Source organism: Paractinoplanes toevensis, from assembly GCF_018332695.1.
In the GTDB taxonomy this organism is placed as follows: domain Bacteria; phylum Actinomycetota; class Actinomycetes; order Mycobacteriales; family Micromonosporaceae; genus Actinoplanes; species Actinoplanes toevensis.
This window is the reverse complement of sequence record NZ_BOQN01000076.1, coordinates 1-113703: the sequence shown is the minus strand read 5'-3', so window position 1 is coordinate 113703 and position 113703 is coordinate 1. Positions and strand designations below refer to the sequence as shown.

The following is a 113703-nucleotide window of genomic DNA, read 5'->3' as shown; positions in this document are numbered from 1 at the left end:
CGAGAAGCTACGGGAGCTCTACCGGTAAGCACTGCCGGTACAACCCGGCCTACGGAGGACGATCCGGCGTCGATGTCGACAGCCGGGATCCCGCTGTCGCCGACGCGCCACACGCCGCCTCCGCTAATCATGCCCCCTATCCATGCCGGGCTTTCATGATCGAGTGCACGGATTTAGCCGAGAACAGTGCGCGATGTTCTGTCCCGGCGGTCCGAATGGCGTGCGGCCTGGAGGCCGGGGTAGCCCTTCTTGCCCGGTGCCACGCGTTATCAAGATCACGCTGCTCGCCCAGAGATTGTGTTGGCTTTGGTTAGCTTTGCGACAATTGGAGGGGCAGCGCACGTCCCATTGATGTCCTAGCGTCTCGATCACTGTCTGCGCGTTGAACGGAGACGCTATGTGGCGGAGGCTTCTGCCTGGCCTTTCGGTTGCGGGCCTGGTCGTCGAGTTGCTCGCGGTGCCGTTCGTCGCGGAGCCCGCCGCCGCTGCTGCTCGGCTGTCGGTCCCGGTCGCCCGCTGGGGCCTCGAGACATATCCGGGCATAAACGAATCAAGCGCGCTCGCCGACGAGGTGGCAGCGCCGGCCGCCTCCCCGCTCACCCCGGCCGGCGTGAGCTGGCCCAGCGACATACGACGGAGAGGCGCGCAGACCGCTACTTTCGACGGTGCATCGTCCGCCGCCACCACTGAATCCGCCGTGGTCGACACGACCGGCTCGTTCAGCGTCGGCGGGTGGGTACGCCTCGGCGCCAGGCCGGCGACGGACATCACGTTCGCCACCCAGGAGGCCGCCGACGCCCCCGGGTTCGAGATCGGCATCCGCCGATCCGGCAGGCCTGCCGTGCCGCACTGGTCGTTCGCCATGAAGGACACCTCCGCGCAGTCGAGCACCACCGTCGTCGCCGCGGCGCCGGCCGCGATCACCGCGGCGGACGCGGGCCTGTGGACGCACGTCGCCGGAAGCTTCGATGCGGAGCAGATGAAACTCCGCCTCTATGTCGACGGGGTCCTGGTGTCCGAGGTCGACCGCCCGGCCACGCCGTGGGAAACGGACGGCAAGTTCGCGGTGGGCCGCGGCTTCGCGAGCGGGGCGGCCGCCGACTGGTGGAACGGCTCCATCGCGGACGTACGGGTCTACGACCGGGTGCTCGTGCCGGAAGACTTCACCGGCCAGTCGGCCGACGCGCCGGGATCAGGCGGCTTCGACGAGCCGGGCATCCTCTCGCCGATCCGGGTCGGCGAATGGGACTTCGAGGCGGCCGTGCCCTGCTTCGTCGCTGACCTGCGAGACACCTGCGAAGCGCCGGACACGTCGATCTTCGAGCGCACGCTCGCCCTGACCCTCGGTGCGGACGTGGGCCCCGGCCATACGGCTAGCGGCCTCGCACTGCGGCTGGACTCGGAATACTTCCCGGACGGTGGTGCGTCGGCAGGCGGGGCAACTCAGGAGTACGGACGGAGCGCGATCAGGACCGGCACCACGGCACCGGACGCCGACGGCAACGAGTTCACCATCTGGCAGGACGCACCTGTTCTGCTCACCGACCAGTCGTTCACGGTCTCGGCATGGGTTAAGCCCGACGCGGTCGAGGCCGGCGGGAGTCCCGCCGTCCTGGCGCAGGCCGGCGTTCATGACAGCGCGACCTGGCTGCGGTACGACTCCGGCACCGGTGGGTGGGAGTTCGCGGTGTTCGCCGCGGACGCGCCCACCGCCACGACGCACTCGCCGAAACGACGGCATCGGCATGCCCGGCCGGCGGCGTATGCCAGAGCCACCGGCACCGCGGAGCTGGACGAATGGACGCACCTGACGGGCGTGTTCGACGCCAGCCACCACGAGGCGCGGCTGTACATCAACGGGACGCGCGTGGCGACACAGGCGGTGCCGTTCACGCCGATGGCGTCCGACGGACCGCTGCTGGTCGGCCGGACCCGCCAGCGCGACAAGTTACTGAACAAGTGGTCGGGCGGCATCGACGACCTAACGATTTACCAGGGCCCACTGACCGACGCCGCGGTGTCCGCCATGTTCACCGCGCAGGCAACCACCTCCTGATCAGTGCCATCCGACCCCTCGGACGCGACGCTTCGGCGGTACACGCATACGTCAGCCGGCTTCAGCCTGGACGGCGAAACCCTTCGGACCGCAGCACCCCTCGTCGCGTTCAACGTGCCCGCGGCTTTGACGGAACGTCCCGCCGATCCGGATGTCTGCCGCCGACGACTCAATTCTGGGCGGTCCACCACGGCCGCAACATCTCGTCGAACTCGGCGTCGGTGATGGGGCCGGCGCGACTCGTCGACGGCCTGCAGACCCGCTGGGAGCAGAACCGCTCCCCTTTTCGCCGTGACAACCTCGGGAACTAGAAAGTGCTCACCCGGGGAGCAGGACAATCAAAAAACGGAAGCTGTCACCCCCAGGGAGCGGCCGATGCTCCCAAAATGCTCCCACTGTAACGACCAGAACAGCAGAAACCCGTTACCGATTGATCGGCAACGGGCTACTTGACCTGCAAATATAACCTGTGGGCGATACTGGGATCGAACCAGTGACCTCTTCCGTGTCAAGGAAGCGCGCTCCCGCTGCGCCAATCGCCCTTGGCTTTCGCCGAGGTGGAGACGGGATTTGAACCCGTGTACACGGCTTTGCAGGCCGTTGCCTCGCCTCTCGGCCACTCCACCGAGTTGGCCCCGCACTAGACCTGTGCAAGCCCGCTCCGAGCGGACGACGGGATTCGAACCCGCGACCCTCACCTTGGCAAGGTGATGCGCTACCAGCTGCGCTACGTCCGCTTGTCTCTCCGGGGCGCTTGCGCTCCCTGGCGACGGATGAAACCTTATCCTGCTGGCCGTCCGCTTGCCAAACCGGGGTCCCCCGGCGCGTCGTGAGCTGCGATCCCCCGGGTTATCCACAGCTCGGAAACCGGGTTATCCACAGCTCGGAAAACTGACGCGCATCCGCCCGGCCGCCCGGTGTTGGATGAGTCCATGGACTTCCGGCAGATCAGTGCGGCTGAGCGCACCACGACGATGTTTCCGCTGCAGAGCTACGCGTTCATGCCGTCGCCGTGGTCGCCGGCGGATGAGGAGACCTATCGGAAACGGATGCGCTTCCACGAGACCACGGTAAATCTGATCGCCGAAGAGGACGGGCAGACGCTGGCCGGCGTGGCCGCCCTCCGCATGCGGCAGAACGTGCGTGGTCTCGTCCACGACATGGCTGGGGTCGCCTCCGTGTCCACGCACCCGGCAGCTCGCCGGCGAGGGCTGGTGAGGGAGCTGATGCAGCGGCTGCTCCGGCAGATGCGTGACGAGGGGTGCGCCGTGAGCGCGCTCTACCCGTTCCGGCCGAGCTTCTACGCCAAGTTCGGCTTCGTGGGCATTCCCCGCCACCGCACGGCGACCTTCGCCCCGGAGGGGCTCGCTCACCTGCTGCGGGCCGAGCTTCCGGGCGAGGTGGAGCGCCTGTCGATGCACGAGGGCTTCGGGGCGTACGACGAGCTGACCCGGCGCCTGGTCACGAGCCGGCACGGGTTCGCGGTCTACGACGAGGTGCGGTCGGCCGAGTTCCGGGACGACAAGTTGTGGGTGGCGGTGGCTCGCGGCGAGGCCGGCGAGGTCCTGGGCGTGGTGCGCTACCGGATCGATCAGCACGGCGGCGAGCTGGTCGGCTCCGACCTGCTCTGCACCGGGCCGCTCGGCCGGGCGCTTCTGCTGCAGTTCTTCGCGCGGCACGTCGACCAGGTGGCCCGGGTCAGCGCGCGGCTCAGCGTCGACGACGTGCCGGAGCTCTGGGGTCTCGACTTCGAGGTGACCACCACCGGCAAGGTCGACAATCCGGGCGACAACGCCCCGATGGTCCGGGTGCTCGACATGGCGGCGTTGTCCGGTTCTCAGGCCGGGCCGGGCGAGGTCACGCTCGAGATCGTCGACGACGAGCACATCGGCGGTGTCTGGCAGCTGTCGGCCACCGACGGCACTCTCGGCGTCGACAAGGGCACGGCGACGCCGGCGGCCACGCTGACCGCGGCCGGCTTCAGCGCGCTCGCCTACGGCGTTCTCGACCCGGTGGAGGTCTTCACCCGCGGCCTGGGCGAGGTCTCCCCCGATGCGATCCCGGCGCTGACCGCAATGTTCCCCCGCCAGATGCCCTACCTGTTCGCCGACTTCTGACGCCTGCAGGCGCGCAAACAACCGCGCCGCGCAGAGCAACCGCGCCGCGCAGAGCACCCGCGCCGCGCAGAGGATCGAGGCCAGCTAGCTACACCGCGGCGGGGAGGTTCGCGGAGCTGAAAGCGCGGCCGTCGTCGGTCACGACCGCCGAGTCGTAACCGTCGGTGGCCAGCTTGGCGAGCCAGGTCAGGCCGGGCTCGCCCATGGCCAGGGCCGCCGTGGCATAGGCGTCGGCCAGTGCCAGGCTGGGGCCGACGACCGTGACCGAGCGCAGGCCTCGCGCCGGGGTGCCGGTGCGGGGGTTGAGCACGTGGTTGCCGCGCTCATAGGTGCCGGAGGTGGCTACCGCGCCGTCGGTGAGGGCCAGCACCCAGCTGAGCTTGTCGGCCTCCCACGGGTGGCGGATGCCGACCCGCCATGGGCCGCCCTCGGGGTGCAGGCCGCGCATCCGGATGTCGCCGCCCGCATTGATGTAGTGGTTGGCCGAGCCGGCGGCCAGCAGACGGTCGGAGGCGACCTCTACCGACCAGCCTTTCACGTAGCCGGAGGGGTCGAGCGGGCCGGCGGCGTACGCGTCGAAGTAGCCGTCGGTGTCTCGCCACAGGTCTGCGCAGGCGGCCAGCACCTGCCGGAGGTCGTCGGAGCAGGACGCGGCGGTCAGCTCGCCGCGGCGCATGCGGCTGACCTCGCTGTCGTCCTTGTAGGTGGAGAACCGTGCGTCCACCTCGTGCAGCCATCCGCACACGTCGTCGATCAGTGCGCGGAGCTCCGGATCAGGGCGGTCGTCGGCCAGTTCGATGCTGACGGCCGTACCCATCACCTGCTCGACGTGGCGCACGAACCGTGACCCTACGCCTTGGCGGAGTCCAACGCTGCTTGCAGCGACTCCTGGTACGACTGGCTGGTGTAGGTGGCTCCGGACACGGCGGCCACGTCGGCGCTCTGCTTCTGCAGGGTTTCCTGCTTGAGCTTCGCGACGGCGCCGGGGTTGATCGTGGCGCTGTTGCCGGTGGTGGGGTAGGTGGCGTCGGCCGCCGTGATCTTGCCGTCGGCGATCTTGATGGAGACCTGGATGGTGCCGTAGGGGTTGGTGGAGCCCTTGCCCTTGAAGACACCATCTTTCAGGCCGTTCTTCGCCTTTTCCTCGGAAGCGGCGGCTTTGGAGGAGGACGAGGCGGCGGGCTTCTTCGAAGAGGAGCCGGCGGCCTTGGACGACGAATCCGTCGGGGTGTCGCCGACCAGGTCGACCGACGACGATGCGGCGGCCGGAGGCGCTGGCGGCTGCACGCTCAGGCGCACCCCGACGATCAGGGCGGCGCCGGTGAGGGTGCCGACAGCGGCGGCGGTACTGCGTCGCATCGCGAATCCCTTCCAAAGACGAGAGAGCTAAAACTCGAACGGGTCCAGGTGCAGCTGCGAATCCGGCACGTCGAGCTCGCGCAGCGTCGCAACCGCCGCCTCGACGAGCCCGGGCGGCCCGCACAGGTAGACATCGCGCCGGCTCACGTCCGGCACCAGGCCGAGCAGCCCGTCGGGGCTGAACAGCCGGCGCGGCCCGGGGTCGTTGCGCGACCCCACGATGTACCGCACCCACGCGTCCCGCCGTTCGGCGAGTTCCTCGAGCTCGCCCCGGAAGACCAGTTCGTCGGGCCGGGACGCCCGGTAGATCACGATCGTGTCCGGCGGCATGTCCTCGAGCAGGGCCCGAATGGGCGCGATGCCGCTGCCGCCGGCGATCAGAAGAGCACGGCGACGCGTACGCCGTTGGGCGGTGAACGTGCCGAACGGCCCCTCCGCCCACACCGGCGTGCCCGGTTGCATCATGCCCAGCCGGGAGGTGTGTCCGCCGACGGCGGTGACGGTGAGTCGCAGCCACTCCCGGTTCGGGGCGGCGGACAGCGAGAAGGGGTGCGACTGCCACCAGCCGTTGCGGGTCAGGAACCGCCACCGCATGAACTGGCCGGCCTGCGCGGGCAGCTTCTCCAGCTTCTTGCCGTCGATGTAGATGGAGAACGTGTTGGCGCCCTCCGCGACGACCTCGGCGACCTCGAAGCGGTGCCGCACGTTGAGCCAGAGCGGCTCGATCAGCCGTCCCCAGACCAGGGCCGAGATGACCAGGGCGGTGAGGCCGGGCCAGAACACGGAGGCGAACTTGCCGCTCAGGTCGGCACCGGTGGCGACCTGGTGGCCGTAGCCGAGCAGCAGGACCAGGTAGCCGGTGAGGTGGATCAGGTGCCACAGCTCGTAGGGCAGCCTGGCCCGGGCGCCGCGGATCGAGATCAGGCTGATCACGACGAGGATCACGGTCGCGGAAACAGCCTTCAGCATGTCCGGGAAGGTGGTGATGATCGACCAGCCCTGGTCGACCACGCCGGTGTCGGCGGTGAGCGCGTACCCATAGACGATGAAGACGATGTGCGCGAGCACGAACATCACCAGCGACGTGCCCAGCCAGCGGTGCCAGCGCAGCAGGTCGCGGGCCCCCACCCATTCCTCCAGCCAGGAGACCCGGCTCATCATGAGCAGCTGGATGAAGAGCAGGTAGCCGCCGATCAGGCCGGTGATCCGCCCGGCCGCGAGCATCGCGGTGGCGGTGTCGTTGATCGCGCCGGCCTGCGTGTCGAACAGCCACAGCGAGACGCTGGTGGCCAGCCCGGAGAAAAACAGCAGGATGGTGAGCAGCCGATTTCCACTGACGGCTTCGGCCGGGGGCCGGTCGTCGGGGATGGGCGGCTGGGCCGGCCCGGAGGCTTTCCAGCCGGTCGGGTCGGTGTGCGACTCGACCAGGATGTCGCTGCGCCGGTAGGGGTCGTCGACGTCGCTGTCCGCGATGTAGCTGTCCCAGGTCTGCGGCGGCCGCCGGTCTTCCCGGTCATCGTCGGCCCACGGGTCGACGGGCGTGCGTTCGGCCGGCATACGCGGGTCCGACAACCGCGTTCCGGTCGAGTAACGCGGGTCCGCCGAGTCGTCGTAGCGGGGCGAAGGCGAGTCGTCGTAACGGGACGAGGACGAGGTCGAGGCCGAATTACCCCACGTGTCATCGTCGTCGGGCGCGGCCCGCAGGTCCGCGAAGAACTGCGCGTCCTCCTCCCCCGAGGAGTAACCCTGATCTCGAGAGGTCTGGAACATCGGCGGTCTTTGCGCCATCGTCCTCACCCGTCCGGCAAGTCGTCCTTCGGCGCCGTCCACCCCCTGCGGGCGGCGTGACGACCCGGTCTCGGGGAGCCGTCTGGTTGAGATACGCAGTTGAGGTGACCATCGCTCAACCGGAGGCAGAAAATCTCAGCGCCGCGGCGCGCGATAACGTCACGCCATGCGTGCCGACAACCCCGACCTGGTCACGGTGGTCGGCATCGGCGCCGGCGGATGGTCAGACCTTGGCCGTACGGGTCGGAGCACGGTCGCCGAGGCGGAAGTGATCTTCGGCAGTTGCCGCCAGCTCGACCTGCTCCCGGCCGACGTCGTCGGCGAGCGGATCCCGTGGCCGTCGCCGCTGCTCCCGGCGCTGCCCGGCCTGCTCGACGAGCATCGCGGACGCCGGATCTGCGTTCTGGCCAGCGGCGACCCGATGTTCCACGGCATCGGTGCGACGCTGGTGCGTCTGCTCGGCCCGGAGGGCGTACGCATCGATCCGCACCCGTCGGCGGCGTCCCTGGCCGCCGCCCGGATGGGGTGGCCGCTGGCCGACACCGACGTGCTCAGCCTGGTCACCGCCGACCCGGCCGCGCTGCGGCGATTGATCAACCCGGGCCGCCGGATCCTGGTCCTGGCCCGTGACGCCGGCACCCCCGCCCAGGTCGCGGCTGTGCTGACGGCGGCCGGTTTCGGCGCGGCCGGGCTGTCCGTGCTGGAACAACTGGGCGGTCCCGGCGAGCGCCGGGTCGACGGCACCGCCGCCGGATGGTCGGCCCAGGTCGACCCGCTCAACGTGATCGCCGTCGACTGCGGCGACGGCCCGGCCGTCCCGGTGGTGCCGGGACTGCCCGACGACGCGTACGAGTCGGACGGTCAACTCACCAAGCGTGAGGTCCGCGCCGTGACCCTGGCGATGCTGGCGCCGGCTCCCGGCGCCCTGCTCTGGGACGTCGGCGGCGGCTCGGGCAGCATCGGCATCGAGTGGATGCGCAGCCACCCGGCCTGCCGCGCGATCACGATCGAGCCCGACCCGGCACGCTGCGCGACCATCCGCGCGAACGCCCGCACGCTGGGTGTTCCGGCGCTGCGAGTGGTCGAGGGTCGCGCCCCGGCCGCGCTGACCGGCCTGCCCACGCCGGACACGATCTTCATCGGCGGCGGCCTGACCCGCGACGGGGTGCTGGACGCCTGCCTGGCGGCGCTGCGCCCGGGCGGCCGCCTGGTGGCGAACGCGGTCACGGTCGAGTCGGAGGCCGCGGTGGCGGCGGCGTACGCGAAGCTGGGCGGTGAGCTGGTCCGCCTGTCGGTCAGCCGGGGTTCCCCGGTCGGCGGTTTCACGGGATGGAGAACGATGATGCCGGTGACGATCTGGTCGGTGACCCCGTGACGGTCCATTTCATCGGTGCCGGCCCCGGCGCCGCCGACCTGATCACCGTGCGCGGCCAGCGGCTGGTCGCCGCGTCGCCGGTCTGCCTGTACGCGGGCAGCCTGGTCCCGGAGGAGCTCCTGGAGATCTGCCCACCGGACGCCCGGAAGGTCGACACGTCGTCGCTGTCCCTGGACGAGATCATCGCCGAGCTGGTGGCGGCCGACGCGGCCGGCCACGACGTGGCCCGTCTGCACTCGGGCGACCCGTCGGTGTTCAGCGCGATCGCCGAGCAGATGCGCCGGCTGGACACCGCCGGCGTGCCCTACGACGTAACTCCCGGCGTGCCCGCGTTCGCCGCCGCCGCGGCCTCGCTGGGCCGCGAGCTGACCGTGCCCGGCGTGGCCCAGACGGTGATCCTGACCCGCACCGCCGAGCGGGCGACCGCGATGCCCGAGGGCGAGGACCTGCCCGCGCTGGCCGCCAGCCGCTCGACGATGGTCCTGCACCTGGCGGTCCAGCGGATCGACGCGGTGGTGGCCGACCTGCTCCCGGCCTACGGCCCGGACTGCCCGGTGGCGGTGGTGGCCCGGGCGAGCCGCCCCGACGAGCAGATCCTCCGGGCGCCCCTGGGTGAGATCGCCGCCCTGGTGAAGGAGGCCGGCATCCGCCGCACCGCGGTGATCGTCATCGGCCCGGCCCTGACCGCCGCCCAGTTCCCGGACAGCCACCTGTACTCCGCGGACCGCTGCCGCACCTGAGCCGAAAAGTCGGCATGTCCAAATAGACAGAAGTCATTGTGTCGCGGAAGTTAACATGATTAATTTTCGCTTAAGTCCGCCTCCGCTTTCCCGCTCGCTCAACGGGAGACGCCATGCGCACACGACTTCTCGTCCTCCTCGCCGCAATCCTCTCGGTAATCGGCCCGGCCGTCCCGGCCCACGCGGCGAGTGCGCCGCTGGTCACCGTGGCCGGCACCCGCTTCGTCGACGGTCACGGCCGGGAGGTCGTGCTGCGCGGGTTCAACGTCTCCGGTGAGGTGAAGCTGGCCGAGAAGGGCCGGCTCCCGTTCGCCGACGCGGCCGCCGCCCGCACCTCGGCGCTGGCCATGCGCAACCTCACGAACGCCAACGCCGTACGGTTCCTGCTCTCCTGGGAGGCGGCCCAGCCGGCCCCGGGCGTCATCGACACCGCCTACCTCGGCAAGATCACCGAGCAGGCCGGCGCCTTCGCGGACGCCGGCTTCGCGGTGCTCTTCGACTTCCACCAGGACCTGTTCTCGCGGTACCTGTTCAACTCCGGCAGTTGGTACACCGGCAACGGCGCGCCCAAGTGGTGGGTGCAGGCCGGCAACTACCCCCAGGAGAGCTGCGGCATCTGCGTCACCTGGGGGCAGAACATCACCCAGAACGCCGCGGTGCAGCAGGCCACCTACGATTTCTGGCGCAACCGTACGGATTTCCTGTGGCAGGCCGAGCAGGTTCTCCGCTACCTCAAGGCCAACCTCGGCGACAGCCGGTTCGCGCACGTGCTCGGCGTCGACCCGTGGAACGAGCCGTACGCCGGTAAATACGACAGCGGACAGAACAGCCGTACCTGGGAACGGGACGTGCTGTGGCCGTTCTACCAGTCGTTCCGGGCCATGATGGACAGCGCGGGCTGGGCCGACCGGCCGGCCTTCGTCGAGCCGAACCCGTTCTGGAACGGCAACGTCTCCTACCAGGCCGGCGGTTTCCTGGACGCCGGGGCGATCGGGCCGCGCTACGTGTTCAACAGCCACTTCTACGACCAGGCCGCCATCTCCGGCGTGCTGATGTGGGGCAAGGCCACCGACGGGCGGGAGAGCGCCGACTTCGCGAAGATCCGGGACCGCTCGACGGCGCTGTCCACGCCGGCGATCGTCTCCGAGTTCGGCCACCCGCTCACCGGCTACACCTCGGACAAGGCACCGAGCGTGGACAAGGCGATGTACCAGGGGTTGGACTCGCGGCTGACCGGCGCGCAGTGGTGGGACAGCGTGGCCGGCTCCGGGCCGGCGCTCTCCGGCATGCAGTGGCAGTGGGACACCAACAGCGGCCGGCACCACGAGCTGATGAACGACAACCCCGACAAGATCAAGACCGCCGGCGACGCCTGGAACGACGAGGACTTCTCCGCGGTGGCTCTGGACGGCAACGGTACGGCGTACCTGCGGCAGGACGCCCGGCTGCTGGACCGGATCTACCCGTCCGCGGTGGCCGGGCGGACCCTGGCCTTCGTCTACGAGGACCGATCCCGGGACGGCAGCAGCGCGATGGCCTGGATCCCGGTCCCGGCGAGCCTGCCGAACGCGCGCACGACGGTGAACAACAGCCGGTACGCCGTACTCGTCTGGCGCTCCGGCGGCGACGGCGCCGCGACCGAGGTGAAGCTCCCGGCCGGCTTCCGCAACACGGTCGCCTCGGACGTCGCCTACACGATCGCGGCGGACGGCCGGACGCTGTCGCTCTCCGGCGCGGGCGCGTCCGGCGTCGTGCACTACGCCCTGATCAGCGACGCGATGGCCCCGACGGCCGCTGTGCTGGCCGCGGCGAGGACCGAGCTGGCCGCGTGGGCGACGGCGGCCTTTCCGGCGTGACCCTCCGCGACCGGCCAACCTCGTCCGGTCATCGAGAAAATCTATGACGGAATAACTAGACTTTCTCGGCAGGGCCCGCTAGTGTTCCTCGTGTTGAAAGAAAAGATCTGGTGAAGACGCCGACGAACCAGAGACTGAGCGTCAAGCAGGGCCCGGACCATTTCGTGGCTCGCTCGGTCAGGCAATGAGCAAGACGCAGTGAGCAACAAGCAGTGAGCAAGACAAGACCTTGACGTAATTCCAGGTCAGGGCGGGTTCGTTGCACGTGTGTGAGGCCATGAAGTCGCGTGGGGCTTCGACACCGACGAACAGCACGACAGCATCAGGATGTTGAAAGCAGAGGAAAGGGAGGGCAGAACACCGTTGGATCGCCCGCCGCTGGGGCGCATTTCCACTTCGGGGCGGACACCGCAGTATCCATCGAACGAAAGGTGGTCTCCGGTCACGCTTATGCGATCCTCGCACCTCACACCGCCAACGGCGGTAGGTGCGGAAAAGACAAGCCGACGAACCTGTCGGTAGATGGTGTTTATACCCGTAAACCCTGGGCCCCGGTGCTTCCGCACCGGGGCCCTCGTTCATGGAGAGGGATATATGGCCCAATCTGACGATATGTTCGGCGACGACGACTACCCCGCATACACGATGGGCCGTGCCGCGGAGATCACCGGCACCTCGCAGGACTTCCTCCGCCGGCTCGGCGACGCGAAGCTGATCACCCCGCTCCGGTCGACCGGCGGACACCGCCGTTACTCCCGCTACCAGTTGCGGCTCGCCGCGCGCGCCCGGGAGATGGTCGACCAGGGCACCGCGCTGGAAGCCGCCTGCCGGATCATCATCCTCGAGGACCAACTCGAGGAAGCCCTCCGGCAGAACGAGGAGTACCAGCGCCAACAGGAGCTCGACGCCTGACGGCACCGGCGTCGATCGGCGGCCCGGACAACCGGACCGCCGACCGCCGGAGCCGGTCCGGTCAGATGAAGCCGCGGGCCTGGAAGGCGGCCTTCACCGAGGCGGCGGCGGTGCTGCCGTAGAGGCTCTGCGCCGCGCTGACGGTCGAGTTCGCGGCGGCCGCGAAGGTCGTGCCGGCGGTGAAGTTGAACTGAGCCTCGAGGATGACCGTGTTGGCGTTGGTCCGGCCCAGGGCGGTGCTGATGTCGTAGAGGGCCCGCGACCACATCTCGCCGTCGGCGTGCACCTCGTTCTCGAAGTCACCGGGATAGACCTTGGTGCCGTCGACCCGGCGCAGGCAGTGCGGCGTCGTGCTGGTGTAGGACACCGCGTCCCAGTCGCCGATGCAGGCCAGTGGGACGGTGCCGGTGTTCGTGCTGACCGCCGACGACATGGTGTACGCCCAGTAGTCGCCGAAGCCCTCGCCGATCGCGCCGGACTGGCTGGACGAGCCGAAGCCGGGCACCTGGGCGTCCTGGATGGCGTGGCCGTACTCGTGCCAGATGATCTCGGCGTCCTCGGCGTCGTCCACGCCACCGGTGCCGAACGTGATGCGGTCGGTCGACGGGTCGTAGTAGGAGTTGTCGTCGGTGTACCCGGTCGTCCTGTAGCTCTGCGCCGAGTTGTTGACGTCGGTGAACCCGAGACTCTGGATGTACTCCTGCGCGGTGGTGATGTGGAAGTAGCCCATGACCTGCTCGAAGCCGGCCTGCGACCGGTTGTAGGTGTAGGTGCGGCTGCTCGAGGTGACGGCACTGCTGCTCGCGTTGCTGGCGTAGGCACCCTTGAGCGTGGTCACGCCGCTGTTCAGCTGGGTGAGCGAGACAGTCCGGTAGGCCGAGGCCAAAACTGCCGAGTTGGCGTTGCCGCTGTCGGTCAGGCTCTCGTTCTGCAGGGTCACCACCGGGTTGGGGTTGAAGACCTGGCCGGACCCGGTGACCTCCTTGATCGTGTTCTTCTCGGTCAGCATGGTGCCGCTGGACGCGTCGACCACGGTCTGCACGGTGCCGCGCCGGGTGTCGGTGAGCACCAGCCAGCCGAGCTTGGCGGTGTCGCCGGGCACGATGACCGCCGCCGACCGCAGCAGCGAACCGGCGAGGCGGCCGGTGACCGCGGACTCGGCCCGGTTGCGGGCGAAGGCTGCGCTGCCGGCCGGCGTGCCCTTGATCGCGAAACGGCCGTCCTGGATCGAGGTCGCGCCGGTCCGGGTGTCGGTGTGGGTGGCGTAATAGCCGCCGAGGACCGGCACGCCCCGATAGGTCTGCTGGTACCAGGTGTGCGTACCGAGCAACGAGTGCCGGACGGCCACCACGGTGAGGCCGTCCGGCGCTGCGTACGCGGCGGTACCACTCGCCGCGACCACCATCCCGACGATGCCGCCGATCGCCGCCAGGCGCTGAATCGTTCTCCGCGTCATCAGTGACCTCCACCCGCCGCGCTGCTGTTGAGAGCAGCGTAGTGATGGGGATAAATGCCCGGGGATCACGAACGAGTCATATCGCGGTTCTCACGGCGTGGCTGCGGCGACCAGTTCCTGGTAAGCGGCGACGCCGTCCGGATCGGCGTAGCCACCGGCCGGGAAGGTGGTGGCGCCGAGGTACCAGTTGTCCAGCTGCCAGTAGGACACGATCCGGAAGTTGTGGCTGGTCAGCCACGTCCGGGAGGCGCGGATGGCCGGGCCTCGGGAAGCCCGCGTGCCCTGGTCGTCGTCGATGCCCCACTCCGGCAGGGTGAGCGGCTTGCCGAGCCCGGCGAAGGAGTTGTACCAGCGGATCATCCGGGGGTCGGAGCCGATGCTGTACGGGTCGTCCGGCTCGCTGCCCCGGGTGCTGGCCTGCCAGTAGAGGTCCAGCCCGTACGCGTCGGCGTAGGCGGCCGGGACGATCCAGTCCTGGATCTCGTAGTCGCCGCCGGTGCCGTTGTTGGTGACCCGGGTCGAGCCGGTGCGCCACTGGTAGGACATGTAGATCGGGATGACGTTGAGGGTGGCGTTGGCGGCCTTCGCGACCGTGTAGGCGCGCTGGAAGGCGGCGACGAACTGCACGCCGGTCATGTCGTCCTCGGGTTCGTGGAAATAGGTGAGGTAACTGTTGGCCGGCATGGCCGTGGCGATGTTCTGGATCTCGGTGTCACAGCTGCCGGCCGCCACCGCGGTCGGCGTGCAGGACGTCTTGAACGAGTACCAGAGCACGCCACCGTACGTGTTGTGACAGGTGAGGGCGTCGGCCGGCGGCAGCTGCCCGGCCGAGGCGAACACCCGGCGGATGCCGAGGTTGCCCAGGTGGGTGCGTTCGTCGAGGAAGCCGGCGCAGGTGTTGCCGCTACCGACCGTGTCGGTGGCGGAGGTGGTCGCGCCGACCGCGAGCGTGGGCAGGGTCGCCTCGGCCGCAGCGACATTCCCCAGCGTGAGGAGAACGACGACGACGGCCAGGACGAGCGTTCTGGGTGCAGAGCGTCTCATGGCCGCAGCGTAGGCAAATTCATAAATAGATCGCCATACGTGAATGCTTCACTCACGATGAGACCCAGATCAACAGCGCCGGGTACGCGACCCGCAGTACCGTAACGACGTGTCGTTAAAAACCGATTTGACCAGCGCAGACCTCAGCCAGCTCCGGCAGTCCGCGCTCGGCGCCGCCGACCCGCTCGGCATCGCGGCCGAGCTCGCCGAGGCCGTCGACTCCGGCGGCCTCGCCGACCCGGACGATGCCGGATATGCCCTTACGCTCGCGGCCGAGATCGCCGAGAGCCGGACGAAACTCGATGCCGCCCTCCGGTACGCGGACCGGGCCGTCGACGCGTACCAGAAACGCGACGACACCCAGGCCGCCTCCGCCCACGCGCTGCGCGCCCGGATCCTGTTCCGATCGGGCCGCGCCGACGACGCGATGGCGGAGCTGGAACCGCTGCGCCCGCTGCTGACCCGCTATCCGGACGCGGCGGCGTACGTCACCGCGGCCCTCGCCGTCGGCGGCCGCAACCGGGTCGCCGAGCAGTGGCTCACCGAGGCGGTGCAGGCCACCCTGGCCGAGCGCGACCAGCCGGAGCCGGCCGACGCCGAGGACGCCGGCCAGCTCTTCTTCCTCCTGCAACAGCGGCACCGCCTGCGCCACCTGATCGGCCTGCCGCACGACACGCACGACAACCTGGCCGAGCGGCTGGAGACCCGGCTGGCCAACTCGGCCGCTCCCGCCGCCGGCGGCTCCGCCGACGACCTGCTGTTCTGGCCGCAGGCCGAGTTCGACCGCCTGCTGGCGAAGTGGCCGGCCCTGACCGAGTCGTACGACCGGAACTTCGACGACCACCGCGCCCGGCTGGAGCGGGAACTGGTCCGGCTGGCCGGGACCGGCCGGGTGGGCCTGGCCGTGTTCCCCGGTTCGGTCGACGGGCTGACCGGCGACGCGACCGACGCCAAGGTCCGGGCGGACTACGCGCGCCGGCTGGAGACCGGCACCACGAAGATCAGCTGGCCGCCGGAGCGGAACGCGGCGTGCTGGTGCGGTTCCGGCATCAAGTACAAGAAGTGCTGCCTGCCGCGATCGCGCGGCTGACCGGCAAAACTCAGCCGGTGTTCACGGTGAGCGTGCCGACGCCCTCGACCGAGTCCACGTCGACCCGGTTGGTGGCGTCGGCCCAGCCGTCCGAGGTGAGCACCTTGCCGGGGGTGGGATCGTCGTCGACCTCCCCGTCGACGACGACCGTCCCGGCGCCGACGCGCAGGGTCAGCCGTACCGGAAAGCCGTTGGTCCTGATCTTCAATTGGCTCATGCCGTGGGTGATGCGCAGCCGCAGGGTCCCGCGCGCCGGTGGCAGGCTCAGGTCGAAGAGATGCGCGCCGCCGGCCAGTTCCAGCGAGGAAAGCTTGCTCTCGGTGAGGTCGGCCGCGGTCTCGGTGTTGCCGGCGGACAACTTCAGGCCCCATTCGACCCGGTTGTTCAGCAGGATCGTGACCGGTGGCGCCGTCGTCCCCGAGTCCTTGGCCAGGGTCAGTCGGTGGCTCGTGCCGGTGACGGCGACCTTCGGGGTGACCGCGTCGCCGCCACCGGCCAGCGTGACGCGGTAGAGGTCGGCGCCCAGGTTCTGGCTGCGGACGGTGACCGAACTGTCGGAGGCCGCCACCTCGAAACTCGCCGCGGCCGGGAGTTTCGGCGCCGTCGTCGCCACCTTCTCGGCCGGCTTGGTGGGCGGCGGCGCGCTCGGGGTCGCGGTGGTCGCGGGGGCGGCCACCACCGGCGCACTCGCCGCGGGCGGAACGGTCCACGGGCTCGCCACCGGGGCGGCGACGGGGGTGTCCGGTTCGGAGTTCGCCCGCACGATCGCCGTCGCCAGCACCGCGCCGACCAGCACGACCACCGCCAGGGCCAGCACCAGCAGACCGCCGCGGGCTAGGCGCACCCGGCCCGCCAGGTCCGGATCGGCCGGACGCCGCGGGGGCTCGGCCGGGCGCGGCGCAGGCGCGGCCGGACGCCGCGGCGGCTCGGCCGCGGCGTGCCGCCCATCGGCCTGCTCCGGCCAGAAGGCGGCCATCGGTCGCTTCGACGGTTCCGGCTGATCCACGATGCTTTCCTCCCAGCGGACCCGAGGGCAATGCAGTCATGGGTACGGACGTGAGGCCGTCTCGGATTGGGGATCCACGAAGACAACTGTCTGGCGGATAGGGTGTCCGCCTACGGGGGTGGGGATGTTGCGTGTCCGGGTTTGGTTCGCGGTCGTCGCGCTGGTGACCGGCTGCAGTTCCGGCAACGGTGTGCACGCTGATGTGCGCGATCTGGAGGAGACGCTGGTCGCCACCTACCTGGATCCGCTCGAGGCCGCCGGAATCGGGACGTCCGTGCTGCGTACGTGCCGGTTCGCGGATCCGGTGGACGCTCCCTGGCACCTGTTGATCGAGGTGCGGGTCGACGCGCCCGAGGACCGGGTGGCCGACGTCCTGACGCACGAGGGGGTCGTCGTCGTGCGCGGCCGCGAACCGATGATCGTGCAGCAGATCTTCAACCAGCCCAACCGGGGCTGGGACGGCATCCTGGCGAAGGACGGCGAGAAGTCGAAGCTCGGCCTGGAGCGCAGCTACGTCGACCACGCCGGCTGGACGGACGCGGTCGGGTGGGGCGAGGTGTGCGCGGACACCCCGCCCCAGGCCCCGACCGTGCCGTAGGAATCAGCCGGCCGGGTTCCAGTTGTCGCTGCCGGCCAGGTACTTCTGCGTGGTGTAGGTCGCCGCGTCGGTGTCGGCGAGCATCGGGCGGGTCGCGGCGTTGACCACGGCCGCGCCCGGTCCACTGTTCTGATATTCGAAGAACCGGCCGGCGGTCCACGTCGTGGTGGCGTCCCAGTTGTTCCACGGCTGGGCGGTGTTGATCGCCGAACCCAGCACCGAGTTGCGGACCACGACCTGCGCCTGCCCGGTGGTGCTGTAGGGCCGGCCCAGGTAGATCGAGTTCGCGGCGCCGTCGGTGACGATCGTGCTGTCGGTGATCAGGAAGCCGTACGGCGACGCGCTGCTGATCGACGAGTCGGTCAGGCTGGCGCCGGACCGGGCCAGGACGTGGAAGGTGCTGTGGTCGAAGACCGCCACCGCGCGGCCGAGCACCATGTCCGCGCCACCCTCGACGTACGCGTTGCGGAAGTACAGCCGGCTGTAGGTGGTCACGTTCGCCGTGCTGAGCAGCAGGGTCTGCTTGTCCCCGAGGAGCCGGACGTTGTCGAACACGTCCTTGTCCCCGCTCTTGACCTGCAGGGCCGTCGCCTGCGCACCGGCCGTGGCGGCGCCGTTGGTGTTGGCCACGGTCAGGTTGCGCAGGGTCCACTGGTTGCCGGAGAGGGTCGCCGTGGCCACCGCCGCGGTGCCGCCGGCCGTCACGACGGTGTCCGCCGGGTCGGTCGTCGCGCCGAGCAGGGTCACTCCGTACCGGTTGCCGCTGGCGATCACCCCGGTGTAGGTGCCCGGCTTGATCAGCACCACCCGGTAGCCCTGGGTGGTGTAGTCGGCGTTGTCGGCGAGCAGCGCGATGCCGGCCGCCACCGTGGTCGCGTCGCCGGAGCCGTCGGCGGCCACCACGACGTCAACCTTGACCGGCGTCACGGTCACCGCCGCCGACGCCGCGGAGGCGTTGCCGGCGGTGTCCGTGGCCACCACGGTGTAGGAGTACGCGACGCCGGCGGTCACGGTCGGGTCCGTATAGGACGTGCCGGTCACGGCGGCGGCGAGCCGGCTCGGCGCGGCGCCCCCGGTGGACCGGTAGACGTCGTAGCCGGCCAGATCGCTGTCGCCCACCGCGGACCAGGTGACGGTCACCGAGCCCTTGCCGAGGATCGTCTTCAGGCCGGCCGGCACGGCCGGGGCGGTGCTGTCGCCGGGCGCCGGGACGGCCTCGATCGGTGCGGAGGCGGCCGACTCGTTGCCCGCGGTGTCCACGGCGGTCACCACGTAGCGGTACGTGGTGCCGTTGTCCAGGCCGGTCACCGTGTAGGCGGTGCCGGTGACCAGTGCGGTGTTGAGTTTCGCGGTGCCGCCGGCCAGGTACACGTTGTAACCGGCCAGGTCGGCCTCACCGCTGCCGGCCCAGGTCAGGGTGACCTTCCCGTCGCCGACGCCGGCCTTGAGCCCGGTCGGCGCCGCGGGCGGCGCGCTGTCGGCCGGGGTGGCCTTGACCGTCGCCGGCACCGAGGTGTTGCCGACGGCGTCCACCGCGACCAGGGCGTACGTGTAGGTCGTGCCGTTGGTCAGGCCGGTGTTGAGGTAGGACGTGGTGGTCAGTCCGGAGGCGACCAGGTTGGCCGGGCTCACGGCACCGCGGTAGAGCCGGTAACCGGCCAGGTCCGCCTCGCCGCCGGCCGCCCAGGTGAGGCTGACCGAGCCGTCGCCACCGGTCGCGGCGAACGACGCCGGGGTGGCCGGCGCGGTGATGTCGGCCGGCGTCGCCGGGGCGGGGACGGCCGGGTACCAGGTGGCGGCGCCGAGCCAGTCGGTGACCGTCGCGGTCACCGAGTCGGCCGGGCTGAGCTGCGGGCGATTGCCGTTGACGGTGGCGCCGTCGCCGGCGTTGGCGTACTCGGCCAGCCGGCCGAGGGTCCACAGTTCACCGGCCGGGCCGGTGCCCCACGGCTGGGCGGTGTTGATGCCGCCGGCGAGGGCGGTCTCCCGGACCACGGCCTGGCCCACCGAGTTCGGCGTGTACTGGTCACCCCACGCCCGGTACGGCCGGCCGAGCTGCACGTTGGTCACGCCGGCCGGCGTGGTCACGGTGCTGTTGATCAGCAGCATGCCCTTGAAGGTGCTGGCCGTGCTGGGCGTCAGCACCGTACCGCCGCCGGCCTTGACGTTGATCGTGGTTTTGTTGATGACCAGGGTGGCGCGGCCGAGGACGACGTCGCTGGTCCCCTCGATGACCGAGTTGTCGATCATCTGGCGGGCACCGGCGGTGTAGGTGGACGTGTCGGCGAAGACCGTCCGGTTGGTGCCCTTGAGCGTGACGTGCTCAAGCAGCACCTTGTCCCCGGTCATCGAGACCGCGGGGGCGGCGCCGGACGCGGTGGTGTTCTGGACCGTCAGATCACGGACCGTGACCGAGGAACCGGTGACGGACAGTGCCGCGGGCGAGGTGCCGTTGGTGATCACGACATCGCCCGGTTCCCCGGTCGAGCCGACCAGGGTCACGTTGGCCTTGGCGATGGTCACCGGGCCGGCGTAGGTGCCGGGGGCGACCGAGACCACCCAGTTCGCCGTGCCGGTGGCCGCGTCGAGGGCGGCCTGCAGGGTCGGGTAACTGCCGGTCCCGTCCGCCTTCACGGTCGCGTCCACCTTCAGGGCCGGGGTGGCGGTCACCGTCGCCGAAGCGGCGGAGGTGTGCCCGGCGGCATCCACCGCGACGACGGTGTACGTGTACGCGGTCCCGTTCGTCACAGCGTTGTCGGTGTAGCCCGCCTTCGTAACGGTGGCCACCAACTGGTCGGCCCGGTAGACGCGGTAGCCGGCCACGTCGGACTCGGCGTTCTCGGCCCAACTCAGCGTGACCTGCCCGGCCCCGCCCTGAGCGGCCACGCCGCTCGGCACGGCCGGAGCCACGTCTGCGGCGGCGTCGGCGACCGGGTCCCAGCCGTCCGTGCCGGCCAGATAGACCGCGGGCGTACGGGTGGCGGCGTCGGCGTCGGACAGCTGCGGCCGGTTGGCGTTGACCGTCGCTCCGGCACCGGTGTTGTGGTACTCGGTGAACCGCCCGTCGCTCCAGGTCAGCGGCGCGAAGTCGATCCACGGCCTGGCTGGGTTGATGCCGTCGTTGATGGTGGTGTCGCGGATGGTGAGCTGGCCGCGGGAGTTGTCCGGCTGGGCGCCGTCGGCCCACCCCTGCCACGGGCGGCCCAGGGCGAACGTGCCGGGGTCGTTGGCGCTGACGATCCGGCTGTTGGTGACCAGGTAGCCGTTCGGGTTCTTCGACGCCGTGCTCGGCGCGAAGATCGTCCCGCCGTTGTGGCTGGTGGCGTGGATGGTGACCCGGTCGAAGACCGCGGTCGCCCGGCCGAAGACGAAGTCGACGTTGCCCTCGATGAAGCTGTCGTAGTAGTACTGCCGGGCGTAGCCGTTGCCGGTGGCCGAGATGTTGCCGGCCGAGTCGGCGAGCAGGGTGTCCTGCACGCCGAGCAGGCGGACGTTGCGGTAGACCTGCCGGTCGCCGGTCGCCTTCAGAGCCACCGCCTGGGTGTTGTTGGCGCCGATCTCCGGGTGCTTGGCCGAGTCGAACGTGTTGGAGATCGTCAGGTCGCGGACCGTCACGTTGCCGGCGGTGATGGCGACGCTGAAGCTGCCGGACGTGCCGCAGGTCGCGGTCGTGACCGTCGCGCAGGTGGTGCTCCCGGCCGCGGTGCCGTTCGCGTTGTCGTAGGTCAGCACCACGTCCCGGGCATCGCCGGAGGTGCCGGCGATCACCAGGTAGGGCTTGGCGATCGTCACCACCTGCCGGTAGGTGCCCGGCTTGATCAGGATCACGGTGGGCTTCCCGGCGGTGCCGGCCGGTGCGGCGGTCACCGCGGCCTGCAGGGTGGTGTAGTCGCCGCTGCCGTCGGCGGCGACGGTCAGGTCGGCGACCAGCGGGGCGGCACCGGGAGTCGCGGACGCCGAGGCCGACGCCGGGGCGGCGTTGCCGGCGGCGTCCACCGCGACGACGGTGTACGCGTACGCGGTCCCGTTCGTGACGGCCTTGTCGGTGTACGCCGCCTTGGCGACGGTGGCCACCAGTTGGCCGTCCCGGTAGACGCGGTACGCGGTGACGTCGCTCTCGACGCTGTCGTCCCAGGTCAGGTTGACCGCCTTGTCGACACCGCCGGCGACCAGGCCGGTGACCGCGGCCGGTGCCACGTCGGGGCCGGCGTCGGCCACCGGGTTCCAGCCGTCGGTGCCGGCCAGATAGGCCGTCGCGGTGTAGTCGGCCGCCTGCGCCGCGCTCAGCTGCGGCCGGTCAGCACTCGCGGTGGCGGTACTGCCCGGGCCGGTGTTGCCGTACTCGGCGAACCGGGCGGTGTGCCAGTCGGTGACGACGCCGCTGTTGGTCATGTTGGTCCAGGTCGCGGTGCCGCTGACCACCGAGCTCAGCCAGCTGTCGCGGACCACGACCTGGCCGAGGGCGTTGTCGTCCTTGACGCTGGTGCCGTCGGCCTGGGTCTTGCCCGGCTGCCACGGCCGGCCGAGGTTCTGCGAGCCGTCCGGGGCGCTGCCGATGATCCGGCTGTCGGTGATCAGGAAGCCGTACTTCTGGCCGATGTCGGTGCTGGCCGCGGTCACCGCGCCGTTCGGCGACGTCGAGTGGTCGAGGGCCTTGAGCGTGCTGTGGTCGAACACCGCGGTGGCCCGGCCGAAGAGGAAGTCGACGTCACCCTCGATGTACGCGTCGTGGAAGTAGACGCGGGACTGGGTGGTGGTGGCCGGCGAGTTGGCGTAGAGGGTGTCCTGGTTGCCGAGCAGCCGGACGTTGTCGAAGACCAGCTTGTCGCCGACCGTACGCAGGGCCACCGCCTGGCCGTTGGCGTACGTGCCCTCCTTGTAGGTGTTCTGGATGGTCAGGTCGCGCATCTGCACCGAGTTGCCGGTGACCACCACGGTGGCGCTGCCGGACGTGCCGTAGGTGGCGGGGGTGCCGTCGTCGTTCGGCGCGGCCCCCGGGATCGGGGTCCCGGCCGCCCGGTTGCCGTTGATCACGACGTCCGAGGCGGTGCCGGTGGCGCCGGCCACGATGACGTACGGCTTGGCGATCGTCGGGTACTCGTTGTACGTGCCCTTGGCCACCGAGATGACGGTCGGGTCGGTGGCGGTGCCGGCCGGGGCGGCGGCCAGCGCGGCGGTGAGAGTGGTGAACGTGGTGGTCCCGTCGGGCGTCGCGGCCGGATCGACGGTGATGTCGGTGACCAGCGGGGCGGCCTCGACCTTGACGGTGGCCCCGATCGTGGCCGGCGACTCGGCGCCGCTGCGGGAGACCGCGGTGACCGCGTACGAGTAGCTCGCGCCGTTGGTCACGGTGGTGTCGCTGAACGTCGGCGAGACCACGCCGGCCACCTTGGCCAGCGCGCCGGTGCCCGCGTCGGCCCGGTAGACGTTCCAGCCGATGACGTCGGCGGAGGTGTCGTCGTTCCAGGTCAGGTGCACGACCCGGAGGTCGGCGGCGGCGGTGAGGCCGGTAGGCGAGGCCGGTGCGGCGGTGCCGGCCGGGAGCATCGGGCTCCAGCCGTCACTGCCGGCCAGGTACTTGGCCGGCGTGGCGTTGGCAGCCTGCGAGGCGGTCAGCTGCGGCCGGTTGGCGTTCAGCGTGGCGCCCGGGCCGATGCTCTGGTACTCGTCGAAGCGGGCGTCCTGCCACTTGAAGTTGACCTTCGTGCCGGTGGAGTCGGCGGTGGCCATGTCCTCCCAGGGCTGGTCGGTCGCGATCGCGGCCGGCAGCCAGGTGTTGACCCACACCACCGAGCCGATCGCGTCCGGGTCGGCGCTCGGGTGCCACGGCCGGCCCAGGTGCACGGTGCCGGCCGCCGCGTTGCTGACGACCTTGCTGTTGACGAACAGGAAACCGTACTTGCTGCCCTTGTCGGTGCTGGCCGCGGTGATGGCGCCGTTGTCGGACTTGCCGCGGTCCAGCGAACGCAGCGTCACCCGGTCGAACACCGCGTCGGCCGCGCCGAAGATGTAGTCGACGTCGCCCTCGATGTAGCTGTTGACGTAGTACTGCCGGGAGCGGGTCGTCGGCTTGGGAGTGTCGGCGAGCAGCGTGTCCTGGTTGCCGAGCAGCCGCACGTGGTCGGCGGTGAACCGGTCGCCCTCCACCCGCAGCGCGACGGCCTGCTGGCTGGTGATCTCCGGGTGGGCCTTCTCGTCGAAGGTGTTGGCCACCGTCAGGTTGCGCAGCGTCACGTTCTTCGCGGACACGAAGATGGTCGCGCTGTCGGCGGTGCCGTAGGTGCCGCCGGCCGGATCCGGCGTGCCGGACGCCTTGTCGTCGGCGAGGACGACGTCGGCCGGGTCACCGGTGGCGCCGACCAGCACCACGTTCGGCGAAGTGATCTCGAACGTCTCGTGGTAGGTGCCGGCCGCGATGTTGATCATCGTCGGCTGCAGGTTCGTCGCCGGGATCGACGCCAGCGCCGCGGTGACCGTCTTGAACGCGCCGTTGGCGCCGTCCGGGGAGACGTAGACCTGCACGTAATCGATCGGCAGCGCGACCGGGTCGGTGGTCGAGGTGGCCGACGCGGCGCTGGACACCGAGGAGGCGTTGCCGACCAGGTCGAGCGCGGTCACCTTGTAGTACTGCGCGACGCCCTTGGGCGCACTGGTGTCGACGAAGGTGGGCGCCGTACCGGCCTTGGCCGCGGTGAGCGTGCCCAGCAGGACGTAGGTGCCGCCACTGGTCGACGAGCGGCTGATGTTGTAGCCGGCGAGGTCGGTCTCCCGGTTCGCCGTCCAGGTCAGCGTGATGCCGTGGGTGGTGTTCGGAGCGGCCTTCAGGCCGGTCGGCGTGGCCGGCTTGACCATCGGGTTCGCCGCGGTGACAGCGCTGTAGGAGGAGATGTTCCCGCTGGTGTCGACCGCGCGGATCCGGAAGTACGCGTGCGTCCCCTCGGTGATCGTGGGGTCGGTGAACGTCGTGGCGGTGAGCTTGGCACCGGCCGCCGGCAGGTAGTCGACGTAGACCTCGTCGCTGTTGCGCTTCTGCACGGTGTAGCCGGCCAGGTCGGTCTCCTTGTTCGCCGCCCAGGTCACCGTCATGCCCACGGCCGCGACCGTGGCCTTCGCGGACGACGGCGCGGCCGGCGCCTTGGTGTCCGCGGCGATCGTGACGGAGGCGGTGGCGGCCGGCGAGACCCCGGCACTGTTGACCGCGGTGAGCTGGTAGTACGACGTCGCACCGGTCGGCGCGGCCGCGTCGGTCAGCGTGGTGCCGGTGACCGGCGTGGTGGTGAGCGCGGTGAACGGGCCACTCGCGGCGGCGCCCCGGGAAACGGCGTAGCCGGTGGTGGTCCCGGTCGCGTTCGCGGTCCAGCTGAGCACGACGCCGCCGGTGCTGCCGGCGACCGCCTTGAAGCCCGCCGGGGTGGGCGGCAGCGCGGTGGCATCGGCCGGGCGGGCGGCCGAGCCGGTCGCGGCCGAGGAGGCGTTACCGGCGATGTCGACCGAGGTGACCCGGTAGTAGGAGGTCGCACCGGCCGGCGCGGTCGGGTCGAGGTAGGTGGTAGCGGTCAGCGGGGTCGCGGTCAGCTGGCTGTAGGTGCCGCTGGACGAGGACGCCCGGTACACCAGGTAGCCGCGCAGATCGGCTTCCTTGTTCGCCGACCAGGTCAGCGTGATCCCGGTGGTGGCGGCGGTGAGCTTCAGGCCGGACGGCTTCGCCGGGGGCGTGGTGTCCTTGGGAATCGCCACCGATGCCGAGGCGGGCGCCGAGGAACCGGCCGCGTTGACCGCGGTGAGCTGGTAATACGCCGTCGCCCCGGCCGGGGCGGTGACGTCGGTGTAGCTGGTGCCGGTGACCGGGGTCGCGGTCAGCACCGCGAACGGGCCGGCCGCCGCGGTGGCCCGGGCGACGACGTAACCCGAGGTCCCGGTCCCGGAGTTGGCGGTCCAGGTGAGCGTGGCGCCACCGTCGTCCGCCGCCTTCGCCTTGAAGCCGGCCGGGGTGGGCGGTGCGGTCGCGGTGCCCGCCGGCCGGGTCTCCGAGGCGGTCGCCGCCGACGAGGCGTTGCCGGTCAGGTCGAGCGCGGTGACCCGGTAGTACGACTTGCTGCCGGCCGGAGCGGTCGCGTCGAGGAACGAGGTCGCGGTGTACGGGCTCGCGGTGAGCTGGCTGAAGGTGCCGCTCGACGAGGACGAGCGGGCCACCACGTAGCCGGCGAAGTCCGGCACGGCGTCGATCGCGGTCCAGCTAACCGCGATGCCGGTGGCGGACGCCGACAGCTTCAGGTTGTCCGGCTTGTCCGGCTCGTCGGTGTCGACGGCCTTCACCGTGATCACGCTGGACGGCTTGGACAGGTTGCCGGTCGTGTCGATGGCGGCGACCGCGTAGTAATAGGTTTTGCCCGCGACGGCGGTGGTGTCGTTGAACGTCAGCGTGCCGGTGGTCGTGCTGCCCAGCAGGTCGGTGGCCGGCACGATGGTCTTGGCGGCCGACCGGTAGACGCGGTACCCCGCGGTGTCCGACGCCGACACCTTGCCCCAGCTGATCGAGACGCCGACCTGGCCGTAGTACGCCGACTTCAGGCTGCCCGGGACACTTGGGGCGGTCGTGTCGGTGGCGGCCGACGCGGCCGTCATACCCAGCCCGCCGATGCCGACGAGGACCAGGGCGAAGAGCGCCAGCGGTCGAAATAGCCGGTGGGCCGACCAGAACCCGACAAATCTGGACGGCTTCGCGTGGCGGTACGACATGTGGCTCACTTCTGTCATAGCTGGCAGGCAGGTTAGGACTACCCATGATCACGCTGTGCGTATTTCGGCGGCAAAGCCAGGGACGAAACGTGACCGCCGGTACGGGGAGTTGAGCCTGGACAGTCACCCGAGGTCACCGCAAGAGATCATGGCCGCCGGGCCTTCGACGGAAGCGTCCTCGACCAGTTGATGGGTTGACGCGAAAGGGTCTGCCGTAAGGTGCCGGAATGGCCGATGCCCTCGTCGGAACTGGATGATCAGCGTGATCATCCTCGTTCTCGGCGGAACCTCCGAAGCCCGGGCTCTGGCCGGCGCGCTGACCGACCACACCGTGATCAGTTCACTCGCCGGGCGGACCACCACCCCGCTGCTACCGGCCGGTGAGGTGCGGATCGGCGGGTTCGGAGGAGTCGACGGGCTCGCAATCTTCCTCCGGGAACGGCGGATCGACGCGGTGGTCGACGCGACCCATCCGTTCGCGGCGCGGATCAGCGCCAACGCGGCGGAGGCGGCCGGACTCGCCGGGGTGCCGCTGCTGCGGTTCCAGCGGCCGGGCTGGGTCGCGGAGCCGGGGGACGTCTGGCACCGCGTACAAAATCTTGGGGAAGCCGCCGCCCTTCTCCCCCGCCTCGGCCACCGGGTTTTTCTGACCACCGGGCGGCAGGGGATCGGCGCGTTCGCCGCGGTGCGCGAATGCTGGTTCCTGGCCCGGTCGGTGGAGCCGCCGGCGGCACCGAAGCCCGAGCACCTCGAGGTGATCCTGGATCGGGGGCCGTTCACCCTGGACGGGGAACGGCGGCTGCTCGACCAGCACCGCATCGACGTGCTGGTGAGCAAGGACAGTGGCGGTCCGGCCGCCAAACTCCTCGCCGCGCGCGAGCGCGGGATACCCGTCGTGCTGGTCGATCGGCCGCCGGCGCCGGGTGGTGAGGTCGCGACCACGGTGGACCGGGCGGTCGATTGGGTCACCCATAAGGTGGACGCACGGTAACCACGCTGTTGCGCAGCAGTGGCACGCTCGGACCATGCCGCGCCGTCAGCTCTATCGCGACCTCAACGATGTTCGAGGTCTGGTGGCGGACGGGCTGGCCCGGCTCGAGGAGATCTCGGTCGGCGGCGAGCAGTACTGGGTGATGTCGGCGCTGGCCCGGCTGCGCGGGATGGACGGCATGCTGGTGGCCGCGGCCGGTGGGCTGTCCAGCTGGAGTCGCACGCTGATCAGCGCGGCGCTGGCGTTTCCGCTGCTCTGGGCGGTGGCCTGGGCGTCCGGGGCGATCGGGGCCGGCCCGGTGTGGGTGATCGTGATTACCGTGCTGGCGCTCGGCCTGGCCATGCCGGGGCTGCTGTGGGTGACCGGGCGGCTCTCCCGGCTGGTCGACCGGCGGCGGATGGGCGCGCCGCCGCGGGCCGGCGACACCGGCAAGGGTGACCTCGACGAGGTCACCGAGGTGCTGGTGCGGGCTCGGGTCCGGCTCGTGTCGGCGGCTCTGCGGCACGTGGGGACGCGGCACTGGGACGCGGCGCATCTCGCCCGGCTGGCCCGCACCGACCGGGCGATCAGCCGGATCACCGACACCGACGTGCTGCTCTGCCAGGCCATCGACTTCCTGGAGATCCACGCGGCCGAGCAACAGGTCAGGCGGGCGGCATGAGCGAGCGTAGCGAGCGAATCGGCAAGCTCAGCGCGGGATTTGCTCTTGGCAGCCCGGAGCTGGCATGAGCGACGAGGACATCTTCGCCGGTGACGTGGAGGGCCGGCTGGAGCGGATCGACCGGCGGGTCCGGGCGGTCGTTCTCGATGCTCAGTGCCGGGACTGGATCGCCGAGCGGCCCGACCGGGTGAGCTTCGCCCGGATGAGCCAGGTGCACCACGAGCTGCGGGCGGCGATCCGCCGGTACAACCCGATGCGCAAGGCCGACGACTGGGTGTGGCCGCTGGTCAGCACCGCCACCTGGCTGGTCACCACCGTGGTGATCCTGCTGGTCGCGACTGATCCGGCGGCACCGCTGACGCTGGCCTTCGCGCTGGTGGCGGGCCTGCTGGTGGCCCAGGCGGCGATCTCGCTCAACAGCCGGCTCCGGCGCGGTCAACAGCGGGATCCGATCGAGGAGCCGGCCCTCTACGCCGACCTCACCCAGCGGATCGAGGCGTGCGCGGCGACGGCGCGGGCCGATCCGGATTCCGACCGCCGCGCCGCCGCCGAGGATCTCGGGCGGGCGCTGGACTGGGTGTCCGCCACCCGCGACGAGATCACCCGCGGGTCTTCGCCAGCAGCTCGATGATCTCGTCGGTGGTGCCGGTCTCGCCCAGCCGGGGAAAGATCTTCTCGACGCTGTTGCGGTGGGTGTCGGCGTCCAGATCGGTCATCGCGTCGACGGCGAGGGTGACGTGGTAGTTGTGCTCGTGCGCGGCCCGGGCCGTCGACTCGACGCCGATGCTGGTGGCGATGCCGGTCAGCACGACCTGGGTGATGCCGCGCCGGCGTAGCTGCAGGTCGAGGTCGGTGCCGTAAAACGCACCCCAGTTGCGCTTGGTGACCACGATGTCGTCCGGGCCGGTGATCTCCGACGCGAGCTCGTCCCAGCCCTCGGGGCGGGGCCGCGGCGGGCGCGAGCCGCCGTCGATGCGGCCGGTCACCGCGTCCGAGCCGTCGGCCCGGTGGGTGACCCGGACCAGAACGACCGGCAGGCCGTGCGAGCGGAACGCCTCGGCGAGCAGAGCGGTCCGGGCGACCACCTCGGCCGCGGCCAGAGGGACCGTGGGCGCGGCGATGATCCCGCCCTGGAGGTCGATGACGACCAGCGCGGTCTTGGGGTCGAGGGTGGTGACGGGCATGAGTCAGGGCCTTTCCGTGGCGGAGGGAACCGGGGTGCCGAGCCGGCCCAGGGACCGGTCGGCGAGGACCACGACCAGCAGCAGGGTCGCGACGACGATCAGAAAGACGGCGAGTTCGTGCAGGCCGGCGGTGTTGGCGCCGTGCTTGAAGAAGGCGCCGGTGGCGGCCGAGGAGACCATCGCGCCGAGGTAGGCGAACGTGCGCAGCAGCCCGGCCGAGGCACCCATCCGTTCCGGGTCGGCCTGGAAGTAGACGGCGTTCTGGTTGGCCAGGCTGTTCAGCCCCTGGGGAAGACCGCAGATCACCGAGATGAGCACCGGGATCCACAGTGCGCTGGTCGAGTCGAGGACCAGCATCAGCGCACAGGCGACGACCTGGCTGACCGCACCGACCAGCAGCTTGCCCCGGAACTCGGCCCGCCGGCCGGTGATCGTCGAGACGCCGATGGCGACCAGCGACATCGGCAGGAGAATCAGGCCGGCGTGCGCGGCCGACAGGCCGCGACCGGCCTCCAGCCACTGGGTGAAGCCATAGAGGTACGCGTACGCCACGGTCTGCGCGAGCAGGGTGCGCAAATACGTGGTGAGCAGCGGAGCGTTGCCGCCGAAGACCCGCACGTCGAGGAACGGGTCGGCGTAGTGCAGCTCGCGCCACACGAAACCGGCCGCGAGCAGGACGGTCAGCGGCACCAGCCACACGTGCCCGAGCGACGGGCTGATCAGGAACAGCATCAGCGCGGTCAGGGTGCCGGCGAAGAAGCCGATGCCGAGGTAGTCGAGCCGCACATGATCTTCGGCCGGCCCGGATCGGGGCAGCAGGAGTGCGCCGAGCACGAGGCAGAGCAGCGCGAGCGGAATGTTGACGGCGAACAGCGCCCGCCAGCCGGCCGCGCCGATCAGCAGCCCGCCGAGGGTCGGGCCGACCACCACGATGGTCTGCGCCGAGACGGACAGCGCGGTGAGCAGGCCGCCGGGTTTCTCCACTCCGGAGCGACGAATCAGATACATCGCCGCGGGGTAGCCGGCGCAGGTGCCGAAGCCGAGCAGGACCCGGGCCAGCACCAGCACACCCAGCGAGGGCGCGAGCGCGCCGACGATGCCGGCGATGCCGACCAGCGCGGAACCGGCCAGGTAGAGCTTGCGGGCGCCGTACCGGTCGACGAGTTTGCCGACGACCGGCTGGCCGGTCGCGGTGGCCAGGTAGAGCCCGGAGACCAGCCAGGCGGTCTCGGACGGCAGCGCGTGGAAGGCGAGCCCGATCGGGACGAGCGCCACCGCGAGGGTCGACGAGTTGATCGGGTTGAGGACTGCGCCGAGGACGAGCGGGACGATGAGCCGGCGGTCGAAGGTGCGGGCCGGGTTTTCTAAAACGGTCATTGCCCGGCCAGCCGGTCGAGCAGGGCCATCGCCTCGATGATCGTCTGCCGCTCGGCCTCGCTGAAGTCGCGGGCCAACTCGCCGGCCAGCCACTCCTCGCGCTCGCGCCGGGAGCCCTCGACCATCGCGCGGCCCTCGGCGGTCAGCGAGATCTGCTGCCGCCGCCCGTCGGTCGGGTCGGGGGTGCGCTCGATCAGCCCGCGCTCGGCGATGGCGGCCAGGGTGGCGGCCATCGACTGGGGGCGGATGCGCTCGAGCGTGGCCAGCACGCTGGCGGTGGCCGGGCCGTCCTTGGCGAGCCGGCTCAGCACCGACGTCTGCGAGGGGGTCAGGTCACCTAGGTTGGCGACCTCGCGCAGCCGGCGGCGCAGACGGCTGTAGACCGTGCGCACCTCGCTGGCCGCCAACATCGCCGAAGCCGGGATCTCGGTCATGCCTCGATCGTAGAACTCTTCAGTCCAGACTGACAAGTTTCAACTGACTATTGCCCCAGCAACCATCGGTGCGGCGCCGCGAGCTGCCGGGCCTTGGCCGGACCCCACGAGCCCGGGGCATAGGAGATCGGCCGCGGCCGCGTGTCCAGCAACGGCCGGACCGCCTTCCAGGCGGCCGCCAGGCCATCCGGGCGGGTGAACAGCGCCCGGTCCCCCACCAGCACGTCGTGGATCAGACGGGAGTACGGCGGGAGCGGGTCGGCGTCCTTCACGGCGTTCAGCGGCAGCGCGACCGTGGCCGGTTCCAGGTCGGCGGCGATGCCGGGCTGCTTCGCCAGCAGGGAAAGGTCGACCTCGCCGGTGCCGGCGAGCGAGAACGACAGGACGTTGGATTGCGGCGGGAGCTTCGGGAACGGCTTTTCCGGCGTACGGAGGACCAGGCTCACCCGCTGCTCGCCGGCCGCCAGTCGCTTGCCGGTGCGCAGCAGGAACGGGACGCCCTTCCACCGCGGCGAGTCGATCCACAGCTTGGCCGCCACGAACGTATCGGTGCGCGACTTCGCCGCCACTCCCTTGATGTCCTGGTAACCGGCGAACTGGCCCAGCACGGCCTCGGCCGGGTCGATCGGCCGGAACTTGCGGATCACCGTCTCGCGGGCCGACTGCAACTCGGTGGCGGACAGCCCGGCCGGCGGCTCCATCGCCACTTCGGCCGCCACCTGGAACAGGTGGGTGACCAGCATGTCCAGCACCGCGCCGGTGGCGTCGTAGAACTCGGCGCGGTTGGCCACGTCGAGCGTCTCCGGCACGTCGATCTGCACGCTCTCCACGTGCTCGCGGTTCCACAGCGCGGCGAACGTGGTGTTCGCGAACCGCATGGCGTGCAGCTGCTGGGTCGCTTCCTTGCCGAGAAAGTGATCGATCCGGTAGACCTGCGACTCGTCCAGCACGTTGTGCACCTGCCGGTTGAGCTTGCGGAACGCGTCCGGCGAGGTGCCGAACGGCTTCTCGTAGACGACCCGGGCGCCCTCGGCCAGCCCGTGCGCGCCGAGCGCCTTGGTGATCTCCGGGAAGGCCACCGGCGGCACCGCCAGGTAGTGCACGAGCTGCGCCTTCGGGCCGACCTCCCGCCGCGCCTCCTCGATCACGTCGAGCAGGCTGCCGGACGAGTCGGTGTTGAAGCCGCCGCCGGCGAAGCGCAGCCGCTTGGCGAACTCGCGCCACGGCCCCTTGCCCGGCGCCGGCCCGAACTCCTCGAGCGCCTCGCGCACCCGGCCCCGGAAGTCCTCGTGCGAGACGTCACCGCGGCCGTTGCCCACCAGGATCCACTTCTCCGGGAGCAGGCCCTCGATGGCCAGGGTGTAGAACGCCGGGAGAACCATCCGCCGGGCCAGGTCACCGGTGGCGCCGAACAGCACGAAAACCGTCATGACCGGCTGCTTTCCCGCTGCCGGGGCGGCTCACACCGGCTGTGACCGGAACGTCCCCCGGTAGGCCTGCGGGGTCGTGCTCAGCCGCTGGGCGAAGTGGTGACGAAGGGTGGCGGCACTGCCGAAACCGGCCCGGACGGCGATCGCGTCGACCCCGAGGTCGGAATCCTCCAGCAGGCGGCGGGCCAGCAGCAGGCGCTGGTTGGTGAGCCAGTCGTGCGGGGTGGCCCCGGTCTCGTTGCGGAACCGGCGGGCGAACGTGCGCGGCGCCATGTGCGCGAGGTCGGCCATCGTCTCGACGGTGTGCGGATGATCGAGCGAGCTCAGCACCAGGGTGAGCACCGGTTGCAGGGTCTCGCACTGGATCGACTGCAGCGGGGTCTCGATGTACTGCGCCTGGCCGCCCTCCCGGTGCGGCGGCACCACCATTCGCCGGGCCAGCATGGTCGCCACCGTGGTGCCGTGCTCCTGCCGAACCAGATGCAGGCCGGCGTCGACGCTCGCGGCCGTGCCCGCACTGGTCAGCACCTTGCCGTCCTGCACGTAGAGCACGTCGGGGTCGATCCGGGCGGCCGGGTGCCGCTCGGCCAGCCGGGCGGTGTGCAGCCAGTGGGTGGTGCAGCGGCGGCCGTCGAGCAGTCCGGCCGCGCCGAGCGCGAACGCGCCCGTGCAGACACTCATCACCCAGGCGCCGCGCTCGTGCGCCCGGCGCAACGCGGCCAGCACCTCGGGCGGGACCTCGTGCTCGCGGTAACCGTACGGCCCGATCGCGACCAGGTCGGCCTCCTCCAGGCGGGACAGGTCGTGCCGCACCGCGACGTCGAAGCCGGCATGGGTGGTGACCGGGCCGCCGTCGACCGAGCAGACCGCGAAGTCGTAGCCGGGCAGGCCCTCGGCCGTGCGGTCGTAACCGAACAGCTCGCAGAGCACGCCGAGCTCGAAGACCGCGACGTCGGGGAGGGCCAGAACGGCCACGTTCCGGAGCATGTGACGCAGCATACGGCCGATTGGCAGGATTTTGAAGATGTGTGGCATCCCTGCCACTGTCGACCATGGCAAGGCAAGAGAAAGCTCTATGTCATGGCAATCGGAATCGCACTCTTCTTCCTGGTCATCACCCTCTTCTCGATCGCCGGCCGGACGGCCGACACGCGCGACAGCGCGGACTGGAAACCAACCAACGACGGATCTCGCACCACCTAACCGAAAGGGGCGGCCACCGGGGCCGCCCCTTTCCGGTCGGTCAGACGCCGGCCATCGCCAGCGTGCGGGTGTGGATCGAGTCCCGCCAGCGGGCGCCACCGCTGATCTCGGTTGCCGTCGAGGGCTCGGCGCGCAGGTACAGGATCGTGCAGACGATCAGGGCACTGACCAGGCCCACCGAGGCCGACGCGTAAACCGCCGGCTGACCGGTGCCCAGCCCGTAGGCGAACCAGGACGCGCACGCCCCGGCCCCCATCCGCCAGCGCAACGGCGACAGGCCGGACAGGTCCAGGTGCCGGTCCCGCAACAGGGCGAGCGGCTGCGGGATCGCCGACAGCACCGACACGCCGGCCAGCACCAGCCCGAGCACCGGGGCCACCTCGGTACCCCGTACACCCGGAAGAGCCGCCGCCAGACCGCTCAGCAGAATCGCCGCCAGAACCGCGCCGGCGGCGCCGGCGCTCACCCGCAGGGCCCGCGTCGAGCGCAGCGACGGCTGCGTGGCCAGCAGTGCCACCATGATCAGCAGCCCGGCCGTGCCGGTGACCGTGTTGGTGACGATCTGGATGCGTTCACCGCTGAGCAGTCCGTAGGTGATCCAGCCGAGCGGCATCGCCACCCCGAGGGCGCTCGCCGTGGCCGAGAGGCCACCGGTGCGGCGCTGCACGCAGGACTTGTAGACCTGGGGCCAGGACAGGGACATGGACAGCGCGGCACCGAGGCAGCCGAGAGCGTGGGTAAGCATGATCCGTTTCCGGGTCGGGGTCAAAGGCCACGTGTCCCATCGCCCGGCCCCCGGACCGCCTTACCGAGATCGGCCCGCTACCACCGACCTGCAACCTTCTCCTTTCTTGGCCGGCTCTTTCCGGCCGGCTCTTTTCCGGGCGGGTCGCAAAGATGTCTGTCCATTTGGCACAGTGGACGGATGCTCACCGACGTGGACCTTCCCGCGCCCGGATTGCTCTGGACCAGATGGGCGACAATCGCCGCCTCCCTCACCGGCATCGGGTTCGCGGACGTCTGGTTCGTCGACGAACGTGGCGCCCACCACGACGACCACGGCGGCAGCTGGGCCCGGCTGGCACTGCTCGACGGCGCCCGGGCCGTCCTCTTCGGCTATGACCGCGATCACAGTGCGACCGCCGCCACCGACCCGCCGATCGACCTGCTCACCGGCGCCCCCGAATGGCTACCGTGGGACGACCTGGTCGCCCTGGCCGACGACAACCGGCTCGGCTTCGTCGTCTGGCACACCGAGGGCCGCTGGTCCCGCACCCGATACCGGGACGACGTCGGCGATGGCCTGGTGCAAACCGTCGGCGCGGTCCTCAGCAGCGAGAACACCCTCCGCGAACTCGGCGAGGTGATCACCGAGTGGGGCGGCCACGAGTTGCGCACCGCAGCCTCGCGCGACGAGGTGCGGGAGGCGGCCGAGCGGCTGTTGGCCTCGGCGGTGCGCGGCCAGGTCGCCGGTGAGGCCTTCTCGCGGCTCCTCGGGCGGGTTCCGTCGCTTGATCTCCAGGCGGCATTGCTCGCGGCCGGGCAGGGCGGGATCACCGCCGGGACTCGGCCGCCGCGGATCCCGCCCGGGTCGCGGCCTCCCATGCGGCGGGTGCGGCGGCTCAGCGAAGGCGAACACGATCGGCTGGTGTGGGCGGCTATGCAGGACGCGGTCGAGCTCGATCGGCCCTCGCCGCCTGAAACCGGGGAACTCGCGGCCCTGGCCGACTGGATGCGGGGGCGGGCTTCGGGCGGGGACGGGCGGTGCACGGTCCTCGTCTATGCCGACGCGACCAGCCTCAGTGCGCAGCCTGGGTCGCATCCGCCGGCTGACCGGGAAGGGGAAGGGCGCTGGCAGGCCTATCGGGAACTGACCGAGTTGGTGCGGTCGTTGCGGCGAGCCGAGGCTGATCCTCGTTATGGGCGGTGGTTGTTCCTTCGGGTCTCGACTACCGCGGAGGATTTCGAGATCTCTCGGTATTACGACTCCTGGCCGCCCTGGTGGCCGGATGATGGGGTTTCCGGGCCCTGGCGCACCAATTTGCAGGAAGAGATGGATGGTCGGGGTCCTCAGTGGAGGCCTGGTTGGGTGCGGCTGCTTGATCCTTCGGTGGCGTTTCGGCCTTAGGTCGTCTCCCTCGACCCGTTCCCTGATCGGCGGCCCCTTGATCGGCGGCCCTGAGACCGCTCCTCTGAAAGACCGCTCCTCTGATCAGCGGTCCTAAGACCGCGGGGCGCTGCCCCGCACCCCGGCCGGGCGCTCGGAGATCGGTGCCTGGCGGGTGGCCTTCGGCTGGGTTTGTGGCTGGGCTTACTGCGGGGCTTGGGGATCTCCTCGCGACGGCACTTGAAGCGATCACACCGGCGGCCGGTGCGCAAGCAAAAACCGCTTGCACACCAACCACCGGCGCGATATAGGCGGGCGTGCCGCCGCGAGGAGATCCCCAAGCCAGAACCAGGAGCGCGCGAGACCGCGCAGGTCAGCGCCCCCGGCTCGGCCGGGCGCTGCGGTCGGCGGGCGCCGAGTCGCAGGACACGCCGCGGTGCCGAGTCGCGCGCAGCCGCGCTGGCTTTGGCCGATCTTGAGGAGTTTGTGCGCGGAGCGCGCGTGAACTCCACATCCTTGGGCCTCTGCGTGGGCTCATATCGGATATTTCTGTTTTATCTATCGCTGCGCGTCCGCGCAGTGGGACCGGTGTCCGCGTTGTGGGAGCGCTGCCGCTTCTGGGAATTCGCGCCCGTTATCTGGGATGCGCACCCGGCTCGGGGCCGCTGTTATTCGGGGTGGTCGTCCTCGGGGAGTTCTACGCCGTCTCGGTCGGCCCACTCCAGCAGCTTGGCCAGGGAGAATGGCTTTTCGTCGATTTTGGCGTGTAGGTCTCCCAGGCGGGCGAAGCGGTCGGGGACCGTTTTTATCGTGAAGTCTCTCGGGTCGGCTTCGGGGATCTCTTGCCAGTCGATGGGGGTGGAGACCGTTGCGGCCGGGACTCCGCGCACCGAATATGCGCTGGCTATCGTGTGGTCTCGGGCGTTCTGGTTGTAGTCGACGAACAGCTTGGCCGGGTCTCGGTCCTTGCGCCACCACGTCGTGGTTACGTCTTGGGGGGCTCGGCGTTCCACCTCGCGGGCGAACGCCAGCGCTGCCCGGCGCACCTCGCCGAACCCCCACTGGGGTGTGATCCGGACGTAGATGTGCAGGCCTCGGCCGCCGGACGTCTTCGGGTAACCGGTTATGCCCAGGTCGTCGAGCACCTCGTGGGCTACCTCGGCTACCCGGCGCACCCGGTCGTAGGTACAGTCCGGCATCGGGTCCAGGTCGATGCGCCACTCGTCGGGCTTCTCGGTGTCGGCTCGGCGGGAGTTCCAGGGGTGGAACTCGACCGTCGACATCTGTACTGCCCAGATCACGTCGGCCGGTTTGGTCACGCACAGTTCGTCGGCGTGGCGGTTGTAGCGCGGGAACTTCACCCGGACCGTTTCCAGCCAGGGTGGCGCGCCGTTCGGCACTCGTTTCTGGTGCACCTTGTCGCCGGCCAGGCCGGACGGGAAGCGGTGCAGCATGCACGGTCGCTCGCGTAGCGCGCGGACTATCCCGTCGCTGACCGACAGGTAGTAGTTGACCAGGTCCAGCTTGGTCAGACCCAGGTCGGGGAAGTAGATCCGGTCGGGGTTGGAGATGCGTACCTCGAAGTCGCCCGCCTGGACGGTGGTGGCGCTGCTCATCGTCAGAGAACCCCGGGGTCGAGGTCGGCCAGCAGGGTGTCGCGTGAGTCGAGCAGGTCTAGCAGCGGGCCGATTCGGGGCAGCTCGTGGGTGACGAAGTAGCGGGCGGCCAGCCGTTTACCCTCGTAGAAGTCTCCTTCTTTGCCCTCGGTGGCGGCGTGCTGGGACAGCCACATCCAGGCGATCACCAGGTGGCCGGCGGCGTCCAGGTAGGCGGTCGAGTTGGCCAGGGCCACCGTCGGGTCGCCGCCGGCCCACACCTTGACGGTGGTGGCGGCTATTCGGTCGGCCGCGTCCATCACCGGTTTGCCCAGCTCGGGTGGGGCGGCGGCGGCCGTCGCGCGGATGCGGTCGAGCAGCAGGGTCAGGCCCGCGCCGTCGCGCATGATGACCTTGCGGCCCAGCAGGTCGAGGCCCTGGATGCCGTCGGTGCCCTCGTGGATCGAGTTGAGCCGGTTGTCCCGGTAGAACTGTTCGACCGGATATTCGCGGGTGTAGCCGTACCCTCCATGAATTTGAATGGCATGGTCGTTGGCCAGGCGGCACCACTGCGACGGCCACGCTTTCACGATCGGCGTGAGCACGTCGAGGAGCAGGTCGTTCTCGGCCGACGGCTCGTCCAGGAGCTTCGCCGCATGAAGGACAAGGGCCAGACCTCCTTCGACGTACGTCTTGGAGGCGAGCAGCATGCGTCGCACGTCGGGATGCTCGATGATCGGCACGGGTGGCGCGGCCGGGTCCTTGGCCGCGACCGGCCGGCCCTGCAGGCGTTCCCGGGCGTAGTCGAGGGCGTGCAGGTAACCGGTGTAGCCGAGGGCCACGGCGCCCGAGCCCACCCCGATCCGGGCCTCGTTCATCATGTGGAACATGTAGGCGAGGCCGTGGCCCTCCTGGCCGACCAGGTAGCCCGCGGCGTCGTCGAAGGAGAGCACCGCGTTGGTGGTGCCGCGATAGCCCATCTTGTGGTTGAGGCCGGCCAGGGCGACCCCGTTGCGCTCGCCGACCGTGCCGTCCGCGGCGACGTGGTGCTTCGGCACGATGAACAGCGACAGGCTCTTCACGCCGGGCGGGGCGCCGGCCACCCGGGCCAGCACCAGGTGCACGATCGTCTCGCTCAGTTCGTGGTCGCCGCCGGAGATCCACATCTTGCTGCCGGTGAGGCGGTAGCTGCCGTCGGCCTGGGCGACCGCCTTCGTGGTCACGTCGCTCAGCGAGGAGCCGGCCTGCGGCTCGGACAGGCACATCGTGCCGGTGAAGCGGCCTTCGAGGATCGGTAGCGCGTACGTCTCGATCTGCTCTTGTGTGCCGTGCGCGAGCAGCAGGCTCGCGTTGCCGATGGACAGCATGGGGTACGACGAGGTGGCGATGTTCGCCGCCTGGAACCACATGAAGCAGGCGCGGGCCACCACGTGCGGCAACTGCATGCCGCCGACCTCGGCGTCCAGGCCGGCGGAGAGCAGACCGCTGTCGTTGAACGCCTTCAGCGCCGCCGCGACCTCGGGGATGATCGTCACCCGCTCGCCGTCGAAGGTCGGCTCCGTCAGGTCGGCGCGCCGGTTGTGCGGGGCGAAGTCGCGCTCGGCGATCCGGGCCGACAGGTCGAGAAACGCGTCGAACGTCTCTCGCGAATGGTCGGCGAAACGTTCCCGCGAGGTCAGTGCCTCGACGTCGAGCCATTCGTAGAGCAGGAAGTCGAGGTCGCGACGAGACAGGATCCGAGACATGCACCCAGTGTGCACCTTTTACGGCTCGGCGCGGTGCCTCCCCGAGCCGACGGCCGCCATCGCGTGCCGCTGGGCTCGGCTGCCGCCGGCCTTCTTGATCATGTACATGGCGTGGTCGGCGGCGCGCAGCGCCTCGTCCGGGTCGCAGGACAGCGGGGCCAGGTGCAGGCCGACGCTCGCGCCGATCCGCACCTCGTTGCCGTCGATCAGGAACGGCGCCTCGACCGCGTGCCGGATCCGGGCGCTGGTCGCCTCGACGGCGCCCGGGTCGAGCACGCCCGGCATCAGGACGACGAACTCGTCGCCGCCGACCCGGGAGAGCACGTCGTCCGCCCGCACGCAGTCCGAAAGCCGGACCGCCACCTGGCGCAGGAGTTCGTCGCCGGCCTCGTGGCCGTGGGCGTCGTTGACCGCTTTGAAACCATCAAGATCGACGAAGAGTACGGCGACCGAGTCGGAGCGCAACGAGGTGCCGAGCACGTCCTGCATGCGGCGCCGGTTCGGCAGGCCGGTCAGCGCGTCGTGCTGGGCCTCGAACTCGAGGCGCTCCTGGAACGCCCGGTTCTCCGAGATGTCCCGAGCATTGATCACCACGCCGGTCAGCGCCGGGTTGTCCATCTGGTTGGAGGCGGTGAACTCGAACCAGCGGTACTGACCGTCGGCCGGCCGCACCCGGCACTGCAACCGGACCACGCCGTTCCTCTCCTCCAGCAGCGACCCGAACTGCTGGATCATGTACGGCCGGTCCTCGGGGTGGATGATGCCGAAGACGCTGGTGCCGACCATCCGGCCGGGTTCGAAGCCGAGAATCGCGGCGCCGCTCGGGCTGGAGAAAGCGATCGTGCCGGTCCGGTCGAGCACCGACACCAGGTCGGGGGCGTGCTGGAACAGGGCCTGGAACCGCGCGTCGGCCCGCTTGCGCTGCAGCATCGAGCGGTAGCCGAGGATCGACACCGCGGCCACCCCGATCAGCAGCATGGCGAGCAGGGTCATGTTCAGCGTCTGGCTCTTGGCGTGCACCGCTCCGTCGAACGACTTCTGGGTCTGGATCCGCACGTAGGCGTAGCCGCTCGGCAGCTGGCCGACCACCATCGCGACCATCGCGGTGCCACCGGCGGTGTACTCGACGAACGTGCCGGATGCCGGGGCGCCGGCCAGCTTGTTCAGGATCGCCGTGTCGATCTTCCGGCCGACGCCGGCGTCGGTGTCGGTGGCCGCGATCGTGCCGGTCGAGTCGACCACCGCGGTGGTGTGCGTGTCGTCCTCGAGCGTCGCGAGGTACTGCTGCAGCGAGGTGGAGGCGACCGCGTTGAGGCCGATCAGCAGGGCCACGGGCGAATCTCCGACGGTGACCGGCACCGCCACCGCCTCGAGGTAGGTGCCGTTCACGTTCATGATCGAGGAGAAGCCGGGCTGACCGGCCAGGAGCGACGCCTTCAGCGGCTGCCAGGCCGCGTCGGTGGCCGCCGGCAGGCCGGTGGTGCGGCTCGCGGTCAGCACGTTGCCGTTCAGGTCGGTGATCAGCGCGCCGTACGCGAACGTCGAGCTCTTCGCGACCAGGGTGGCCAGCGTCTGCTTGTCGGCCGTGCTGTTCTTACCCAGGTGCAGCGTGTGATCGGCGAGGAACACGGACAGTTCCTTCGCGGAGAGCAGCTGGAGCTGCCGGGTGAGCGTGCCGTTGTTGACCGCGAGAGCCTGCGAATCGGCCCGGTGCACCGCGTCGGCCGCCCGCAGCGCCGACCGGTTCACCAGGATGCCGATCGTTCCCGCCGCTGCCAGCAACAGCACACTGATCACTACCGCAATCCAGTTGCGCAACCGCACGGCGATCACCTCCTCGCAGCGAGTGATCGGCAGTCGGCAAGCATCCTGAACCCTTTTCGCAACCGAATCCGGCAGGATGACCGCATGGCGGTGACGAGTTTCGATGCGTTCATCTCCTACCGCACGTCGGTGAGCGGTGCGGTGGCCGGCCGGTTGCAGCGGCGGCTGGAACGGTTCGCGACGCCGTGGTACCGGCCGCGCCGGTTGCGGATCTTCCGGGACTTCACCACGCTGCCCGCTGGTCCCGACCTTTGGCAGGTCATCGAGGCCGGGCTGGCCCGGTCCCGCACCTTTCTCCTGCTCGCCTCGCCGGAAGCGGCCACGTCGTCCTGGGTCGACCGGGAGGTGCGCTGGTGGCGGGAGCACCACGGGTCCGCCGAGTTCCGGATCGTGCTGGCCGGCGGGTCGTTGAAGTGGGATCCGGCCGCCGGCGATTGGGACGCGGCCACCGACGCGCTGCCGCCGTCGGCGTACGGGATGTTCGCGGCCGAGCCTTTCTGGGTGGACATATCCGATTTCGACCGGGCGGTGGCGCGGATCGCCGCCCCGCTGCACGGCGTCGACATGGACACGCTGGTCGGCGAGCACCTCACCTACGAGCGGCGGGCCCGCCGGCAGCGCCGTGGCGGGGCGGCGGTGCTCGCGGTGCTGCTGGTGCTGTCGTTGATCACGTCGGTGCTGACCGTACGCAACGCGCGACGGGCCGACCGGCAGTCGCAGACCTCCACCGCCCGCGCCCTGGCCGCCGCCGCGGTCGCCGCCACGGCGGACAACCAGCAGGTGGCAAGCCTGCTCGCGGTCGAGGGGTACCGGCTCGAACCGAACCCGCAGACGACCGCGGCGCTGTATGCGGTCGTCTCCGCCAACCCCCGGCTGGTCGGCTACCTGCCGATCGACGGGTTGGTGACCCGGGTGGCGGGTGCCGCCGGAACGGTGTTCGCCGGCACCGTCGACGGGCGGGTCCTGCGCTGGGACGGCGGTTCCTTCACCGAGCTGATGCGGATGCCGGGCGCAATCGACGCGCTCGCGGCGAACGCCGACGGCCGCACCGTGGTGGCCGGCGGCCGGCGGGCGATGATCTGGACGTCCGGCGCCGGCGCCCGGGAGATCCCGTCGCCGGCCGGGCAGCGGCTCACCGCCGTCGGCCTGTCGCCGGACGGATCAATCGCGGTGACCACCGGTGACGAGGGCGGCGTGACGGTGAGTGGACCCGCCCACCGCAGCGCCGTCCTCTCCGGCACCCCCCGGCTGACCGGGGTCGCGGTGCCGTCCGCCCAGGAGGTGGTGCTGCTGAGCGGGAACGGCGGATGGGAGCGGCGGACCCTGCCCGACCTGCGCCGGCTCGGTGGGGCGCCAGGCCCCGACCTGCTCAGATATCCGCCCGCGATCTCGGCCGACGGCGAGTACATCGCCCTGCCCAACGGCGGTTCCAGCATGTCTCTCGCCCCGACCCGCTCCGCCGCGACGCTGCGGGCCGGCACCTGGGGGACGCAACCGCAGGCGGTGGCGGTCTCCGCCGACCATCGCCGCACCGCGACCGCGGTCGGCGGGCGGGTTTACGTGGGCCGCACCGGCGCGCCCGCCGAGCTGGTCGAACTGGCCGGCAACCACGCGATCGAGCAGGGTGCGCTCGGCTTCGACGGGCACCGGCTGCTGGCCGGGATCGAGGGCGCGGTCGTGGTGTGGGATCTCGACCGGGCCGGGCGAACCGTCACGTCCTACTCGGTGCCGGTGCCGGCGCCGTGCGGTCTCTGCGGCGACTCGTGGCTGGCCGTCGACGACGGCCGCCGGGAGGCCGTGGTCGTGCCGGACAAGGGCCTCGGTGGCATGCGGTACGCGCTGCGCACCGGCACAGCCGGCGCGCTGCCGGCCGGCCTCGTCTACGGCCCGCCGGTGCCGACGCCGGACGGGTTCCTGCTGACCACGCCCGCGACCGGCGGGATCGAGCTGCCCGGCGGCGCAAAGCTCACCGATCTCTATCCCGCCTCCTACATCGCCGCGGCCGCCCGGATGGGCGACCGGATCGTCGTGGTGGACCGGACCAACGTCATCCATCTGCTGGACGCCCGGGACGGCCATCTGGTCCGGACCGTCGCCGCGCCGGACACCAGCGACGCGGCGGTCGCGACGCCACCCGACCCGGCCGACTACGCCATCGACACCGAACGAGGGCTGGTCGTCTTCAACCGGTACGGCGAGTCGGTCCGGGTCATCCATCTGGACACCGGCCGGCAGGAATCGATCATCAGCATCGGCGCCACCCGGGTCGCGATCGGCGGCGGCCGACTGGCCGTGCAGCGCGGCACCAGCGTCGACCTGTTCACCCTGGACGGACTGCGGGACGACCGGACCATCGTGGGCGATCCCAGCTCGGACGGCCCGATCGCGCTCAGCCGGGACGGCAGCCGGCTCGCCCAGGCCCGCGCCGACGGCACCATCACCGTCCGCAACACCGCGGACGGCGAGGCGGTCACCAGCCTCCGGTACGTCACCGACCCGGTCGGGCAGCGGCTGTCGATGACCTTCGCGGCCGACGGCACGCTGGTCGTGGCGGTCGCCGGAGTCGGTCTGCAGGAGTGGACCCTTGCCCCGGCCGACATGGTCCGGCTCGCCTGCGCCACCGCCGGTCGCGACCTGACGATCACCGAGTGGGAGCAGCACGCCGGGACCTCACCACCGGCCGATCTCCGCTGCCTGCGCTGACCGTCCCGGGTCATGCCTCCAGATGATGCGAAATGTCGGGCCGCCTGGCTCATGAGGTCAACCATCGCTGGCATCGGTGGTCGAAGATGGGGTGACGTTCGCTAGCGGGGATCGGGGGACGCCGATGGACAGGCTGGTGGTGACGGTCCCGCCGGACTCACCCGCGCCGCGACGCAGCTGGATCCCGGCGCCGCGGCGCAGTCCCGAGAACACCGTGGTGTCCCGCCGGATGGTCCGCTGCAAGCTCAGCGTCACCGGCTTCGGCCTGTCGGCCCTCTTCTACTGCCTCTCCTTCACCCCGTCACTGCTCCCCCGCCCCTGGTTCCTGCAGGGCGTGGTGGCCGGGCTCACCGCCGCCATCGGGTACGCGGTCGGCACCACCCTGGGTGCACTCGTCCGGCTGCGCTGGTGGCCGTCCCGCCGGGTCGAACGGATCGCCTGGCACCTGCTGTTCGCCCTGCTGCCGGTGCTGATCCTGGTCTTCCTCTGGCTGGGCACCCGATGGCAGCGCGAGTTGCGGGTCCGCCTCGGCATGGAACCCCAGCAGGAGTACGACGCCCTGCGCACCGTCGGGATCAGCCTGCTCACGTTCGGGATGCTGCTGCTGGTCGCCCGGCTGCTGCGGCTCGCCGCGCACGGCATCGCCCGGCTCCTCGGGCAGTACGTCCCCGAGTCGGCGGCCTACTGCGCCGGCTTCCTGGTCGTCAGCATGCTGAGTTACGGGGCGCTGGACAACCTGCTCGTGGAGAACCTCTACGCGACGGCGGACCGGTCGGCCGCGATCACCGACTCCGGGACCGGGCGCGGCGTCGTGCGACCGGGCACCGCGCTGCGCTCCGGCGGCCCCGGTTCGCTGGTCGACTGGGACTCGCTCGGCCGGCAGGGCCGCAACTTCGTCGCCAAGGCACCCACGACCGAGCAGCTCAGCACGTTCAGCGGGCGGGCCGCCACCGAGCCGATCCGGCTCTACGCCGGGCTGGCCTCGGACGACGACGCCCAGTCGCGGGCCGCGCTGGTGGTGCGCGAGATGGACCGCACCGGCGCGTTCGACCGGGCCGTGGTCGCGGTGTTCACCCCGACCGGCACCGGCTGGGTGGACAACGACGTGACCAGCTCCTTGGAATACATGTACGACGGCGACACCGCGCTGGTCTCGATGCAGTACTCGTACCTGCCCAGCTGGATCTCGTTCTGGGTCGACCGGTCCAAGGTGGTCGAGGCGTCCGCGGCGCTGATCACCGCGGTGCACGACCGGTGGGCGGCGATGCCGCCCACGACCCGGCCCAAGCTGTTGATCTTCGGAGAGAGCCTCGGAACGTACGGGACGGAGAAGACCTTCGGCACCGCGGAGAAGATGGCCGCGGGCGCCGACGGGATCCTGCTCGAGGGGCCGACCTTCGCCAACCCGATCCACCAGCAGCTGACCCGCGACCGGGAGGCCGGCAGCACGGTCTGGGATCCCCGCTACGAAGGCCTGCCGATCGAGTTCGCCTCCCGGGCGTCCGAGCTGCGCGAGCTGACCGGCCCGCCACCCACGGTCGTCTACATGCAGAACTCGTCCGACCCGGTCGTCTGGTGGAACCCCAACCTGCTGTGGCACCGCCCCGGCTGGCTGCGCGGCGAGCGCGGCCCCGACGTGACCCCCGACATGCACTGGTACCCGGTCGTCACGTTCTGGCAGACCATGGTGGACCTGATCTTCGCGAACAAGGTGCCGATGGGGCACGGCCACGTCTACAAGTCGGGAACGGTCGACGGCTGGGCCGCGGTGGCGCCCCCACCCGGCTGGACAGTGGCGGACACCGTGCGACTACGTGCCCTTATCGATCAGTAGCGGTAGTTTGCCGGAATGACGTTGCAGCGAAAGTTGTCGATCGTTGTCGCCGGGCTGGCCGTGGTCGCGTCCGTGGCCGGCTTCACCCACGGAAAGCCGCAGTGGCAGCTCAGCGACACCGGAACGACCGCGCGCTTCCGCGGCCTGGCCCCGGTCAGCGACCGGGTCGCGTGGGTGGCCGGCAGCGCGGGCACGATCCTGCGGACGACCGACGGCGGCCGCAGCTGGCAGTCCGTCGGCCCGGCCGACGCGGCCGAGCTGCAGTTCCGCGACATCGAGGCGTTCGACGCCCGCACCGCGACCGCCCTGACCATCGGCAACGGCACGGACTCCCGGCTGTACGCGACCACGGACGGCGGCCGCTCCTGGACCGAGACGTTCCGCAACGAAGACCCGAACGCGTTCTACGACTGCGTGACGTTCCTCGACCGTCGGCACGGCCTGGCGCTGTCCGACCCGGTCGACGGCAAGTTCCGCATCCTGGCCACCAGCGACGGCGGCCGCACCTGGTCGGTCCGCTCCCCCGCCGGCATGCCCGCCGCCCTGGCGGGCGAGTTCGCCTTCGCGGCCAGCGGCACCTGCCTGGTGTCCGCGGCCGGCCAGGCCTGGTTCGCCACCGGCGGCGGCGCGGCGTCCCGCGTCTTCTCCTCCACCGACGGCGGCCGCACCTGGACGGCGACGGCGACCCCGATCCCGAGCGGCCCCAGCGCCGGCATCTACAGCCTGGCCTTCCGCGACCGCACCCACGGCCTGGCCGTGGGCGGCGACTACGCGGTCCCCGACGCGGCCCCGGCCGGCGCCGCCTACCTGCGCGGTCGCACCTGGACGGTGGCCCGAACGGTCCCCGGCGAGTACCGCTCCGGCGCGGCCTGGATCGGCCACGGCCCGGCCGCCCTGGCCGTCGGACCGACCGGAAGCGATCTGTCGCTGGACGCCGGCCGGACCTGGAAGCGCTTCGACACGGGCAGCTTCGACGCGGTCCGGTGCGCCCACGACGGCGCCTGCTGGGCCTCCGGCGAACAGGGCCGGGTGGCCAAACTGCGCCGGCACTGACCGCTCAGGCCGCGCGGCCGGCGATGATGCCGCCGATCAAAAGCCCCAGCTGTTCCGGTGCCTCGGCGTGGGCGAGGTGGCCCTGACCGGGCAGGACGTGCATGGCCGTGCCCGGCAGCATCCGCTGGACCGCGGTGAAGGCGACGCCGTACGGCTCGCCGTCCCGGCTGTGCTCGCCGACGATGAGGTCGAACGGCACCTTCACGTCGGTCCACCGCTCCGGCCCGGGAGTGAACGCGTTGAGCGCCGCCAGCTCCTCCGCCACCGGCGCCGCCCACTGCCGCAACAACGCCCAGGCCGGAGTGGCCCGCAAGGCGGCGACGTGCTCCGGCGAGTACCGCGAGACGTCGAGGTTGACCACCTCGACGGCCCGGTCCAGGTCGCCGGCGGCGGTCGCCGCCCGCAGGGCGGGCACCGCGGCGGCCCCGAACGGTCGCACCACCGGCTCGTACGCGATCACCTGAGCGACCGCCGCCGTCCGCGCTGCCGCCTCGATGGCGACCAGCCCGCCGTAACTCCAGCCGAGCAGCCGGGCCGGCTCGTCCAGCCGGTCGAGCCAGGCCAACAGGTCGAGCACCTCGGTCTCGACACCGTAGCCGCTGCCGAGGGGCCCGCTCGGTGCCCGGCCTCGCCGGTTGAGAATGAGGACCGGTTCGGGGCGGTCGATCGCCGCCGCGACCCGCCGCCATCCCTTCGCGTCGGTCATGACGCCCGGGATGACTACCAGTGGCGTGCCGGTCCCCGGTTGCCACAGAGCGTGCAGGCGGGTGCCGTCACGGTCGATATCACGAGAGTCCATCCTGGTGACCGTACGTCGGGCGGCAGGTGAAGATGCCGGCGGTGCCGATGGTGACGCGGCGGCGGGCGGCCGGCTCGTCGTCGTGGAAGCGGTCGACGGCCCACGACAGGGCCAGGACCAGCTCGTACACCTCGTCGGGGGTGATCCGGCCGGCCGCGTCGGCCGCGTCGAGGAGGGCGGCCGTTCGCTCCACCAGTGGGTCGGTGGTCGGGTTCATCGGTGAGGCCGCGGCGTGGTGCGCGGTGGCCAGGCAGTAGGGCAGGTCGTGCCAGATGCGCAGCTGCCAGGTCAGCCGGAACAGCCACTCGGCCAGGGCGTCGCGCGGTGAGCGGGTGCGGGCCAGGGCGTCGGCCTCGGCCAGGGCGTCGGCGATGCTGGTGTGCATGACGGCGGCGAGCAGGTCGTCGCGGGTCGGGAAGTTCCGGTAGAGGGTGGCGTTGCCCACGCCGGCCCGCAGCGCGATGCCGTCGAGCGAGGTGAGCACGCCCTCGGCCGCGAAGATCTCGCGCGCCGCGGCCAGGATCGCGTCCCGGTTGCGCTGGGCGTCCGCGCGCAGCGGGCGCTTCGCCGCAGTAGCCATCGCCACTCCTTCTTGACTATCTGGGGACAGTCCCCACATAGTTGGAACCGGGGGCACTCCCCACTTGCTGAAGGAGTCTAGATGAACAACCGACTCGACGGCCGGACGGTGCTCGTCACCGGGGCCAACGGTGGCCTCGGCGAGCAGTTCGTGCGGCAGGCGCTCGACCGGGGCGCTACCAGGGTCTACGCCGCCGCCCGCACGCCGAAGCACTGGGCCGACGACCGCGTGCGACCGCTGGACCTCGACCTGACGGATCCCGACGGCGCGACCCGCGCCGCCCTGGCCGCGCCCGACGTCGACCTGCTGATCAACAACGCCGCCATCGCACCCGCCGGCGACTCCATCTCCGGCCCGGAGGAGGAGCTTCGCAAAACCTTCGAGACCAACTTCTTCGGTACGCTCCGCGTCGCGCGCGCCTTCACTCCGGTGCTGGCGGCCAACGGCGGCGGCACCCTGCTGAACATCCTGTCGTCGGCGGCCTGGGTCAGCGTGCCGACCGGCTACGCGGCTTCCAAGGCGGCCATGTGGTCGGCCACCAACGCCCTGCGGGTGGAGCTTCGTGGGCAGGGCACGCAGGTGATCGGCCTGCTGGTCGGCATGATCGACACCCCGATGTCGGCCCGCTGGGACGTGCCGAAGGTGAGCGCCGAAAGCGTGGTGGCCCAGGCCTACGACGCCGTGGCGGACGGCTCGTTCGAGGTGCTGGCCGACGACCAGACCCGACACCTGAAGTCCCGCCTGAACACCAGGGCCGAGGAGCTCTACCCATGGCTGGACGAGCAACTGGCCGCGTTCGTCCCCTGAGCCGACGGTGATGACCCGCCCCGGCCAGATCGTGCCCCGGACGGCGTACGGCTAAAGGGTTGAGGTTTTGGGGAGGTGGGTGTCGCTGAGCAGGAGCGAATGCAGCTCGGCCGACACCCCGGCGACCTGGTCCAGGTGGGCGTTGTGGCCGAAGGAGCGCGGGCGCGGGATCGGGATCTCGACCAGGCGCCGCACCTGGCCCGGGCGGGAGCTGAGCACCGCGACCCGGTCGGCCAGCAGGACCGCCTCCTGGATGGAGTGGGTCACGAAGACGATGGTGGTGCCGAGGTCCATGTGGATGCGCTGGAGTTCGACCGCCAGCTCTTCGCGGGTCAGGGCGTCCAGGGCCGAGAACGGCTCGTCCATCAGCATGACCTTGGGGTTCTGGATCAGCGCCCGGCAGAGGGAGACGCGCTGCTGCATGCCGCCGGAGAGTTCGTGCGGCAGGCGCTTGCGGAAGCCGGTCAGGCCGGTGGTTTCGAGGAGGCGGTCGACCTGGGCCCGGTGGTCGGCCTTGCGGCGGCCGAAGATCTCGACCGGCAGCATGATGTTGTCCTCGACCGAGCGCCACGGCAGCAGGGCCGGTTTCTGGAAGACCATCGCGACGTCGCGGCGGGGTTCGCGGACCACCTCGCCGGCCACCCGCACCTCGCCCTTGGTCGGCTTGAGCAGGCCGGCGATCATGCGCAACAGGGTGGACTTGCCGCAGCCGGAGCGGCCGATCACGGTGAGGAACTCGCCCTCGCCGATGGTCAGGCTGATGTCCCGGATGGCCTCGACCGGGCCGGACTTTCCCTTGAACGTCTGGGACACGCCGTCGATGGTGATCATTTTGCGACCCTCCACGGGACGAGCAGCCGCTCGATCCCGGCGACCAGGTAGAAGAGGACTACGCCGGTGACGGCGAGCAGGACCAGCGCGGCGAACGCGAGCGGGGTGTCGTTGGAGGCGCCGGAGCCGGCGATGACCGAGCCGAGGCCGCGGTCGGGGTTGACCACCTCGCCGATGACCGCACCGATGATGGCCAGCGGGGTGGCCACCTTGAGGCCGACGAAGACCTGCGGCAGCGCCCAGGTCAGCCGCACCTTGACGAAGGTCTGCCACCAGGACGCTTTCAGCGAGCGGGTGAGTTCCTGCAGGTCGTCGGGGGTGGAGGTGAGCCCGGCCATGGTCGAGACGATCACCGGGAAGAAGCTGACCAGCACCACCATGACGATTTTCGGGGAGTCGCCGAAGCCCATCCAGACCAGCAGCAGCGGGGCGAGGGCGACCTTCGGGACCGCGTTGATCGCGGCGAGGATCGGCATGGCCATGCGCTCGACGGTGCGGGACGCGGCCAGGGTCACCGCGATCACCAGGCCCAGGGCCACGGCGATCGCGAAGCCGATCAGCACGCGCTGCAGGGTGGTCCAGGTTTCCTGCAGGAGGAATTCGGGCGTACGCAGGAACGTGTCGACCACGTCGGCCGGCGACGGCACGTAGAAGGGGTCGATGTGGAAGGCCGCGGTGATGCCCCACCACGCCCCGACCGTGATGACCACGCCGAGGATGGGCAGCCCCACGTTGGTCCACACCCGCGAGGTCCGCGAGCCGGCGTCGAAGTCCGTCATGTTCCTGCTCCTGTGTAGAGCGTGCGCGGGGCGGGAGCTTACCCGCCCCGCGCAGTGCGTCAGCTGGCCGGGATGAAGCTGAAGTCGACGACCTTGTCCGGCGTGAGGCCGGCCGGGATCAGGCCGTTGCCCTGCAGAACCGCGATGCTGCGGGCCACCCGCTCCTGGTCGAGGTGGCCGAGCGGGGCACCGTTCGGCGGGGCCACGTACGGCTTCATGGCGTTGATCTCACCGACGGCCGCGGGGATGGCGGCGGTGGGCTCGGCCTTGTTCATGATGCTGGCGGCCTCGTCGGGGTGGTCGACGGCGTACTGCAGGCCCTTCATGGCGGCCTCGGTGAACTTCTTCACCAGGTCCTTGTCGCTGGCGATGAGCTCCTCGCGGGCGATGATCGCGTTGCCGAACAGGTCGGACAGGTACTCCGAGTACGGCATCACGGTCACCTCCTTCTTGGAGGCGGTCTCCAGGGCCTTCTTGCTGAGCAGGAAGGTCGACAGCGCGTCCACCTTGCGCTGGGCCATCAGGCCGTTCAGCGCGGTGGTCTGCGCGCCCTGCAGCTTGACCTTGGTGGGGTCGAGGCCGGCCTGCTTCGCGTACGCCGGGAACAGCAGCTCGCTGACCGAGCCGGTGCCGGTGCCGACGGTCTTGCCGGTCAGGTCGGTCGGCTTGGTGATCTTGGTGTCGGCGGTGGTCATGATGGACACCAGCGTCTGCTGGTGCACCGCGGCGACCGCGCGCCAGTTGGTGAACTTGCCCAGGCCGGCCTGGATCTCGGCGCCGGTGAAGTCGAGGGCCGCGAACTGTGCCCCGCCCGACTTGATCAGCGTGAGGTTCTGGACGTTACCGGTGCCCTTCTGGATGTCGACGTCGATGCCGGCGTCCTTGAAGAAGCCCTTCTCCTTCGCCACCCATACGAAGGAGTCACGGCCCACGGCGCCGAACGCCGTCACGTAGGTGACCTTCTTCAGGTCGCCGCTCCCCGCACCGACGGTCGAGCCGCCGTCGCTGGAGCTGTCGTCCTTGGAGCAAGCACTGGCCGTCACGAGCACCGTGGCGAGCAGCGTAGCCGCCAGCACACGAGAGCGTCTGAACATCCCTAAGCCTCCTGAGAATCCGCCGGTCCGATCGGCGGCGATGACTGTTCGTCTGACCTGCATGGACGGTCTGTCAATTGACGATCGTCCGTTCGGGGCCGCGTCCGGTCGAAATCGTAGAGCAGGGGGTCTCACCTGTCATCGCACCCTTATCGGGCGAAAGCGGCCGTCATATACTGGCCATCGCCCTCCGAAATGGACATCGATGCAGGTCAAGCGGCGGTTGACAGCTTTCCGGCCGGACGCGATGCTGTGCACAAGATTGTGAGCAATCCGTGGCTCTTCTGAGGGGGACAGCTTTTCGTGACGTCGCCTGCCGTCGACGACGCCTACGAGCGGTTGCGGTCCCTGATCCACAGCGGCGAGCTGATGCCCAACGAGCGCCTCGTCGAGGCCGACCTCGCCCAGCGATTACAGGTCAGCCGGGCGATCGTGCGCACCGCGCTGGTCCGCCTCGGCCAGGACGGGGTGGTCGTGCACACCCCGCACCGCGGCGCCCGGGTACGGGTGGTCACCGACGCCGAGGCGGTGGAGATCCTCCAGGCCCGCGCGGTGCTGGAGGCCCTCACCGCGCGGCAGGCCGCGGCCCGCGCGACCGCCCGGGAGATCGCCGGGATCCGCCGGGCACTGGCCGGCATGGAACGCAAACTCGCGGACGGCGACCTGCTCGGCTACTCGGACGGCAACGCGGCCCTGCACGCCGCGATCATCGCGGCGGCCCGGCACGAGACGGCGGCCCGGCTGATCGCCGGCCTGCGCGGGCAGATGGTGCGCTTCCAGTTCCGCACCATCCTGGTCCCCGGAAGGGCCCCTGACTCGCTGGCCGAGCACACCGCGATCGTCGACGCGATCGCCGGCCGCGACCCGGACGCCGCCGAGAAAGCCATGCGGCACCACCTGAGCCACGTCGAGGCGGCCCTGTCCCGCCGACGCTGATATGGAGAACAATGAGCGAGCATCCCGTCCCGTCCGCCACCGCCCGCGAGCTCGTCGCCGGTGGGTATGACACGCACGTGCACATCGCGCCCGACGTGATGGAACGGCGCATCGACGACCTGTCCCTGGCCCGCCGGTTCGCCGCCGTGGGCCTCGCCGGATTCGTCATCAAATCGCATTACCTGACGACCGCCGAGCGGGCCTCGGTGGTGCGGGCGGCGGTGCCCGGCACCGACGTGCTGGGCGCGATCACCCTGAACGGCTCGATGGGCGGCATGAACCCGGCCGCCGTGGAGATCGCCGGCCGGCTCGGCGCCCGGATCGTCTGGATGCCCACGGTCGACTCCCGCAACCAGCGCAGCAGCACGGCCAGCGACCTGCCCGGCAGCAAGCCGGCGATGTGGGGCGCGCTCCAGGCCGACCTGCACGCGCAGGGCATCGTCCCCGATGTGGTCGAGGTCCTCGCCGACACCGGCGAGGTGCTCGAACAGGTCCGCAAGGTGCTACGGGTGATCGCTCGGCACGACATGGTCCTGGCCACCGGCCACCTGTCGGCCCCGGAGATCCTCGCGGTGGTCCGAGCCTCGAAAGAGGAGGGCGTCCGCCGGGTGGTCGTCACCCACCCGGAATTCACGTCCCAGCGGCTGACGGTTCCGCAGCAGCAGGAACTGGCGGCCGAGGGCGCCCTGCTGGAGCGATGCTTCACGACGCCGTACACCGGCAAGGTGTCCTGGGAGGACCTGTTCGCCAACATCCGGGCCGTCGGCCCGGAGCATTCCGTGCTCTCCAGCGACCTCGGGCAGCCGTTCAACCCGCCGGTCGAGGACGGGCTGGCCCTCTTCGCGGCCCGCCTGCTGGCCGCCGGCTTCACCGAGGACGAGATCCGGACGATGGCGGTCGAGAATTCCCGGCGCCTGGCCGCGGACCCCAAAAGCCTTTAGCCGTACGCCTTCTCGGCTCACCAAACGCAATCGGCGGGCCCCGCCGCCACCGGCGCGGCCTTTCCGCTGGCCGCGGGCCGTTGCGCGACTTTCGCGCGTGGCTCGCGCCGGGCCGCTACCGGATCGGCTCCTGCTCGGTGAGGCCGACCAGCTGTTTGCCGAGGGACTCGGCCGGCTGCGGGTCGTCGGTCAGCGCGATGACGATGGCGGACGTGGCGGTGGCCGGCGAGGCGACGACGAAGGTGACGCAGCCGGGCGACCGGCCGGTGTTGGCGTAGGCGGGACCTCGATCGCCGGGCAGGATGTGCGAACCCCAGGCGTACGGCACGAGAGCACCATCGCGCATCTTTCCCGGCTGGCGCAGCAGCGCGGTGAGGCGGGGGCCGAGAGCGCCGATGTGCATCGCCTCCGCCCAGCGCAGCATGTCCCGTGCGGTCGACCAGACCTCGCTGCCGGAGCGAACCTGTGTCGAGGCCATGCCCAGCGGGGTGAACAGGTGCTTCTGGGCGATCTCGGCGACCGGACGGCCGCCGGCCCGCTCGGCCAGGGTCGTGAGGCAGGCGTACCCGATGTCGCTCGGCGAGAAGACCGTCCCGGGCTCGGCCTGCGGCTCGGGCAACGTCTCCATCGGGTCGCCGGGATCGGCCTTCTCGGGCAGCCCGCTGGTGTGGTGGATCAGGTGGTGAAGGCGGATCGGCGCGGCCCAGGCCGGCAGTTCGGGCAGCAACGTCCGCACCGGCAGGCTGGGATCCAGATCGCCCTGCCGCACGAGAATCGCGACGCAGGCGGCCACGATCCAGTTTCCGGCGGCCGCCACGCAGACGACGGTTTCGGCCTGTTCCGCCGCGTCACCGAGCCAGGTGACACCGGCGGAATTCGCGTAGCCGGCCGTCATCCCACCGGGCAACGGCATCTCCTCGTCAACTGGCACGCCGACAAGATAGCGAGCCTCGCGCCCGGCCGCCGGACTCGCGGTCAGGCGTTGAGGTAGGCGAGCACGGCCAGGACCCGGCGGTTGTCGTCTTCGGACGGGGGCAGGCCGAGCTTGGTGAAGATGTTGTTGATGTGCTTGCTCACCGCTTTTTCCGTCACGAACAGGCGGCCCGCTATCGCCGCGTTGGAGCGGCCCGCGGCCATTTCGCCGAGCACCTCGCGTTCGCGGGCGGTCAGCACGTCGAGCGGGCGGCTGCGGTCGAGGAGCCGGGCCACCACCTCCGGGTCCATCACCGTGCCGCCGCGCGCCACCTGGCGCACCGCGTCGATGAACTGGGCCACGTCGGAGACGCGGTCCTTCAGCAGGTAGCCGACACCGCCGCTGCGGTCACCGAGCAGCTCGCGCGCGTACAGCGGCTCGACGTGCTGGGACAACACCAGGACCGGCTGGCCGGGCACGGCCTCGCGGACCGCGATCGCCGCCTGCAGGCCCTCGTCGGTGAACGTCGGTGGCAGCCGCACGTCGACGACCGCGACGTCCGGCTTGTGGTCGAGCAGCGCGGGCAGCAGGGCCGGGCCGTTGTCGACGGCCGCGACGACCCGGAACTCGAATGCCTCCAGCAGTCGCGTCAGTCCGTCCCGGAGGAGAGCGTGGTCCTCGGCGATGACAACGCGCACGGCAACTCCATGGTCACGATGGTCGGCCCGCCGGGCGGGCTGGACAGCGTCATCGTGCCATCGAAAGCGGCCAGACGGCGGCCGATGCCCTTGAGGCCCGTGCCACGGTCGGGGTCGGCGCCGCCCCGGCCGTCGTCGCCGACCTCCATGCGCAGGGTGTCGCCGTCGCGCCGCATGGTCACGTAGGCGACCGTGGCCCCGCTGTGCACCGTCGCGTTGGACAGCGCCTCGGCGACCGCGAAGTAGGCCGCCGACTCGACCGGGATGTCGAGCCGGCCGGTCACCTCGGACTCGACCGCGGTCGGGAGACGCAGGTTGAGGGCGAGCGCCCGGACCGCGCCGTCGAGCCCGCGCTCGGCCAGCACCGGCGGGTGGATGCCGCGGACCAGGTGGCGCAGCTCGACCAGCGCGGTCGAACTGGCCTCGCGGGCCTCGACGAGCAGCCGCCGGGCGCTTTCCGGGTCACGGCCGAGCATCTCCTCGGCGAGGCCGATGGTCATGCCGAGCGAGACGAGCCGGGCCTGGGCGCCGTCGTGCAGGTCGCGCTCGATGCGGCGCAGCTCGGCGGCCTGGGCGTCCACCGTGTCGGCCCGGCTGTGCGACAGCTGGGTGACCCGGGCCCGCAGCCGGGCGTTGGTGGTGGGAGCCAGCAGCAGCCGGTTGAACAGCGCGTCGTAGCGGCGCAAGTAGGGCGCGACGGCCAGTCCGATCGCCAGGAACAGGGCGCCCTGCGGCAGCGACAGCAGGCCGTCGCTGACCGTCTCGATCGGCCAGATGACGCCGTAGCCGTACCACCCGGTGCCGAGCCAGATCCACAGTGGCAGCAGGACGATGCCCTCCACCCCGTAGACCGGGATGAGCAGCGTGGCGAATCCTCCAACCAGGCCGACGATCGCGCCGGGCACCAGCCAGGCCAGGTCACGCCAGGTGGCCGGGTCGGTGACGATCCACCGGTAGGCGCGCCAGCCGACCGGGCGGGCGGCCGCCGGGCGGGGACGGTAGGGCCGCTCGATCGTCACGCCGTGCCACCCGGCGACCGCGCGGGCGGCGTCGGTCCGCAGCCGCACCAGCGCGGTCACCGCCGGCAGCAGGATCAGGCCGAGGCCCAGGACCGGGGTCAGCGCGAGGGCGACGACGAACAGGACGAGCAGCAGGAAATTGGTGACCGAGAGGGCGACGGCGAGCGCCCCGCCGGCCACCGCCCGCAGGCCCTCCCGAAGCCAGTCTCTCGTCTCCATGCCACCATCCTGGCGGGTCGGGGCGCGGAACTCAGTAGTGCTAGCACTACTACCGAAAGTAGGTCTGGCACTCCTGACTCGGCGCCCGCGAACCGGTTGAGTTAGCCGGCATGACGACCACGACAGCGCGACCGCGCAGCGACTTCGCGGAGCTGGGCCGCCGCATCAACGCGGCCGGCCTCCTGGAGCGACGGCCGGCCTACTACGCCGTACGCCTCGGTGCGGTGACCGCGGCCCTGGCCGCCGGTTGGACCGCGTTCTTCCTGATCGGTTCCTCCTGGTGGACCCTGGCCGTGGCGGTCTTCCTGGCGGTGGTGTTCGCCCAGGTCGCGCTGGTCGCCCACGACCTGGCCCACCGGCAGGTGTTCCGCACCAACGCGCCGAGCCGCCGGGCCGGCCTGATCGCCGGCAACCTGGCGATCGGCATGTCCTACGGCTACTGGATGGACAAGCACACCAAGCACCACGCCAACCCCAACCACGACGACCTCGACCCCGACGTCGGCCCGGGTGTCCTGGTGTGGAGCCCGGAGGCCGCCCGCGGCAAGGGATTCCTCACCCGCTACCAGGCGTGGTTCTTCTTCCCGCTGCTCACCCTGCTCGGCATCTCACTGCACCGGGACAGCATCCGGGCGCTGCGCGACGGCACGGTGAAGCAGCGCGGCCTGGAGAGCGTGCTGCTGGCGGTGCACCTGATCGGCTACGCGGCGGCGCTGCTCCTGGTGCTGTCGCCGCTGCAGGCGCTGGTCTTCTTCGTGGTGCACCAGGCCCTGTTCGGGGTCTACCTGGGCCTGACCTTCGCGCCCAACCACAAGGGCATGCCGCATCCGACCGGCAACGAGGACTACCTCCGCAAGCAGGTGCTGACGTCGCGCAACGTGCGTGGCGGCTGGTTCGTCGACAACGCGCTGGGCGGCCTCAACTACCAGATCGAGCACCACCTGTTCCCGTCCATGCCGACGCCCAACCTGCGCAAGGCACAGCCGATCGTCCAGCGCTACTGCGCGGAGATCGGCGTGCCCTACGAGGAGACGTCTCTGGTGGAGTCGTACGCGCAGGCCCTGCGCCACCTGCACGAGGTCGGCGCCGAGCTGCGTCGGGCCTAACGCGGGATGTTGCGCAGGTTGGTGCGGGCCAGGTGCGCCATCTGGCCCACCCCGCCGGCCAGCACGGTCCGGCCCATCGCCAGGGCGAAACCGCTGGCCTCCTCCTTGGTGATGTGCGGCGGCAGCTCCAAGGCGTCCGGGTCGGTGAGCACGTCGAGCAGGGCCGGTCCGTCGTGGTCGAGCACCTCACGCATGGCGGCGCGCAGGTCGGCGGCCTTCTCCACCCGTACGGTGTGGAAGCCCGCCGCCCGGGCGATCGCCGCGAAGTCGACGTTGTCATGGTCGGTCTCGAACGGCGGGTCGCCGGCCACCAGCATCTCCAGCCGCACCATGCCGAGGCTCGAATTGTTGAAGACCACCACCTTCACCGGCAGCCGGTGGGTGCGGGCCGTGAGTAGCTCGCCGAGCAGCATCGACAGGCCACCGTCACCCGACATCGACACCACCTGCCGGCGGCGGTCGAGCATCTGCGCGCCGAGCGCCTGCGGCAGCGCGTTCGCCATCGTGCCGTGCACCCACGAGCCGAGCAGCCGGCGCTTGCCGTTGGGGGTGATGTAACGGGCGATCCACGAGCAGCACATGCCGGTGTCGGCGGTGAAGACCGCGTCGTCGGCGGCCTCCTCGTCGAGCACCCGGGCGACGTACTCGGGATGGATCGGCGAGAGGTTCTCGATGTCGTGGGTGTAGGCGCCGACCACCCGGTCCAGCTCTTTCGAGTGCTGGTGCAGCATCTTGTCGAGGAACTCGCGGCCCTTCGGCTCGAGTTTCGGCAGCAGCGCCCGGATGGTCGCGCCGACGTCACCGGCCACCCCCATCTCCAGGGCGCTGCGCCGGCCCAGCCGGGACGGGTCGATGTCGACCTGCACGGTGTTCTTCTGCGGCAGGAACTGCCGGTAGGGAAAATCGGTGCCGAGCAGCAGGAGCAGGTCGGCCTCGTGGCACGCCTCGTAACAGGAGCCGTAACCGAGCAGGCCCGACATGCCCACGTCGTAGGGGTTGTCGTACTGCAGCGATTCCTTGCCGCGCAGGCTGTGCCCGACCGGCGCGTTCAGCCGCTCGGCCAGGGCGAGCACCTCGTCCCGGGCCCCCGCGCAGCCGATCCCGCCGAAGATGGCGACCTTGTCCGCGCGGTTGATCCGCTCGGCCAGCGCGTCGATCACCTCGGCCGGCGGCGCGCCGAGGACCCGCCCGGCCATCGGGTGTCCCTCACCGGTGTCGTTGACCGCGTCCGCCTCCAGCACATCACCCGGCACCACCAGCACCGCGGCGCCCAGCTTGCCCACCGCGGCCTGGATGCCGACCCGTGCCATCCGCGGCATCTGCTCGGCCGACGACACCATCTCGGTCCAGTGGCTGGCCTGCTCGAACAGGCGCTTCGGGTCGGTCTCCTGGAAGAACCCGGTGCCGATCTCGGTGGAGACGATGTGCGAGGCGATCGCCAGCACCGGCGCCCCCGACCGGTGCGCGTCGAAGACCCCCTGGATGAGGTGGGTGTTGCCGGGCCCGCAACTGCCGGCGCACACCGCGAGCTTGCCGGTGAGCTGCGCCTCGGCCGACGCCGCGAACGCCGCCGCTTCCTCGTTGCGCACGTGCACCCACTCGATGTCGCCGCTGCGCCGGATGGCGTCGCTCAGCGAATTGAGGCTGTCCCCCACGATGCCGTAGATCCGGCGCACACCCGACTGCACCAGCACCTCGACCAATTGGTCAGCGACCGTCTGCTTCTTCCCGAACACCCCGAGCCTCCCGCCCGTCATGGAACCGTGATGGGTGTACCCCCGCACATCACGCTCGGAACGGAGAACTCCATGGATCTGCGTCTCACCGGCAAGGTAGCCGTCATAACCGGAGGAAGTGCCGGTATCGGCCGGGCGATCGCCCACGGCCTGGCGGCCGAAGGCGTCGATCTGGTCCTGGTCGCCCGGGACGAGGACCGCCTGCGGTCGGTCGATCTTCCGGGCGTACGGGTGGTGACCGTCCCCGCCGACCTGACCGTTCCCGACGACGCGGCCCGGGTGGCCCTCGTCGTCGAGCAGGAGTTCGGCGGCGCCGACATCCTGATCAACAACGCCGGCACCGGCAGCGAAGAAAAGATCATGACGGCCGGGGACGACCGCTGGCAGTGGTACTGGGACCTGCACGTGATGGCCGCGGTCCGCCTCGCCCGGGCACTGGTCCCCGGCATGCGCAGCCGGGGCGGCGGGGTGATCCTCAACAACGGCTCGATCTGCGCGACCCAGCCGCTGGGTTACGAGCCGATCTACAACGTGACCAAGGCGGCCCTGGTCATGCTCTCGAAGTGCCTGGCCAACGAGCTGATCGGCGACAACATCCGGGTGAACGCGGTGAACCCCGGCCTGGTGATGACCGGCGACTGGGTCAAGACCGCGAAGCTGCTCACCGAGGGCACCGACCAGACCTGGGAGCAGTACCTGCAGAAGATCGCCGACGACAACGCCCCGATCGGCCGGTTCGCCACCCCCGAGGAGATCGCCGACCTGTTCGTCTTCCTCGCCTCCGACCGGGCCGCCTACACGGTGGGCTCCACCTATTACATCGACGGTGGTTGGTTGAATGTGACAACGTGAGAGACCGATACGCCAACCTGGCCGCCATCCGTGCCCTGGATCCCGCTCGCGACTACGAGCAGATCTTCCGGACGATGCTGCGTTTCGAGTTCCCGTGGGACATGCGGCTGGCCCTGAACCTGGCGTTCAACCGGTCCTTCTCCATCCCCCGCGTGGCCGAGACCCTGGTCGGCACCGGTGAACTGCTCGAACGTCCCCGCAAGCGGGCGGACGACACCGGCATCCTGATGTACGAGATGGTGCTGAACGGTTTCGCGCACCCCCGGGCCCGGGCCGCGATCCGCCGGATCAACCAGATCCACCGCCCGTACCGCGATTTCCCGGCCGACGACTACCTCTACGTCGTGGCCTGCGGCGTCGTCCTCCCGCTGCGCTGGCTGGACCGCTACGGCTGGCGCCGCCCCTGCTGCCACGAGCGGGAGGCGACGTACCGCTTCTTCGGCGAGCTGGCCCACCACATGAACATCCCCGGCATGCCGGGCTCGCTCCCCGAGACGGAGGCCTGGTTCGAGGCGTACGACCGCACCCACCTGCTGCCCAGCGCCGCCGCCACGGTCATCGAGCGCTCCACCCGCGAACGCATGCTGAAACGCCTGCCCCGCCCGCTGGCTCCGCTGGGCAATTCCCTGGTCAGCGCGATGTACGACGACCGCCAGCGCATGGCCACCGGCGTGCCCGCACCGGCCTGGCCGGTGCGGGCCGCCCTGCACGCGACCCTGAAGACAAGGTCACGCGTGATCCGGCATCTGCACCGCCCGAGGCCGGTCGGCCTCTTCGAGGACGGCATCCAGACCAAGACCTACCCCGACGGGTACGACATAGCAGAGCTCGGACCGGAGTAGTCAGAGCTGGTGGCCGATGGTGCTCTCGACGTGCCCGGGCAGGTCGCCGTCGTGGTGATCGCCGGTGGAGGACGTGCCGGTGGGCTCGAACATCAGGATGGCGCCGCCGGGCGACGACGGCTTGTGCGTCGTGCCCCTGGGCACCACGAACACCTCGCCGGTGTGCAGCGTGACGGTGCGTTCGGCGCCGTCGGCGTCGCGCAGGGCGATGTCGAACCGGCCGTCGAGCACCAGGAAGAACTCGTCGGTGTCCTCGTGGACGTGCCACACGTGCTCACCGCCGGTGTGCGCGATCCGGACGTCGTAGTCGTTGACCCGGGCCACGATGCGCGGGCTGTAGATCTGGTCGAAGGAGGCAAGCGCCGCTTGCAGATTGACCGGTGCGTCCATACCCCCAGTCTCGCTCCCCGGGCGTCCGGGTTGCGGCCCCGCGCGATCATCGGGCGATGGCGATCACCCGGCTGTACCTCGTACGCCACGGCGAGAAGGGCCCGGCCGGGCTTTCCGACCTCGGCCGCGACCAGGCCGAGCGGCTCGGCCGGCGGCTGAGCACGACCCCGTTCGCGGCGATCCACCACAGCCCGCTGCCCCGGGCCACGCGGACCGCCGAGATAGTCGCGGCCCACCTCCCGCTGGTCCCCCGGCACGTCTGCGACCACGTCGCCGACCGCACGCCGGTGCCGTCGGCCGGCCGGCGCGGCGAATACCCGGAGCGTTGGCACTCCTGGCTGGACGACGTGCCCGCCGAGGAACGCGATGAGGACGCGAAGGCCCTGACGGCCGCCGTCGAGCACTTCGGCGTCACCGGCGACCACGACCGCAACGAACTGCTGATCACCCACAACTTCGTGATCGGCTGGTTCGTCCGGCACGCACTCGACGCCCCGGAATGGCGCTGGATCGGCCTCAACCTGGACAACTGCGCGGTCACCGTCGTCCAGTGGGACAGCACCCGACCACCCCGGCTGATCAGTTTCAACACGTGAGGCGACGGCGTGATCCCGGGCTTTCGGACGTCCCGCGCGAACAGGCCGGATAGCGGTTCGACGGGGACCGCCGCGTCTGAGCTGATCACGCAGGTATTCCGGAACGGCCGGCGGCGACGATGGCCAGCACGCCGGCCGCGATGATCGGCAGGCCGATCGACAGGATGCCGAGCAGGCCCAGGACCAGCAGCAGCGCACCGGCGGCGAGCAGCGCCGGACGGCGAGCGCGGGCCGCGCCGATCGCGCCGTAGCCGGCCAGCACCGCGGCCACCGCCAGGCCGGCGACGAACCAGAGGGCCGGCTCGTTGCCCTGCCGGCTGATCAGTCCGAGGTAGACGGCGATCATGATCAGGGTGATCACGGCCGCGGCCACCGCCAACCGCTTTCCGGAGGTCATGCCCCATCGTGGCAGGAGTCAGGCGGTCAGAGAAGGGCGAAGGCCGCGGATGAGCAGGTAGAAGCCGAGCGCCAGTTCCCAGGCCGCGATCGGGAGGGCGGCCAGCGCGGCCGGCGCGGATCCCATGTCGTAGAGGCCGAAGAGGACCGCGATGTCGGAGGCCAGCAGCAGGGGTACGCCGATCAGGCCGACGACCGGGATGAGACGGGGCACCAGGCCGGACCGGAACAGCACGGTGGCCAGGAAGGCCGCGTTGACCACCGGCATCAGGCTCTGGCCGACCAGGAACGTCCCGTCGTAGACCCCGACCAGCGTGTGGCCGGCCGTGACCAGCGAGGCCGCGTCCGCGCCGGCCGCGTCGTCGCGCAGGGCCAGCAGGGTCAGCAGGCTTACCGCGCCGAGCAGGATCAGGCCGGCCTCCAGCAGCCGGGAACCGAGGAAACCCACGGCGGCGGTCTCGCTGCGCCGCCGCACGATCGGGAACAGCGCGACGGCGGTGCCGGCGCAGCACAGGGCCAGAACGATCTCGAGGAAGATGCCCCACGTGACGGGCGTGGCGCTGCCGGCTCCGAGCACGAAGTCGGCGTGGTCGCGCACCGGCCGATAGAGCGCGAGGGTGGGGATCGACGTGATGAAGGTCAGCAGGTAGAGGGCGCCGGCAACACGGGCATTCACGAGGGCGAATTCTACGGCCTGCCGGTTGGTGCGCCGCCGGGGTTTCGAACCCCGAACCCTCCGCTTAAGAGGCGGATGCTCTGCCGTTGAGCTAGCGACGCGTCGTGCCCCCGGGGAGATTCGAACTCCCGGCCTCCGGATTCGTAGTCCGGCGCGCTGTCCAGCTGCGCTACAGGGGCTTCGTGTCGTCGGGTGGTGTCGAACCAACCGGCCTCCGCCTTATGAGGGCGGCGCTCTTCCGCTGAGCTACGACGACGTGACGTGGACCCGGCCGGGATCGAACCGGCCACCTCCTGTGTGCAAGACAGGCGCTCTACCGAATGAGCTACGAGCCCTCCGACGGGGCGAGGAACGGCGGCGTACGCGTTGGCCGGGTAGCGCAAGTAATCCCGTCCAGCGAGCCGTAGCCAGCCCGCGAAACCGCCGTTCCTCGCCTATTCAAAACGCATTCAACAGCACGAAAAAGCCGCCCTCCCGGAGTGGGAGGGCGGCGACGGAAACCGTTACGGCATCAGCCGTTTCGCCAGCTCACTCCCGGGGAGCGCCACTTCGCCACGCGTCGCATGGCGGGGTCGATCAGACCGGCGGCCTGCCACATCATCTCGATCCCCTTTCGCGCGCTCTCCCTGCGGATGCTCCAAAGACTAATGCACCTCCGCGACACCGACAACGCCTTTTTGGTGAAGCGAATTCAAATGGACCAGCCGTCCCGGTATTCGACGGTCCGGAGGCGAAGCTCGCCGTACCAGGCGCCGGGGATCGGCTCGGTGCGGATCACCGCCGGGCGGTCCACCAGGACGCAGTGGCTCTCGCCGGGCCACCACCAGCCACCGGCCCGGGCGAGCGTCACCCACGTGCCGAAGGCGCCGACCGGGGCGGCCAGGCCGAGCCGGTGCAGGACGTCGGCGTGCCCGATCCACGCGGCGTCCTGATGGCCGTACCAGCAGACGGGCACCGCGTCGCGGGACGGAAAACCGGGGATCGCCGCGCGGATCGGGTTGTAGACCGCGTCGGCCAGGGTCCGGAAAAGAGCCTCCCGCACGCCCTGCCGCAGCAACTCGTGGAACGGCAGGCCGGCGTCGAGCGCCCGATCGGCCGGCAGCACGGGCCAGGGTTTGCCCTTCTGCCGCTGCAGCGGTTTCCGGTCCGGTGGCGGCTCGACGTAGGTCGCCGCCATCCTCGACCGCAGGTGGGACAACCCGGCCGCGATGTCGCTGGCGACCGGCCGGGCGCCACCGAGGTCGACTGCGGGCGGGCGGCCATCGCCGACGTACGACCGCAGGGTTTGGTGGGTGGGCAGGCCGGCCAGGTGGGACACGGCGGCCGCGGGTGAGAGCACCCAGTGGAACTCCGGACGGCTGCGCCGATGCCCGGCGTAGATCGAGGCGATGGCCTCTTCGGTGGCGGGTCGGTCGGCCGGCTCGGTGCTCAGACCGAGGCCCAGCCATTCGTCGCGGATCTTGGTGGCCTCGGCCCAGCGAAGGCCCGGCTGGAGCGCGGCATCACGCCGCGCGGTCGCGATCAAAGCGCGAGGGCGCGCACGCCCTTTCGAGTGCGGTTACGCATCTGATCATGATGACCGCGCGGCGCGGATCCGGCAACCGAATTACTGCGGGGCGCCCAGATCGTCCAGGGCCTTCACGGCACCGCGGTGCAGCGGGACCGGGTCGGTCTTGCGGGCCTTGTCGAGGGTGATCTCCTTGGCGGCCGCGTTGGCCTGCTCGAGCTGGGCCTTGCGGTCGAAGAGCACCTTGGTCAGCACGCACGCCACGTTCGGGTCGAGGTCGTCGCGCACCAGCAGGAAGTTGGGGACGATGACGGTCGGCACGTCGGCGGCCGTCTTGTAGGTGGCGGCCGGGATGGTCCCGGTCTCGTACACCGGGTTGATCTTCTGAAGGTCGGGCAGCACGCCGGTGATGTCCAGGAATTCAACCTTGCCGGCCGACGTGGTGAGCAGGTCGGTGATGCCGGGGGTGGGCAGGCCGCCCGACCAGAACAGCGCGTCGATCGAGCCGTCCTTCACACCGTCGACGGTCTTGGTGAGGTCGAGTTTCTGGGCGCTGATGTCCTTCGCCGGGTCGAGGCCGGCCGCGGTCAGCACCCGGTTGGCGATGACCTCGGTGCCGGATTTCGGCGATCCGGTGGAGACGCGTTTGCCGCGCATTCCGGCGACGTCCTTGATGCCGGCGGCTTTGCGCACGATGACCTGGGTGTAATTGGTGTGGATGCGGGCCAGCGCCGCGACCGGCTGTTTGCTGGTGAAACTCCCGGTGCCGTTGATGGCGTCAGCCGCAGTGTCGGCGAGCGAGAACGCCACGTTGTAGGTACCCGCGACCACCTGCTGAATGTTCTGCACCGAGGCGCCGGTCTCGGCCGCCGTGGCCTTGACCTTCCCGCCGGCGGCACCGATCTGTTCCGCATAGGCGTTGCCCAGCGCGAAATACACCCCGGTCGCATTTCCGGTGGCGATGCCGACCCGGGTGTCGGTGGCGACATCGCAGGTCACGTCGCCCCCGCTGTCGGTGGAGGCGGCATCCTGCCGCCCTCCGCAGCCGACCAGTCCGACGACCAGAAGCCCGACAACACCGATTACCGTTCGTCTCATCTCAACCCCGTTCGGTAGGCGTTTCCCCATCTTCGGCAAGACCGGCGGAATCTTCCGGGATCGACCCCGCCGAGCGGCGGCGCACGAAGGCCCACCCGGCCGCCGCGACCAGGGCCGTCACACCTATCGCGATCGTCAACGGCTCCAGGTAGAGAAGCAGTAGGCCGGCCACCGCGGCGAGCAACCTGCTCGGCGTACCCGCGGCTCCTATTCCTGGCACCCACCCGCCGGTCGCCACCGCGAGCCCGAGCACCGCGAGGGCCGCGACGACCGTCGTCCAAAGAATGTCCACGAAGGAGCCGCGGGCCAGCAGCGAGGACCCGGAATCGGTGAGGACGAACGCCACCGGGACCAGGAAGGCAGGCAGCGCGTACTTCAGCGCCTGCCACATGGTCGGTACCGTGCGGCCGCCGGTGATGGCGCTCGCGCCGACCGCGGCCAGCGCCGTCGGCGGGGTCACCTCGGACAGGACCGAGTAGTAGAAGACGAACATCGCGGCCGCCGGCGCCGGCACGCCGAGCCCGAGCAGGGCGGGCCCGATGATCACCCAGCCGATGATGAAGCTGGCCGTCACCGGAACGGCCAGGCCGAGGATGGCCAGGGCCACCGCGGCCAGCACGACGGTCAGCGCGAGCACCGCGGTCGGGTTCGAGGTGACCGCCTGCGCGCCGGAGACCAGCAGCGAGGCGAGCTGGGCGCCGAGGCCGGTCTTGGTGGTGGTGGCCGTGATGATGCCGGCGGCGGCGCACACCGCGACGACCGGCAGCACCCCGCGCACCCCGGCGGACAGCGCGGTGAACACCCGCGGCGGGGTCATCCGGCAGCGCGGGTCGAGGAACGAGAGCAGGAATGCGGCGAGGGTGGCGTAGACGACCGCCCGGGTGGCGCTGACGTCGAGGGCGAGCAGGACCACGATGAGGATGAGCGAGGAGAAGTGGTAGCCGAAGCGCAGCAGCAGGCGCCACGCGCTGGTGGCCGGCACCTCGATCGAGCGGACCCGGAACCGCCGCACGTCGATCTCGACCGCGAGCAGGATGCCCAGGTAGTAGAGCAGGGTGGGGATGGTCGCCCAGCCGAGGACGGTCAGGTAGGAGACATCCAGGTATTCGGCGACGATGAACGCGGCGGCGCCCAGCGTGGGCGGGGAGAGGATCGCGCCCACCCCGGCGGCGGCCAGCATGCCACCGGCCTGCTCGGGCGGGTAACCGGCCCGGCGCAGCAGCGGCCAGGTCACCGCGCCGACGCTGACCGCGGTGGCGGTGCCCGAGCCGGAGACGGTGCCGAGCAGGAAACCGGCGGCGACCGCGGTGCGGCCCGCGGCGCTGCGCGACCTGCGGAACGCGGCCACCGACAGGTCGACGAAGAAGCGGCTGGCGCCGGAGAGATCGAGAACTGCGCCGTAGATGGTGAACAGGACGATGTACGTGGCGGCGACGTCGAGCGGGGTGCCGTAGAAGCCGCTGCCCGAGTTGTAGAGCGCGTCGACGATCTGGGCGAAATCGAGGCCGGCGTGCGCGATCGGCCAGTTCTGCGGCAGGAGCCCGCCGTAGTAGCCGTAGGCGAGGAAGGCCAGGCAGACGATCGGCAGGGCGAGTCCGGTGGTGCGCCGGCAGGCCTCGACGACCAGGATCAGCAGGGCCGCGCCGAAGATGATGTCGATCGGCTGGAGGAGGCCTTGCCGGTCGAGGAATCCGTCGTAGCCCCCACGAAACGGATTGACCGGGTAGAGGCAGGCGATCAGGGCGAGAGCGGCGAGGAGCCAATCGGCCGGCGTCGGCCGCTCCCGGCCGCCTTTGCCAAATCGTGATCGATACGCGAGAAAGACCAGCGGAAGTGTTCCGGCCAAAAATATGATCAAGTAGAACTGACTGCCCCTTGCGAGCGGCCGGAACACCTGCCAGAGCACGAGCAGCGCCACCGCGAAGGCGACGAGCGAGACGCCCAGCCCGATCCGGCCGGAAAGGCTGCGAGCTGGGAGTTCTTCGTCGTCGTAGTGCACCGCGGGCGGGTCGACCACCGCCGAAGAGGATCGATCGACACCCATGTGACGGACAGTACTACGGCGAACATGAATGGTAACTATCCGATCAGTTACCGATACCACAGCATTTTCATAGCGATCTTCACTAACCTCCCGGCGGTGAACGTGACCTTGGAAGAGATCCGCGAGCGCACCTACAAGCCGCGCGACGCGTGGTGGACGGTGCTGCTGGTGGATCCGATCGCCGCCCGGCTGGTCCGGTTGGTCGCGCCGCACCGACGCATCACGCCGAACATGCTCACGCTGTTCGCCACCGTGCTCGGCCTGGTCGCGGCGGGCTGCTTCGCGATGCAGACCCGCTGGTGGCTGGTCGCCGGTGCGCTGCTGTTCCACCTGAGCTTCATCGTCGACTGCATGGACGGGAAGATCGCCCGGCTGAACGGCACCGGCTCGATCTTCGGCGCCTGGTTCGACTTCGTCTTCGACCGGATCCGGGTCTTCATCTGCGCGCTGGCCCTGTTCGGCGGGCAGTACCTGCACACCGACCGGATCGCCTACCTCTGGCTGCTCGCCGTCGTGGTCTTCCTGGACCTGTTCCGTTACCTCAACGGCAGCCAGATGGCCAAGGTCCGGCTGGAGATGCGTACCAAGCTGGACGAGGTCCTGCTGCCGGTCCGCGCGGCGCGGGAGCCGGACGAGACCGAAGATGTGGAAGAGGCGGACGAGGTTCCGGCCCGCAACGCGTCGTCGAAGCAGCGGGTCGGGGCGTTCCTGCGCCGCAACCGGATCCGGACCCACCTGTTCAGCGGCATCGAGTACGAGATGACGGTCTTCATCATCGCCCCGCTGACCGGCTGGCTGATTCCGGTCACCGTCGCGGCCGGCATCCTGCTGCTGATCTTCGAGTCCTGGCTGGTGTCGAAGTTGTGGCGGCAGACCCAGGCGTTCCCGGCCAGACTGCGGGCGGCCGAGGAGCAGGCGGCGGCGTTCACCGGGCTCACCCCGTACGAGAAGCACCCGATCTGAAACCGGGACCGGCGCACCCGCGCAACCCACCGCGGGTCGAATGGTCGGCATGCTGAAGCTGGAGACGCTGCACGACGGTGGACTGGCCCACGATTTCTCGCTGGTGTGCCGGCGCCGGATGACGGGCCTGGCCCGCGGCACGACGGTGGCGGCCCTCGCGGCCGGCCGCGCGTACTCCCCGCTGGTCCGCTCGGGCATCGTGCGCGGTGACCTCCGCCGTAGCTTCGGCACCGCGACCGGCGCGGCCCGCGGCGTGCCGCTCGACATCCGGCTGCGGATCACCAGCGCCAACTCGGGCCGCCCGCTGCCCGATTACGCCGTGTACCTGTGGCAGGGCGACCGGGACGGCAACTACTCGCTGTACGACGGCGGGCTGGAGCAGGAGAACTACCTGCGCGGCGTGCAGACCGCCGACACGGCCGGCTGGGTGCGGTTCACCAGCGTCTTCCCGGGGGCGCGCGAGGGCCGCTGGCCGCACCTGCACATCGAGGTCTACCCGAGTTTGGCCTGCCGGGACCTGCTGCACAGCGGGCAGATCGCGTTGCCCGGCGACGCCTGCGAGAAGGTGTACGCGACCGACGGTTACTCCGCCGAGCTCGACCCGACGGCGATGAGCCTGCCGCTGGAGATGGCGTGCGTGACCGGCGACGTGCGCCGCGGCATGGTGGCCACCCGCACGCTGAGTGTCTGAGATCATCGTTACCCCCACACGGGGGTGGCGTTCACCGCCCCGCCCGGCGCAGTCTGTGCTGATCAGGACGCGCTGAGGGGACATCATGGCGGGCACGGCGGCATTTCGGCAGGCACGGGACTTTCTGATCGAGCATGCCGACCGGTACGACGCGGCCCTGGCCGGGTTCGCCTGGCCGGAACTCGGCGAGTTCAACTGGGCCCTCGACTGGTTCGACGTGATCGCCGAGAACAACGACGCGCCGGCTCTCTGGATCGTCGAGGAGGACGGCTCCGAGCAGCGGTTCTCGTTCGCCGAGATGTCCCGCCGCTCCGACCAGGTGGCGAACTGGCTGCGGGCCCGGGGCGTCGAGCGCGGCGACCGGATCGTGGTGATGCTCGGCAACCAGCACGAGCTGTGGGAGACGATCCTGGCCGCGATGAAGCTGGGTGCTGTGCTGATCCCGGCGACGCCGCTGCTCGGCCCGGCCGATTCGGCCGGGCGGGTGGCTCGTGGCGGGGCCAAGCATGTGATCGCGGCCTCGTCGGCGGCCGCGAAGTTCGACGGCGTGGACGTCACCAGGATCGCTGTGGGTGCACCGGTGGACGGGTGGCTGACCTACGCCGAGGCGTACGCGCAAGATGCCGGATTTGTCCCGGGCGAGGCGACCCGCGCCACCGACACCCTGCTGCTGTACTTCACCTCCGGCACCACCGCCCGGCCGAAGCTCGTCGAGCACACCCACCAGTCCTACCCCGTCGGACACCTCTCGACGATGTACTGGATCGGCCTGCGCCCCGGCGACGTACACCTCAACATCTCCTCGCCCGGCTGGGCCAAGCATGCCTGGAGCAACGTCTTCGCCCCGTGGAACGCCGAGGCCTGCGTCTTCATCTACAACTACAGCCGGTTCGACGCCGGCCGGCTGATGGCCGAGATGCAACGCTGCGCAGTCACCAGCTTCTGTGCCCCGCCGACCGTGTGGCGGATGCTCATCCAGTCCGACCTGTCCGTGCTGCGCACCCCGCCGCGGCTGGTCGTCGGGGCCGGCGAGCCGCTCAACCCCGAGGTCATCGACCGGGTGCAGAAGGCCTGGGGAGTGACGATCCGGGACGGTTTCGGGCAGACCGAGACGACCGTGCAGATCGCCAACACGCCCGGCCAGCCGGTCAAGCCCGGCTCGATGGGCCGCCCGGTCCCCGGTTACCGGATCGAGCTGATCGACCCGGCGTCACAGGAGCCGGCCCTCGAGGGTGAGATCTGCGTGGCGCTCGACCCCCGGCCGGTCGGGCTGATGGTCGGCTACCACGGCGACGACGAGCTCACCGCGGAACGGATGGCCGGCGGTTACTACCACACCGGCGACGTGGCCTCCCGCGACGACGACGGCTACATCACCTACGTCGGGCGCACCGACGACGTGTTCAAGGCGTCCGATTACCGGATCTCGCCGTTCGAGCTGGAGAGCGTGCTCATCGAGCACGAGGCGGTGGTCGAGGCGGCCGTCGTTCCCTCGCCCGACCCGGTGCGCCTGGCGGTGCCCAAGGCCTACGTCGTGCTCGCGGAGGGATGGGACGCCTCCGCCGCGACCGCCGCGGCCATTTTCGCGTACGCGAAAGAGCACATGCCGCCGTACGCCCGGATCCGTCGCCTCGAGTTCTCGGCACTCCCGAAGACGATCTCCGGCAAGATCCGCCGCGTCGAGCTGCGAGCCGCTGAGCTGGTGAAGCACGCCGAGCCGGGGTCGACTCCGGACGGCGAATTCACCGGGTAAGTTTGCCCGGTGCCGCGCCGTCGCCTCGCCTATCTCCTCGTGGTCGTCGCGTTGCTGGGAGGCATGGCGTTCGCGATGGTCACCACCGCGCTGCAGCAGGCTCCGACCATCGACGAGCCGGTCTACGTGGCCACCGCCGAGGTGCTCACCCAGCAGCACAGCCTGCGCTACAACCCGGAGCACCCGCCGCTGGGCAAGCTGCTGATGGCGACCGGGCTGGTCTTCGACGACGCCCGGCTCGATCCGTCCTATCCGGGCGATCAGACGGCGCTGGGCCGGCACCTGCTCTACGAGACCGGGAACAACCCGTTCCGGCTGATGCTGCTCGCCCGGCTGCCGATGATCGTGCTGACCCTGCTGTTCGGGCTGGTCGTGCTCGGGTTCGCGCGGGATCTGGCCGGGCCCTGGGCGGGGCTGGTCGCGCTCGCGCTCTACACGTTCTCGCCCGACGTGATCGCGCAGGGTTCGCTCGCCACTCTGGACGTTCCGGCGGCCGGGATGCTGCTCACCAGCTTCTGGATGCTGTGGCGCTCCCGCGAACGACCCCGGCTCTATCTACCGCTCGCCGGGCTGGCACTGGGCGCGGCCCTGGCGACCCGGATGAGCGCTCTCCCCGCCGTACCCATAGTTTTGGCTTTATCGCTCCTGTCGCCTTTTGTCGTCGGCAAGCCCGGTAAATGGTGGGCGAAACTGGGCTGGCGGCTGCTCGGCGCGATCGGCGTCGGGCTGATCGCCACCGCGGTGGTCTGGGTCGTCTACCTGGCCGTCGACCCGCGACTGCGCTGGACGACCCCGGCCTATCTCACGAACCCGGGCGGTCTGCGGGGGCTCGCGGTCGATCTGCTGCCGCTGCCGAAGGCGTACCGTGACGGGGTTTTGATCCAGTTTCGGTTCGAATCGCGGAGCTTCAACGGGTTCCTGCTCGGGCGGGCCTATCGCGGCTCGCTCTGGTATTACCTGCCGGTCGCGCTGCTGATCAAGACGCCGCTCGGGATGATCGCGCTCTGGCTGGCCGGCACGATCACCATGCTGGTCAAGCCGGCGCTGCGGGTCGCCGCGCTCTATCTCCTGCTGCCCGCGGGCGCGTTGATGCTGCTCGCGATGACCGGGGCGCGCGACTACGGCACCCGTTACGTGATCTTCATGCCGATCTTCCTGGCCGTCGCGGCCGGCACGGTGGTGCTGGTCCGCATCCGCTTCGCCCCGCTGGTCACGGCGGCGCTGGTGGCTTTTGTCGCGGTCAGTTCGATGCTGACGTTCCCCTACTACCTGCCGTACTCGAACGAGGCCTTCGGCGGGACGTCGAAGACGCACCTCAACCTGCATGACGCCAACGTGGACTGGGGGCAGGACCTGAGCCGGCTCGGGACCCGGTTGCGGACGAAGTATCCGAACGAGACGGTCTGGCTGGTCTACAAGGGCAGCGGCGTGCCGGAATATTACGGGATTCGAGGGAAAAATCCGCTTCCCGTGGCGTTGGCCGACGTGCACGGCCTGCTCGTGGTCTCGGACTCGCGGGTGGCGCTGGCCAAGGGCAAGCTGAAGCAGCTGATCGACTCGAGCACCGAGATCGACAACGTGGGCTACTCGATCCGGATCTATCGGCGTTGAAAGCTTAAGGATCTGCAAAGAGACGCCGTGGGAGCGTGCCCAGTAAAGTCCCGCGCTGATGAGCACCGATGACGTTCCCCCCGAGGTTCCCGGGCACCGAAAGCCTGGCTCGCCGGCCCGCCGCTTCGCCGTGATCGGCGTTGTCGCCGCGGTGGTCGCGGCCGTCGCCGCAGCGGCATTCGTTCTGCCCGCGGGGGCCAACGGCTGGTTCACCTCGGCCTCCTCATCACCCTCCGTCGCCCCTTCGTCCCCTGTCACGCCGGCTGCCACTTCCTCCGCCGCGTCGACGGCTCCGTCGGCCCCCGCTTCCCCGTCGGCCTTGATGTCCGCCGTCCCCAAGACCGCCGGCCCCTGCGCCCGCCCGGTCGGCGCGGCCCCGACCACCAAAATCACCCAGGTCAAGGTGGGTTCGGCGGTGAAGGGTTACGGCGGCGAGGGCGACACCGAAGCCCTGCCGATGGCGATCGCGGCCGCGCCCGGCGGCGGCTCCTGGCTGGCCTGGCTCGGCACCGACGGCAAGGTCCACCTCGGCCGGCTCGGCTGCGACGACAAACTCACCGGCACCCCCACCAGCTTCACCGGCATCGACCTGCAGGACGTCCAGGCCGACGCAACCGGCGGCGTCCTGCTGCTGACCCGCAAGGGTGACTGCCACACCGGCCCGCTCTGCGGCGGCGAATCCAGCCCGTGCAACCAGATGGTGATGGTCCGCTTCGACAACAGCGGCAAGACCGTGTGGGAACGCCAGGTCACCAACCTGACCTCGGCCCGCGGCGGCTACGACGACGGCGCCCGGTTCGTCTGGTGGTATCAGCACCACGGCCGGCTGGCCACCGACGGCACCAACTTCGCGGCGTACTTCGGCGTCGCCATCACCCTGCGCAACGGCAGCTGCGTGGACATCCACGAGGGCGACCGCATGCAGGTGGTCAGCAGGTCGGGTGCGCTGCTGAGCGGCCACAACAGCTTCGAGGTCGGGTGCAGCCACGCCTGGACGTCCCGCATCGTCTGGGACCCGCGTGCGAAGAAGTTCGCCATGGTCTGCGCCACCGACAACGACTGCCGGATAGCCCAGCCCAACCCGTATCGAACGGTGGCGGCCGGCACCTGCGACGGCTCCCTGTTCGGCGGCGACCTGGTCCTGGCCAAGAGCTCCGGTTACTGGACGGCGTGGAGCCAGGGCGGCACGGTCCGGCTGTCCCACTTCAACGGCAGCTCCGCCGCCGACCAGACCATCAAGACGTCGGCGAGCTCGCAACACCCGCACCTGGTCACCTACGGCTCCGGCAGGATGCTGCTGGCCTGGCAGTCCGGCTCATCGATGAAGGCCCAGGTCTACCACTCCGGCACCGGCGCGGCGATCGGCAAGCAGTTCACCATCGCCGCCAAGGACCACAACTACCAGGCCTTCAAGCCGTACGCCGACGGCAGCACCGCCTACCCCGCCGCCGGCTCGACGTCCAGCTCCATCAAGATCGCCCGAGTGCTGCCGAGCTAGACACCTTTTGAGGTCAGGGATTCAAACCCTTTCCGGTACGGGCAACCCCGTCGACAACCGCAACCACACCCGACCGCCGCCACCCCGCGACCAGCCTGCAACACCGGCACGTGCCGCACCTCTCGCGCAACCACACGGCCACGCCTTGCCCGCTCACCCTTACGCGCCGCTCGGCCCGGAGGGGTTCGGTGGGTATCCGGCCCGCGGTGACGCGGCCGATGCCCTGCCGCGGCGCCCGGCATCGCAGATCTTGTGGGCTTGCCGCTCTGTCCGCACGGCAACTCCACAAGATCGGGCGTACCCCCGGCCACGCGGCAGATCTTGTGGAGTTGTCGCTCTGTCCTCGCGGGAAGTCCACAAGGTCGCGTCCGGCCGAGCTGTCGGCATCGGACATAGGCGGTATGTCATGTTCTTCTGACCGCTGAGTGGTCCAGGGTGTGGCAGCGCTGCTCATCAGGCGGGACCGTGCCCGTGATGCGGGACGACGACCCAATATCCGAGAGCGGCGACCATCATGCGGGAGGTCGATGGCCGTCGCCCGGGACTGTTCGGTAGGCGGGTTGGGGTTGCCAGCTTGGGCCGGGCCCGCCCGCAGCGGGCCCGCGGAGGGTGAGTCGCACCTGCCGGGACCGCGTGCCACGGGACTGAGCCGGCGCGTACCGAAAGATCTTCCGCTCGAAAGCGTCCCGCCCTCCGTTTCAAGAAGGCCGAAAAGATCTCTAGCAGCCGCCGGGTAGTAGGGCCAGTTTGCCGACGGTGTCCCGCGCTCCCAGCTCGGCCAATGCTTTCGGACCCTCCTCCAGCGGGTAGGCGGTGGGCCGGCCGGGACCGAGGACTCCGGCCGCGAGCAGGCCGAACATCTCTCCCATCACCTCGCCGAAGATCGACGGCGCGGCCTGGATGAGGATGCCGATGTTCAGGCCGATGAGGTGAATCGGGTGCCGGTAGACCAGGTCCCAGTTGCTGATCGTGGCTGCTCCGCCGGCCAGCCCATAGACCACGACCCGGCCGGTGACCCGCTTGGCCGCGGCCAGGCCGGCATTCAGGGTGGGGCCGCCGGCCGACTCCAGCACCAGATCGACGCCCTCCCCGCCGGTCAGCCGCCGGACCTCGCCGGCGAGGTCGGTGCCCCGGGAGTCGACGACGTGGTCGGCGCCCAGACTCCGCACCAGGTCGTGCTTGCCCGGCGAGGCTGCGGCGATCACCGTCGCGCCGTAGTGCTTGGCCATTCTCAGCGCGGCTTGGCCGGTCCCACCGGCTGCGGCCTGGATCAGGACGGTCTGCCCGGCCGCGATGCCGCCCAGCGGTTTGAGCGCGGCCAGCGCGGTCGGCCAGCTCACCACCATCCCCAGCGCCTGCTCGTCGGCCCAGCCGGCCGGCACGCGGACGGCCGAAGCCGCCGGCAGCACCATGTACTCGGCGAAGGCACCGCCGGCGACGCGAGCCCCGACCACGTGGGCGCCGGCCTCCAGACCGGACACTCCCGCGCCGATCGACACGATCTCGCCGGAGCCCTCGATGCCCGCGATGTAGGGCGGCTGCGGACCGTCGGCGAAGGTGCCGGTGGCCTGCTGGATGTCGACGAAGTTGACCCCGGCCGCGGTCACCCGGATCAGGACCTCACCGGGGCCCGGACGTGGTACCGGAGCGTCGGTGATCAGGCGCAGGTCCTGCGGGCCGTTCAGTGACGGCTGTTGCAGGGCGCGCATGGTGGTGGAGATGCTCATGACGGATGGGTGCCCTTCGACTGAGTGATGCGGCTGGCTGCCTACACCCAGGAAGACCCGGCCGGATCGAGAAAGGAATCGAACCCGAACGCGGTGACCAGTCTCGGATCGCCGAAGGAGGTGATCCGGCCGATGCCCTTGTCGGTGACGGTGAGCACGCATATTCCGTACGCCTGATAGTTGCCCTGCTGGTCGCGGAGGTAGGCGGCCGCGGCCGGCTGCCCGTTGGCACTGGTCGGCAGCATGCGCCAGGTGCCGGGCGAACCCAGCAGGTGGCGGCGGAGGAAGGGCACGCAGACACCGCGGCCGGCGAACCAGGTGCGCAGTGGCGTCGCCTCCAACGTGGCGTCGGTCAGCAGGAGTCGCTCCAGCGCGGCGGCGTCGGCGTTCTCGAAGGCCGCGATGTACTGATCGAGAAGCTCGCGAGCCCGCGGCGTGGCCGGTTCGACGACCTGGCCGGCCGTCAGGGAGAGTTCCGCCAGCCGCGCCCGGGCACGCTGCAGCGCGCTCTTGACCGATGCCGTCGTGGTGCCGAGCAGGACGGCGACATCGCCGGCCGGGAACGCCAGCACGTCCCGCAGCACCAGCACCGCCCGCTGCCGGGGCGGAAGGTGTTGCAGGCTGGCGACGAGCGCCAATCGCACCGCCTCACGCGCCGCGACGATGGCCGCCGGATCGGCCGAGTCCGGCAGCACCAGCGCATCCGGCACCGGCTCCAGCCAGCGCACGTCGGCCCCCACCCCGTTCAGGGCCGCGTCGGGATCCGGCTCCGGAGGACCGAGGCCGGACGGCAGGTTCCGCCGACTCGGCCTGGCCAGCTCGGTCAGGCAGCGGTTGGTCGCGATCTGGTAGAGCCAGGTGCGTACTGAGGAACGCCCCTCGAACCGGTCGAAGGATCGCCAGGCCCGCAGGTAGGTCTCCTGGACTACGTCCTCCGCATCCTGGATCGAGCCGAGCATGCGATAGCAGTGCGCGAACAGCTCACGTCGGAACGGCTCGGTAACCTCGACGAACTCCACGGCGCCCATTCAACCGCCACCCTCACGGATAGAGGGTGAGGCCCGGGGCGCTGCCGATCGTGGCCAGCCGGGTCGCGGGTGGCAGCGCCTTCGTGCGGCCGATCACCGCGATCAGGACGGTCGTCCGGTCCGGGCGGAAGACGGTCACGCTGCGCTGCGGCTTGGCGGTGTCGGTGCCGACCAGGTCGGCCATCGCGATCGCGCCGCCCGGCTGGCCGATGCGGGTGCAGGCCTCGCCGTCGGCGTTCAGGCAGTGTGGCACGGCGCCGGGCGTGGCCGGGCTGACCATGATGGCCAGCGAGTACTCGTCCTTGCCGGTGCCGACCCACGCCGACGCCCGGTAGTCGTCGCCCTTCGGCTCGTAGTAGAACTCCACGCGAGGGCATCTCGTCGATCGGGCACCGGCGGGGAGCAGGGCCGGCAGCTCGGCGGTCAATCGCGCGACGGCCGCTTCCTGCGTTTCGGGCAGTGGGGTCACCGGCTGATCCGGCAGGGAGGACGGCATGGTCGCATGGGTGCACGGGGCCGCGCTCGGGCTCGACACCTCCGCGGGTGACGACCGGGGTCGGCCGGGCGAGAGGTGCACCGCTCCGAGGACCGCGATCACGGCGACGGCAGCAGCGGCGGTGACCCATCGGGTCCGGCGGCGGCGCCGGTCGAGTGTGATCAGGCCGTCCAGGTCGATGCCGGTGGGCGGCGCGTTGTCGCTGGCCGCGCGCAGGAGGGTCGACAGGTCATCCACGGCGTACCTCCTCCTCGTCGGGCATCGCCGAGCGCATCGCCTGCAGGGCGCGCGCGGTCTGGCTCTTGATCGTGCCGGGGGTGCAGTCGAGCTCGGCGGCGGCCTGCTCGACCGACAGGTCGTAGAAGTAGCGCAGCACGATCACCGCCCGCTGCCGCGGGGCCAGCCGGCCGAGCGCGGCCAGGATCGCGATCCGCTCGGTGACCGGCCCGTCGATGCTGACGTTCGGGCGCTCGGGCGGCCACTCCCAGGACTCCTCGCGCCGCCACGGCCGGCGCCGTTCGTCGAGCAGACATCGAAGCAGGACCCGGCGGACGTACGCGTCGGGATCGTCCATCACGGAAACCCGCCGCCAGTGCCGCAGCAGTTTCAGCAGCGCCGTGGAGACGAGATCGTCGGCCAGATGCCAGTCGCCGCACAGCAGGAAGGCCGCGCGCCGGAAAGTGTCCAGCCGAGCGCCCACGTAGTCCCGGTATTCGATCCCCACGTGCATCAGAACGGAAGCGGGACCCGGATTGGTTGTCAGGCGGTCAGGCCGAGGATGTCGACGGCCCGGTCGCGCATCTCGACCTTGCGGACCTTGCCGGTCACGGTCATCGGGAAGCCGTCGACCACGTGCACATACCGCGGGATCTTGTAGTGGCTCAGCCGCCCGGCGCAGTAGGAACGGACGGCCTCGGCGGTGAGCGGAGTGGTGCTGGGGCGCATCACGATCCAGGCCATCAGTTCCTCGCCGTACTTCGGATCGGGGACGCCGATCACCTGGACGTCGGCGATGTCCGGGTGGGCGTAGAGGAACTCCTCCACCTCGCGGGGGTAGACGTTCTCGCCGCCCCGAATGACCAGGTCCTTGATCCGGCCGACGATGTTGAGGTAGCCGTCGTCGTCCATCGTGGCCAGATCGCCGGTGTGCATCCAGCGGGCCGCGTCGATGGTCTCGGCGGTGGCGTCCGGCTGCTCCCAGTAGCCGAGCATCACCGAATAGCCGCGGGTGCACAGTTCGCCGGGCTCGCCCCGCGGCACGACCAGGCCGGTCGCCGGGTCCACCACCTTCGATTCGAGGTGCGGCATCACCCGGCCGACGGTCTCGGTGCGGCGGGCCAGGTTGTCGTCGGGGCGGGTCATGGTGGAGACCGGCGACGTCTCGGTCATGCCGTAACAGATGGCCACCTCGGTCATGTTCATCTCGGCGACCACCCGCTTCATCACCTCGACCGGGCAGGGTGAGCCGGCCATGATCCCGGTGCGCAGGGTGGACAGGTCGTAATCGGCGAAGGAAGGCAGGCCGAGCTCGGCGATGAACGTGGTGGGCACTCCGTAGAGCGAGGTCACCCGCTCGGCGGCGACCGCGGCCAGGGTGAGTGCCGGGTCGAAGCCGGGGGCCGGCAGCACGATGCAGGCGCCGTGCGACGTCGCGCCGAGGTTGCCCATCACCATGCCGAAGCAGTGGTAGAGCGGCACCGGCAGGCAGACCCGGTCCTGCTCGGTGTAATTGATCAGTTCGCCGACGAAGTAGCCGTTGTTGAGGATGTTGTGGTGCGACAGCGTCGCACCCTTCGGGAAGCCGGTCGTCCCGGACGTGTACTGGATGTTGATCGGATCGTCGAACGCCAACTCCGCCGCACGTCCCGAAATTTCGGACATGTCGCCGTCGATCAAAAGATCGGCAAAACCCTCACCGATGTACGCCGTATCAGCGAACCCGATCGAGTCGATCATCCCCCGGTAATCGCTCGACTTGAACGAGACCGCGCTGATCAGCAACGCCAGGCCGGCCTGCTTGACCACGTACTCCAGTTCGTGCGTCCGATAGGCCGGGTTGACGTTGACCAGGATCGCCCCGATCTTGGCCGTCGCATACTGCGTGATGACCCATTCGGCGCAGTTCGGGGCCCAGATGCCGACCCGGTCGCCCTTCGCGATCCCGCGCGCCAGCAGACCCCGGGCCAGCCGGTTCACGTCCGCGTCGAGCTCCGCGTAGGTCCACCGCCGCCCGGTCGCCACATCGACCAGCGCCTCCCGGTCACCGAACCGGGCCACGGTGCGCTCGAAGTTGGCCCCGATCGTCTCGCCGAGCAGGGGCGCGGTGCTGGTTCCGGAGGCGTAGGACAACATTTGCGCAGCATGGGCCGGTCGGCCGAGCCGCACTACCCCTGTTCGGGGGTGGGGTCGCCGAGCCGGCCGCGTGACATGCTGTCAACGTGCTCGAAACAGCCGATCTGCCCGCCGCGCTCGGCCGGATCCGCCGGGTCACCGGCCTTCCGGTCGCGTTCGGCGGCCCGGTCGCGGCCGACGCACGACACCTGCGGCTCACCGATTTCGCTGGCACCGCTACGGTCGCGCTGCACGGTCTCGTGGTGAGCGCCGGCCACGGTCTGGGCGGGCGGGTGGTGACGACGGCACGGCCGGGCCGGGTCGAGGACTACGCGGCCGACCCCCGGATCAGTCATGAGTACGACGGGCCGGTCACCGCCGAGGGCCTGCGGGCGATCGTGGCGGTGCCGGTGGCGATGGGCGGATCGGTGCTGGCCGTGCTCTACGCCGGCACCCGGGAGCCGATCGCGGTGGGTGGCCGGGCCCTGGACGCGATGGCCCGGGTGGCGCTGCGCCTGGGCACCGAGGTGACCGTACGCCGTGAGGTCGCTCGCCGGATGGCCGAGCTGGAGACCGCCGCCGCGCGCCACTCCGACACGAGTGCCCGGGAGTGGGAGGAGGTGCGGTTGGCGCACGCCGACCTCCGTACCCTCGCGGCGGAGACCCCGGATCCCGCGCTGAAGGCGCGGTTGCAGCAGATCTCCGACCGCCTGGTCTGCGCCCGGCCCGCCGCCGAGGCGAACCCGCTCTCGCCGCGCGAGCTGGACGTGCTGGCCATGGTCGCGGTGGGCTGCGGGAACGCCGAGGCGGCCCGGCGGCTGGGCTTGCTGCCCGAGACCGTGAAGAGCTATCTGCGCAACGCGATGCGCAAGCTGGGCACGCACGGCCGGATGGAGACCGTGGTGACCGCGCGCCGCCTAGGATTCCTGCCGTGAAGCGAGTGATCGTGACCCCGTCGGGGGTCGAGCTGACCGAGGCCGAGGTGCCGTCGCCGGGGCCCGGCGAGGTGCTGGTGCGCACGGTCCTGGCCGGCATCTGCGGTTCCGACGTGCATGCCGTGCAGGGCCGCCATCCCCACATCGCGCTCCCCTACCGTCCGGGCCACGAGGTCGCCGGCACGGTCGAGTCGGTCGGCGCCGGCGTAACGCGCGTGCAAGAAGGGCAGCGGGTCACGCTCGAACCGTTCCTGCCCTGCTGGCAGTGCAAGCAGTGCCGGGCCGGGCGGGAAAACCTGTGCGAGCGGCTCGGCTTCTTCGGCTGCGGGCACGACCAGGGTGCGATGGCCGAGTTCTTCACCGTCGACCAGCGCCGCCTGCACCTTGTGCCCAACGCGCTGGACTGGACGCAGGCCGCGTTCATCGAGCCGCTCGGCACGCCGGTGCACGCGGCCCGGCTGGCCGGCGGGCTCGCCGGCCGCACCGTGGCGATCCTCGGCGCCGGCACGATCGCGCTGCTCACCCTGCAGGTGGCGCGGCAGCAGGGCGCGGCCCGGGTGGTGCTGACGGCCCGCTCGCAGCGTTCGCGTGATCGGGCGGCGAAGTTCGGGCCGGACGCGGTGGTCGACGCCACCGCACCCGACGCGGTCGAGCAGGTCCGGGCGCACCTCGGGGAGAGCGCCGACGTCGTCTTCGACTGCGTGGCCGAGCAGTCCACCATGGACCAGGCCGTGGCGATCGCCGACAAGGGCGGCACGGTCGTCGTGGTCGGGGTGCCGCCGGCGGCGGTGACCGTCCCGCTGCCGCTGATCCAGGACAGCCAGCTGCGCATCCAGGGCAGTGCCACCTATCTGCCGGAGGACTTCGCCGAGGCGATCGCCCTGCTGGTGAGCGGCGAGATCACGGTGGCCGAGCTGGCCACCGTCCGGCCGCTGGAGTCGGCCGCCGCCGCGTTCGCCGACGCGGCGAGCGGTGAGCACGTGAAGGTGCTGCTTCAGGCGAAGTGATAGGCCCGACCCCTGGACGTTACCGGCCGGTAATGCGAGGGTGTGGCGATGGTGGATTACGACGTCGTGATCGTGGGCAGCGGCTTCGGCGGCAGCGTCAGCGCGCTACGGCTCACCGAGAAGGGCTACCGGGTCGGCGTGCTCGAGGCGGGCCGGCGTTTCACCCCATCGACACTTCCCAAGACCTCATGGGACCTGCGGAACTTCCTGTGGGCGCCCAGGTTCGGGCTGCGCGGCATCCAGCGCATCACCGTCCTGAAGGACATCCTGGTGCTGTCGGCCGCCGGCGTCGGCGGCGGCTCCCTGGTGTACGCGAACACGCTGTACCGCCCACCGGCGACCTTTTTCGCCGACCCGCACTGGTCCGGCATCACCGATTGGGCGACCGAGCTGGCACCGCACTACGACCAGGCGTCGCGCATGCTCGGCGTCACCGAACAACCCACCATGACCCCCTCCGACCTGGTCATTCGATCGGTGGCCGAGGACATGGGGGTCGGTTCGACCTTTCGGCGTACGCCGGTGGGGGTCTTCTTCGGGGAACCGGGTCGCACCGTGCCGGACCCGTTCTTCGGTGGCGTCGGCCCGGACCGCACCGGGTGCACGGAGTGCGGCAACTGCATGATCGGCTGCAAGGTCGGCGCGAAGAACCGCCTCGACGTGAACTACCTGTACCTGGCCGAGAAGGCCGGCGCGACCGTGCATCCGGACACCGAGGTGACCGCGGTGCGGCCGTCCGGCGAGCGCTGGATTCTGACCACCAAAGCTGGGCAGTTCACCGCTGACCACGTCATCCTCGCGGCCGGCGCGCTCGGCACCCAGCGGCTGCTGCACGCCATGCGCGACACCGGCGTCCTGCCGCACGTGTCGGCCCGGATCGGCTCGCTGACCCGCACCAACTCCGAGGCACTGCTCGGGGCACAGGCTCCGTCGGTGCCGGCCGACCCCTACTCCAAGGGCGTGGCGATCACGTCGTCGTTCCACCCCGACCCGACCACCCACATCGAACCGGTCCGGTACGGCCCGGGCAGCAACGCCATGGGCCTGCTCGCCACGCTGCTGGTCGACGGCGGCGGGCGGGTGCCGCGCCCGGTCAAGTTCCTCGGGCAGATGCTGCGCCACCCGTACGTCCTGCTGCGGTCGCTGTCGGTGCGGCGCTGGAGCGAGCGCACGATCATCGCGCTGGTGATGCAGACGCTCGACAATTCGCTCACCGTGCGGCGCACCAAGCGAGGCCGGCTCACCACGAGTGCGGGGCACGGCGAGCCGAATCCCACCTGGATTCCGCAGGGGCACGAGGCGGTCCGCCGGATCGCCGACAAGATCGGCGGTTTCCCGGGCGGCACGGTCGGCGACATCTTCGACATTCCGATGACCGCACACATTCTCGGCGGAGCGACGATCGGCGAATCCTCCGCGACCGGTGTCCTGGACGCCTATCACCGCGTTTACGGGTACGCCGGATTGCACGTCGTGGACGGCTCGGCGGTGCCCGCGAATCTCGGCGTGAATCCGTCGCTGACGATCACCGCGATGGCCGAGCGGGCGATCTCGCTGTGGCCCAACAAGGGTGAGTCCGATCGACGCCCACCGCTCGGCGCGGAATACGAACGACTCGCCCCGATCGCGCCGCACTCCCCCGTGGTTCCCGCTCATGCCCCGGCCGCGCTGCGGCTGTCCACTTCGAAATTCGACTCATAAATTGGACGAACCGCCCCGGCACCGGAGAATCGGCGACGAGGCGGCTCGGGTCAGCGAGCCTGACGGATCAGGCGGTGGTGCAGGTCGATCCGTTGAGCGTGAATCCGGACGGGTTGGTGAAACTGCCGGAGTAGGTGCCCTGGAAACCGAAGCTGGTGTTGGCTCCGGCCGCGAGGCTCCCGTTCCACGTCACGTTGCGGGCGGTGATCGCACCGCTCGAACCGGTGATGTTCGCGTTCCACGAACTGGTGATCGCCTGGCCGGACGGAAGGGTGAAACCGAGCGTCCAGCCGTTGATCGCGCTGCTTCCGGTATTGGCGACCGTCACGTTGGCGGTGAATCCGCCGCCCCACACATTCGTGCCGTAGGTGACCCGGCAGGCGGCCGTCCCGCTCGGCGGCTGGGTGGTGGGATTGGTCGTGGGCGTGGTCGTCGGGGGCTGGCCGCCGCCGTTCACCGCGGCCGAGAAGTTGGTCACCGCGAGGCCGGCACCGCCGATCCACGGCTCGAAACCGGCCTGGATGCTGGTCAGATACCACGAACTGGTGATCGCGCCACGATTCTTCGTGTCGTTGATGAAATCGAGGACGCTGAAGCTCCAGCTCGCGATGGGGGACGGCGCGACGTACGAGATGACGGCGTTCGAGCCGTTGCTGCCGCGCCAGACCTCCCAGCTGCGGCCGCCGATGTTCGCGGTGCCGACCACCGAGCCGATCGGCTGGATCGAGCCCTGGCGGTTGAACCAGATCATGATCTCCTGCTGGTTGACCCCGTCCTTCTTCGGCGACGGGTCGAGCCAGATGTCGTACGCCGCGTCGTAGGTGGCGCCGGAGACGTACTGGTAGGAGATGCTGCTGGTCGCGCTGGAAATGGCGCTGACCTGGATCGGCAGGTTGGTGCCGGGCGAGCAGTTGGTGTAGTGGCAGCCGAGGTAGACGGCCGGGTAGGAGACCGGAGCGCCGCTCGTGCTGCCGGTGCCCTGCTGGCTGGTGATCGAGAACCCGGTGCCGGTGACGTTGATGCACTGCTGGGCCGAGGTGCCCCAGCGGTTGTTCATCACCACGTAACGGCCACCGATGGTGGTGGAGCCGTACTGATCGCAGATCTGCGTGTCGGCCGCCGCTGGTCCGGCGACGGCGAAGGCCGTCACGGCCGCCCCGGCCAGCAGGCCGAGCGCCGCGAAAGCACGGATGGCACGTCTCATTGCGAAGCTCCTAGGGAGGGGGAATCCCGTGGGGACGGGTCGGTGGGAGCGCTCCCACCGCACGTTACAGGACATTGACGAAGCTGAAAAGTAGGTGTTACCAGCGGGATCCGAACGGGTGTCCCCGGTTGCCGCGCTACCTGCATAGAATTGCGACATGCAGTGCGGGCAATTTGCACTCAGAACTTTCGGGCGACAGAATGAAAGCGTATCGACATTCGCGGCGCCCACGCCGCGTGCGCATAGTCGTCACTCATAATGACTTCGCTGTAGGAGCGGGCACACCATGGCCAAGCAGGTAATAACCCTTCTGACTGACGACATCGACGGCGGAGAGGCCGACCGCACCGTCGAGTTCGGACTCGACGGTGTGAACTACACGATCGACCTCTCCGAGAAGAACGCCGGGAAGTTGCGCAAGGCGCTCGACCCCTTCCTCAACTCCGCCACCCGGGTCGGCCGCAGCGGTGTTGTCTCCCCGGCCCGGCGCAGCGCTCCGGCCAGCACCGGCCGCGCCAGCCGCGACCAGAATCAGGCGATTCGCGAGTGGGCGAACAAGAACGGCTACGAGGTTTCCGAGCGCGGCCGTATCCCGAGCCACATCGTCGAGGCGTACCACAGCAAGCGATAGGTTGATCCCCATCGTCGGAAATTCGGCGTCCCCGCGTCTGCGGGGGCGCCGTTTTCGTCGGAAAGGGGAACAGACATGCGGGTCGTAATCGTCACCGGAGCGTCCAGCGGAATCGGCCGGGTCACCGCCGCCCGGATCGGCCGGGCCGGCACCACGGTGGTGCTCGCGGCCCGGCGCGCCGACGAATTGGAAACGGTTGCCGCGTCGATCCGCACGAGCGGCGGCGAGGCAGTCGCGGTGCCCACCGACGTCCGCGATCCGGCGGCGATCGCCGCGCTGGTCGCCCGGGCCCGGGAGGTGACCGGCCGGATCGACGGGCTGGTCAACAACGCCGGGGTGGGCGGGGTGGCGTCGATCCTGGCCGACGACGAGCTGGTCGCCAAGCTGATCGACGTGAACCTGATGGCACCGATCCGGCTGATGCGGGCCGTCGTCCCGATCATGACCGAGCAGCGATCCGGCGCGATCGTCAACATCGGCTCGGTGGCCGGCGAGATCGGCATCAGCGGCACCTACTCGGCGACGAAGTTCGCGCTGCGCGGCATGACCGACTCGGTACGCCGCGAACTGGCCGGCACCGGCATCGGCGTGACGCTGATCGAGCCCGGCTACATCGCCACCGACCTCACCAACCACCGCAAGGGCCTGCCCGGCCCGGAGATCGTCGCGGCCGCCGTCGAGCGCGCCCTGCAGCGCCCCCGCCGCCGCGTCGTCGTCCCGGCGAGATACCGGGCCGCCATCACCGCGGCGAACGCCCTCCCTTTCCTGACCGACCGCATCTACGCCGGCCGCGCCGCGTCCCGCCGCGAGGCAAAGGGCCGCCCCTAGCGCGCGCACCGCCGATCTTGATGATCTGCCGCCACGAGCAGACGCCAATTCACCAAGATCTCGCAAGAACGCGGCGCGGCGCGATGGTGGATCAAGACGCCCCAGCGAGCCGTCACGTGCGGATCTTGATGAGTTACGGCCACGAGCGGACACCAAATCGCCAAGATCTCGCAAGAACGCGGCGGGGCGGAGCGCAGCACCGCGGCGGGGGTGGGGCGGTCAAGCCGTGGCGGGTGGGATGACGTCCTCGGGGCGGTCGCGTTTGGTCAGCATCGTCCACAGGGTCTCGGCCAGGTCGGCCGGCTCGACCACTGGGATCTTGGTGAAGTCGACGCCTACCGAGAGTTTGCCGGACGTGGCGATCTGGTGGCCGGCGCTGCCGCGGATCATCGCGGCGATGTGCAGGACGCCGGCGTAGACGCCTTGGGGGGCGATCTCGCCGTTCAGGGACAGGATGTAGTTGCGGGCCGCGGCCATCGCCGGGCCCAGGCCGCTCAGGTTGGGCATCGGGCGGACCGCCGACACGCCCTGGCCGATCAGGATGCCGCCCTCCCCGCGCTCGATCATCTCCGGCAGCACCTCGCGGACGATCGCGATCGGGGTCAGCAGGTAGAGGTCGACGTAGTGCTGGGCGGTCGTGACGTCGAGATCGGTGGCGCGGACGAACAGGTCGGTGGTGATCGGGGCGTACTCGATCACGTCGATCCGCCCGAAACGCTCGCGGACCCGGCCGATGAGGCCGGGGATCTCCGCCGTGCGGGTCAGGTCGGCCGGGAAGGCCGCCGCCTCGATGCCGTCGGCCGCCAGTTCGGTGACTAGCGCCCCCAGCCGGGTCTCGTCGCGCGCGACGAGCGCCACCCGGTAGCCGGCCGCACCGAACCGCCGGGCGACCGCCGCACCGAGGCCGACGCCGGCCCCGAAGACCACCACAGTTCTCATGACGCTCCCTAAGTTGAGGTAGGTATCAACTTAGAAGTAAGTTGAGGTGGTCGTCAACTTAAGGATGCGGGAGACTGGCGGGATGGAACAGCCCATGCGCCGCGACGCCCGGCGCAACGCCGAGCGACTCGCCACCGCCGCCGGGCAGATCTTCCGGGAGCGCGGGCTGGACGCGCCGCTCGAGGAGATCGCCAAGGCCGCCGGGGTCAGCGCCGGCACGCTCTACAACCGGTTCGGCGGGCGCGACGCGCTCATCGACGCGGTGATGCCCGACGTGGTCGAGGCGAAGGTTCGCGCGGCGATGGTCCGGGCCGAGGCCGAGGCCGACCCGTGGGACGGCTTCGTCCTCTACGTGACGCTGCTGTGCGAGATGCAGGCCACCGACCTGGCCATGAGCGACGCGGTGAGCCGCCGTTACGCCGACGCGAAGCGGCTCAACGAGATCTGCGAGGCGCAGATGGACGGCGTGCGCGGGCTGATCGCCAAGGCGCACGCGGCGGGCCGGCTGCGCGCCGATTTCACCGCCGAGGACCTGCCCTACCTTCTCTGGACCACCTCGACGGTCGTGCGGGCCACCGCGAGCCGGGCACCCGAGGCCTGGCGCCGGGCGCTGACCTTCACGCTGGACGGCCTGCGCCCGGCCGCCGCGCATCCGCTGCCTGCCCCGCCGCTGACGGCGGAGCAGGTGCACGCGGTGATGCTCGATCTGGGCGCGAAGCGCAGCGGTCAGGGCAGGTAGTAATTCGGATTCGGCAGCTTGAAGGTCTTGTCGGCGTAACCGCCCTTGAGGTCGGAGTACTGGTCGCCGAAGTTCGCCACGATGTCGTAACCGAGCGACTCGATGTGCGCCCGGGTCGCCGACTTGTAGTGGATGGTCGTGCACTTGCCGTCCGGGTCGGCGGCGCAGGCCGTCTTCAGGTAGGCCGGATAGGCGGCCACGTCCGGCTTGGTGAACAGGCCGTCCTCGCCGCCGCGCAGGGTCGTCGGCTTGGGGTAACCGGCGTCGATCCCGACGCCGTCCGCGGTCAGGTTGCCGAGGGTCGCCGCCTCCTGAGCCGTGCCGCGCCCGGTCAGGTAGAAGATCGCGTAACCCTCGCGCTCGGCGGCCTTGGCCATCGCCACCATGCCCGGCACGGCCGGGAACTTCTGGCCGAGGACGTAGTCGGCGTTGGCGGCGGCGTTGTACGCCCAGTTGCTGGCCAGCTCGTAGTTCCAGGTGGCGAGCGTGGTGTCGTCGACGTCCATGATGATCGCCTTGGTGGCGTGCCCGTGGGTCCGGGCATGCGCCAGGTAGCGCGTGCCGTCGGCGGCGACGCCGGTCGCCTCGCGCGCGTAGTTGCCGTCGGCCGCGAACGTGCCGGTGCCCAGCGGGTCGCCGTAGTAGTTGCGCAGCTGCTGGCGAAGCACGTCGATGTTGGTGACGTCCTTCTCGGAGCGTGGTGTGCTGGTCTTGATCGCCGGCTGGGCGGCGGTGGCGGCCGCCCACCCGATGCCGGCACCGCCGAGGCCCACCGCCGCGACGGCCGTCAGCGTGACGGCCACCCGGCGGGAACCCTGCAGGAAGGAGATGTTCATCCTCCGGACGCTATGCCTAACGGCCGTTCATGACATCTGGGGTAACCGATTTGTCATCTGACTCAAGGCTTCGGTGCCGTCGACCGGGCTCGACCACAGATAGCCCTGGCCGAGTGGGCAGCCCAGCTCGGCCAGCAGGTCGCGGTGGACCCGGGACTCGATGCCCTCGGCGATCACGGCGAGGCCGAGCGACCCGGCCAGGTTGATGATGCCGGCCACCAGGGCGGTCTGGTTCACCATGTCGTCGACGAACATCTTGTCGATCTTGATGACGTCGATCGGCCGGCGCCGGAGGTAGCCGAGCGACGAGTAACCGGTGCCGAAGTCGTCGATCGCCACCCGGACGCCGTGCGTACGCAACAGGGCGAGGCTCTCCCAGACGGTGTCGTGCTCACCGGCCAGCAGGGTCTCGGTGAGCTCCAGCATCAGCGCCTGCGGCGGCACCTCCGAGTACTCCAGCGCGGCCAGGACCTCGTCGACGAAAGTGGCCTCCTGGAACTGACGGACCGAGACGTTCACGCTCACGTACGGCTGCCGGTCGTCGGGCAGGATGCGCCGCCACTGGGCGACCGTGTGCAGCGCCTGCTGGAGCACCCAGCGGCCGATCGGCACGATCAGGCCACTCTCCTCGGCGACCGTGATGAACTCGGCCGGCGACACCATCCCCTTGGCCGGGTGGTGCCATCGCACCAGAGCCTCGAAGCCGACCGGCTGCTCGGTCACCAGATCGACGATCGGCTGGTACGCGAGGAGGAAGTGCCCCTCGTGCACGGCGTGGTCGAGCGCCGAGCGCAGTTCCAGCCGTTCCACCATCACGCCGTGCAGGTGGGCCTGGTAGCGCCGCCACTGGTTCTTGCCGGCCCCCTTCGCCACGTACAGCGCGAGGTCGGCCTGCCGCAGCAGTTCGTCGGCGCTGTCCGCCTCCGGGGTGGTGGTGATGCCGATGCTGGCCACCGCGGTCACCGAGGTCTCGCCGTCGACGACGACCGGCTCGGCCAGCGCGGTCAGGATGCGGGTGGCGGCCTCCTCCACCGCGCCCGGCTCCCACACGTTCTCGATCAGCGCCGCGAACTCGTCACCGCCGAGCCGGGCGGCCGTGTCGTCGGCCCGCAGCGCGCCCGCGATCCGCCGGGCCACCTCGATCAGCAACGCGTCGCCGGCCGCGTGGCCCAGCGTGTCGTTGACGATCTTGAAGTCGTCCAGGTCGATGAAGAGCACGCCGACCAGCGAGCCGTCCCGGGCGCCGCGGGCCAGCGCGTGCTCGAGCCGGTCGTGGAACAGCACCCGGTTGGCCAGCCCGGTCATCGCGTCGTGGTAGGCCTGGTGGGTGAGCTCGCCGGCCAGCCGCCGCGGCTCGGTCACGTCCCGCAGGGTGTAGACCCACCCGGACACCGCCGGGTCCTCGCGCAGATCGGAGCTGTGCACCTCGAGCAGCATGCCGTTCGGCCCGCGGAAATCCGCGGACCGGTCCTCCGGCTGGATCACCGACAGCAGCGGCGCACCGGTCGGATCAAACCCCAGCACGCGTACGCCGGAGGGGCTGGCATATCGGATACGGGCGTCCTCGGCGACGATCAGGATCACGTCGGCGGCGTTCTGCACCAGTGCCCGGAAGTAGTTCTCGCTGTTGCGGCGGGCCACCTCCTGGCTCAGCTCGATGCGTTCCAGCGCCAGCGCGGCCTGCCCGGCGAGCACCTCGATGGCCCGGCGCAGCCCCGGCAACGCGCCGTCCGGCGCGCCCACGTGCAGCACCCCGACCAGCGGCTCGGTGGTGGTGGGCCGGTCCCGCAGCACCATCGGGCAGCGCAGCGTGGAACTGAACTGGGTGAGCCGCACCGACACCGCCCAGTCGACGTCCCGGGTGGCGACGATCCGGCCGGCGGTGCCGGCCGCCCGATCGACGGCGGCCTGCGCGGCCGCCTCGGCGGAGAGCGGCCCGTCCTGGGTGAACGGCATGGCCAGTACGACACCGTGCGGGGTGTCCGGCGGGAGCAGGTCGGCCACCGCGGTGCGGACCGCGCCGGCGACCGCCTCGGTGTCGGCCGCCGAGACCAGGGCGGCCGACGCCGCGCGCAGCGCCCGCTCCCGGGCCAGCACCTGGCGGTGGTTCGCCATGGTCCCGGCCATCCGGGCCAGGACCAGCAGGAAGATCAGCGCGCTGAGCACCGCCACCACGGTCAGGTCGCCGGTGAGCAGGACCACCGGCGCGACCAGCCCGAGCAGCACGATCCGCCGCCAGCCCACCTCGGCGGGCAGCCGCTCGGCCGGCTCGCTCAGCGTGGTCATCGACGGGTGCAGGGCGGCCAGGCCGGCACCGGCGTAGAGCGCGAAGCGGCCCAGCCCGGCCGTGTCCACGCTCAGCCAGGACAGCTCGTAGCCGACGTCCGCGACGATCATCAGCACCAGGCCGGCGCCGAGCAGACTGCCGGCCGGCACCTTGCGGCCGGCGGTGGTCAGCAGCCGGATCAGCGCGCCCAGGCAGAGCAGGTCACCGGCCGGGTAGGCGGCCATCACCCAGTCGCCGTCCTGCGCCCGCGGACCGAGCACGAACGTCCAGGCCAGCAGCGCGCCGCCGGCGGTCAGGGTGAGGGCGTCGAGCAGGGCGGCGCGGTCCCCCGCGCCGCCGGTGCGCCGCCGGACGAAGATCCAGAACACCGCGGCGAGCGCCGGGTAGGCCGCGAGGACCAGGGCGGCGCCGAGATGATGTACGCGGGGACTGCTCGACAGGTACGCGGCCGCGCCGAACGCCGAGGACGCGACCGCCGCCGCGAGCAGACTCCACGGGTCACGGTCTTCGGCACGATTACGCCGTACCCCGAAAGCGATGATCGCGATGGCGGACAGACCGGCCGTCAGATGCAGGATCGGCTGCCCGGCGGGCAGCAGGCCGGAGGCCAGCGCGAGCACCGCCAGCCACGCACCGAACAGCGGCATCACGCCGTGCTGATCGGCCCGCCGCCGCGCCAACTGAGACAATCGGGAAGTGCTCCTCGACTTCATCCGCAGTAACACCAGGCCCGCGCCGGTGCCGTTCGTCCCCGAGGTGACCCTCTTCCAGGCGGAGGAACCGATCGAGTTGTGGGAGAAGACCGAGGAGGCAGGCCCGGAACAGCCGCCGCCGTTCTGGGCGTTCGCCTGGGCGGGCGGCCAGGCGCTGGCCCGTCACCTGCTCGACAACCCCGACCTGATCGCCGGGCGCAGCGTGCTCGACCTGGCGACCGGCTCGGGCCTGGTCGCGGTGGCCGCGGCGCTCGCGGGCGGCTCCCCGGTGACCGCCAACGACATCGACCCGTTCTCCCTGGCGGCCACCGAGGCGAACGCGATCGAGAACGGCGTGAAGGTGGAGACGGTCGAGGCCGACATCCTCGACACGGCCCCCGCACAGCAGGTGATCCTGGCCGGCGACGTGTTCTACAGCCGCGAGATGGCCGCTCGGGTGCTGCCCTACCTGCGCCGCGCGGCCTACGGCGGCGCACTGGTGCTGGTCGGTGACCCGGGCCGGGCCTACCTGCCGACCGGCCTGATCAAGCGGGCCACCTACGACATCCCGGTGATCGAGGCCCTGGAGAGCGTGCCGACCCGCAGCACCACGGTCTGGCAGGTCACGTCGTCCTGAAGTGCTTGGTGAAGATCCGGCAGAGCCCCGGCCGGCGCACCCAGCTCCCGTCCTTCTGCTCGTCGTCGTCGAAGGTCTTGACCAGTCCGTGCGGCCATTCCCGGTAACCCAGGTTCTGGTAAAAGCGGACCAGGTCGATCTGCTGCTCCCCCGGACGCCGCCGCGGGTCGACGTCGACGCCGAGCGCGATCCGGCCGAAGTCCTCGGCCCGCGCGCCGTGCTCGGCCGCGGCGACCAGCATCGGCCCGATGCCCTGCCGCTGGTGCGGGCCGAAGACCCGGAGGCGCTGGATCAGCGGCGTGTCCGGCAGCAGGGCCCGCAGCTCGGGCTCCTCGGCCTCGTCGAGCTGCAGGTAGACGCAACCGACCAGGTCGGAGCCGAGAAGGGCGAGGTAGGCGCGGCCGTACTCCCGGCCGCGTTGCAGGCGGTCGAGAAAGAATCGCTGGTCCTCCGGTGCGGGGATACCGCCGATGGCATCCTCGGTTACCGCCGTCTCAATGCGCACATTCGCCACGGACCGCCCGTCCTCCCCGACCTACCGCCGCGATCTCGATCCTCCCTGAGGGGCACGCGGCTGTCGATCGGAGCGACAGCCGCGTGCGTCCGGTCATCTCACCAGCGAGACGAGCAGCAGGAGTACGGCCAGAGCGATGAGCAGAAAGGTGGCGACCGCGCCGAGGGCGGCCTTGAGGATCTCGGCGAACGGGCCGACGGCGCGGCGCATGGAGCCGAACGCGAACATCAGCAGAGCTACCGCGCCGAGCACGGCGAACACACGACCGGCGGGTGGGTTTTCACCGGCCGAAGCGGCGAGGAAATTCGCCTGCAAAACGTCTAAGGTGGGCATTCGGGTATCGCCTTTCCCGCAAGAGGGGCTTGCTCGATTCAGAGGCACCTCCGGTTCTGACCAACCGGGGGTGCTTCGCCGTTGAGGCGCGGGGCGACATGCCGGGAGAGGGCTCGACGAGGGCTGCGATGCCCGTCGGAGCGCGGATGAGGGGACCGATCCACCGGTGCAACATCAGCACCTCCAGTGAACTTCAGCCAGAAATTCAGTTGTCCTATAGATGAGGCTAGACTTCCAGTCGCCTGTTAGGCAATCGTGATGGCATTCTTCGGATTAAGCTCGACACCGGGCCAAACGTGCGGTAAAACTGGCCAGTCCCGAACTGAAGTTGAGGGAGAGTGCGGTGCAGCCGACTGAAGAAGCAGCCGTCGAGCTGGCCCGCCGCCTACGCGACCTCCGGCAGTCGGCCCTCAACCTGAAGATCACCCAGGCCGAGCTGGCGCAGGCGCTCGGCCGCAGCCCGGCCTTGATCTCCTCCTGGGAGCGCCGCGAAGATCCGGTCACGCCCCCCGAGGAACAACTCGTGGAGTACGCGTCGTTCTTCAGCACCGCGCGCTCGGTCGCCGGCCACCCCTATCGCGTGCCGGCCGAGACCGAGTTGAACGACCGGGAACGTGCCGCACGTACTGTCCTGCGTGACGAGTTGCTGGCGTTGCGGATCAGGGCGACCGAGAGCAACGGGGCGGCGCCGACCGCCACGCTGGTCGGGCGCGGGCCGTGGTATTTCCCCGACCCGGCCGAGGACGAGCCGATCGTCATCGTCTGCCCCGAGCTGCCGGACGAGGTTCTCGACGGCATACCGGACACCGAGCCGACCGACCTCGACTACTCCGAGCTCTCCCGGCTCACCGACCTGGACGCGCTCTTCGAGTTGCACGGGCACATCCGGGCGGTCAACCCGGACGTGCGAGTGGAATACCGCAGTGTGCGCAAGATGAACGAGGACGACTTCACCGGGCATCTGGTCGTTCTCGGAGGCGTGGACCGCAACCCCGCGCAGCGTGAGCTCATGACCCGGATCGGCGCCCCGGTCGAGCAGGTCTCCCAAGATGATGCGCTGCATCGAGGCTGCTTCCGGGTGGTCGGCGACGAAACCTTGTCGTTCCCGCCCGTGATCGCCGAGGAGCGCGGCGAGGAGGTTCTCGCCGAGGACGTGGGCTATTTCTTTCGCGGGACGAATCCGTTCAACCGCCGCCGCACGGTTACGCTGTGCAATGGCATGTTCAGTCGCGGAGTGTTGGGCGCCGTTCGCGCACTCACCGACAAGAAACTCCGTAATCGTAACGCGGAGTACATCTCCACGACCTTCGGCGACGCCGACTCGTACAGCATCCTGTTCCGGGTCCCGATCGTCGGGCAGCGGGTCGTGGTGACCCCCGACTGGACCGTTGCCGACAACGTGCTGCACACCTGGCCGGAGCACAGCGAATGACCACCCTCCCGGCACCGCGGACCACGCCGGACCTGCATCATGCCTCGCATCGCCACCTGCTCGACGACCTCGCTCCGCAGTCGGCGGGGCGGCTGGACGCGATCATCGTGCCCACCTTCCGGGCGGCCTACGCGTTGCGCGACGCTCTCGCCCTGGCCCGTGACCTCGGCCGGCCGCTCGTGGCCCTGTGCAGCGGGCAGGCGCAGGCGCGGCACGCGGTGGCGCTGGCCCAGGCGTTCGACGCCCGCATAGTCGCGGTCGACCTGCACGACGTGCGACCCAAGCTGCCTTCGTTCGCCACCGACGAGGTGGTCGGCACAGCCGGTTTCGCGGCGGTGAGCGACCTGAGCCTCAAGCGCAATCTGGGTCTGCTGATCGCCCGGGCGGCCGGCTGGGACCGGGTGCTGTTCCTCGACGACGACATCTGCGGTGTGCTGCCGGACGAGCTGGCGGGCGCCGCCGAGCACCTGAACACTGGGCGCTACCGCGCGGTCGGCCTGAACAACACCGGCTTCGCGGACAACTCCGTGGTCTGCCACGCCTACCGTGCGGTCGGCGCCGACCAGGACACCTTCATCGGCGGCGGTGCGATGATCATCAATCCACTGGCGACCCGGTCGTTCTTCCCCAACATCTACAACGAGGATTGGTTCTTCCTGCTCGGGGACGGTGTCCCGTTCCGGGCGGCCCGGTCCGGCACGATGGTGCAGCGGTCCTACAACCCGTTCGCCACACCGCGGCGGGCCACCAACGAGGAGCTCGGCGACACCCTCGCCGAGGGTCTCTACTGGATGCTCGACTTCGGCCAGGACCCGGCCGCCGGGAGCCCGGCGTTCTGGGGTGACTTCGTGTTCCGCCGGCGTGCCCTGCTCGACCACGTGCTGTCCGAGGTCGACACGCACGTCACCGACGCGGCGCGAGCGTTCTCCATCAAAGGGTCGTTGCGGGCGGCCAAGGGCGCGAGCGCCTTCATCACCCCGTACCTGTGTCACGAGTTCGTGCAGGCGTGGACCGACGATCTGCGGACCTGGAGCGACCTCCTGGACCGGTTCGCCCGGGTGAACACGATCGAGAAGGCGTTCGCGGAACTCGGTCTCGGTCACGTCTGGTCACAGTCCTTCGAGGACGCTCCGTCGCTGTGAGCGACGCCTGGCCGCAGCGGGCGCACGGCCTGTAGTTGCAGTCTGGTCGGACTGCTCGGCGGGGCCGTTCGGTGTGCGTACTTTCAAAGGGTTTTGGCGATCAGCGCGCAGAGTTCGTGGCCGTCGCAGATGGTGTCGTCGGGGGTTGGGTCTTCCGGCTCGCGGCCGGTGCGCGGGGAGGGCATCAGGATCGCGCGGGCGACGTCGGCGCGGCGGGCGCAGGCGATGTCGCGGCGGCGGGAGTCGCCGACGAACCAGCAGTTCTCCGGGGGGACGCCCAGTTCGTCGGTGGCGTTCCAGATCATCTGGGGGTTGGGTTTGCGGACGCCGGCCTCGTCGCTGTAGATCTGCACGGCGAAGTACGGGTTCAGGCCGGTCTTCTTCAGGAAGTCGCGGTGGGCCGCGCCGGACAGCGTGTTGCTCACGATGGCCAGCGGGATGTCCGCGTTGTAGGCGGTGTGCACCGCCTCCGGGATGCCCGGGCGAAGATCCCAGTTGTCGCGCCAGGCCCAGTCATAGCTCAGGTGGCGGACGGCGCCGCGCACCGGGACCTGCGCGGCCGGCGGCCAGCCGGGCAGGACGAACCGCTCCCAGACCTCGGCCTGGGAGAGCTCGTCGGGCCAGTCCTCGTCGCGCCACTCAGCGTATTTCGCGGCGCCGGTCGTCAGCGAGCGCTGGATCTCGCCGGGGCTCAGCGCGCCCTTCGTGAGGTTGTAGATGCGCAGGACCAGGGCCGGCGGTGCCGAACGCTGCGGCGGAGCGTCGGCGATGACACCGCCGAAGTCGAGCAGGATCGCGTCCGGACGCATGTCAGCGGGACGTCCCCAGTGACCAGGCGCGGACGCCGCCGACGATGCCCGCCGTGTTCGGCACCACCACCACATCGTCGCCCATCCGGGCCAGCTGGGTGGGGGTGATCAGGCGGGAGTTGCCGCCGCCCAGGTAGAGGCGGTCCCAGAGGAAGACCGGGCGCAGGCCCTCGACGACGTTGCGCACCCGGCGGGACCAGAGGGCGTCGCCGAGCCGGCGGCGTTCGTGCTCGCCGATGTACGTGTCGTAGGACATACCCCAGCGCACCGGCGCCTGCGACATCTCCAGGTGCGGGGCGAGCACGCCGCCGTCGAAGAGGGCGCAGCCCAGGCCGGTGCCGAGGGTCAGCATGAGTTCGCAACCGGTGCCGGCGACCACTCCGGCCCCGTGCACCTCGGCGTCGTTGAGCACCAGGGTGGGCAGGCCGAACGCCTCGGCGAGGGCGGTGCGGGCGTCGAAGCCGTACCACGCGTGTTCCAGCTCGGGGTCGACCTTGGTGCGGGGGCCGCTGCGGGTCACGTAGTGCGGGGTGGCCACCACCACGCCGTGCCGCAGCATGCCGGGCATGCCGACGGTGACCCGGTCGGCGGTGGGCAGCCGCTCGCCCAGCTGCACCAGAGTCTTGACGAACAGGTCGGGCGGCAACGGGTACGGAGTCGGCACGCGCAACGGCTGGGCGCGCATCGTGCCCGCCTCGTCGAGCACGGAGCCCTTGATGCCGCCGCCGCCGCAGTCGATCGTCAGGGTGAAAGCCACGCCGCCAGTTTGCATGGACGTCACCTCCTCGCACAGCAATTGTGACCGCTATGCCTCTTCGCCGGCGGTCTGCAGGGGCCGCAACCGCACCCGGGTGATGGCCCGGCCGGTCACCTCGACCACCTCGGCGGTGAACCCGGGCAACTCCACCACCTCGCCCGGATCGGTGGGGATGTGCCCGAGAGCGGCCAGGACCATGCCGGCCACCGTGGTGTAGTCGCCGTCCTCGTGCGCGTTCGACTCGTCCTGCAGGCCGATGTCGGGCAGGTCGTGGATGGGGAACGCGCCGGGCATGAGCAGCGCGCCGTCCGGCTCGCGAACCACCGCGGCCACGTCCCGGTCGGTCTCGTCGTAGATCTCGCCGACGATCTCCTCGACCAGGTCCTCCATGGTGATGATCCCGTCGATCGCGCCGCGCTCGTCGACCACCAGCGCCAGCTGGACGCGTTCGCCGCGCATCTGCCGCAGCGCGTCGGACACCCGCAGTGTCTCCGGCAGGAACAGGCCGGGCCGGCACAGCGCGTCCACCGGGCCCTGGGCGTCGATCAGGTCGCGCAGGTGCACGACCCCGATCACGTCGTCCAGGCCGGCCGGGCCGACCACCGGCGCCCGGGAGTGCCCGCCGTCGATCAGCGAGCGCAGCGCCTCGTGCGCGGGGCAGCCAGTGGGCAGGGTGAGCACGTCGCGGCGGGGCACCAGGATCTCCCGCAGGATCCGGTCGGCGATCTCGAAGGCGCCGCTGATGATGGTGCGCTGCTCGGCCGAGAAGTCCTGCTGGGCGGCGACCATGTCGCGGATCTCCTCGGTGGTGACCTCCTCGCGCTGGGCGGTGGGGTCACCCCCGGCCAGCCGCACGATCAGGTTGGTGGAGACGCCGAGCAGCCACACCGCCGGGCGGGAGATCATCGACAGGATGTCGAGCGGGCGGGCCACCAGCAGCGCCCAGCCCTCGGTGCGTTGCATGGCGATGCGTTTCGGGGCCAGCTCGCCGACGACCAGCGTCACGAAGGTCAGCGCGATCGTGACGATCACGATGGCCACCGGCTCGGCGGCGTCGCCGAGGAAGCTGAGCGGTTCGAGCAGCGGTTTCGACAGCGACACGGCGGCCGCCGCGGACGCCAGGAACCCGGCCAGGGTGATGCCGATCTGGATGGTGGCCAGGAACCGGTTGGGGTCCCGGGTCAGCCGGCCGAGCACCCTTCCGCCGCTGGACTGTCGTTCGAGTCGCTGGATCTGAGACTCGCGCAGTGACACCAGAGCCATCTCGCTACCCGAGAAGACGGCGTTCACCAGCACGAGCACCAGGACCAGAACGATCTCTCCGCCGGTGCCACCCATCGTCAACTCTCCTGGGCCAAAGCGATCACGAGGGGACCAACTTACCCAGAAGGACCGGGATACGCGCGTCAGAACTTCGCGAAGGACCGGATCGGCATCCTCGGCCCGAACCGGGGCGCCCGGATGCCACCGTGGGCGAGCAGGTCACAGACCCGGGCGCGATGGCCGCGGAACGGCTCCAGCAGCTCCAGCATGCGCTCGTCGGTGCCGCGGGCCTCACCGGCCAGCCCGAACGCCACCGTGTTGGGCACGTGGTAGTCGCCGACGCTCACCGCGTCGGCGTCGCCGTAGGCGATCCGGACCACCTCGGCGGCGGTCCACGGGCCGATCCCGGGAAGGGCGGTCAGTCTCCGGGTGGCGGTTTCGCTGTCGGCGCACTCCTCCAGGCGGGCGGCGACCTGCGCGGCCCGCAGCAGTGCCTGGGTGCGGCGCTGTTCCACGCCGAGCGGATGGAACGCCCAGTAGGGGGTCGCCGCTATCGCGGCGGGATCGGGCGGGAGCAGCAGATCTCCGGGGCCCGGCGCCGGCTCGCCGAACTTCCGGCCGATCTGACGGTACGCCCGGAAGGCTTCGACGCCGGTTACCTTCTGCTCCAGGATCGCGCGGAGTACGCGGTGGAAAACCATCCCGGTGGTGGGCATCCGGATGCCGTGGAAGGTGCGGGCCAGTTGATGGACCACCGGGTGTTGTTTCGCCAGGGCAGGGAAGCCGGTCAGGTCGTCGCGGAGGCCGGTGATCGCGTCAGCGTGCTCGGTGAGCCACTGCTTTCCGGGGCCATAGGCTTTCGCTGCAATTTCGCCCGATTTTTCGCGACTTAGATGGATCGCGCCAGGGCCTTCCGGCGTGCGGGCCGCCAGGCTGAACGTGTCGGCGGTCAGCCGGCCGATCGGGTCGAACTGAGGGGCGAGCAGCGGGGCCAGGGTGCGGGCGAAGTGATAACGCTCGGGCGGGATCAGCCGGCGGGTCACTTCCTTCACCGGGCCACCTTAGCTTTCTTTCCACCCAGACCGATGGCCCAGACCGATGGCCCAGACCGATGGCCCTGACCGCGCTCCCGGTCAGGGCCATCGGGGGGCGACCGGACACCCGAGTGATCCGGGTCGCCTTGAACCATCCGCTACGGCCGCCCGTCAGGGGGAAGAACGACCAACCGGTGTCGACGGGGGGTCCTGTCGGGGTGGGTCCGTGTCGGCGGTCCCACCCCGGTCAGGTTCGATACCGGTCCGCGGCGGTTCGTGGATCAGTTGACGACGCGCAACTTCACCGCGTCGAAGGCCGGGGTCTCGTTCGCTCGCTCCATCATCGGAATACGGTGCGAGCCGTCACCGGCCCAGGAGGCGCACTGCGCGGTGCCCTGCGTCGGCAGGCCGGCGACCTGGATGGTCACCTCGTCCGGCGCCTTGCCACCCTTCTTGTCCTCGGTGGCCACGAAGAACGCGGGCACCGGCGACGGGTCCGGAGCGACCCGGGTCGACTCGAGCATGCGGCAGGCGGTGTGGAAGTGGCCACGGACGATGCCGTCCTGCAGCACCGAGCTCTCCACGTAGTAACCGCCCGCGCCGGCCGCGAGGAACCGGTCCCGGATCAGGTTCCGGGTGCTCACCTTGAGGGTGAACGGAGTGTTGACCTTCACCACGTTCGGCGCCTGGGTGATCAGCAGCGACGAGTTGTTGGCGGCGCTGGAGACCTCACCGAACTCGGTGGAGACGCAGCGGTCGCCCTTCTGGAAGCCGTCGTGCGGCGCCAGGGTGCTGGTGTCGCAGCTGTTGGTCAGGACGCCCAGACCGGCGCCGGGGGGCGGCGTGGTGGCCTGGCCGCCACCGTTGTTGCCGCCGTTGTTGTTCCCACCGTTGTTGTTGCCGCCATTGTTGTTGCCGCCGTTGTCCGCGGGCGGGGCCGTGGTGGCCTCGGCGGGCGGAGCCGTCGTGGCCTGGCCGCCACCGTTGTTGCCGCCGTTGTTGTTCCCGCCGTTGTTGTTACCGCCGTTGTTGTTCCCACCGTTGTTGCCGCCGTTGCCGTTCTGGCCACCGGCGTTGGTGTCGTTCGTGGCCGTCGCGGTGGCCGTGGCGGTCGCCGCCGGGGCGGACGTGGCCGCGCCACCGTTGTTGCCGACGTTGTTCATCACCCAGCGGCGGCAGCGAGCCCGCAGCTCGGCGGTGGTCACCACGTCACCGGCGCCGTCATCGGCGTGCTGCGTGATCGCCCCGTTCTCCTCGGTCCAGCTGCCCTTGCGGGTCTTGGTGGAGAGCTTGGTCGACGCCGGAGCCGAGACGTTGTTGCACGCCGACAGGGCCTTCTTCTGCGTCCGATCGGTGCTCGCGTTCGACACCTGGGTGACGGTCAGAATGCCGCCGAACACCGCCAGGGTGCCGGCCACGGCGATGATCCGGCGCCGGCCACTGAACCAGCCTGACTTCGTGGATGCGCGCCGGCGGTAGTGGGACCTTCGCATGGGGTGACACCTTTCTCTGTCTCGACCTGGACGAGGTTTTCGGGGATTACCGCGCCCGGAAGATGCGCATGGTCGTGATAACGCCGGCCACTAGTGCGGCGGCGAGGACTAGGAGGATCACGGTGGTGTTGGCACCGGGGATGCCGCTGCTGCCACTGCTGGCCGCGGCGACCATCTGCTGGTCCACCGGCACCGGTCCTCCACCGGGCGCCGCGGGCGCGGCGGCCGTCGGCAGAGCGCCGTAGTCGACGATGCCGCTCGACTCCAGCAGCGTCATGTGCGTCATGACGAACTGGTTGGCCTGCTGGGCCAGCTGCCGGACCGAGTCGTTACGAGTGCTCGACCGGATCGAGGCGATGGCCGGGAAGATCTTCCCGTGAGCCGCCCGGAGCCGGTCGATGAAGATCTGATCGAAGGTGGTGGAGTTCGCCGCCTTCATCTCGCCCAGCCAGCCCTGCTGGTCCGCGTTCGGCTCGGCCGGAAGCTGGATGTCCAGCTTCTTCGCCACATCGCGGTCGAGCTGGTCGAGCACCACGTGCTGCGCGGCGATCGACTTGCCGATGTTGACGACCTTCGGGTCGTCCGACTTCTCCTGCGCCATGTTGCCGGCCGGGATCTCCCAAAGTCCGGCGAGCCGGACCTTGATCACGAAGTCCACGTCGGCGGCACTGACCGCGCCGGCGCCCTTGTCCTTGAAGGTGGTAGCCGGAACCGGGATGTCCCCGCCCGCGGCGTGCGCCGGGGAAACCGGAGCCACCAGGAACGCGAGCACCATTGCCGAAATGCCCACCAACCAGCGCTTGAGCCGGCGAGAGGAGCGAGCGGCAAACATTTTCGACCTCCGAGAGAGCGGTTTACTGAATGGCGCTTGGATCAGTAGCTGTAGTCGCTGCCGGCGGTTCCGGAATCCGACGACTCGGAACCCGATTCCGCGGCGGGCGGGGCTACCGGCTTGGACACGGCAGGAAGGCAGGTGAGGTTCTTGGCGCCGTCCGGCTTGATGACGAACCACTTGCCGGAAACGTTCTGGCCCTTCCACTGACCGGGCTTCTTGTCGCCGATGTAGGTGTAGACCGGCCAGCCCTTGATGGTCAGCTGCTTGGTGCCGTCGGCCCGGGTGACCGTGCCCACCACGCTCGACGAGACGCCCTTGAGGGTCGGCTTGCCGTCGTTGGTGAGCGCGGCCGGCCAGATCTTGGCGCAGTCACCGGCGCAGTTGGACTTGGCCGGGTTGTTCGAGTCGCCGTCGAAGCGGTAGAGGACGAAACCGTCCTCGTTCTCCACGACCTCGCCCATGCGCTTGACGGCGGTACCGGTCAGCTTGTTCGTGACCTCTTCCTCGGAGAGCGCGGCGCTCGTGTCCGATCCGGGAGCCGCGGTGGCGTCCGGGTCGGCCTCGGCGGCCGGGTCCGAAGTGGCGGCCGGATCAGCGGTGGCCGCCGGATCGGCGGTGGCTGCTACGTCGTTCGACGCGGGTTCAGCGGCGTTGCCGTAGTCCGCGGCGTCGTATCCCTGCGGGGCGCAGCCGGCCACTGCGAACGCTGCGGCGATGGCAGCACCCGCAACCATCAACTTTCGCTTCTCCGGTACCACGGTGTGCCCTCCAGTGTTCCTGCATCTGGCGTTTCCGGCCTGTAGTACGGGGGGCGCGCCAGGTTGGATGAACACTCGGCCCAATCAATTTCCTTAATTTCCTTTGAAGTCCGCGTTTTCCCTGGACACGACAAAGGGCCCGGCCATTCCGGCCCGGGCCCTTCGCTTTGTGCTACGCAATTATTACGGTACGCGAACCAGTGTGTCGCCGGCTCCGGCCGAGGTGACCTCCTGCACGGTGATGTGCGCGATGTCCTCCCGTGGCGTCGCGGTGATCGCCTGCAGCATCAGCGGCGACGGGTTGGCGGCGGTGCCCCAGCCCTTCTCCCCCACGCTCCAGGAGACCAGCGACTCGCTGGTGCCGTCGGTGTGCACGGCCAGCAGCCGGCAGACCTTCGGCCCCTTGATGTTGGAGATCGCGAAGGAGATCTGGGTGCCCCAGTCCTTCTTCTCCATCGCCACGTCGGCGTGCACACCGGTGCGTGGATCGCTGCCGCTGTACCGCTGGCCGGTCAGGTCGGGACCACCGACGCCGGGGCCGTCGTCCGAGTTCGGCAGGGGGTCGAGCTGGCTGCTGCCGCGCTCGGCCGTGGTGTTGCCGGCCGACTTCTGGTCGGGGGCGAACCACTTACCGCCTGCGAACAGCGCACCGATCGACAGCATCGCGAAGATGACCACGGCGGCGGCCAGCGAGTAGAGCCGGCGGCTGTTGGCCCGGCGCCGATCGTGGCGAACCTCGCCGATCATCTTGGTCAGAATGCGCCCGTCGCGCTGGGACTCCTCGGCCGCGATCACGGCACCCGCGTCGACGTCCGCCAGCAGGTCGGCGACCTGCACGAAGGACTCCAGTTCGAAGGCGCAGCGCGGGCACTCGATGAGATGGTCCTCGAACTGAGCGGCATCCCGCTCGTCGAGCACCCCCAACGCGTACGACGCGACGTCGTAGTGGTCTTCCTGGGTCATTACTCCGTCACCCCCCGCTGCTGCAGCGCCGTACGCAGCGCACGCAGAGCGTAATACACGCGCGACTTAGCGGTACCCAGCGGAAGATTGAGCTTCTCCGCCGCCTCCGGCACCGTCCGCCCCCGGAAATAGGTCTCGATCAGAATCTCGCGGTGCGACTGGCTCAGCTCGCGCAGCGCGTCGGAAACGGTCATCGACTGGAGAACCCGGTCGGTGTCGTCCGACATGCTGGGGAAGCTCTCCAGCTCGCGGTCGTACGTCTCGGCAGGGCGAGCGCTCGCGCTGCGGTGGTCGTCGATGGCGATCCGCCGGGCGACGGTCACCAGCCACGGGCGCAGCGACTGCTGGCCCTGCGCACCGAGCCGGTGCGCGTTGCGCCAGGCCCGCAGCAGGGTCTCCTGCACGATGTCCTCGGCACGCTGCCGGTCACCGCCGGTCAGCCGCAGCACGAACATCAGCAGAGGGCCGGCGTGCTCCTCGTAGAGCATGCGGACCAGGGTGTCCTCGTGGCTCGGCTCTTTCGCCTCGGGAGCGCCGTGCCGAGGAGCCTGTCGCGGGATCACCGAACTACCTTCGTCGACACCACGGCCGCCGTCGAGAGACTGCCACCGACCACCGGATCGCTGCTGTGTCATCAGGCACATCCCGTCCGGCGCGAGTCGATCCTCGACCACCGCATGCATTGATACCTCCGCCCGGAGCTTTCCCCGTCGCCTGAGATACGGCTGGGGGGCCCGGCCGGGATCAACGTGCGCGGGAAAATTTCCGGGACGATGGTTCTCAACTGTCCTCCGGTGTCGTGTGGGGGCGGCACGAGGCACATCGCAGACGATCAAATTCATCCATCTGCACCGATATGCCTACCAGGGCAGCCGAATAATACTCAGTCACACGCGTCCCAGGAAACGCCCTTCTGAGCTGCGCGGACGCACAGGCGGTGCGCATTACCCGTGCGTAGGCACGCGCTCTCGGAGCGTCTCCGTGGGAGCGCTCCCGCGCGCTTGAGGCCCGCCCGTTCGGACCTTTCGGACTCACCGAACGCCAGAGATCTTCTCGGGTCGGGGTCCCGCCAATTCCAGAAGGAACAGAACTCCGGCCCAGGCTTCCTCGAACCGAAGAGCGGGACGCTTGCGCGCGGAAGATCAACCTTTGCCGTACGCGCCGCCTCACTCCCCGTGGCACGCGGTCCCGGCTGGTGCAACTCACCCGCCGCGCGCCCGCTGCGGGCGGGCCCGGCCCAAGCTCGCTACCCCAACCCGCCCACGTCCCGGCCGGCCGGCCGGGACGAACAGTCCCGGGCGACGGCCAACGACCTCCCGCAGGGTGGTCACTGCTCTCGAATACTGGGTCGGCGTCCTGCATCCCGGGCATGGTCCCGCCTGATGACCAGCGCTTCCACACCCTGGCCACCCAGCGGTCAGAAGGACGCGACATATCGCCTATGTCCGATCCCGAGAGCTCGGCCAGACGCGATCTTGTGGACCTAGTGTGCGGACAGAGCAGCAACGCCACAAGATCTGCGATCCCGGCCGCCACGACCCGGCACCGACCGGCGAATACGTATAAAACGCCCTCCGGGCGGAGCGGCGCGTGTGGATGAGCAGCGCAAGGCGTTGCCACGCGCGAGCTGCGTGCGTGTCTCGTTGCGCGAGAGTCGCGGCACGTGCCGGTGTGGCACCCTGCTTGCCGGGTGGCGGCGGTCGGGGGATGTTGCGGTTGGTGACGCGTCTCCCGTACCGGAAAGGGTTTGATCCTCGCGACCCTGACCTCAAAGGTGTCTGATTAGGTCCGGTTTCGGGCGGTTGCCACGGTCAGCTGCCGGTGCAGCACCCGCGCGTCGCCGAGCATCCCGCGCAACCGGCGCTCCAATCCGGCGATCGGCACCAGATTTTGCGGCGCCCGCGGATCCTTGTACGCCGACGAGGCGAACCGCGGCAGGGTCGCGCTCGAGACCTCGGCCAGCTCGATCGCCTGCTCCGGCGGGAGGTCGGGCGAGCACTCCACCCGGACGATGCCGGACCAGGGCGCACCCGAACCGCCCGGCAGCCGCAAATACCACGACCATCCACCCCAGACCGTGCCCAGGTGGAAGACCGGGGTGCGCTGGCCGGCCCGCAGGGCGGTCACCACCGGGGTCAGCGTGGCCGGCAGATACTGCTTCTGCTGGGTCTTCACGTAACCGATCGTGTTGACCAGATGGCGCCGGTTACGAAGCGGGCCATCCACCACCAGCAGATCAGCCGTGCCGCCGCGGGCCACCGCCGAGATCTCCAGCTCGAGCTCGGTCAACTTCGGCTGGACCGCCGACGGGAGCTTGCTGGCCTCGCCCGGCCCTTCCAGCCGGCGCACCTCGTAGCGCACCAGTTGGGTCTGCACGTCCTGCGCCGAGGGGCTGGCCGTGAAGAGACCCCGCCGCACCTCCGCACCGACCATCTCGGCCGACCCGCGGGCGAGATCACAGCGCACCACGCCGGCCGCGAACGACGCGGCCAGCCCGGCGTAGGACGACCCGTCCTCCTCCTGGGTCCACAGCCCGGCGTCGTTGCGCCGCACCCCGTCCACGAGAAACACCACGTCGGGGCGTTGCACGCCGGGCGCCACGTCGATCGGCGCCCACTCGGCGGCCGGCACCTCCACGTCGGTGTCGACCTGGGCACTGCTCGGCGACGCCGGGCCGTCCTCACCGCCGCCGCCCTCGAAGGACGACCCGTAGGACGGGTCCCAGGCGTCGACGAACATCCTCGTCACAGGCCGACCCTCGTCACGTGCGCGGTGCGCGCGTCCTTGTGCACCTCGAACCGCACCGGCACCCGTTCGGCCAGCGAGTTCACGTGGGTGACCACGCCGACCATCCGGTCGCCGCGGGCGGCCAGATTTTCCAGGGTCGCGGCGACCACGTCGAGCGTGGCCGCGTCGAGCGTGCCGAACCCCTCGTCCAGCACGATCGACTCCAGGCTCGCGGCCGTCGTCGACATGCCGGCGAGCTGCTCGGACAACGCCAGCGCGAGCGACAGCGACGCCTGGAACGTCTCACCGCCGGAGAGCGTGCGCACCCCGCGCCGCAGCCCGGCGTCGTGGTGGTCGATCACGTAGAACTCACCCTTGTCGTGTATCAGGTCGTACTGCCCGCCGGTCAGCTCGCGCAGGATCCGGGACGCGCCGTCGACCAGCAGGTCGAGCGCCTCCTCGAGGAGCCAGCGCTCGAAGTTGTTGGCCCGCAGGTGGCCGGAGAGCGCCTTGGCGACCCGCCCGGCCTGCTGCAGCGTCATCCGCTGCTCGCTCAGCTGCTGCGCCTGCTCCCGCCGGTCGGCCAGCCGCTTCCAGACCGCGTCGGCCCGCTCGACCGCGACCGCGGCCGCTCGGATCAGGCCGGACTCATCGGCGTGGGCGGGCGCACCGACCCCGGCCGCGGTGAACAGCGCACCCACCGTGGCGAACGCGTGCACGGTCGCCTCGTGCGCGGCGGTGACCGCCGCCTGCGCCTCGTCCCGCGCGGTCGCCCGCAGTCGGTGCTCACCGGCGGCCCACTCGACCAGCGTCACCCACGCGGCGGACAGGTCGTCCCGCTCGGCCGGCGGCGGCCCGAACCGGGCCACCCGGTCCCGCAGCTCGTCGAAGGTGCGCCACGCCGTGCGTTCCCGCTCCTCGGCCGCGTGCGCGGCGGCCTGCGCCGCCCGCTGCGCCTCCCGGCTGGTCCGCACCGCGGTGCCGGCCCGGTCGAGCTTGCGCCGCAGCTGCTCGAGCTCGGCCAGCTGCCGTTCCAGCGCGGGCACACCGGGCGAACCGGCCACGACGCCGCGGACCTCCTTCACCCGGGACACGTGGTGCTCGTGCTGGGCGCGCTTGCGCTCGAGGTTGCCCTCCAGTTTGCGGGCCACCGCGTCGCGCTGCTTCCAGCCCGACTCGGCCACCTCGGCGGCGGCCCGGGCGGCCTTGCCGGTCGCTTCGGCCTCGTGCACCGCGGACCCGGCCGGCATGGCCGGCACCACGGTCACGGTCTGCTCGCAGACCGGGCACGGACCACCGGCGGTCAGGTGGGCGCGCAGCGCGGCCGCCTTGTCCAGCCGCTGCGCCTCGGTGTAATCGAGGCGGGCCTGCTCGAGCAGCTGGGTGGCGCCCAGGTGCGCGCTGTGCGCGAGGTCGGCCGCGACCACCGCGTCCCGGTACTCCACCTCGGCGACCTGCACCTCGCCGGCGAACCATTCCTCCTGCCCGACCAGCCGGTCCAGCTCGGCGTGCCGGTCCAGCAACAGCTTCAGCGAGCCGGCGTCGCCGGCCGCGGCCAGCTCGCCGCGGATCTTCTCCTCGCGCTCCTCGGCGGTGCGGACCTCCTTCGCGGCCTCGGTGGCACTCGCCCTCGCTGCCGCCGTCGCGCCGGCGATCTCCGCGCTTCCCGGCGGTGTACGGACGGAAGCCAGCGCCCGCAACTCCGTGTCGAGCGCGTCCCGGGTCGCGGCCGCCGCCGACTCCTGCTCCCGGGCCGCGCGCAGGCCGGGCACCGACGCCTCGACGGCGGCGGTCAGCTCGCGCATCCGGGTCAGCACGCCCTCGGCCGCCTCGACCGCCTCGTCGGACGCGTCGGTGAGACCGGCCAGCTGCTGGTCGACCACGGCCAGCTTGGCCTCGGCGGTGGTGGCCCGGCCGGCCGCGCGGGTCTGCACCTCCTCGTAGACGTGCAGGCCGAGCAGGTTGACCAGGATCTGCTGGCGGGTGGCCGGCTTGGCGTGCAGGAAGTCGGCGAACTGTCCCTGCGGCAGCACCACGCAGCTGGTGAACTGTTCGTACGGCAGGCCGACCGCGCCCTGCACCGCGTCGTCCATCTCAGCCGGGGTGCCGGCCAGCACCTCGCCCAGGTCGTCGAGGTCCATGCCGGTGTCGAGCTTGGTCACGTCGAAGCCCTGCGGCATCAGCTGCAGGCCGGCCCCGGCGGTCTTGACGTTGCCCCGGCCGTCCCGGCGCACCACCCGGGTCGCCACGAAGCGGTCGCCGGCCGACTCGAAGACCAGCCGGACCTTGGCCTCGGCGGCGCTGGGCGCGAGCGCGTTGGCGATGCCGCGGGCACCACCCCAGCGCGGGACCTGGCCGTAGAGGGCGAAGATGATCGCGTCGAGCACGGTCGACTTGCCCGAGCCGGTCGGCCCGACCAGTGCGAAGTAGTCGGCGTCGGTGAAGTCCACGGTGGTCTCGTCCCGGAACACCGTGAACCCGGTCATGTCCAGCCGGATCGGCCTCATAAGCCCGCCTCACTGCGATCGGTCAGCTGGTCGAGCACGCTTCGCTCGCTCATTGCGCGCTGCTCACCTCGTCGTACAGCTCGTCGAAGAGCTCGCGGACACCCTCTTCGGCGTTGCCGCGTGCGTCCAGGTAATCGCCGAAGAGCTCGCGCGGGGACCGGCCGGCCCGCTGCGCCATCCGCTCTCCCGCCCTGTTCGGCATCATCTCCGGGTCGATCCGGACCTCGAGCGCGTTGGGCAGCAGGTCCTGCACGTCCTCGCGCAGGCCGACCCGCGGTGTCTCGCGCACGAAGACACGGAGCCAGGCGTCCGGAAGGTTCACCGTGGTGAGCTGTTCGAGGGTGCCCCGGACGGTCCGCAGGGGCCGCGCCGAGGTGATCGGCACGTCCCGCACCCGGGCCGCCTTGTCCGTGCCGACGTCGACGATGGCGACCGAGGGGATGTTCTCCTCCTCGCCGAAGTCGACCGCGAGCGGGCTGCCGGAGTAACGCGTCGGGCAGGGCGAGATCACCGACTGGGCCCGGTGCAGGTGGCCGAGGGCGACGTAGTGGGTGTTCCGCGGGAAGACCGTGGCCGGAACCGCGTAGCCCATGATGGTGTGCGCTTCCCGCTCGCCGCCGCCGGTGGACGCCCCGACGATCGTCAGGTGAGCGGTGAGCAGGTTGACCACGCCGGGCTCGGCGAATTTCTCGCTGAGCTTCTCGATCAGGCGGGCGAGGTGATCGGCGTAGGTCTGGTTGGCCTCCGCGCCGGACAACTCATACATCTCGGCGGCGCGGATCGCGTAGCGCTGGGAGAGGAACGGCACGGCCACGAGCTGCCAACGCTCGCCGCCCTCGGTCGTCCCGGTGATCACCAGCTCTTCCGGGTCCTCGCGGACCGAGCCGCGCAGGATGATGCCGGCCGCCTCGGCCCACGGGCGCAGCGCGTCGAGCGCCGGGCCGTTGTCGTGGTTGCCGCCGATCGCCACCACCTGCGCACCGGTGCGCCGCAGCGCCGACAGCGCCCGGGTCACCACCCTGGTCGAGTCGGCCGTGGGCGCCGCGGTGTCGTAGAGGTCACCCGCGATGATCACCAGATCGGGCCGCTCGGCCTGGGCGATCCGGACGACCTCGGCGAACACCCGGATGTGCTCGTCATGCCGGTTCCGGCCCTTCAGGACCTTCCCCACATGCCAGTCGGACGTGTGCAGGATGCGCATCGCAGAACCTTAGAACGGGATGTCGTCGTCGACAGCGCCGCGGCCACCCACGACGGCGAACGGATCGGCGCCCTGGACGATCGAGCGCATGGTCTCCGACGGCGGTGGGCCGGACTCGGACTTGCGGGTGGCCCAGGCCGGGAACGGGAACTCGACGCAGAGCGGGACCGGGATGTCGGGCTGGTTGACGAACATCGTGCCGGGCCGGGCCAGCAGCGCCCGCTGGCGCATGGCGGGCGGGAGGAAGCCGTATTCCGGCCGGGCCGCCTCGGCCGGGTCGAGACGGCCGACCACCCGGATCGCCGAGTTGGTCACGATGCGGCGCTCGACCTCGCTCGCCGTCTGCTGGGCGCCGATCAGGATCACGCCGAGCGAGCGGCCGCGCTCGGCGATGTCGAGCAGCACCTCCTTGATGGGTGAGGTGCCCTCGCGCGGGGCGTACTTGTTCAGCTCGTCGAGCACCACGAACAGCAGGGGACGGCCGGTGCCGGCCTTCTCCTTCTCCTCGAACTCGGTCTTCAGCGTCACGCCGACCACGAACCGCTGCGCCCGATCGGGCAGGTTGTGCAGGTCGACGACGGTGACCTGGGCCGACTCGGCGGTCTTGATCTGGTGCGGGCGGCGCGAGGCGAGGTCGCCGCGGATCAGCCGGGACAGGTCGCGCTTGCTGCCGATCATCCGCCGGGCGAACGCGTTGACCGTGCCCATGTTGATCGCGCTGCCCGCCCAGGTCGACCGGGTGTCGTCGTCGGTGAGCTGCTCGACGACGTGGTCGACCAGGTCGCCGTAGGAGGAGATGCGGCGGCCGTCGATGCTGATGCCGCCCTCGGCGGGCACCGCATAGCGATGGAGGTGGGCGGTCACCGAATGGACCACCATCGTGTACTGCTGGCGCTCGTCGTCGGCGTCGGCGAACACGTACGGCAGGAGCTTTTTCTCGCAGAACTCCTCGAGCGTCCAGTAGAACGCGTCGACGCCGGTCAGCCGGCTGCTCACGTCGGGGGCGCCGGAGGAGTCGCCGGCCCGCGGCGGGGCGTAGACCCGGACGTCGGAGAACGGGGTCGCGGGCAGCTCGAGCAGTTTGTAGGCGGCCATCGTGGGCTGGTCGAGTTTCGTGTTGGGGTGGTCGAGGAACAGCAGGTCCTCGCCCTTCACGTTGAAGATCAGCGCACGGGCGTTGGCACCGTCGGCACCCAGCTGGCCGGAGCGGAAGACCGAGTAGAGCAGGAACGTCGCGAAGCTCGTCTTGGTCGCCACGCCGGAGATGCCGGAGATGGAGACGTGCGCGCCGCGGGTGCCGTCGAGGAAGTCGGCGTTGAGGAAGACCGGGACGCCGTCGCGGCCGGTGCCCATCGGGATGCGCCGCTCCATCCGGTCGAAGTGCAGCGCCGCGTCGCGCGCCGCGCCGGTGGCCCGATGCACCACCGCGCCGGGGGCCGGCGGGACGTAGAGCTCCGGGTCGACCCGGGTGGTGGTGATCTCGGCCGCCTCCTGCACCAGGGCCGGGAGCGTGCCCTCGGCGATGGCGAAGACGTCGGAGTCGAACTGCGCGCCCTCGTGCCGCGCCCGGACCTGGGTGACCACGCCGGCGATCGTCACCGGTTCGCGGTCCGGCAACTCACGCTGGGTCACCACGACGTCGTCGAGTTGCAGGTAGCTGCCCGGGGTCACGGCCGTCCAGAACTGGAGCGGTGTGGCATCCGCGGTCCCGAGCACCCGCCCGACGGGGTCAACCTGCGATTTTGCATTCTGTTTTCCGCCGCGGGTGGGCTCAGCTTCGTCAGACACGCCGATCATGTTGCACCAGGGGTACGACAGAACCCGCACTCAGTGTGGGTTGGCATGGGTTGTCCACAACTTCTGGTGGCCATCCACAGATTTATCCACAAGATCTTGCCCGGGCTGTGGAGGCGCGCCCCACTATCGAACCGATCCGGGCCGATCGGTCAATGGTGGGTGACGACTTGTTGAGGAGGAACGTGACCCACACCGAGGTCATGACCGATCAAGACCTGATCCGGATCTCCGTAGCGCAGCCGGAGACGTTCGGCCAGATCTTCGACCGGCACGCCACGACCATCCACCACTATCTGGCCCGGCGGGTCGGCCGCTCGCTCGCCGACGACCTGACCGCCGAGACGTTCCTGATCGCTTTCCGCCGCCGCGACAACTACGACGTGTCACACCAGGACTGCCGGCCCTGGCTGTACGGCATCGCCGCCAACCTGCTCCGCGGCCACCAGCGCGCCGAGATCCGGCAGTACCGCGCACTCGCCCGCACCGGCGTCGACCCGGTGTACGCCGCCGACGACCGGGTCGAGGCCCGGGTCGACGCGGCCGATGAGGTGCGGGCCCTGGCCGGCGTGCTGGCCAAGCTGGCGCCGGGTGAGCGCGACGTGCTGACCCTGGTCAGCCAGGCCCAGCTCAGCTACCCGGAGGTGGCCCAGGCTCTCGGCATCCCGGTCGGGACGGTCCGCTCCCGGCTGCACAGCGCCCGCAAACGCATCCGCACCGCCCTCGGACACGACGGAGGACTCGACGATGAATGACCTCGAACTGGTCGAGCGGTTCCGCGCCGACCTGCCGCCGGCCGACCCGGCGGCGCTGAGCCGGGCCCGCGCCCGGATGTTCCACACCCCGCCCCCGCCGCGCCGGCGCTGGGCCTGGGGACTGGTCCCGGCCGGGGCGCTGGCCGCGGCGGTCACGGTCGCCGTCGTCACGGCCCGGCCGGAGGATCCCGCACCGACGGCGGTGCCCACCGCACCCACCACGTCCGCGCCGGTCACAGCCATCGACGCGGCCGGAGTGTTCCGGCTGGCCGCGGCCGAGGCCCGCACCCAGCCGGCCCTCGTCGCCAAGCCCGGCCAGTTCGTCTACGTCGAATCGATCGACGCCACCGACAACGTCGAAAATCTCGAGACGAAACCGACCTGGGTGCCGCCCAAGGAGATCAACCGGAAGATCTGGCTCGCCGCGGACGGCGTCAAGGCCGGTCTCCTGCGCACGACGGTGGTCAAGACCGGCGAGGTGAACGAGATGCCGCTGGACGGCCGCACCGCGCCGGCCTACGTGACGGACCTGCCCACCGACTCGAAGAAGATGCGGGACTGGCTCTACTCGGGACCGGACACGGGGAACGGCGCGGACGCCACGGCCTGGAACAAGATCGGCGACACGCTGCGTGAGCAGTACCTTCCGCCGGACGCGCAGGCTGCGATTTTCGAGGCCGCCGCGACCATCCCCGGGACGACCCTGGTCAAGCAGGCCGACGTGGCCGGGCGCAAGGGCATCGCGGTCTCCCGGCTCGCCGACTCCAAGGATGTCCGCTTCGACTACATCTTCGACGCGAGAACCTACGACTTCCTGGGCGAACGGGTGGTGGTCGTGGGCGACCTCAAGCCGTACCCCAAGGGTGTCGTCTCCCGGTGGACCGCCCAGCTGAGGGTGGCGATCGTGGACCGGGCCGGTCAGTTGCCCTGACGCGCGTACCGAAGGAAGAGCATGTCCTGCAGCGTGAGGATGTGCCGCAGCGACATCTTCCGGGCGATACCCGGCGCCCCGGCCGCGATGCGGCCGGGGCCGCCGCCGACCAGCAGCGGCGAGACCGTCAGGCAGAGCTCGGTGACCAGGTCTTTTTCGATCATGGAGCCGAGCAGGCTGGGCCCGCCCTCGCAGAGCAGTTGGGTGGCGCCCCGGGCGTGCAGCGCGGCGACGCCGGCGGCCAGGTCGACCTCGCCGTCGCCGACCGCGATCACCTCGGCGTGTTTCGCGGCCTCGCGGGTGTCCGCCCCCGCGTGGGTGAGGATGATCGGCCGGATCGGGGCATCGGTGAAGATCAACTGCTGGTAGTCGAGGTTCAGGCTCCGGGAGACGATCACCATGAGCGGAAATTCCGGCAGATCCCGCTGTCGGCGCCAGGCACGAGCCTCGGGCGTCAGGCGCAGCCCGTCGTAATTTTCTGCCTTTATCGTGCCCGAGCCGACGATCAGTGCGTCGCACACCATCCGCAGACTGTCGAAGATCTCCTTGTCACCCGGGCCGTGCAGCCCGCCGGAGAGCCCGTCCACCGAGACCGCGCCGTCGACGCTGGCGATGAAGTTGACCCGCAGAGTCGGCGAAGGATTGCGCGGATAGTGCAAGACGAGGTCGGCGGCCGACCACTCCTGGCAGATCATGCCCCGAGGCTAGACACCTTTTGAGGTCAGGGTCGCGAGAAATCAAGCCCACTTTCCGGTACGGGCGACACCGTCACCAACCGCACCATC

Annotated in this window: 95 protein-coding genes and 7 tRNA genes; 39 read left to right on the top strand and 63 right to left on the bottom strand. The window is 70.4% G+C overall.

The genetic code is table 11. From position 1 onward, the window contains the following. Nucleotides 1-397 precede the first annotated feature (397 nt). The gene (locus tag Ato02nite_RS29970; RefSeq protein WP_213009998.1) at nucleotides 398-2056 is read left to right on the top strand and encodes a LamG domain-containing protein; all 1659 of its coding nucleotides are present in this window, start codon (nucleotides 398-400) and stop codon (nucleotides 2054-2056) included. Between the two features lie 470 nt (nucleotides 2057-2526). Here Ato02nite_RS29970 and Ato02nite_RS29965 read toward each other — a convergent pair. The 3 genes from Ato02nite_RS29965 to Ato02nite_RS29955 all read right to left on the bottom strand — a co-directional run bounded on the left by Ato02nite_RS29965 (nucleotide 2527) and on the right by Ato02nite_RS29955 (nucleotide 2793). Then, nucleotides 2527-2598: transfer RNA gene (locus tag Ato02nite_RS29965), tRNA-Val, on the bottom strand. A gap of 13 nt (nucleotides 2599-2611) precedes the next feature. Further along, nucleotides 2612-2682: transfer RNA gene (locus Ato02nite_RS29960), tRNA-Cys, on the bottom strand. Between the two features lie 38 nt (nucleotides 2683-2720). After that, nucleotides 2721-2793: transfer RNA gene (locus Ato02nite_RS29955), tRNA-Gly, on the bottom strand. A gap of 195 nt (nucleotides 2794-2988) precedes the next feature. On the opposite strand from Ato02nite_RS29955, the gene Ato02nite_RS29950 reads away from it, so the two are divergent. Beyond that, complete coding sequence (locus tag Ato02nite_RS29950; protein WP_213009997.1) at nucleotides 2989-4173, top strand: GNAT family N-acetyltransferase; 1185 nt, start codon at nucleotides 2989-2991, stop codon at nucleotides 4171-4173. Between the two features lie 88 nt (nucleotides 4174-4261). Here Ato02nite_RS29950 and Ato02nite_RS29945 read toward each other — a convergent pair whose 3' ends face one another. The 3 genes from Ato02nite_RS29945 to Ato02nite_RS29935 are packed head-to-tail and all read right to left on the bottom strand — an operon-like array spanning nucleotide 4262 to nucleotide 7302. After that, on the bottom strand, nucleotides 4262-4990 hold the full coding sequence (locus tag Ato02nite_RS29945) for an FAD:protein FMN transferase (protein ID WP_213010029.1): 729 nt from the start codon (nucleotides 4988-4990) through the stop codon (nucleotides 4262-4264). Between the two features lie 32 nt (nucleotides 4991-5022). Continuing rightward, entirely contained in the window at nucleotides 5023-5532 is a 510-nt protein-coding gene (locus tag Ato02nite_RS29940; protein ID WP_213009996.1) for an FMN-binding protein, read from the bottom strand. A 27-nt stretch (nucleotides 5533-5559) separates the two neighbouring features. Continuing rightward, nucleotides 5560-7302, bottom strand: coding sequence for a ferredoxin reductase family protein (locus tag Ato02nite_RS29935; protein ID WP_246607559.1), 1743 nt, complete (start codon nucleotides 7300-7302; stop codon nucleotides 5560-5562). Nucleotides 7303-7486: 184 nt separating this feature from the next. Here Ato02nite_RS29935 and cbiE point away from each other — a divergent pair, with 184 nt between their 5' ends. From cbiE to Ato02nite_RS29915, 4 genes are all read left to right on the top strand, one after another. After that, complete coding sequence (gene cbiE / locus Ato02nite_RS29930) at nucleotides 7487-8695, top strand: precorrin-6y C5,15-methyltransferase (decarboxylating) subunit CbiE (protein WP_213009995.1); 1209 nt, start codon at nucleotides 7487-7489, stop codon at nucleotides 8693-8695. Then, nucleotides 8650-9435 carry a precorrin-4 C(11)-methyltransferase gene (gene cobM, locus Ato02nite_RS29925; protein WP_246607557.1) on the top strand — a complete coding sequence of 262 codons (786 nt, stop codon included), beginning with the start codon at nucleotides 8650-8652 and terminating at the stop codon, nucleotides 9433-9435. Before cbiE ends, cobM begins: the two co-directional genes overlap by 46 nt. 113 nt (nucleotides 9436-9548) lie before the next feature. After that, nucleotides 9549-11291, top strand: coding sequence for a glycoside hydrolase family 5 protein (locus Ato02nite_RS29920; protein WP_213009994.1), 1743 nt, complete (start codon nucleotides 9549-9551; stop codon nucleotides 11289-11291). Between the two features lie 594 nt (nucleotides 11292-11885). After that, on the top strand, nucleotides 11886-12203 hold the full coding sequence (locus Ato02nite_RS29915; RefSeq protein ID WP_213009993.1) for a helix-turn-helix domain-containing protein: 318 nt from the start codon (nucleotides 11886-11888) through the stop codon (nucleotides 12201-12203). 61 nt (nucleotides 12204-12264) lie between these two features. Here Ato02nite_RS29915 and Ato02nite_RS29910 read toward each other — a convergent pair whose 3' ends face one another. Next, nucleotides 12265-13659, bottom strand: a complete 1395-nt coding sequence (locus Ato02nite_RS29910) for a M4 family metallopeptidase (RefSeq protein ID WP_213009992.1) — start codon at nucleotides 13657-13659, stop codon at nucleotides 12265-12267. 90 nt (nucleotides 13660-13749) lie between these two features. Then, nucleotides 13750-14703 carry a glycoside hydrolase family 26 protein gene (locus Ato02nite_RS29905; RefSeq protein WP_213009991.1) on the bottom strand — a complete coding sequence of 318 codons (954 nt, stop codon included), beginning with the start codon at nucleotides 14701-14703 and terminating at the stop codon, nucleotides 13750-13752. A gap of 109 nt (nucleotides 14704-14812) precedes the next feature. Here Ato02nite_RS29905 and Ato02nite_RS29900 point away from each other — a divergent pair, with 109 nt between their 5' ends. Further along, nucleotides 14813-15793 (top strand): SEC-C domain-containing protein, encoded by a 981-nt coding sequence (locus Ato02nite_RS29900; protein ID WP_213009990.1) that lies wholly within the window; start codon nucleotides 14813-14815, stop codon nucleotides 15791-15793. 10 nt (nucleotides 15794-15803) lie between these two features. Here the strand turns inward: Ato02nite_RS29900 and Ato02nite_RS29895 are convergent, their stop codons facing one another. After that, entirely contained in the window at nucleotides 15804-16799 is a 996-nt protein-coding gene (locus tag Ato02nite_RS29895) for a hypothetical protein (protein WP_213009989.1), read from the bottom strand. 124 nt (nucleotides 16800-16923) lie between these two features. Here Ato02nite_RS29895 and Ato02nite_RS29890 point away from each other — a divergent pair, with 124 nt between their 5' ends. Continuing rightward, nucleotides 16924-17397, top strand: coding sequence for a hypothetical protein (locus tag Ato02nite_RS29890; RefSeq protein WP_213009988.1), 474 nt, complete (start codon nucleotides 16924-16926; stop codon nucleotides 17395-17397). 3 nt (nucleotides 17398-17400) lie between these two features. On the opposite strand, the gene Ato02nite_RS29885 is transcribed toward Ato02nite_RS29890, so the two are convergent. Next, nucleotides 17401-26136: a pectinesterase family protein gene (locus Ato02nite_RS29885; protein WP_213009987.1), complete on the bottom strand. Its 8736-nt coding sequence runs from the start codon at nucleotides 26134-26136 to the stop codon at nucleotides 17401-17403. A 253-nt stretch (nucleotides 26137-26389) separates the two neighbouring features. On the opposite strand from Ato02nite_RS29885, the gene Ato02nite_RS29880 reads away from it, so the two are divergent. The 3 genes from Ato02nite_RS29880 to Ato02nite_RS29870 all read left to right on the top strand — a co-directional run bounded on the left by Ato02nite_RS29880 (nucleotide 26390) and on the right by Ato02nite_RS29870 (nucleotide 28419). After that, entirely contained in the window at nucleotides 26390-27127 is a 738-nt protein-coding gene (locus Ato02nite_RS29880) for a cobalt-precorrin-6A reductase (protein ID WP_213009986.1), read from the top strand. Nucleotides 27128-27161: 34 nt separating this feature from the next. Beyond that, on the top strand, nucleotides 27162-27788 hold the full coding sequence (locus tag Ato02nite_RS29875) for a hypothetical protein (protein ID WP_213009985.1): 627 nt from the start codon (nucleotides 27162-27164) through the stop codon (nucleotides 27786-27788). A 64-nt stretch (nucleotides 27789-27852) separates the two neighbouring features. Continuing rightward, nucleotides 27853-28419, top strand: coding sequence for a hypothetical protein (locus Ato02nite_RS29870; protein ID WP_213009984.1), 567 nt, complete (start codon nucleotides 27853-27855; stop codon nucleotides 28417-28419). Here Ato02nite_RS29870 and Ato02nite_RS29865 read toward each other — a convergent pair. Genes Ato02nite_RS29865 through Ato02nite_RS29845 form a run of 5 tightly spaced genes read right to left on the bottom strand, consistent with a single transcriptional unit; the run spans nucleotide 28388 to nucleotide 33200 of the window. Then, on the bottom strand, nucleotides 28388-28972 hold the full coding sequence (locus Ato02nite_RS29865; RefSeq protein WP_213009983.1) for a hydrolase: 585 nt from the start codon (nucleotides 28970-28972) through the stop codon (nucleotides 28388-28390). The two genes, Ato02nite_RS29870 and Ato02nite_RS29865, sit on opposite strands and share 32 nt — an antisense overlap. A gap of 3 nt (nucleotides 28973-28975) precedes the next feature. Beyond that, nucleotides 28976-30349 carry an MFS transporter gene (locus tag Ato02nite_RS29860; RefSeq protein ID WP_213009982.1) on the bottom strand — a complete coding sequence of 458 codons (1374 nt, stop codon included), beginning with the start codon at nucleotides 30347-30349 and terminating at the stop codon, nucleotides 28976-28978. Next, nucleotides 30346-30783: a MarR family winged helix-turn-helix transcriptional regulator gene (locus Ato02nite_RS29855; RefSeq protein WP_213009981.1), complete on the bottom strand. Its 438-nt coding sequence runs from the start codon at nucleotides 30781-30783 to the stop codon at nucleotides 30346-30348. Before Ato02nite_RS29855 ends, Ato02nite_RS29860 begins: the two co-directional genes overlap by 4 nt. A 47-nt stretch (nucleotides 30784-30830) precedes the next feature. Next, on the bottom strand, nucleotides 30831-32213 hold the full coding sequence (locus Ato02nite_RS29850) for a glucose-6-phosphate dehydrogenase (RefSeq protein WP_213009980.1): 1383 nt from the start codon (nucleotides 32211-32213) through the stop codon (nucleotides 30831-30833). Nucleotides 32214-32243: 30 nt separating this feature from the next. Next, nucleotides 32244-33200, bottom strand: coding sequence for a GlxA family transcriptional regulator (locus Ato02nite_RS29845; RefSeq protein ID WP_213009979.1), 957 nt, complete (start codon nucleotides 33198-33200; stop codon nucleotides 32244-32246). Between the two features lie 93 nt (nucleotides 33201-33293). Here Ato02nite_RS29845 and Ato02nite_RS52615 point away from each other — a divergent pair, with 93 nt between their 5' ends. Then, the gene (locus Ato02nite_RS52615) at nucleotides 33294-33416 is read left to right on the top strand and encodes a hypothetical protein (RefSeq protein WP_281419825.1); all 123 of its coding nucleotides are present in this window, start codon (nucleotides 33294-33296) and stop codon (nucleotides 33414-33416) included. A 40-nt stretch (nucleotides 33417-33456) separates the two neighbouring features. On the opposite strand, the gene Ato02nite_RS29840 is transcribed toward Ato02nite_RS52615, so the two are convergent. Next, on the bottom strand, nucleotides 33457-34161 hold the full coding sequence (locus Ato02nite_RS29840; RefSeq protein ID WP_213009978.1) for a SemiSWEET transporter: 705 nt from the start codon (nucleotides 34159-34161) through the stop codon (nucleotides 33457-33459). A 180-nt stretch (nucleotides 34162-34341) separates the two neighbouring features. Between Ato02nite_RS29840 and Ato02nite_RS29835 the strand changes: the two genes are divergently transcribed. Continuing rightward, on the top strand, nucleotides 34342-35544 hold the full coding sequence (locus Ato02nite_RS29835; protein ID WP_213009977.1) for a hypothetical protein: 1203 nt from the start codon (nucleotides 34342-34344) through the stop codon (nucleotides 35542-35544). A gap of 647 nt (nucleotides 35545-36191) precedes the next feature. On the opposite strand, the gene ligD is transcribed toward Ato02nite_RS29835, so the two are convergent. From ligD to Ato02nite_RS29820, 3 genes are read right to left on the bottom strand one after another with little or no spacing between them, the layout of a single operon-like run. Then, nucleotides 36192-37139: a non-homologous end-joining DNA ligase gene (gene ligD / locus Ato02nite_RS29830; protein WP_213009976.1), complete on the bottom strand. Its 948-nt coding sequence runs from the start codon at nucleotides 37137-37139 to the stop codon at nucleotides 36192-36194. Nucleotides 37140-37141: 2 nt separating this feature from the next. Then, a complete protein-coding gene (locus Ato02nite_RS29825) occupies nucleotides 37142-38863 on the bottom strand; it encodes an acyl-CoA dehydrogenase (protein WP_213009975.1) in 1722 nt (573 codons plus the stop codon). A gap of 18 nt (nucleotides 38864-38881) precedes the next feature. After that, nucleotides 38882-40687, bottom strand: coding sequence for a diguanylate cyclase domain-containing protein (locus Ato02nite_RS29820; RefSeq protein WP_213009974.1), 1806 nt, complete (start codon nucleotides 40685-40687; stop codon nucleotides 38882-38884). Between the two features lie 84 nt (nucleotides 40688-40771). Between Ato02nite_RS29820 and Ato02nite_RS29815 the strand changes: the two genes are divergently transcribed. From Ato02nite_RS29815 to Ato02nite_RS29805, 3 genes are all read left to right on the top strand, one after another. Continuing rightward, nucleotides 40772-43390 (top strand): toll/interleukin-1 receptor domain-containing protein, encoded by a 2619-nt coding sequence (locus Ato02nite_RS29815; protein WP_213009973.1) that lies wholly within the window; start codon nucleotides 40772-40774, stop codon nucleotides 43388-43390. A 124-nt stretch (nucleotides 43391-43514) separates the two neighbouring features. Continuing rightward, nucleotides 43515-45224: an alpha/beta hydrolase gene (locus Ato02nite_RS29810; RefSeq protein ID WP_213009972.1), complete on the top strand. Its 1710-nt coding sequence runs from the start codon at nucleotides 43515-43517 to the stop codon at nucleotides 45222-45224. 15 nt (nucleotides 45225-45239) lie between these two features. After that, on the top strand, nucleotides 45240-46277 hold the full coding sequence (locus Ato02nite_RS29805; protein WP_213009971.1) for a WD40/YVTN/BNR-like repeat-containing protein: 1038 nt from the start codon (nucleotides 45240-45242) through the stop codon (nucleotides 46275-46277). A gap of 4 nt (nucleotides 46278-46281) precedes the next feature. Here the strand turns inward: Ato02nite_RS29805 and Ato02nite_RS29800 are convergent, their stop codons facing one another. Both Ato02nite_RS29800 and Ato02nite_RS29795 read right to left on the bottom strand, forming a co-directional pair. Then, the gene (locus Ato02nite_RS29800) at nucleotides 46282-47076 is read right to left on the bottom strand and encodes an alpha/beta fold hydrolase (protein WP_213009970.1); all 795 of its coding nucleotides are present in this window, start codon (nucleotides 47074-47076) and stop codon (nucleotides 46282-46284) included. Then, nucleotides 47063-47656 (bottom strand): TetR/AcrR family transcriptional regulator, encoded by a 594-nt coding sequence (locus Ato02nite_RS29795; RefSeq protein ID WP_213009969.1) that lies wholly within the window; start codon nucleotides 47654-47656, stop codon nucleotides 47063-47065. The genes Ato02nite_RS29800 and Ato02nite_RS29795 overlap by 14 nt, the downstream gene beginning before the upstream one ends. An 81-nt stretch (nucleotides 47657-47737) precedes the next feature. On the opposite strand from Ato02nite_RS29795, the gene Ato02nite_RS29790 reads away from it, so the two are divergent. Next, entirely contained in the window at nucleotides 47738-48463 is a 726-nt protein-coding gene (locus Ato02nite_RS29790; RefSeq protein WP_213009968.1) for an SDR family oxidoreductase, read from the top strand. A 51-nt stretch (nucleotides 48464-48514) separates the two neighbouring features. Here the strand turns inward: Ato02nite_RS29790 and Ato02nite_RS29785 are convergent, their stop codons facing one another. From Ato02nite_RS29785 to Ato02nite_RS29775, 3 genes are read right to left on the bottom strand one after another with little or no spacing between them, the layout of a single operon-like run. Next, nucleotides 48515-49294 (bottom strand): ABC transporter ATP-binding protein, encoded by a 780-nt coding sequence (locus Ato02nite_RS29785; RefSeq protein WP_213009967.1) that lies wholly within the window; start codon nucleotides 49292-49294, stop codon nucleotides 48515-48517. Continuing rightward, nucleotides 49291-50073 (bottom strand): ABC transporter permease, encoded by a 783-nt coding sequence (locus Ato02nite_RS29780; protein WP_213009966.1) that lies wholly within the window; start codon nucleotides 50071-50073, stop codon nucleotides 49291-49293. The genes Ato02nite_RS29785 and Ato02nite_RS29780 overlap by 4 nt, the downstream gene beginning before the upstream one ends. A 59-nt stretch (nucleotides 50074-50132) precedes the next feature. Further along, nucleotides 50133-51167 carry an ABC transporter substrate-binding protein gene (locus tag Ato02nite_RS29775; protein WP_213009965.1) on the bottom strand — a complete coding sequence of 345 codons (1035 nt, stop codon included), beginning with the start codon at nucleotides 51165-51167 and terminating at the stop codon, nucleotides 50133-50135. Between the two features lie 303 nt (nucleotides 51168-51470). Between Ato02nite_RS29775 and Ato02nite_RS29770 the strand changes: the two genes are divergently transcribed. Further along, nucleotides 51471-52103: a GntR family transcriptional regulator gene (locus Ato02nite_RS29770; protein ID WP_213009964.1), complete on the top strand. Its 633-nt coding sequence runs from the start codon at nucleotides 51471-51473 to the stop codon at nucleotides 52101-52103. An 11-nt stretch (nucleotides 52104-52114) separates the two neighbouring features. Beyond that, nucleotides 52115-53044, top strand: a complete 930-nt coding sequence (locus tag Ato02nite_RS29765) for a DUF6282 family protein (protein WP_213009963.1) — start codon at nucleotides 52115-52117, stop codon at nucleotides 53042-53044. 115 nt (nucleotides 53045-53159) lie between these two features. Here Ato02nite_RS29765 and Ato02nite_RS29760 read toward each other — a convergent pair whose 3' ends face one another. The 3 genes from Ato02nite_RS29760 to Ato02nite_RS29750 are packed head-to-tail and all read right to left on the bottom strand — an operon-like array spanning nucleotide 53160 to nucleotide 55893. Further along, nucleotides 53160-53975, bottom strand: coding sequence for a serine hydrolase domain-containing protein (locus Ato02nite_RS29760; protein WP_213009962.1), 816 nt, complete (start codon nucleotides 53973-53975; stop codon nucleotides 53160-53162). Nucleotides 53976-54019: 44 nt separating this feature from the next. Then, nucleotides 54020-54655, bottom strand: a complete 636-nt coding sequence (locus Ato02nite_RS29755) for a response regulator transcription factor (protein WP_213009961.1) — start codon at nucleotides 54653-54655, stop codon at nucleotides 54020-54022. Next, nucleotides 54607-55893: a sensor histidine kinase gene (locus Ato02nite_RS29750; protein ID WP_213009960.1), complete on the bottom strand. Its 1287-nt coding sequence runs from the start codon at nucleotides 55891-55893 to the stop codon at nucleotides 54607-54609. Before Ato02nite_RS29750 ends, Ato02nite_RS29755 begins: the two co-directional genes overlap by 49 nt. A gap of 110 nt (nucleotides 55894-56003) precedes the next feature. Between Ato02nite_RS29750 and Ato02nite_RS29745 the strand changes: the two genes are divergently transcribed. Then, the gene (locus tag Ato02nite_RS29745) at nucleotides 56004-56999 is read left to right on the top strand and encodes a fatty acid desaturase family protein (RefSeq protein ID WP_213009959.1); all 996 of its coding nucleotides are present in this window, start codon (nucleotides 56004-56006) and stop codon (nucleotides 56997-56999) included. Here Ato02nite_RS29745 and Ato02nite_RS29740 read toward each other — a convergent pair. Continuing rightward, on the bottom strand, nucleotides 56996-58756 hold the full coding sequence (locus tag Ato02nite_RS29740) for a pyruvate dehydrogenase (protein ID WP_213009958.1): 1761 nt from the start codon (nucleotides 58754-58756) through the stop codon (nucleotides 56996-56998). The two genes, Ato02nite_RS29745 and Ato02nite_RS29740, sit on opposite strands and share 4 nt — an antisense overlap. 51 nt (nucleotides 58757-58807) lie before the next feature. Between Ato02nite_RS29740 and Ato02nite_RS29735 the strand changes: the two genes are divergently transcribed. Next, nucleotides 58808-59587: an SDR family NAD(P)-dependent oxidoreductase gene (locus tag Ato02nite_RS29735; protein WP_213009957.1), complete on the top strand. Its 780-nt coding sequence runs from the start codon at nucleotides 58808-58810 to the stop codon at nucleotides 59585-59587. Beyond that, entirely contained in the window at nucleotides 59584-60429 is an 846-nt protein-coding gene (locus Ato02nite_RS29730) for an oxygenase MpaB family protein (RefSeq protein WP_213009956.1), read from the top strand. The genes Ato02nite_RS29735 and Ato02nite_RS29730 overlap by 4 nt, the downstream gene beginning before the upstream one ends. Here Ato02nite_RS29730 and Ato02nite_RS29725 read toward each other — a convergent pair whose 3' ends face one another. Then, nucleotides 60430-60819 carry a cupin domain-containing protein gene (locus tag Ato02nite_RS29725; protein WP_213009955.1) on the bottom strand — a complete coding sequence of 130 codons (390 nt, stop codon included), beginning with the start codon at nucleotides 60817-60819 and terminating at the stop codon, nucleotides 60430-60432. A 56-nt stretch (nucleotides 60820-60875) separates the two neighbouring features. On the opposite strand from Ato02nite_RS29725, the gene Ato02nite_RS29720 reads away from it, so the two are divergent. After that, nucleotides 60876-61415, top strand: a complete 540-nt coding sequence (locus tag Ato02nite_RS29720) for a histidine phosphatase family protein (protein WP_213009954.1) — start codon at nucleotides 60876-60878, stop codon at nucleotides 61413-61415. An 85-nt stretch (nucleotides 61416-61500) separates the two neighbouring features. Here Ato02nite_RS29720 and Ato02nite_RS29715 read toward each other — a convergent pair whose 3' ends face one another. The 9 genes from Ato02nite_RS29715 to Ato02nite_RS29675 form a co-directional block, all read right to left on the bottom strand. Next, nucleotides 61501-61812: a hypothetical protein gene (locus Ato02nite_RS29715; protein WP_213009953.1), complete on the bottom strand. Its 312-nt coding sequence runs from the start codon at nucleotides 61810-61812 to the stop codon at nucleotides 61501-61503. An 18-nt stretch (nucleotides 61813-61830) separates the two neighbouring features. Then, nucleotides 61831-62487 (bottom strand): DUF4386 domain-containing protein, encoded by a 657-nt coding sequence (locus tag Ato02nite_RS29710; RefSeq protein WP_213009952.1) that lies wholly within the window; start codon nucleotides 62485-62487, stop codon nucleotides 61831-61833. 26 nt (nucleotides 62488-62513) lie between these two features. Beyond that, nucleotides 62514-62588, bottom strand: a tRNA-Lys gene (locus Ato02nite_RS29705). Nucleotides 62589-62592: 4 nt separating this feature from the next. Further along, nucleotides 62593-62666, bottom strand: a tRNA-Arg gene (locus tag Ato02nite_RS29700). A 4-nt stretch (nucleotides 62667-62670) separates the two neighbouring features. Beyond that, nucleotides 62671-62743, bottom strand: a tRNA-Met gene (locus Ato02nite_RS29695). A gap of 6 nt (nucleotides 62744-62749) precedes the next feature. Continuing rightward, nucleotides 62750-62822: transfer RNA gene (locus Ato02nite_RS29690), tRNA-Ala, on the bottom strand. Nucleotides 62823-63178: 356 nt separating this feature from the next. Continuing rightward, entirely contained in the window at nucleotides 63179-64012 is an 834-nt protein-coding gene (locus Ato02nite_RS29685) for a hypothetical protein (protein WP_213009951.1), read from the bottom strand. A gap of 81 nt (nucleotides 64013-64093) precedes the next feature. Next, the gene (locus tag Ato02nite_RS29680) at nucleotides 64094-65092 is read right to left on the bottom strand and encodes a TAXI family TRAP transporter solute-binding subunit (RefSeq protein ID WP_213009950.1); all 999 of its coding nucleotides are present in this window, start codon (nucleotides 65090-65092) and stop codon (nucleotides 64094-64096) included. Between the two features lies 1 nt (nucleotide 65093). Next, nucleotides 65094-67136 carry a TRAP transporter permease gene (locus tag Ato02nite_RS29675; protein ID WP_213009949.1) on the bottom strand — a complete coding sequence of 681 codons (2043 nt, stop codon included), beginning with the start codon at nucleotides 67134-67136 and terminating at the stop codon, nucleotides 65094-65096. Between the two features lie 96 nt (nucleotides 67137-67232). Here Ato02nite_RS29675 and Ato02nite_RS29670 point away from each other — a divergent pair, with 96 nt between their 5' ends. The 5 genes from Ato02nite_RS29670 (at nucleotide 67233) to Ato02nite_RS29650 (ending at nucleotide 73652) form a co-directional block, all read left to right on the top strand. After that, nucleotides 67233-68099: a CDP-alcohol phosphatidyltransferase family protein gene (locus tag Ato02nite_RS29670; RefSeq protein WP_213009948.1), complete on the top strand. Its 867-nt coding sequence runs from the start codon at nucleotides 67233-67235 to the stop codon at nucleotides 68097-68099. 49 nt (nucleotides 68100-68148) lie between these two features. Further along, on the top strand, nucleotides 68149-68790 hold the full coding sequence (locus Ato02nite_RS29665; protein WP_213009947.1) for a dioxygenase family protein: 642 nt from the start codon (nucleotides 68149-68151) through the stop codon (nucleotides 68788-68790). Nucleotides 68791-68875: 85 nt separating this feature from the next. Continuing rightward, nucleotides 68876-70543, top strand: coding sequence for an AMP-binding protein (locus tag Ato02nite_RS29660; RefSeq protein WP_213009946.1), 1668 nt, complete (start codon nucleotides 68876-68878; stop codon nucleotides 70541-70543). A 9-nt stretch (nucleotides 70544-70552) separates the two neighbouring features. Then, complete coding sequence (locus Ato02nite_RS29655) at nucleotides 70553-72154, top strand: ArnT family glycosyltransferase (RefSeq protein ID WP_246607555.1); 1602 nt, start codon at nucleotides 70553-70555, stop codon at nucleotides 72152-72154. A 322-nt stretch (nucleotides 72155-72476) separates the two neighbouring features. After that, on the top strand, nucleotides 72477-73652 hold the full coding sequence (locus Ato02nite_RS29650) for a hypothetical protein (protein WP_246607553.1): 1176 nt from the start codon (nucleotides 72477-72479) through the stop codon (nucleotides 73650-73652). A gap of 719 nt (nucleotides 73653-74371) precedes the next feature. Here Ato02nite_RS29650 and Ato02nite_RS29645 read toward each other — a convergent pair. From Ato02nite_RS29645 to Ato02nite_RS29625, 5 genes are read right to left on the bottom strand one after another with little or no spacing between them, the layout of a single operon-like run. Beyond that, nucleotides 74372-75379: an NADPH:quinone oxidoreductase family protein gene (locus tag Ato02nite_RS29645; RefSeq protein ID WP_213009945.1), complete on the bottom strand. Its 1008-nt coding sequence runs from the start codon at nucleotides 75377-75379 to the stop codon at nucleotides 74372-74374. A gap of 41 nt (nucleotides 75380-75420) precedes the next feature. Further along, nucleotides 75421-76407 (bottom strand): sigma-70 family RNA polymerase sigma factor, encoded by a 987-nt coding sequence (locus Ato02nite_RS29640; RefSeq protein ID WP_213009944.1) that lies wholly within the window; start codon nucleotides 76405-76407, stop codon nucleotides 75421-75423. 13 nt (nucleotides 76408-76420) lie between these two features. Then, nucleotides 76421-77140 carry a hypothetical protein gene (locus Ato02nite_RS29635; RefSeq protein ID WP_213009943.1) on the bottom strand — a complete coding sequence of 240 codons (720 nt, stop codon included), beginning with the start codon at nucleotides 77138-77140 and terminating at the stop codon, nucleotides 76421-76423. Continuing rightward, nucleotides 77133-77633 carry a SigE family RNA polymerase sigma factor gene (locus Ato02nite_RS29630; protein WP_213009942.1) on the bottom strand — a complete coding sequence of 167 codons (501 nt, stop codon included), beginning with the start codon at nucleotides 77631-77633 and terminating at the stop codon, nucleotides 77133-77135. Before Ato02nite_RS29630 ends, Ato02nite_RS29635 begins: the two co-directional genes overlap by 8 nt. A 29-nt stretch (nucleotides 77634-77662) precedes the next feature. Further along, nucleotides 77663-79255, bottom strand: a complete 1593-nt coding sequence (locus Ato02nite_RS29625; protein WP_213009941.1) for an AMP-binding protein — start codon at nucleotides 79253-79255, stop codon at nucleotides 77663-77665. An 86-nt stretch (nucleotides 79256-79341) separates the two neighbouring features. Here Ato02nite_RS29625 and Ato02nite_RS29620 point away from each other — a divergent pair, with 86 nt between their 5' ends. The 3 genes from Ato02nite_RS29620 to Ato02nite_RS29610 are packed head-to-tail and all read left to right on the top strand — an operon-like array spanning nucleotide 79342 to nucleotide 82877. After that, nucleotides 79342-80169 (top strand): helix-turn-helix transcriptional regulator, encoded by an 828-nt coding sequence (locus Ato02nite_RS29620; protein ID WP_213009940.1) that lies wholly within the window; start codon nucleotides 79342-79344, stop codon nucleotides 80167-80169. Then, complete coding sequence (locus tag Ato02nite_RS29615; RefSeq protein WP_213009939.1) at nucleotides 80166-81176, top strand: zinc-dependent alcohol dehydrogenase; 1011 nt, start codon at nucleotides 80166-80168, stop codon at nucleotides 81174-81176. Before Ato02nite_RS29620 ends, Ato02nite_RS29615 begins: the two co-directional genes overlap by 4 nt. A gap of 51 nt (nucleotides 81177-81227) precedes the next feature. Beyond that, complete coding sequence (locus tag Ato02nite_RS29610) at nucleotides 81228-82877, top strand: FAD-dependent oxidoreductase (protein ID WP_281419828.1); 1650 nt, start codon at nucleotides 81228-81230, stop codon at nucleotides 82875-82877. A gap of 67 nt (nucleotides 82878-82944) precedes the next feature. Here Ato02nite_RS29610 and Ato02nite_RS29605 read toward each other — a convergent pair whose 3' ends face one another. Next, the gene (locus Ato02nite_RS29605; protein ID WP_213009937.1) at nucleotides 82945-84081 is read right to left on the bottom strand and encodes a glycoside hydrolase family 12 protein; all 1137 of its coding nucleotides are present in this window, start codon (nucleotides 84079-84081) and stop codon (nucleotides 82945-82947) included. A gap of 286 nt (nucleotides 84082-84367) precedes the next feature. On the opposite strand from Ato02nite_RS29605, the gene Ato02nite_RS29600 reads away from it, so the two are divergent. Together Ato02nite_RS29600 and Ato02nite_RS29595 are read left to right on the top strand one after the other, a co-directional pair. Next, the gene (locus Ato02nite_RS29600) at nucleotides 84368-84712 is read left to right on the top strand and encodes a histone-like nucleoid-structuring protein Lsr2 (RefSeq protein WP_203799528.1); all 345 of its coding nucleotides are present in this window, start codon (nucleotides 84368-84370) and stop codon (nucleotides 84710-84712) included. Between the two features lie 75 nt (nucleotides 84713-84787). Then, on the top strand, nucleotides 84788-85540 hold the full coding sequence (locus Ato02nite_RS29595) for an SDR family NAD(P)-dependent oxidoreductase (RefSeq protein WP_213009936.1): 753 nt from the start codon (nucleotides 84788-84790) through the stop codon (nucleotides 85538-85540). 219 nt (nucleotides 85541-85759) lie between these two features. On the opposite strand, the gene Ato02nite_RS29590 is transcribed toward Ato02nite_RS29595, so the two are convergent. Beyond that, a complete protein-coding gene (locus tag Ato02nite_RS29590) occupies nucleotides 85760-86479 on the bottom strand; it encodes an SDR family NAD(P)-dependent oxidoreductase (protein ID WP_213009935.1) in 720 nt (239 codons plus the stop codon). Nucleotides 86480-86561: 82 nt separating this feature from the next. Between Ato02nite_RS29590 and Ato02nite_RS29585 the strand changes: the two genes are divergently transcribed. Further along, nucleotides 86562-87218 (top strand): TetR/AcrR family transcriptional regulator, encoded by a 657-nt coding sequence (locus Ato02nite_RS29585; RefSeq protein ID WP_213009934.1) that lies wholly within the window; start codon nucleotides 86562-86564, stop codon nucleotides 87216-87218. Here the strand turns inward: Ato02nite_RS29585 and Ato02nite_RS29580 are convergent. Further along, the gene (locus tag Ato02nite_RS29580) at nucleotides 87206-88054 is read right to left on the bottom strand and encodes an HAD family acid phosphatase (RefSeq protein WP_213009933.1); all 849 of its coding nucleotides are present in this window, start codon (nucleotides 88052-88054) and stop codon (nucleotides 87206-87208) included. The two genes, Ato02nite_RS29585 and Ato02nite_RS29580, sit on opposite strands and share 13 nt — an antisense overlap. Before the next feature lie 27 nt (nucleotides 88055-88081). Then, complete coding sequence (locus Ato02nite_RS29575) at nucleotides 88082-91030, bottom strand: putative bifunctional diguanylate cyclase/phosphodiesterase (RefSeq protein ID WP_246607552.1); 2949 nt, start codon at nucleotides 91028-91030, stop codon at nucleotides 88082-88084. Nucleotides 91031-91037: 7 nt separating this feature from the next. Here Ato02nite_RS29575 and Ato02nite_RS29570 point away from each other — a divergent pair, with 7 nt between their 5' ends. Further along, nucleotides 91038-91670, top strand: a complete 633-nt coding sequence (locus Ato02nite_RS29570) for a class I SAM-dependent methyltransferase (protein ID WP_213009932.1) — start codon at nucleotides 91038-91040, stop codon at nucleotides 91668-91670. Here the strand turns inward: Ato02nite_RS29570 and Ato02nite_RS29565 are convergent. Beyond that, complete coding sequence (locus Ato02nite_RS29565) at nucleotides 91657-92175, bottom strand: GNAT family N-acetyltransferase (protein ID WP_213009931.1); 519 nt, start codon at nucleotides 92173-92175, stop codon at nucleotides 91657-91659. The two genes, Ato02nite_RS29570 and Ato02nite_RS29565, sit on opposite strands and share 14 nt — an antisense overlap. A gap of 102 nt (nucleotides 92176-92277) precedes the next feature. Continuing rightward, a complete protein-coding gene (locus Ato02nite_RS29560) occupies nucleotides 92278-92517 on the bottom strand; it encodes a hypothetical protein (protein WP_213009930.1) in 240 nt (79 codons plus the stop codon). Nucleotides 92518-92860: 343 nt separating this feature from the next. On the opposite strand from Ato02nite_RS29560, the gene Ato02nite_RS29555 reads away from it, so the two are divergent. Both Ato02nite_RS29555 and Ato02nite_RS29550 read left to right on the top strand, forming a co-directional pair. Continuing rightward, nucleotides 92861-93949 (top strand): helix-turn-helix domain-containing protein, encoded by a 1089-nt coding sequence (locus Ato02nite_RS29555; protein WP_246607550.1) that lies wholly within the window; start codon nucleotides 92861-92863, stop codon nucleotides 93947-93949. Then, complete coding sequence (locus Ato02nite_RS29550; protein ID WP_213009929.1) at nucleotides 93946-95091, top strand: type 1 glutamine amidotransferase family protein; 1146 nt, start codon at nucleotides 93946-93948, stop codon at nucleotides 95089-95091. The genes Ato02nite_RS29555 and Ato02nite_RS29550 overlap by 4 nt, the downstream gene beginning before the upstream one ends. A gap of 83 nt (nucleotides 95092-95174) precedes the next feature. On the opposite strand, the gene Ato02nite_RS29545 is transcribed toward Ato02nite_RS29550, so the two are convergent. The 13 genes from Ato02nite_RS29545 to Ato02nite_RS29485 form a co-directional block, all read right to left on the bottom strand. After that, on the bottom strand, nucleotides 95175-95900 hold the full coding sequence (locus Ato02nite_RS29545) for an HAD family hydrolase (RefSeq protein ID WP_213009928.1): 726 nt from the start codon (nucleotides 95898-95900) through the stop codon (nucleotides 95175-95177). Between the two features lies 1 nt (nucleotide 95901). Beyond that, nucleotides 95902-96657, bottom strand: coding sequence for an ROK family protein (locus Ato02nite_RS29540; protein WP_213009927.1), 756 nt, complete (start codon nucleotides 96655-96657; stop codon nucleotides 95902-95904). Nucleotides 96658-96705: 48 nt separating this feature from the next. Next, entirely contained in the window at nucleotides 96706-97995 is a 1290-nt protein-coding gene (locus Ato02nite_RS29535; RefSeq protein WP_213009926.1) for a hemolysin family protein, read from the bottom strand. Between the two features lie 68 nt (nucleotides 97996-98063). Beyond that, a complete protein-coding gene (locus Ato02nite_RS29530) occupies nucleotides 98064-98972 on the bottom strand; it encodes a DNA-3-methyladenine glycosylase family protein (protein WP_438873081.1) in 909 nt (302 codons plus the stop codon). Nucleotides 98973-99235: 263 nt separating this feature from the next. Further along, nucleotides 99236-100447 carry a Pecanex-like protein 1 gene (locus Ato02nite_RS29525; protein ID WP_213009925.1) on the bottom strand — a complete coding sequence of 404 codons (1212 nt, stop codon included), beginning with the start codon at nucleotides 100445-100447 and terminating at the stop codon, nucleotides 99236-99238. A 46-nt stretch (nucleotides 100448-100493) separates the two neighbouring features. After that, nucleotides 100494-101222 (bottom strand): DUF4142 domain-containing protein, encoded by a 729-nt coding sequence (locus Ato02nite_RS29520; protein ID WP_213009924.1) that lies wholly within the window; start codon nucleotides 101220-101222, stop codon nucleotides 100494-100496. A 98-nt stretch (nucleotides 101223-101320) separates the two neighbouring features. Then, nucleotides 101321-102016, bottom strand: coding sequence for a COG4315 family predicted lipoprotein (locus tag Ato02nite_RS29515; protein WP_213009923.1), 696 nt, complete (start codon nucleotides 102014-102016; stop codon nucleotides 101321-101323). 207 nt (nucleotides 102017-102223) lie between these two features. Further along, a complete protein-coding gene (locus Ato02nite_RS29510; RefSeq protein WP_213009922.1) occupies nucleotides 102224-103003 on the bottom strand; it encodes a zf-HC2 domain-containing protein in 780 nt (259 codons plus the stop codon). Continuing rightward, nucleotides 103003-103686: a sigma-70 family RNA polymerase sigma factor gene (locus Ato02nite_RS29505; protein ID WP_203799587.1), complete on the bottom strand. Its 684-nt coding sequence runs from the start codon at nucleotides 103684-103686 to the stop codon at nucleotides 103003-103005. The genes Ato02nite_RS29510 and Ato02nite_RS29505 overlap by 1 nt, the downstream gene beginning before the upstream one ends. A gap of 1099 nt (nucleotides 103687-104785) precedes the next feature. Beyond that, nucleotides 104786-105751, bottom strand: coding sequence for a hypothetical protein (locus tag Ato02nite_RS29500; RefSeq protein ID WP_213009921.1), 966 nt, complete (start codon nucleotides 105749-105751; stop codon nucleotides 104786-104788). Then, nucleotides 105748-108237 (bottom strand): AAA family ATPase, encoded by a 2490-nt coding sequence (locus Ato02nite_RS29495; RefSeq protein WP_213009920.1) that lies wholly within the window; start codon nucleotides 108235-108237, stop codon nucleotides 105748-105750. Before Ato02nite_RS29495 ends, Ato02nite_RS29500 begins: the two co-directional genes overlap by 4 nt. A gap of 49 nt (nucleotides 108238-108286) precedes the next feature. Continuing rightward, complete coding sequence (locus tag Ato02nite_RS29490; RefSeq protein ID WP_213009919.1) at nucleotides 108287-109438, bottom strand: exonuclease SbcCD subunit D; 1152 nt, start codon at nucleotides 109436-109438, stop codon at nucleotides 108287-108289. 9 nt (nucleotides 109439-109447) lie between these two features. Next, a complete protein-coding gene (locus Ato02nite_RS29485; RefSeq protein WP_246607548.1) occupies nucleotides 109448-111235 on the bottom strand; it encodes an ATP-binding protein in 1788 nt (595 codons plus the stop codon). 200 nt (nucleotides 111236-111435) lie between these two features. Between Ato02nite_RS29485 and Ato02nite_RS29480 the strand changes: the two genes are divergently transcribed. Both Ato02nite_RS29480 and Ato02nite_RS29475 read left to right on the top strand, forming a co-directional pair. Beyond that, nucleotides 111436-111987, top strand: a complete 552-nt coding sequence (locus Ato02nite_RS29480) for an RNA polymerase sigma factor (protein WP_246607565.1) — start codon at nucleotides 111436-111438, stop codon at nucleotides 111985-111987. Further along, entirely contained in the window at nucleotides 111980-112918 is a 939-nt protein-coding gene (locus Ato02nite_RS29475; protein WP_213009917.1) for a CU044_5270 family protein, read from the top strand. Before Ato02nite_RS29480 ends, Ato02nite_RS29475 begins: the two co-directional genes overlap by 8 nt. On the opposite strand, the gene Ato02nite_RS29470 is transcribed toward Ato02nite_RS29475, so the two are convergent. Continuing rightward, entirely contained in the window at nucleotides 112906-113613 is a 708-nt protein-coding gene (locus Ato02nite_RS29470) for a pyrimidine reductase family protein (RefSeq protein WP_213009916.1), read from the bottom strand. The two genes, Ato02nite_RS29475 and Ato02nite_RS29470, sit on opposite strands and share 13 nt — an antisense overlap. Nucleotides 113614-113703 lie beyond the last annotated feature (90 nt).

Excerpts from the sequence above, each read along its gene's own strand:
- Ato02nite_RS29675 (WP_213009949.1), bottom strand. The coding sequence starts at position 67,136 with ATGGGTGTCGATCGATCCTCTTCGGCGGTGGTCGACCCGCCCGCGGTG.
- Ato02nite_RS29750 (WP_213009960.1), bottom strand. The coding sequence starts at position 55,893 with ATGGAGACGAGAGACTGGCTTCGGGAGGGCCTGCGGGCGGTGGCCGGC.
- Ato02nite_RS29805 (WP_213009971.1), top strand. The coding sequence starts at position 45,240 with ATGACGTTGCAGCGAAAGTTGTCGATCGTTGTCGCCGGGCTGGCCGTG.
- Ato02nite_RS29580 (WP_213009933.1), bottom strand. The coding sequence starts at position 88,054 with ATGAACATCTCCTTCCTGCAGGGTTCCCGCCGGGTGGCCGTCACGCTG.
- Ato02nite_RS29885 (WP_213009987.1), bottom strand. The coding sequence starts at position 26,136 with ATGTCGTACCGCCACGCGAAGCCGTCCAGATTTGTCGGGTTCTGGTCG.
- Ato02nite_RS29720 (WP_213009954.1), top strand. The coding sequence starts at position 60,876 with ATGGCGATCACCCGGCTGTACCTCGTACGCCACGGCGAGAAGGGCCCG.
- Ato02nite_RS29785 (WP_213009967.1), bottom strand. The coding sequence starts at position 49,294 with ATGATCACCATCGACGGCGTGTCCCAGACGTTCAAGGGAAAGTCCGGC.
- Ato02nite_RS29855 (WP_213009981.1), bottom strand. The coding sequence starts at position 30,783 with ATGACCGAGATCCCGGCTTCGGCGATGTTGGCGGCCAGCGAGGTGCGC.
- Ato02nite_RS29475 (WP_213009917.1), top strand. The coding sequence starts at position 111,980 with ATGAATGACCTCGAACTGGTCGAGCGGTTCCGCGCCGACCTGCCGCCG.
- Ato02nite_RS29775 (WP_213009965.1), bottom strand. The coding sequence starts at position 51,167 with ATGTTCAGACGCTCTCGTGTGCTGGCGGCTACGCTGCTCGCCACGGTG.
- Ato02nite_RS29825 (WP_213009975.1), bottom strand. The coding sequence starts at position 38,863 with ATGTCTCGGATCCTGTCTCGTCGCGACCTCGACTTCCTGCTCTACGAA.
- Ato02nite_RS29510 (WP_213009922.1), bottom strand. The coding sequence starts at position 103,003 with ATGACCCAGGAAGACCACTACGACGTCGCGTCGTACGCGTTGGGGGTG.
- Ato02nite_RS29520 (WP_213009924.1), bottom strand. The coding sequence starts at position 101,222 with ATGGTGCTCGCGTTCCTGGTGGCTCCGGTTTCCCCGGCGCACGCCGCG.
- Ato02nite_RS29630 (WP_213009942.1), bottom strand. The coding sequence starts at position 77,633 with ATGCACGTGGGGATCGAATACCGGGACTACGTGGGCGCTCGGCTGGAC.
- Ato02nite_RS29745 (WP_213009959.1), top strand. The coding sequence starts at position 56,004 with ATGACGACCACGACAGCGCGACCGCGCAGCGACTTCGCGGAGCTGGGC.
- Ato02nite_RS29470 (WP_213009916.1), bottom strand. The coding sequence starts at position 113,613 with ATGATCTGCCAGGAGTGGTCGGCCGCCGACCTCGTCTTGCACTATCCG.
- Ato02nite_RS29645 (WP_213009945.1), bottom strand. The coding sequence starts at position 75,379 with ATGAGCATCTCCACCACCATGCGCGCCCTGCAACAGCCGTCACTGAAC.
- Ato02nite_RS29915 (WP_213009993.1), top strand. The coding sequence starts at position 11,886 with ATGGCCCAATCTGACGATATGTTCGGCGACGACGACTACCCCGCATAC.
- Ato02nite_RS29595 (WP_213009936.1), top strand. The coding sequence starts at position 84,788 with ATGCGGGTCGTAATCGTCACCGGAGCGTCCAGCGGAATCGGCCGGGTC.
- ligD (WP_213009976.1), bottom strand. The coding sequence starts at position 37,139 with ATGAGCAGCGCCACCACCGTCCAGGCGGGCGACTTCGAGGTACGCATC.
- Ato02nite_RS29485 (WP_246607548.1), bottom strand. The coding sequence starts at position 111,235 with ATGATCGGCGTGTCTGACGAAGCTGAGCCCACCCGCGGCGGAAAACAG.
- Ato02nite_RS29725 (WP_213009955.1), bottom strand. The coding sequence starts at position 60,819 with ATGGACGCACCGGTCAATCTGCAAGCGGCGCTTGCCTCCTTCGACCAG.
- Ato02nite_RS29950 (WP_213009997.1), top strand. The coding sequence starts at position 2,989 with ATGGACTTCCGGCAGATCAGTGCGGCTGAGCGCACCACGACGATGTTT.
- Ato02nite_RS29880 (WP_213009986.1), top strand. The coding sequence starts at position 26,390 with ATGATCAGCGTGATCATCCTCGTTCTCGGCGGAACCTCCGAAGCCCGG.
- Ato02nite_RS29865 (WP_213009983.1), bottom strand. The coding sequence starts at position 28,972 with ATGCCCGTCACCACCCTCGACCCCAAGACCGCGCTGGTCGTCATCGAC.
- Ato02nite_RS29815 (WP_213009973.1), top strand. The coding sequence starts at position 40,772 with ATGGCGGTGACGAGTTTCGATGCGTTCATCTCCTACCGCACGTCGGTG.
- Ato02nite_RS29800 (WP_213009970.1), bottom strand. The coding sequence starts at position 47,076 with ATGGACTCTCGTGATATCGACCGTGACGGCACCCGCCTGCACGCTCTG.
- Ato02nite_RS29945 (WP_213010029.1), bottom strand. The coding sequence starts at position 4,990 with ATGGGTACGGCCGTCAGCATCGAACTGGCCGACGACCGCCCTGATCCG.
- Ato02nite_RS29535 (WP_213009926.1), bottom strand. The coding sequence starts at position 97,995 with ATGGGTGGCACCGGCGGAGAGATCGTTCTGGTCCTGGTGCTCGTGCTG.
- Ato02nite_RS29940 (WP_213009996.1), bottom strand. The coding sequence starts at position 5,532 with ATGCGACGCAGTACCGCCGCCGCTGTCGGCACCCTCACCGGCGCCGCC.
- Ato02nite_RS29590 (WP_213009935.1), bottom strand. The coding sequence starts at position 86,479 with ATGAGAACTGTGGTGGTCTTCGGGGCCGGCGTCGGCCTCGGTGCGGCG.
- Ato02nite_RS29780 (WP_213009966.1), bottom strand. The coding sequence starts at position 50,073 with ATGACGGACTTCGACGCCGGCTCGCGGACCTCGCGGGTGTGGACCAAC.
- Ato02nite_RS29715 (WP_213009953.1), bottom strand. The coding sequence starts at position 61,812 with ATGACCTCCGGAAAGCGGTTGGCGGTGGCCGCGGCCGTGATCACCCTG.
- Ato02nite_RS29840 (WP_213009978.1), bottom strand. The coding sequence starts at position 34,161 with ATGCTTACCCACGCTCTCGGCTGCCTCGGTGCCGCGCTGTCCATGTCC.
- cobM (WP_246607557.1), top strand. The coding sequence starts at position 8,650 with ATGGAGAACGATGATGCCGGTGACGATCTGGTCGGTGACCCCGTGACG.
- Ato02nite_RS29870 (WP_213009984.1), top strand. The coding sequence starts at position 27,853 with ATGAGCGACGAGGACATCTTCGCCGGTGACGTGGAGGGCCGGCTGGAG.
- Ato02nite_RS29525 (WP_213009925.1), bottom strand. The coding sequence starts at position 100,447 with ATGCGAAGGTCCCACTACCGCCGGCGCGCATCCACGAAGTCAGGCTGG.
- Ato02nite_RS29560 (WP_213009930.1), bottom strand. The coding sequence starts at position 92,517 with ATGCCCACCTTAGACGTTTTGCAGGCGAATTTCCTCGCCGCTTCGGCC.
- Ato02nite_RS29835 (WP_213009977.1), top strand. The coding sequence starts at position 34,342 with ATGCTCACCGACGTGGACCTTCCCGCGCCCGGATTGCTCTGGACCAGA.
- Ato02nite_RS29600 (WP_203799528.1), top strand. The coding sequence starts at position 84,368 with ATGGCCAAGCAGGTAATAACCCTTCTGACTGACGACATCGACGGCGGA.
- Ato02nite_RS29585 (WP_213009934.1), top strand. The coding sequence starts at position 86,562 with ATGGAACAGCCCATGCGCCGCGACGCCCGGCGCAACGCCGAGCGACTC.
- Ato02nite_RS29910 (WP_213009992.1), bottom strand. The coding sequence starts at position 13,659 with ATGACGCGGAGAACGATTCAGCGCCTGGCGGCGATCGGCGGCATCGTC.
- Ato02nite_RS29890 (WP_213009988.1), top strand. The coding sequence starts at position 16,924 with ATGTTGCGTGTCCGGGTTTGGTTCGCGGTCGTCGCGCTGGTGACCGGC.
- Ato02nite_RS29625 (WP_213009941.1), bottom strand. The coding sequence starts at position 79,255 with ATGTTGTCCTACGCCTCCGGAACCAGCACCGCGCCCCTGCTCGGCGAG.
- Ato02nite_RS29665 (WP_213009947.1), top strand. The coding sequence starts at position 68,149 with ATGCTGAAGCTGGAGACGCTGCACGACGGTGGACTGGCCCACGATTTC.
- Ato02nite_RS29505 (WP_203799587.1), bottom strand. The coding sequence starts at position 103,686 with ATGCATGCGGTGGTCGAGGATCGACTCGCGCCGGACGGGATGTGCCTG.
- Ato02nite_RS29680 (WP_213009950.1), bottom strand. The coding sequence starts at position 65,092 with ATGAGACGAACGGTAATCGGTGTTGTCGGGCTTCTGGTCGTCGGACTG.
- Ato02nite_RS29490 (WP_213009919.1), bottom strand. The coding sequence starts at position 109,438 with ATGCGCATCCTGCACACGTCCGACTGGCATGTGGGGAAGGTCCTGAAG.
- Ato02nite_RS29850 (WP_213009980.1), bottom strand. The coding sequence starts at position 32,213 with ATGACGGTTTTCGTGCTGTTCGGCGCCACCGGTGACCTGGCCCGGCGG.
- Ato02nite_RS29640 (WP_213009944.1), bottom strand. The coding sequence starts at position 76,407 with ATGGGCGCCGTGGAGTTCGTCGAGGTTACCGAGCCGTTCCGACGTGAG.
- Ato02nite_RS29550 (WP_213009929.1), top strand. The coding sequence starts at position 93,946 with ATGACCACCCTCCCGGCACCGCGGACCACGCCGGACCTGCATCATGCC.
- Ato02nite_RS29905 (WP_213009991.1), bottom strand. The coding sequence starts at position 14,703 with ATGAGACGCTCTGCACCCAGAACGCTCGTCCTGGCCGTCGTCGTCGTT.
- Ato02nite_RS29740 (WP_213009958.1), bottom strand. The coding sequence starts at position 58,756 with ATGACGGGCGGGAGGCTCGGGGTGTTCGGGAAGAAGCAGACGGTCGCT.
- Ato02nite_RS29605 (WP_213009937.1), bottom strand. The coding sequence starts at position 84,081 with ATGAGACGTGCCATCCGTGCTTTCGCGGCGCTCGGCCTGCTGGCCGGG.
- cbiE (WP_213009995.1), top strand. The coding sequence starts at position 7,487 with ATGCGTGCCGACAACCCCGACCTGGTCACGGTGGTCGGCATCGGCGCC.
- Ato02nite_RS52615 (WP_281419825.1), top strand. The coding sequence starts at position 33,294 with ATGGCAATCGGAATCGCACTCTTCTTCCTGGTCATCACCCTCTTCTCG.
- Ato02nite_RS29790 (WP_213009968.1), top strand. The coding sequence starts at position 47,738 with ATGAACAACCGACTCGACGGCCGGACGGTGCTCGTCACCGGGGCCAAC.
- Ato02nite_RS29860 (WP_213009982.1), bottom strand. The coding sequence starts at position 30,349 with ATGACCGTTTTAGAAAACCCGGCCCGCACCTTCGACCGCCGGCTCATC.
- Ato02nite_RS29935 (WP_246607559.1), bottom strand. The coding sequence starts at position 7,302 with ATGTTCCAGACCTCTCGAGATCAGGGTTACTCCTCGGGGGAGGAGGAC.
- Ato02nite_RS29920 (WP_213009994.1), top strand. The coding sequence starts at position 9,549 with ATGCGCACACGACTTCTCGTCCTCCTCGCCGCAATCCTCTCGGTAATC.
- Ato02nite_RS29845 (WP_213009979.1), bottom strand. The coding sequence starts at position 33,200 with ATGCTCCGGAACGTGGCCGTTCTGGCCCTCCCCGACGTCGCGGTCTTC.
- Ato02nite_RS29970 (WP_213009998.1), top strand. The coding sequence starts at position 398 with ATGTGGCGGAGGCTTCTGCCTGGCCTTTCGGTTGCGGGCCTGGTCGTC.
- Ato02nite_RS29765 (WP_213009963.1), top strand. The coding sequence starts at position 52,115 with ATGAGCGAGCATCCCGTCCCGTCCGCCACCGCCCGCGAGCTCGTCGCC.
- Ato02nite_RS29495 (WP_213009920.1), bottom strand. The coding sequence starts at position 108,237 with ATGAGGCCGATCCGGCTGGACATGACCGGGTTCACGGTGTTCCGGGAC.
- Ato02nite_RS29810 (WP_213009972.1), top strand. The coding sequence starts at position 43,515 with ATGGACAGGCTGGTGGTGACGGTCCCGCCGGACTCACCCGCGCCGCGA.
- Ato02nite_RS29545 (WP_213009928.1), bottom strand. The coding sequence starts at position 95,900 with ATGCGTCCGGACGCGATCCTGCTCGACTTCGGCGGTGTCATCGCCGAC.
- Ato02nite_RS29660 (WP_213009946.1), top strand. The coding sequence starts at position 68,876 with ATGGCGGGCACGGCGGCATTTCGGCAGGCACGGGACTTTCTGATCGAG.
- Ato02nite_RS29735 (WP_213009957.1), top strand. The coding sequence starts at position 58,808 with ATGGATCTGCGTCTCACCGGCAAGGTAGCCGTCATAACCGGAGGAAGT.
- Ato02nite_RS29795 (WP_213009969.1), bottom strand. The coding sequence starts at position 47,656 with ATGGCTACTGCGGCGAAGCGCCCGCTGCGCGCGGACGCCCAGCGCAAC.
- Ato02nite_RS29875 (WP_213009985.1), top strand. The coding sequence starts at position 27,162 with ATGCCGCGCCGTCAGCTCTATCGCGACCTCAACGATGTTCGAGGTCTG.
- Ato02nite_RS29515 (WP_213009923.1), bottom strand. The coding sequence starts at position 102,016 with ATGGTTGCGGGTGCTGCCATCGCCGCAGCGTTCGCAGTGGCCGGCTGC.
- Ato02nite_RS29480 (WP_246607565.1), top strand. The coding sequence starts at position 111,436 with ATGACCGATCAAGACCTGATCCGGATCTCCGTAGCGCAGCCGGAGACG.
- Ato02nite_RS29650 (WP_246607553.1), top strand. The coding sequence starts at position 72,477 with ATGTCCGCCGTCCCCAAGACCGCCGGCCCCTGCGCCCGCCCGGTCGGC.